This is a genomic window from Micromonospora sp. NPDC047557 (assembly GCF_043205095.1).
Taxonomy (GTDB): Bacteria; Actinomycetota; Actinomycetes; order Mycobacteriales; family Micromonosporaceae; genus Micromonospora.
Map to the genome: position 1 here is coordinate 55,636 of NZ_JBIDDK010000009.1, position 115,343 is coordinate 170,978.

Genomic DNA, 115,343 nt, shown 5'->3' on the forward strand with positions numbered 1-115,343 from the left:
GTCGTCACGCACGACGGTCGAGGAGTCTTCGACGGCGCGCCCGCCCCGCTCACCGTGACCCGCTACCACTCGCTCATCGTCGCGGACCCGGCGCCGCTGGCCCTGCACGTCACCGCGCGGTCGTCCGACGACGGCTACGTGATGGGGGTACGACACCGGGCCCTGGCGGTCGAGGGGGTGCAGTTCCACCCGGAGAGCGTGCTCACCGAGGACGGGCTGCGCCTGTTCGACAACTTCCTGCGCAGCGCGTCGGCGACGCTGACGGCGGGTTCGTCATGACCGACCGGTCGGCACCCCTCGCCGTGGTCACCGGCGCGGCGGGCGGCATCGGTCGGGCCGTGACGGTGGCCCTGACCGAGTCCGGGCACCGCGTGCTCGGCGTGGACGTCAACCCGGGCGGCGACCCGGCGGCGTACGCCTCGCTGGTCGCCGACGTGGCCGTGCCGGAGCAGGTCGAGCAGCTCTTCGCGGGAATCCGCGAGCGGTACGGCCTGCCGGAGGTGCTGGTGAACAACGCCGGGGTCTACCACGCCCGAGCCTTCCTCGACTACGACCCGAAGACGTACGCGCAGGTGTTCGACGTCAACGTGGGCGCCGCGTTCTTCTGCACGCAGGCGTTCGCCCGCGCCCTGATCAGCGCCGACCGGCCGGGCACGGTGGTCAACGTCGCCTCGATCAGCGGGCAGTCCGGCAGCCCGGACGCGGCGTACGGGGCGTCGAAGGGTGCGTGCATCGCGCTCACCCACAGCCTCGGCCGGTCGCTCGCCGAGCACCGCATCCGGGTCAACGCGGTCGCTCCCGGGCTGGTCGAGACCCCGATGGCCGCCCGGATTCCAGCGCAGCGTCGAGACGACTACCGGGCCCGGATCCCCGTCGGCCGGTTCGGCACACCGGCCGAGATCGCCGCAGCCGTCGCCTGGCTCGCCGACCCGGCGAGCAGCTACGTCACCGCCACGGTGGTGAACGTCAACGGCGGCCTGCACTGAGTCGCGTCACCGCCCGATCGCCGATCGCACCGCAGCCGGCGCACCCCTGGAGAGGATCCCGACCATGTGGCTTCCGACCACTGGACCGGCGGCCGACTTCGCCGTCGACTACCTGGCCCTGCACAAGGCCTTCTACGACCGCACCCTCGATCCCGCCGACCTGAACGCGTGGCGGGAACGCCAACTGCGCACGGTGCTCGACCAGGTGACGACCGGGTCGCCGTTCTACGCCCGGCACCTGGCCGACGTCGACCTCGCCACGATCACCCCGGCGACCCTCGACCGGCTGCCCTTCACGACGAAGACGCACCTGCGCGAGGAGATGCTCGACGTGCTCAGCCGGCCGCTGGCCGACGGGGTCTTCTTCTACGAGACGACCGGCACGACGGGCCGGGCGACCCCGTGCCCCCGCGACGGTCGGGAGGTGGTGGCCAGCAACGCCCACGTCACCGAGTCCTGGGCGTCGATCTTCCGCCACCACTTCGGCGACCACCCGCCGCGGATCGGGCTGATGGGCCCGACCGAGGTGCACTCCTTCGGCGACACCCTCGGTGACATCGCCCGCAACGTCGGCTCGCTGAACGCGAAGATCTGGCCGTACTCGCCGGTGATCGGGTTCGCCAAGGCGTTGCAACTCATGAAGGACCTGGAGCTGGAGGTCGTCTGCTGCACGCCGGGTGTGGCGATGATGCTCGCCAAGGCGGCCGAGCACTACGGCTACCGGCTGCGCGAGGACTTCGCCGTGAAGCTGCTGTTCGTCACCGGCGAGATGTGCACCCCGGCACTGGCGGGCAACCTGGAATCCGTCTGGGGCGCGGACGTCTACAACATCCTGTACGGCTCGCAGGAGGCGTTCGTCATCGCCACCGCCTGCCGCAACAAGCGGATGCACCTCTCCCAGACCAACTACCTGATCGAGGTGGTGGACCCGGAGACGGGCGCGTCACACGGCCCGCGTGGCAGCGGGGAACTCACCGTCACCATGCTGATCGACGGGGTGAAGCCGCTGGTCCGCTACCGCACCGGCGACGCGGTGATCGTCGAAGGGTCCGACTGTGACTGCGAGATGGCCGGCGACCTCGTGCAGATCGTCGGCCGGACCCTGGACCGCATCGAGCTGGGCGGTCGACGCTTCACCGCCGGGCAGATCGAGACGGCCGTGTTGACCGGGGTCACCGGCTCCGGCGGCTACCAGGTGGTGATCGACCACGACCCGGCCGCCGGCGGCGACCGGCTGACCGTCCGCCTGGAACTGCTCAAGGACCTCGTCGACGACCCCGCCGGGGTGGCCGACGGCGTCCGGGAGCGGGCCGCGGCCGCGCTCGGCGTACCCGTCGAGGTGGAGCTGACCGACGGGCTCGACCCGATCGTCAGCACCGGCGCCTTCGTGAGCTGGAAGGCCGCCCGGATCGTCGACCGGCGGGTCGAGGCCGACCACGAGACACAGGTGGCGCAGCGGATGGCGGGCAACCGTGGCTACACCACCTGAGACCGTCGCCGACGAGCCGGTGCCGGCGCTGCCCGGGCCGCTCGCCGAGGCGTACGGGCGGCGCTGGCGCAGCGTGGTGGACGGCTGGGCGAGCCGGCCCGGCACCACCCTGGCCACCCTCGGCCCGCCCGGGACGTCCAGCCACCTGACCGCGGTGTTCCTCGCCGAGCGGCACGGGCTGCGCGTCGAGCTGTCCGACACCTTCGACGCGGTGCTCGCGGCGCTTGTGGACCGGCGGGTCGACCAGGCCCTCGTGCCGAGCGCCTATCAGGGGCTCACCCGCTTCCACTGGCACCGCGACCTGCGGCTGGAGGCCTACTTCGCCCAGGCCACCCCGGAGTACGGCATCGCAGCCCATCCGGACCGCGAGCCGGACGCCTCCGGTGGTCAGCTCGCCGTGGCCGCCCTCTGGGAGGTCCGGCGGATCTTCACCGACCTCGCGCCGCCGGCCCTGCGGGACCTGTCGGTGCGGTGGGTCGACGCCGACTCCACCCAGCACGCCGCCGAGATCCTCGCCGCCGGCGGCGCCGACGTCGCCGTGACCAACGCGCCCGGGGTCGACGGCCACGGCCTGCGGTGGGTGGCCCGCCGTCCGGGGGCCGAGATCGTGTGGACCCTGTTCGGCCGCCGCTGAGACCCGACACCGAGAGAACCGGAGAGACGCCTCGTGTCCCGACGAATGCTGCTGCACCGCGCCACCGTCCAGGAAGGACTGGGGGTGCCCTCCCGGCCGCGCCACAGCGTGCTGCTCGACGACGAGCGCATCGTGGCCGTGCTACCCGAGGCGCAGGCGCCCCTGCACGACCCGGGCGTCGACGTCCTGGACCTCGACGGCCGGACGGTCATGCCGGGCATGACGCTCGGCCACACCCACATCGCGTACCTGAACGTGCTCGACGGCCGGGAGATGCTGTTCAAGCACACGATCCCGGAGGTCACCCTCGGCGCCGCCGCCAACGCGGCGGCGATGCTGCGGCTGGGCTACACCGCCTTCGTCGGCGCCGGCTCGGTGGCCGGCATCGACATGGCGCTGCGCCGGGCGATCGACGCCGGGCAGCTGCCCGGCCCGCGCATCACCCCGTGCAGCCGGGACCTGATGGTGTCCGGTCCGCCGGAGCGCCGCAACCCGGCGGTCAAGCAACGCATCCCGAGCGACCTCATGCGGCTGGCCGACACCCCGGAAGAGCTGATCGAGTACGTCGACACCGAGGTCAAGCAGGGCGCGGAGATCATCAAGGTCTTCTCCACAGGTGACGACACCTTCCCCAACGGCCGCTCCCACGAGCTGCTGTTCACCGCCGAGGAGCTGGTGATCGCGTCGCGGGCGGCACACGAGCGGGGGGTCCGCATCCGGGCGCACTCGCGCGGGCTGGGCGGTATCCGCAACGCCATCGCCGCCGGGGTCGACGTGATCGACCACGCCACGTACGCCGACGACGCGGCCCTGGAGGCGATCGCCGAGCGGGGCATCTTCGTGGTGCCGAGCCTGCACCAGCCGTACCGGCTGCTCACCACCGGCACCCAACACGGCAAGACCCCGGAGTACCTGGAGACGCTCGAGTTCCAGGCCGAGGTGGAGAACACCCTGCGGATCCTGCCGCTGATGGTGCAGATGGGCATCCCGATCGTGGCCGGTGACGACTTCGGGTTCGCCTGGACCCCGCACGGCCGCTACGCCGAGGAGCTGGAGACGTACGTGAGCATGGCCGGTATTCCCGCGCCGGTGGTGCTGACCTGGGCCACGGCCAACGGCGCGCGGCTGGCCGGGCGCGGCGACGACGCGGGCACGGTGCAGCCGGGCCGGCTGGCCGACCTGGTGGTCACCGACGGCGACCCGGCCAAGGACATCACGGTGCTGGGCCGGCCGGAGGCGATCGAGCTGGTGCTGCTGGGCGGCCGGGTGGTCGCCGGGGACGCCGCCCGCTACCGCGCCGGGCAGCCGGCGGGAGTGGCGTGATGCGGCGGTCCGTGCCGGTCGTCCCGCTGCTCGCCGTCGGGGCGTTCGCCATCGGCACCGACACCTTCGTCGTCGCGGGGGTGCTCCCCGAGGTGGCCCGCACGCTGCGGGTGAGCGTCGCGTCGGCCGGGTGGGTGAGCACCGTCTTCGCCCTCGCGTACGCCGTCGCCGCCCCGGTGCTCGGCGCGCTGGCCGGCCGGCTGGAGCGGCGTACCGTGCTGGTGATCTCGCTGGCCGGGTTCACCCTGGGCAACGTCGCCTCGGCGCTCGCCCCTGACCTGCCGCTGCTGTTGCTGGCCCGCGTCCTGACGGCGGTCAGCGCCGCGCTCTACGTCCCCGCCGCCACCGCGTCGGCGGCCGCGCTGGCCCCGCCCGAGCGGCGTGGCCGGGCCATGGCCGTGGTGCTCGGCGGCCTCTCCGCGGCCACCGTGGCCGGGGTGCCGTTCGGCACCTGGCTCGCCGCCGACCTGCAGTGGCGGGCCACCTTCTGGCTGCTCGCCGCCCTCGGCGCCGCCTGCGCGGTGGCGGTGCTGGTCGGCCTGCCCAGGCTGGCGCTGCCGCCCGGCCCATCGCTGGCAGCCCGGCTCGCCCCGGTGCGCGAGAGCCGCGTCGGGTTGGCGGTGCTCACCACCGCGCTCTTCATGACCGGCGGCTACCTCGCGCTGACGTACGTCGGGGCGCTGCTCGCGCCGGCCACCGACGGCGACGGGACAGTGCTCGCGGTGCTGCTGCTGATCTTCGGTGTGCCGGCGGTCGCCGGGACGGTGCTCGGCGGGCGGGCCACCGACCGCTTCGGTGGCCTGCCGGTGCTTGTGGTCTCGATCACCGGGCTCGCCCTGGTGCTGGTCACGTTACCGCTGACCCGGCAGGCGCTGCTTCCGGCCGCGCTGGCCATGGCGGCCTGGGGCGTCACCGCGATGGCCACGCAGCCGGCCCAGCAGCACCGACTCTTCACGATCGCGCCGACCTCCGGGCCGCTGCTGCTGTCCCTCAACTCCTCGGCCACGTTCGTGGGCATCGCCCTCGGCGGCTTCCTCGGCAACCGGCTGTTGCGCCACGGCGGCGCGGACGCCCTCGACCTGCTCGGGCCGGTCGGCGCCGCACTCTGCGTCCTGGCGGTGGGCACCACGCTGCTCGGCGCGCGGGCTCGTGCCGGCCGTCGCGACGACCCGCCACCGACCGCAGGATTGGCCACACCGGATCATCCCGGATTGGCCACACCCGGTGGTCGTCCCGCTGCGTACGGTCGGACCGACAATCGGACCCGAACCCCACGAGGATCACGATGACCCAGCTCAGCGACGGTGCGGACACCCTCACCGTCCGCATCGACGACCGGGTGCTGACGGCAGTGCCGGACTACGTCCTCGGCGTGCTCGCCGTGTCGGCGGTCGAGGTCGCCCCGGCGCCTCCCCGCGTGTCGGCGCTGCTGACCGCCGCCGAGGACGCGCTGCACGCGGCCGACCTGGACAAGGCGGGGGTGGCCGAGTTGCCCGGCATCGCCGCGTGGCGGGAGGCGTACCGGACGGTGGGGGTGAACCCGAACCGGTTCCCCTGCGCCGCCGAGTCGATCGCCCGACGGGTCGCCAAGGGCGACCGACTGCCCCGGATCAACGCCCTGGTCGACCTCTGCAACGCCGTCTCGCTCGGCGCGGCGCTGCCGGTGGCCTCGTGCGCGGTCGACGGCATCACCGACCTCGTCGTCCGACCGGCCGACGGCACCGAGACGTTCCTGCCCCTCGGCGTGCCCGACGCGCCGGAGCGACCCGAACCGGGCGAGGTCGTCTACGCCGACTCCGACGGGCGGGCCCACTCCCGGCGCTGGAACTGGCGGCAGGGACACCTCGTCCGCACCGACCTGGGCCGGCACCGGCTGCTGCTCACCGTCGAGTCGGCCCACCCCGGCGGCCGGGCGGAGGTGGTGGACGCGCTGGCCCGGCTGGCCGCAGCCCTCGACGACCTGTCCGATGCTCCGCGGCAGGAGGCGGTGCTCGACGCAGGGACGACAAGCGCCGTCCTGCGTACCGCAGGCCCGCTCAGCCCCGCCGGCAACCACCAGGGGAGCCGTCCGTGAACCCCGCGATCCTGGTGATCTACCGACCGGCGGCCGGCCGGTACGCGGCCCAGTTCCGCAGCGTGGTCGCCGCCGCCGCCGAGCTGGGCGTGATGACCGTGGCGCTGCTGCCGACCGGGCAGCCGGCCGCCGAAGCCGCCGGCCTGCCCTGCTACCACGCCGACCTCGACGACACCGATGCCGTCCGCTCGGTCGTCGCGACGATCCTCGCCACGCACCCGGTGCGGCGCATCTTCCCGCTCTTCGAGGGTGACGTGCTCACCGCCGCGTACTGCCGGCGCGACCACGGCATCGACGGGCTCGACCCGGAGGAGGCCCTGACCTTCCGGGACAAGAACGTGATGCACCGCCGGGCCACCGAGCTGGGCGTGCCGGTGGCCCGCTCGTGCCGCCCCGAGACGGTGGGGGCGGTCGCCGAGTTCGCCGCCGAGGTGGGCTGGCCGGTGGTGATCAAGCCGTACGCCGGCTGGGCCTGCGGCGACACCCACCGGGTGGACTCCACCGAGGACCTGGCCCGGGTGTGGCCGCTGATCGCCGACGACCGGCACGACTATCGGGTGGAGGAGTACGTCCGGGGCGCCGAGTACCACGTCGACTCGCTGCTGCGCGACGGCGAGGTGGTCTTCGAGCAGCTGTCCCGCTACACGTACTCGGTCCTGGAGTTCCGCGACGAGCCCGGCGGCACGGTCTCCCGCAAGCACGATCTGACCCCGGCGGAGCGGCGCATCCTGGCCGCCAGCGCCACCGTGCTGCGCGGCTTCGGGATGCGTACCGGCGTGGCGCACGTGGAGTTCTTCCTCCGCGACGACGGCGAGGTCGTCTTCGGCGAGGCGGCCGCACGGGCCGGCGGCGGCTCGATCGTCCCCGCCATCCAGGCCGGCCGGGGGATCAACCTGGCGGGGGAGTGGTGCCGCCTGGAACTGGACCCGGAGCACGTGCCGGCGGCCACCCTCGGCCCGGAGATCGGCACCGAATACCTCTGCTCCGACCGGTACGGGCGGATCACCGCGATCACCACGGCCAACGAGCTGCGGGCGCTGGACGCGGTGCGCGACGCGGACGTGTGGAAGGCCGTCGGGGACGTGCTCGCCGTGCCGACCGCCTCCAACGACGTGCTCGGCTGGTACGTCTGTGAGGGCCGGGACTTCGACGACGTCCGCGCCCGGTTCAAGGTCATCCGGGACTCCTTCGAGGTGCGCACCGAGCCGGTGGGGGAGCCGTCATGTGGCTGACCCGGTTCCGAGCCCTGCCGCGCCCGCTGCGGATGTTGGTCTACGCGTCCTTCATCAACCGGGCCGGCATGTTCGTCTTCCCGCTGCTCGCGGTCTACCTCGTGCAGAGCCGGCACCTCAGCACCGGCGAGGCGGGCGTGCTGATCTCCGTCGGCAGCACCGGCCTGCTCGCCGGCAGCCTGCTCAGCGGCCCGGTCTGCGCCCGGGCCGGCCGACGCGCCGCGCTGGTGTCGAGCCTGCTGCTCAACGCGTCCGGTTACCTGGGCCTCGCCCTGGTCGACGGTCCCACCTGGACGTACGCGGTGCTGCTCTTCGTCGCGCTGGTCGGGATGGGCATGTTCGCGCCGGCGGCGAACACGCTGATCGCCGACCTGACCGAGCCCGGTGAGCGGCCCTTCGCGTACACGGTCAGCTACCTCGCCAACAACCTCGGCATGGGGGTCGGCCCGCTGCTCGGCGGGTTCGCGGCGGCCTTCTCCTACCAGCTGATGTTCGCCGGGAACATCCTGCTCGGCCTGCTCGCGGCGACCACCATCTGGCTCTTCGTGCCGGCGGACACCCGGCGTGCCCCGACGGCGTCGTCGACCGGGAACACCGGACGGGCCGGGCTGCTGCGCGACATCGACGTGGCGGTGCTGGTGCTCGTCTCGTTCTGCTACGTCGCGCCGCTGATCGGCCTGGAATACACGCTGCCCCTCGCGGTCACCACAGTGCTGCACTCGTCGGTGGCGCTGGTCGGGGCGGTCTACACCATCAACAGCGTCGTCGTGGTCAGCGCCAGCCTGCTGATCGAGAAGCGGATCAAGGCGTACTCGACCCGGGTCCTGCTGATCGTGGCGGGCCTGCTCTGGTCGACCGGGATGGCCGTCCTGGTGTTCGCATTCTCGCTGCCCGCCGTGCTGCTCTCCACGGTGGTCTGGACCCTCGGCGAGATCATCGCGTCGGTGGTGGTGCCCACCTACATCGCCGACCACGTGGCGGAGCACCGGGTCAGCGGCTTCATGGCCCTGAACGCCTTCGTGCTCAGCTCCGCCCGGCTGGTCGTGCCGATGGGTCTCGGCTTCGTCTGGCAGACCCAGGGACACCGTCCCGTTCTCCTGCTGCTCCTGCTGACCCCGGTGGTCGGCATGGTCGCGTTCGCAGCGCTGCGGATCCGACCGGCCGTCCGGCCCGTGCCGGCACTCGCCGAACCGGCCACCGCCAGTCCCTGACACCCCACCCCGCATCGGAAGAGGCCATGACCGCGACGAAGTTCGTGCTGCCCGAGAGTGACATCCCGACGACCTGGTACAACGTGGTTCCCGACCTGCCCAAGGGACTGCCCCCGATGCTGCACCCCGGCACCCGGGAGCCCATCACCGCGGCGGATCTCGAACCGCTCTTCGCCACCGGCATGATCGAGCAGGAGTTCACCACCGAGCGGGACGTGGACATCCCCGGGCCGGTGCTCGACATCTACCGGCAGTGGCGGCCCAGCCCGCTCGTGCGCGCCCGTCGCCTGGAGCAGGCCCTCGACACGCCGGCCCGGATCTACTTCAAGTACGAGGGGGTCAGCCCGGCCGGCAGCCACAAGCCGAACACCGCCGTGCCGCAGGCGTACTACAGCAAGCTCGACGGCGTGCAGCGGCTGACCACCGAGACCGGCGCCGGCCAGTGGGGCAGCTCGCTCTCGATGGCCTGCGCGTACTTCGGCCTCGACTGTGAGGTCTTCATGGTGCGGATCAGCTACGACCAGAAGCCGTACCGGCGGGGGTTGATGGAGACGTTCGGCGCGTCGGTCACCGCGAGCCCGAGCGACCGTACCGAGGCGGGCCGGGCGGCCCTCGCCGCCGACCCGGACTCCACCGGCAGCCTCGGCCTGGCCATCTCCGAGGCGGTGGAGGCGGCGATGTCCAGCGGCGGCGCCGCCAAGTACGCCCTCGGCTCGGTGCTCAACCTGGTGCTGATGCACCAGACGATCATCGGGCAGGAGGCGCTGCTCCAGCTCGCGATGGCCGACGACTACCCGGACATCGTGGTCGGCGCGGCCGGCGGCGGCTCCAACTTCGCCGGGCTGGCCCTGCCGTTCCTGCGCCGCCAGCTGGGCGGCGGCCCGACCGTGCGGTTCGTCGCGGCCGAGCCGGCCTCCTGCCCGTCGCTGACCCAGGGCAGCTACGACTACGACTTCGGCGACACCGCCGGGCTCACCCCGCTGGCCAAGATGCACACCCTGGGCCACGACTTCCACCCGCCGGCGATCCACGCCGGTGGGCTGCGCTACCACGGCATGGCGCCGATCGTCAGCGCGCTGCGGGACATCGACCTGGTCGAGGCGCGGGCGGTGCCGCAGACCGCCTGCTTCGAGGCGGGCGTGCTGTTCGCCCGCAGCGAGGGGATCGTGCCGGCGCCGGAGTCCACCCACGCGGTCCGGGTGGCGGTGGACGAGGCGCTGCGCTGCCGGGAGACGGGCGAGTCGAAGGCCATCGTCTTCTCCCTCTCCGGGCACGGCCACTTCGACATGCAGGCCTACATCGACTACTTCGCCGGAAAACTGACGGACTGACCTCGCAAGAGGGTGGGCGCCGCTGCGGCGTCCACCCTCCGCGACGAGCACCGGGGGTGCCATTGCACAGCGAAGCAGCGACCATCCTCGCCATCAACGGATCGGAACGGCCCGGTGGCAACACCGACCACGCCATCGCGTACGCGGGCAAGCTGATCGCCGAGCGGGGCGCGATCCTGCGCACCATCGCGCTCCGCGAGCACCGCATCTCGCCGTGCAGCCCGTGCGGCGACTGCAACAGCCGTACCCTGCCCTGCCAGGTGGACGACGACGTCCCCGCCCTGGTGGAGCAGATGGCCAGCGCCGACGGGCTGATCTACGCGGCCCCGGTGCACGGCTTCGGCCTCGCCCACCTCATGCAGGTCTTCATCGAGCGGGCGGGCGTCGGCTACCTGCGTTTCACCCGGCCGCTGGCCGACAAGGTCGGCGGCATCATCGTCACCGGGCGCCGGTACAGCGACTCCTCGGTGCACAACCAGATCGTCAACAACCTGCTGCTCAACCGGATGATTCTGGTGGGCAGCGGCTTCCCCGTCCTGCTGCGCAACACCACCGGCGCTCCCGGCCTGACCGACGTCGAGGGCGTCGATGCGCTGGAGCGGATGGTGCACCGGATGCTCGACATGGTGCAGCTGCTCAAGCGGCACCAGCGGGTCGACGGCGGTCCGGTCCTCCCGCGCCGTGACCGCAACGAGCGTGTTCCGCGGCCCCGCCGCACCGAAACCGCCCCAACCAGAGGAGATATCGAGAATGTCCACTGAGCAGGTCACCGCGCCGGTCGGCATCGACTTCCCGGCCACCGAGTGGGAGAGGTGGGACAAGCCGGGAGCCGAGGGGCGCGTCAAGATCTCGTACGTCGGGGGTCAGCGTCTGCGCCTGCTGGAGCTGCCGCCGGGCTTCGACGAGCACCACTGGTGCCTGCGCGGGCACACCGGCTACGTCCTGCAGGGCGAGTTCACCATCCACTTCCGGGACCGGTCGGTGCCGTGCCGCCCCGGCATGGGCTTCGTCATCCCCGACGACGAGGAGCACCGGTCCCAGGGCAGCGACGCCGAGCCCACCGTCGTCTTCGTGATCGATCAGGTCCCGCAGCCGTGAGCGATCAGCACCGGATCGCGCCGCCGGCCGGCTCCCCGCCGGTCGGCGGCGCCGACGGCCCGGCCCGGATCGCCGAGCTGCGGGTCGCCATCGACGCGCTCGACCAGCGGATCATCGCCCTGCTGGCCGAGCGCACCCGGGTGGTGCAGGAGCTGACTGCGCACAAGACGGACGAGGCGACCGTCCGATCACCCGACCGGGTACGCCAGGTGCTCGGCCGGGTGCACGACCTGGCCGCGCAGCACGGCATGCCGCCCGAGGTCGCGGTCGGCACCTACCGTGCGCTCATCGACGAGCTGACCCGGATGCAGCTCGACATGCTGGCAGCCCGCCGTGCCACCGCGTCACTGGCGGAGGAGTGATGAGCCACCGCCCGCCCGTCGACCTGCGGCACGCCCTGGCCAGCCTCGACCCGCTCCCGGGCGAGCTGGTCCGCGTCGCCACGGAGCTGCCCGCCCGCTACGGCGTCTCCGCCCACTACGCCCGCTGGGCGGGTGCGCCCGCCGCCCCGCCCACCGGCGCCGGCCCGGCGGTGCTCTTCGACCGGGTACGCCCCGACCACGGCCCGACCCGGGCGGTGCTGATGGGCCTCTACGGCACCCGCCGGCGTGCCTCCGGTCTGCTCGGCTGCACGCCGGCCGAGCTGCCGCACCGGCTGCTCGCCGCGGTGGCCGCCCCCCGTCCACCGGTGCCCGCCCCCGACGAGTCCCGCTGGCCGCGCGAGACGCTGCCGTTGGATCTGACCGCGCTGCCGGTGCCGGTCCTCACCGACGAGGACGCCGGGCCCTACCTGACCCTCGGCGCGGTGCTCGCCACCGACCCGGACACCGGGGTCCGCAACCTGTCCGTGCACCGGATGTGCGTGCAGGGGCCCGACACGCTGACCATCTGGATGGTCCCCGGACGGGACCTGGAGCTCGCGCACCAGGCCGCCCTGCGCCGGGGGCGTCCGTTGCCGATCGCGATCCACCTCGGCCTGAGCCCGGCGGTGCTGCTGTCCTCCTGCTGCCCGACCTCGCTGGTCCCGCCGGATCTCGACGAGCTGGCGGTGGCCGGCGCGCTCGCCGGTCAGCCGGTGGAACTGCTGCCCTGCGCCACGGTGGACGCCGAGTTCATCGCGCACGCCGAGTACGTCATCGAGGGCGAGTTGCTGGCCGACCGGGTGCCGGAGAGCGCGCACGGCACGGTGGCCACGCCGGAGTTCCTCGGCTACCAGGGTCGGGCGCACCCCTCGTTGCCGCTGATCCGCATCACCGCGATCACCGCCCGGGAGAGCCCGATCCTGCAGGCGGTCTCCGGGCCCGGGCACGAGCAGTCGGTGCTGCTCGGCTTCGGGATGGAGGCCGCCGTGCTGGACCTGCTGCGCCGCCGGGGGACGCCGGCCCTGGCGGCGCACTGTCACACCGCGGGTGGCGGCCAGCTCATGGTGGTGCTCCAGTGGCCGGCCAAGCGCGGCCCGTCCGACGACGTGGCGGTACGCGCCGCCGCCGAGGCGGTGCTGGAGCAGTTCCGGATGGCCAAGCTGGTGCTGTGCGTGGGCGAGGACGTCGACATCGAGTCCGATCAGGACCTGTGGTGGGCGATGGTCACCCGCTTCCAGGCCGACCAGGACCTGCTCGTGCTACCGGACCGGGAGGGTTTTCCGCTCGACCCGAGCCAGCACACTGGCTACTCCCCGTCGCTGTCGGCCGACGGGCGCACGGCGAAGGCGGTCTTCGACTGCACCGTCCCGTACGCCCAGAGCGCGCGCTTTTCCCGGCCCCGCTTCACCGAGCCGTCACGTCCCGCACCGCGTCGGCCAGCAGCGCCACTCCCTCGGTGATCCTTGCGGCCGGCAGCGCCGCGTACCCGATCAGGAAGGTCGGCTCGGTCGGCGGGCGGGTGACGAAGTATCCCGAGGCCGGGTAGACCCGTACGCCTCGCGCGGCGGCGGCGCGCACGATCTCGGCCTCGCCGACGTCGGGCGCGCCGCCCAGGGTCACCAGCACGTGCAGCCCGGCCGCCGTGCCGGAGATCCGCACCCCCGCGCCGAAGTGTTCGTACAGCGACTCCAGCAGCCGGGCGCGCCGCTGCCGGTAGAGGCGGTCCATCCGGCCGATGTGCCGGGCGTACGCGCCGGAGGAGATGAACTCGGCCAGCGCCTCCTGGGTGAGCGTGGGGGTGAGCCGGTCGGTGATCCACTTGATGCCCAGGAACGACCGGACGAGATGTGGCGGCAACACCGCGTACCCGATGCGCAGCGAGGGGAAGAGGGTCTTGCTGAAGCTGCCGACGTAGACCACGTCGGCGTCCTGCGGGTCGGCGGCCAGCGACGGCAACCGCTCCTCGGCGAAGGTGAACTCGTTGTGGTAGTCGTCCTCCAGCACCGTGGCCCCGTGTTCGCGGGCCCAGCGCAGCAGCGCTCGTCGCCGCCGCTCGGACATGATGAACCCGGTGGGGAACTGGTGCGACGGGGTGACGTAGACCAGGCGTACCCGGGCCGGGTCGAGGCCGTGCGCGCGGACCTGGCACTCGATCTCGTCGACCCGCAGGCCCTCCTCGTCGACACCGACCGGCACCACCGCGGCCCGCGAGTAGCCGAAGATCTGCCGCAGCACGGTGTGGCTCGGGTCCTCGATGATCACCACGTCGTCGGGGCCGACGAGAAGCCGGACCAGGATGTCCATGGCCTGGGTGGCGCCGCTGGTCACCACCGTGTTCTCGCGGGTGGCGTCCAGCGCGCGACTGCGCCGCAGCAGGGCGGTGATCTGGGCACGCAACGACAGCGCGCCCTCGGCCGGGCCGTAACCCAGGGCCACTGCGTCGGCCCGGCTCACCGCGTCGGCGAGGGACTGCCGCCACCGGGTCACCGGGAAGCTGGCCAGCGCCGGGGTGCCGTGCCGGAAGTCGTACGTCCCGTCCGGCCGGTGCATCGGCGCCGGTTCCCACGGCTTCCACAGCGCACTGCCGGCGTCGGTGGGGAGTGGGGGTTCGGGCCGCAGGTGCGCGCGGGCGGCGCGGGTGGCGGGTGGCGGCGTGTCGGTCAGGGCGGCGCTGACCCGCGTGCCGGAACCCCGCCGTGAGGTGAGCACCCCGTTGGCACGCAGCAGCTCGTACGCCCGGGTCACCACCGTCCGGGAGACCCCGAGCTGGTGCGCCAGCTCGCGGCTGGGCGGCACCGTGTCGCCCGGGCGCAGCCGGCCGGCCCGCACGGACCCGCTGATCTGATCGCAGAGCTGCTGCTGCAACGGCACCGAACTGTCGCGGTCCAGCGTGACGAGGAGCTGGTCCGAACTCACCTGGACATGCTCCCCCGCTCGACGCCGCCTGCGAGTCTAGTCGCGCCGGCGTGCCAAGCGGTCTCGTCCACGACGGACCGCCGTCCGTCGCCGGCGGGTCTGCGCGGAGGTGGTCAGGCTGCCCGGGAGGACCGTCTGCGGGCGCGCCGTTCGGTCTGCACGAAGGTCGACAGCCGGCCGTCCACCAGTCGACCGAGCACGTCCAGGAAGATTGCGCGCTCGCGCGCCGGGACCGTGGCGAGGATGTCACTCTGCAGCCGCGCGACGATCTGCCGCGCCTCGGCGACCAGGCGCTCGCCGTCGGGCGTGACGGTGACGATGCGGGCGCGGCGGTCGGTCGTCGAGGTGCGGCGTTCGACCAGGCCGGCACGTTCCAGCTCGTCGAGGGTGACGACCATCGTCGTCTTGTCGATGCCGCACATCTCGCCGAGCTGACTCTGGGTGTACTCGCCGGTGCGGCCGCGATCGAGCACGCAGTAGGCACGCGTCGAGATGCCCAGGCCGGAGAGCGCGGCGGCGTGCTCCTGCGCCAGCGCGTGGGTGGCCCAGGACATCAGAAACATCAGGTCGGGGGTTGCGGCATCGGGCCCCGAGGTTCCGGTGGTCATGGCGGCAGCCTAGCAACTAGTTCGTGATTCGAACTATCTCGTAGCGGAGCATCGTCGCGCCACATCGGACAAGTTGAGAACGAGATAGTTAAGAACGAAACCTTCTGGTACGGTTCGATCTCGACACCGTATCCCTCTACTAAGGAGTCACCCCTGATGTCTGCGGAAGCCTCTGCTCCCCGGGCCGTCGACGGCGCTTCGCGCGTGCGGAACCGGTCCATCGCCCTCGTGGTCGCCGTGCTCGCCGCCGTTGCCGTGTGGTCGATCGCCACCCTCGCCGGCGCGCAGCTCACCGTCGACCAGGGCTCCGGTCCGCAGGACGTCACGGTGCTCGCCGTGCTCGTGACGTCCGCGCTCGCGGCCCTGCTCGGCTGGGGCCTCCTGGCGGCGCTCGAGCGCCTCTCGGCTCGCGCCACGACGATCTGGACGGGGATCGCGGTGGCCGTCCTCGTGCTGTCTCTCGTGCCCGCATCCCTGGTCGACGCCTCGGCCGGCACCAGGTTCGCCCTTGTCCTGATGCATCTGGTGGTGGGCGCGGTCGTGATCCTGGGCTTCCGCAGAGGGGCGCGGCCCGCCTGACGAGTGGCCGCCACGTCGATGACGTCCTCCCTCCTGCTCCACGCGATGCAGGAGACAGTGGGCTCGGGGCGGCTCCCGCCGGCGCGCGTCATCCGGGGGGGGTGACGCCGCGCCGGACGGGAGGTCAGGAACGGGTGCGGCGCAGCGCCAACCCACCGAGACCGAGGGCGGCCACCCCCAGCACCAGTGCCACGTACGCTCCGGCGCGCCCGTTGCCCGTGCCGATGCCGCCGTCGGAGGTCGCGACCACCAGCGCGCCGAGGGCGACGCCGATCAGTCCGGCCGTCAGGGCCACGGTGGCCCCGAGCAGCCCGTTGCCGGTGCCGACTCGGCTGGCGGGCCGGGCCAGGGCCACCGCGCCGACGATCACCCCCGTCAGGGCCAGCAGACCACCCACAATCGCCCCGAGCCGCCCGGCGCTCATGGTGGTGACGCTGGCCGCAAGCGGCGCGGACGAGGTGTACGCGGCGGCCGGCGCGGCCAGCCCGAATCCGCCGGCCACGGCAGACGCGGCTGCGGTGAACACCAGTCGGGCTCGCTTCGGGTTTCCTGAGGGGACCATTGTGCCTCTCCTTCGTCGTACGTCTCGTTTGTTGTCGTTCGATCCTGTCGCCGGTTCGACCGCCGGTCGTCCGGCGGCCGGATGCATTCCGCGCTGCCGCCACCGGCGCAGGCGGCTGCCGCGCACGGCGCAGCTGCCGCCCGACTACCGCGGGCGCGGTAGGTGCCGGTCGTTCGCGCGCAGGAGTCGCCCGGGGCGTACCTCGGGCTAGGGTGCGCCCATGAGCACAGGGCGTGCCGGTGTCCGGGACTGGGCCATCGCCGTCGGCGTGGCGGCGGTGCTGCTGATCGCCGGGCTGTCCGCGGACCACTCCACCCTCGACAGCGACCTGCTGGGTTATCCGCTGCTGGCGGCCAGCGGTCTGGCGCTGGCGGCGCGTCGTCGGTGGCCCGTCGCCGTCCTCGCCGTCACCGGGCTGTGCGCCGTGGGGTACCAGGCGGTCGGTTTCGACGTGCCGGCCGTCGCCTTCCTGTTCGCGGTCTACACCGGCGTGCGGGCGGGACACCGTCTCGTCACGATCGCCGCCGCCGTGCTGATGCTTGTCTCTCTGCCCCTCACGGCTCTCGCCCCGCCGCAGGACCTGCCGCTGGGCGAGGCGCTCGCCCGGGCCCGGGGCGCGCTCGAGGTGGCGTGGCTGATCGCCGCCGGCGCCGCCGGTGAGGCGTTGCGGCAGGCCGAGCGGCGGGCCGACGAGGCCGAGCGCACCCGGGAGGAGACCGCGCGCCGCCGCGCCGACGAGGAGCGGCTGCACATCGCGCGGGAGCTGCACGATTCCCTCACCCACCAGATCTCGATCATCAAGGTGCAGGCCGAGGTGGCCGTCCACCTGGCCCGCCGACGCGGCGAGGCGGTGCCGGAGGCGCTGCTGGCGATCCGGGAGGCCGGCCGTGAGGCGAGCCGGGAGTTGCGCGCGACCTTGGAGGCCCTGCGGGACGACGGCAGGAACCCGCCGCGCGGCCTCGAACACCTGCCGGAGTTGGTGCAGCGGGCCCGGATGGCCGGGCTGGACGCGACGTTGACGGTCGAGGGCGAACGACAGGCCGTGCCGGCGGCGGTGGACCGGACGGCCTACCGGATCGTGCAGGAGTCCCTCACCAACGTCGCCCGCCACGCCGCCGCGGCCACGGCGTCGGTCCGCGTCGACTACCGTCCGGACGCCCTGGCGATCCGCGTCGACGACGACGGCACGGCCACGCTGGCCACCGTGCCAAAGCCCGGAGTCGGGCTGCTCGGGATGCACGAACGGGTCACCGCCCTGGGCGGTCGCCTCCACGCGGCGCCGCGGGACGAGGGTGGCTTCACCGTCCACGCGGAACTTCCCGTCGGTCCGCCCGGATGATCCGCGTCCTGCTGGTCGACGACCAGGCGCTGCTGCGCAGCGGCTTCCGCGCGCTCCTCGACATCGAGGACGACATCGAGGTGGTGGCCGAGGCCGCCGACGGCCGGGAGGGGGTCGCCCTCGCCCGGCGGCACCTGCCCGACATCGCGCTCATCGACATCCAGATGCCGGTGCTGGACGGCATCGAGGCGACCCGGCTCATCGCCGCGGACCCGGCCCTGGCCGGGGTGCACGTCGTGATCCTGACCAACTACGGCCTCGACGAACACGTCTTCCACGCGCTGCGCGCCGGTGCCGCCGGCTTCCTCGTCAAGGACATCGAGCCGGAGGACTTCCTGCATGCCGTACGCGTCGCCGCGCGGGGTGACGCGCTGCTCGCGCCGTCGATCACCCGCCGGCTCATCGACCGGTACGTCGCCGAGCCGCGCCACCTGCGGGCCCCGACCGGCCTGCGGGAGTTGACCATGCGGGAACGCGAAGCCGTCATCCTGGTCGCCCAGGGCCTGTCGAACGACGAGATCGCCACCCGCATGGTGATCAGCCCACTCACCGCCAAGACCCACATCAACCGGGCCATGGCCAAGCTGCACGCCCGCGACCGCGCCCAACTCGTGGTCGTCGCGTACGAGTCCGGTCTGGTGGCCCCGCGCCAGGACTGACCCTCGGCGGCTCGCCGCGGACCAGGGGCTGCGGGCAGGCTTGCCGCGCGGGGTCCGGTCCGGGGCGTGCCATGATTGCGCCCATGGGCAAGCAGCAGCACGTCGGCGGGGCCGACCGGGACAGCGGGTCGGGCACCACGGCCGACCGTCCGACCGGTGGTGGGGCGGACGCGCGGCTCGCCGTCGCACACGACCCCACAACGCCACAGATGACCCTCATCGACCTGGCGTCCGATGCGTCGGTCGCGGTCCGCAAGGCGGTCGCGGCCCGGCCGGACGCGCCCGCGCAGGCCCTGCGGTCGTTGACCCGCGACCATGATCGTCACGTCCGGGAGGCCGTGGCGCGCAATCCCGCGACGTCGGTCGGCAATCTCCTGCGTCTGGTCAAGGACGCGGACCGGTGGGTCCGCTGGGCCGTCGCCAGCAACCCGGCCTGCGACGAGTCGGTCCGCCGGGTGATGGCAGCCGCACCCGACAAGGAGCTTCGGGGTCTGCTCGCCGAGACCCGCGAGTTGGAGCCCGAGCTGGCCGCCCGGCTGGTCGACGACGTCTCACCCGAGGTGCGGGAACGGCTCGCCACGCACACCCACGATCCGGACGTCATCGTCGCCCTGCTGGCCGACCGCACCGTCCGCGTCCGTAAGGGGCTCGCCCGCAACCCGCGGACCACCGCCGCGCAGCGCAGCGCCCTGGCCAGGGACCCGGCGGTCGACGTACGAGCCGCGCTGGTCCGCGCGCTGGAGCTGGACGAGGAGGATCTGGCCGCCCTGGTCGACGACCGTTCGGTGCAGGTCCGGCTGGCGATGGCCACGTCAGAGATCATCCCGGCGCACGTCCGGCGGACGCTCGAAGGCGATCCCGACGACATGGTGGCCGCCGCGGCGCGGGACTTCCGCCCCGGAGCCGGCAGCTCCCCGGTGGTGCGGGCTCCCCGCATCGGTTCCCGGCGCTCCGGCACCGGCCCGGGCCGCCCCGGCCGCGCCGCGCGCTGAGGCCGGGCCGTGCTGAGGCCGCGCCGCGCGCTGAGGCCGGCCGCGTCAGGCGGCGCTGAGGTCGGCTGCGCCGCGCGCTGAGGCCAGCCGGCCCTGCGGGGTCCGTCCGATCGGGCTACCGGCGCGTCGCACCTGCCTGTGACGGGGAGGGCGGGGTGGCGCCGGAGCCGGTCGTGGACGGCGCCGCTCCCTCGACCGGGAGGTCGCGGCCGGCGAGGCGGCGCAGAAGCTCCCGGATCTGGCGCTTGTCCGCGGCGGAGACCGTGTCGTCGAGCAACCGCCGGCGGATGGTGCCCATGTCCGCCTCGACCTCCGCCAGCACCCGGGGCGTCACGGCGGCGTTCGGCATCGCGAGCGGCCGGATCGCGGCGGCGATGGAGAGGTCGAGGGTGGCGCAGAGGCTGCGGACCTTCGCCAGCTCGGGGTAGCGCTGCCAGTCACCGGCCAGCCAGCGGAACAGCGTCGAGCGGCTGACGCCGGTGTGCTGCGCGATGTCGCCGACGGTCCAACCGTGCTCCTCGCGGGCGTCGTCGACGGCCTGGCGGACGAACTGCGCGAAGGCCATCTGAGGGGTCGTGGGGTAGGTGTCCATCTCAGCCGTGCCCTCCCACCCGGAATCGCCTCGGTGTACCCGGCTCGATGATCAGTTCTGATCACCCATTCCAGTGCCGGCGGTACCACTGATCGTCCACCAGCTTCTGTGGTGGCGCAGCGGTGGCCAGCACGGCGGCCTACTCGTTCGAGGTGGGGCGGATACTCAACTGCCGTTCGTCGCGGCGGAGCGGCGGAGCGGCCCGCGCCGCGGGTCACTCGGACGACGGCGGACGGACCGGTCCGCTGCGGCCCGTCGTCCCGTTCGTGACCGCCTGTCCCGTTCACGGGGTGTGATGGACGCCGCAGCACGACGGCCACGCCCCGTGATCTGGGTACCGTTCGTCGAATCAGGTACCGTCCCCTGTCACACCGTCTTCGCACCAACCTGGCTTCCTGTCACAGGGGAGCCGAACCGGAGGGACACTCGTGAGAGTCCGTAGCGCAGTCCGTCAGGCCGGCCTCGTCGCGGCGGTCGCCGCCCTGGCGTTGAGCGCGGGATGCGCCAAGAAGGATGACAGCGAGGTCCAGGCCAGCGGGGTCAAGCTGGTCGAGGCCGGCAAGCTGACCGTCTGCACCCACCTGCCGTACCCGCCGTTCCAGTCGAAGGACGCCAGCGGCAAGGTCACTGGGTTCGACGTCGACGTGATGGACCTCGTGGCCAAGGAGTTGGGCGTCGAGCAGACGATCATCGACACGCCGTTCGAGGGGATCAAGTCCGGTCAGGACCTGAACACCGGCAAGTGCGACGCGGCCGCCGCCGGCATGACCATCACCGCCGAACGGCAGAAGGTGATGAACTTCTCCGACCCGTACTTCGACGCGACGCAGGCGTTGCTGGTCAAGACCGGGAAGCCGTACAAGTCGCTCGACGACCTGCGGGGCAAGAAGCTCGGCGTCCAGGCGGCTACCACCGGTCGTGACTACGCCAGGAAGTTCGAGAAGGAGAAGGGCCTGCAGCTGGTCGAGTTCGAGGATCTCGCCGCCCTGCAGCAGGCCGTCGCCAACGGCCAGGTCGAGGCCGCCGTCAACGACCTGCCGGTGTGGTCCGAGTACCTCCGCAAGAACCCGGGTGGGTTCGAGGTGACCGCCGAGTTCGACACCGGCGAGCAGTACGGGTTCTCGGTGAAGAAGGACGGCAACCCGGAACTGCTCAAGAAGATCAACGAGACGCTGGCCAAGGCCAAGCAGGACGGCTCGTACGACTCGATCTACGAAAAGTGGATCGGCAAGCGGCCCAGCGCCTGATCGAAGCTCAGTGGGGAAGGGCGCGCGTCTCGCGCGCCCTTCCCGTCGACACACTCCGGGAAGGCAACGAGCCAACGTGAAGCTGCGACGCCGCCAGCGGGAACGACTGTCCCTCGGCATCCAGTACCTGGTCTTCGTCGCGATCATCGCCGCGGTGCTGTTCGCCGCGGACTGGGGCAGGCTCAAGGACGCGTTCTTCCGCGTCGACATCATCGAGTCGATGTTCCCGACGATCATCACCGTGGCGCTGCGCAACACGATCCTCTACACGTTGGGCGCCTTCGCCTTCGGCCTCGTGTTCGGCACCGTCCTCGCGCTGATGCGGCTGTCCCGGGTGGCGCCGTACCGCTGGCTGGCGACCGCGTACATCGAGCTGTTCCGGGGTCTGCCGGCGCTGCTGGTCCTCTTCCTCGTCGGGTACGGCATCCCCATCGCCTTCCCGGAGCGGGAGATTCCCGGCGGCGTGTTCGGCTCGATCGCGATCGGTCTCGGCCTGACCGCCGCCGCGTACATGGCCGAGACCATCCGGGCCGGCATCCAGGCCGTGCCGAAGGGGCAGATGGAGGCGGCCCGCACCCTCGGCATGTCGCACTTCACCGCCATGCGCACCATCGTCATCCCGCAGGCGTTCCGGATCGTCATCCCGCCGCTGACCAATGAGCTCATTCTGCTCACCAAGGACTCGTCGCTGGCCTACGTGCTGGGCGTGACGGCGCAGACCATCGAGGTCACCAAGTTCGGCCGGGACATGCTCAACGACCGGGTGAACGCCACGCCGCTGCTGGTGGCCGGCCTCGCCTACCTGGTCATCACCCTGCCCCTGTCCCAGGTGGTGCGCCGCCTCGAACTCCGCTACGCCAAGGCCCGGTGACCCGCATGACGACCACCCCGTCCCGTCCCGCCGTCGAGATCCGCGACCTGCACAAGTCCTTCGGGCCGCTCGAGGTGCTCAAGGGCATCGACTTCGAGGTCGGCCAGGGCGAGGTCGTCTGCGTCATCGGGCCGTCCGGCTCGGGCAAGTCGACGCTGCTGCGCTGCGTCGACCTGCTGGAGGAGCCGACCGCCGGCACGATCTGGGTGAACGGCGTCGAGATGACCGACCCGGACGTCGAGATCGACGCGGTACGCCGGGGCATCGGCATGGTGTTCCAGTCGTTCAACCTCTTTCCGCACCTGACCGTGCTGAACAACCTCACCATCGCCCAGCGGCGGGTGCTGCGGCGTCCTCGCGCCGAGGCCGAGCGGATCGCGCGGGCCAACCTGGAGCGTGTGGGCCTGAGCGACAAGGCGGACGCGTTCCCGGCGCAGCTCTCCGGCGGGCAGCAGCAGCGGGCCGCGATCGCCCGGTCGCTGTCGATGGAGCCGAAGCTCATGCTCTTCGACGAGCCGACCTCGGCGCTCGACCCGGAGCTGGTCGGCGACGTGCTCACCGTCATGCGAGGGCTCGCCGAGGACGGCATGACTATGATGGTGGTCACCCACGAGATGGCGTTCGCCCGGGACGTGGCGGACCGGGTCGTGTTCATGGACGGTGGTGTCGTGGTCGAGCAGGGGCCGCCGCAGGAGGTGCTGGGCGCGCCGAAGCACGAGCGGACCCGCGCGTTCCTCGCCCGGGTCCTCGACCCGACCCGGGTGGAGCGGCTCGGCCAGCCCGACCAGTCGCCCGAGCCGCCGGAGGCCCCCGGCCTGCCGACGGACGGCCGGCACATCGTCTGAGCACTCCACATCGCCTGGTCAATCGACGTATGGCGTGATCTCGCGGTAATCTTCCTGCAATCAGACCTGTACTTTCGTCGATGGATTACATAAGTTGGGTTCATCCATCGAAAGTTCTGAGTCTTCCGAGCGAAGTCCGCGACGATCCTCACCTCAGTCGTGCTGCCGCCTTGTGCTCGGCGGTCGATGCACCCTGCCCTCGTCGCGTCTTCGCCCGGTCGGGAACGGAGACCCATGGACGATCACGCCGTTGGCTCCCATCGCCACCTGTCCCGCCGATCACTGATCGCCACCGGGGCGCTCGCCGCCGGAGCGCTGGGCGCGTCCGCCCCCACACTCGGCGGCGCGTTCGGAGGTAGCCCCGCCCAGGCCGCCGCCGGAGTGACCAAGAAGGTCACCATCTACGCCGAGCGGTTGCCCAACGGGCTGTTCGGGTACGGCCTCGCGCCCGGCCAGGCCACCGTGCCGGGGCCGGTGCTGGAGATCTACGAGGGGGACACCCTGGAGATCACGTTGGTCAACACCACCGACCAGCGGCTGTCCATCCATCCGCACGGGGTGGACTACAGCACCGACTCGGACGGCAGCCCGTTCAACGACTCGTTCAACAACCCCGGCGAAACCCGGACGTACGTCTGGCGCTCCCACGAGATGGTGGCCGCGTCGGGTCGCCGGTACATGCCGGGCAGCGCCGGCTACTGGCACTACCACGATCACGCCATGGGCACCGACCACGGCACCGCCGGAGTCGCGAAGGGCCTGTACGGGGCGCTGATCGTCCGCCGTCGCGGCGACATCCTGCCGGAGAAGCAGTTCACTGTCGTGTTCCACGACATGACGATCAACAACCGGATGGCCCCGGACACGCCGATGTTCGAGGCGAACCTGGGCCAGCGGGTGGAGTGGCTCGCCATCGGGCACGGCAACCTGTTCCACACCTTCCACCTGCACGCGCACCGCTGGGCGGACAACCGCACCGGAATGCTGGAGGGACCGGCCGACCCGAGCCTGGTCATCGACAACAAGGACCTCAACCCGGGCAGCTCGTTCGGGTTCCAGGTGCTGGCCGGGGAGGGCGTCGGACCCGGCGCGTGGATGTACCACTGCCACGTGCAGAACCACTCCGACGGCGGCATGGCCGGGATCTTCCTGGTGCGCAACGCCGACGGCAGCATGCCCCCCGGCGCCGAGGAGGCGATCCACCGGTTCCAGGGCCACACCCACACGCACGGAAGCTGACCGAAAGTGGGGACGGGGATGACCAGAGACGTACGACGAGCCCTCGCCGCGGTAGCGGCCTTCGCCACACTGATTCCGGCCACGGCCATGGCCACGGCGGCGACCGCCGCGCCGCGACCCGGGGCCGCCGCCCAGGCGGCACAGCCGCCCAGAACAGCCGTGCTCGTGTTCCACGGGCCGGTGGCCGAGCAACAGGACCCGGTGTCGCGCGCCGTGGACACCATCCGACAGCTTGCGGCCAGTCATGACATCGATGTCACGGCCACCACGGACCCGGCGGTTTTCACCACGGCCGGGCTGTCGGCGTACCGCAGCGTGGTCTTTCTCTCCGCGACGGGCGCCGCGCTCAACCGCGACCAGGAATCGGCGCTGCAGGGCTACATGAAGGCCGGCGGGGGTTTCGTCGGCATCGCCGACGCCGCCCGCGCGCAGGTCGACTCCACCTGGTTCACCGGCCTGATCGGCACCCGTCCGGCGGGCGCCATCCCGGTCGCCGAGCCGGTGGCCGCGGTGACCGCCAGCGGCGAGAACCCGCCGAGCGAGACCAAGGAGAAGCTGACCGACGGCGACGCCAACACCAAGTGGCTGGTCCGCACCCCGACCGCGTGGGTGGCGTACCAGCTGGCCGCACCCAAGCGGATCACCGGGTACGCGCTGACGTCGGCCAACGACTTCGTCGGGCGGGACCCGAAGGACTGGACCCTGCAGGGCTCCAATGACGGGCAGAACTGGTCCGATCTGGACCGACGCACCAACCAGAGCTTCGCGGAGCGGTTCCAGACCCGCCGGTTCGACATCGCCGCGCCGCAGGAGTTCACCCGCTACCGGCTGAACATCACCGCCAACAGCGGTGAGCCGTTGATCCAGCTCGCCGACCTGCGCCTGTTCACCGGCGCGGCCACCGCGCCGCCGCCGACCCCCGTGAACCGGGCCGTCGTCGACATCCTGGACCGCAAACACCCGGCCACCGCGTCGCTGCCGCTGACCCTCACCCGGTCGGACCGCTGGGACAACTGGGATCCGAACCCGATCGGCACCGTGCACACCCTCGCCCAGGTCGAGGAACGGCACTACGACCCGGGTCCGGGCGCCAACGGCCCGTTCCACCCGGTGTCCTGGTGCCGGGACTACGACGGCGGCCGGTCGTTCTACACCGGCATGGGCCACACCGAGGGCAGCTACGCCGAGGAGGCGTTCCGCGCGCACCTGACCGGGGCGCTGAACTGGACCACCGGCCGCGTACGCGGCGACTGCCAGGCGACGATTGCCGCGAACTACAAGGTGGAGCGGCTCACCGCTGCCAACCAGACCGGGCAGCTGGACCAGATCGGCGAGCCGCACGGGCTCACCATCGCGCCGGACGGCACGGTCTTCTACGTCGGCAAGGCGGCCTGCCCCAGCGGCCCGATCGCGGACTGGAACGACCCGAACGTCGGCCTGGGCTGCGGCACCATCCACTCCTGGGACCCGCGGACCAAGCAGGTGAAGCTGCTCACCACCCTGCGGGTGATGGGCAACCGGGGCAGCGGCTCGGAGTTGGTGAAGAACGAGGAGGGCCTGCTCGGCATCGTGCCCGACCCGAAGTTCGCCGACAACGGCTGGCTCTACGTCTACTGGATGCCGCACGAGTCGATCGACCGCGTGCAGCGGGTCGGGCAGCGCACCGTCTCGCGGTTCACCTACGACCGCGCGACCCAGACCATCGACCAGGCCACCCGTAAGGACCTGCTGAAGTTCCCGGTGCAGATCCACAGCTGCTGCCACGCCGGCGGCGGCATGGCGTTCGACGCGAAGGGCAACCTCTACGTCGGCTCCGGCGACAACAACTCCTCCGAGGGGTCGCAGGGCTACTCCGGCAACAACTGGACCCAGGAGTACCAGGGCATCTCGTTCCAGGACGCCCGTCGCACGGCGGGTAACACCAACGACCTCGCCGGCAAGATCATCCGGATCCACCCGGAGCCGGACGGCACGTACACCATCCCGGAGGGCAACCTCTTCCCGCCCGGCACCGAGAAGACCCGCCCGGAGATCTACGTGATGGGCGTGCGCAACATCGCCCGCCTCCAGATCGACCCGGAGCACCAGTGGCTGACCGCCGGCTGGGTCGGCCCGGACGCCTCGTCGCCCAGCCCCACGCTGGGCCCCGCCAAGTACGAGACCGCCACCATCATCACCTCGGCCGGCAACCAGGGCTGGCCGTACTGCATGGGCAACCGGCAGCCGTACCGGGACCGCAGCAGCACCGACGCGACAGTGCTGACCGGCTGGTACGACTGCGGCAACCTGAAGAATGAGTCACCGCGCAACACCGGGCTGGTGGACATCCCGGCGGCCCGGGACAACATGATCTGGTATTCGCCGGATGGCGGCGGCCCGGTCTTCCCGAAGCGCACCGACGGCAGCGGCCTCCCGACGTACGTCGCGGCCGACGCCACCTACACGCAGCCGTACCTGCGCGGCGGCGGGCAGGCCATCATGTCCGGTCCCACCTACCACCGCGACCGGGTCGATCCGAACAGCACTGTGGCGTGGCCGGCGTACTGGGACGAGAAGTGGTTCATCGGCGACGAGTCGAACGCCGCCAACCGGGTCGCGGTCACCGTCGACCCCGCCGGCGTGCCGACGGCCACCCCGCCGGTGTACGCCGAGTCGCTGCGGGCCATCATCCCCAGCGGCAACGGCGACACCCGGCTGCAGAGCTGGATGGACGCCAAGTTCGGCCCGGACGGCGCGCTCTACCTGCTCGACTACGGAGGCGGGTTCTTCAGCCTGCACCCCAACCAGAAGCTCATCCGGATCACCTACACCGGCGGCGCGCCCACCCCGGCACCGGCGGCGAACTTTGTCGCCGTGCAGAACAAGCCGTTGACGATCGCCTTCACCGGCTCCCGGTCCGGCGGCGTGAGCCACCGGTGGGAGTTCGGCGACGGTGCCACGTCGACCGAGGCGGACCCCCGGCACACGTACGCCAAGGTCGGCACCTACACCGCGAAGCTCACCGTCACGTACGCCGACGGCGAGACGGCGACGGTGCAGACCACCGTCACGGTCGGCTGCGCGGTGCCGGACTCCCGGGCCACGGTGTGGCTCGGCGACACGGACACCGGAGTGCCCAGCCGTACGGTCGGGCAGGGGTGCACGATCAACGACCTGATCGACGACGAGAGCACCTGGCCCGACCACAACGCCTTCGTCCGGCACGTCAGCGCGGTGACCCGCGCGTTGCAGGACGACGGCCTGCTCAACGCCCGCGAATCGGGCACGCTCACCCGCCTGGCCGCCGCGTCCGACATCGGCCGGGACGGGCGCACCGGATACGAGCCGCTCTACGACGGCACCGCCGAGTCGCTGCGCGGTTGGCAGCAGGCGCCGACGGGATCGTTCAGCATCCAGCCGGACGGGGCACTGCGTTCCAGCGGCGGCCTCGGCATGCTCTGGCACACCAAGGAGTTGGCGGACTTCTCGCTCAAGGTGCAGTTCCGCGACATCGCACCGGGCACCAACCGGGCCAACACAGGTGTCTTCATCCGCTTCCCGGACCTGCGGGTCCCGCTGGAGCAGCGGCCACCGGGCAGTTGCGGCACGATCGGGTCGGCCCGGACCTCGCCGGCCTGGATGGCGATCTACTGCGGCCACGAGATCCAGATCTACGACGGGGAGACCGGCGAGCCGCAGAAGACCGGTTCGGTCTACAACTTCGACCCGGTGCCGTTCGCCCAGGCCGGTGTCACGCCGAAGAACGTGTGGAACGACTACGAGATCCGGGCGGTCGGGCAGCACTACACGATGATCCGCAACGGCGTGGTGATCAACGAGTTCGACAACACGCCGGGCAAGCAGTCCTCCCGTGCCGGCGACCCGCCGACCGACCTGCGGCAGTTCCTGTCCGGCTTCATCGGCCTGCAGAACCACGGTGACAACGACCTGACCGAGTTCCGCAACATCCGCGTGCGGGAACTCTAGGAGAGACGATGATCCGACGACTCACGGCCGCGCTGGCGGCGCTCCTGCTCACGGTCACGCCGTTGGCCGCGCCACCCGCCTCCGCCGCCCCGCGCGCCGCCGCGGACCAGGTGCTGACCTGGACCGCCGACGACAACACCACCCGCTACAAGTCCGTGCCCACCCAGGCGGTGGCCGGCGCGGCGACGATCATCTGGGAGAACAGCGCGGCCACCGGCAACACGACCGGAATGCCGCACACCCTGACCTTCGACACCAGCACCGAGGGTTACAACCACGACGTCACAGTCAACATCCTGGCCAGCCCGTTCGACGCCAACGACGGCCGCCACCAGGCGACAGTCACGCTGACCCCGGGCCGGTACCGCTACTTCTGCTCGATCCCCGGCCACAGCCAGATGGTCGGCGAACTGGTCGTCACCGACGGCGGGGGAGGCGACGACACCACGCCGCCGACCGTCACCGCCGCCGTGTCGGGCGACCGCGACCAGGATGGCAACTACGTCGGTACCGCGACGGTGACCGTCACGGCCAGCGACGCCGGCTCGGGTGTGGAGACCGTCGAATACCAGGTCGACGACACCAGCTTCGCGCCGTACACCCAGCCGGTGCGCATCAGCGCGGTCGGCGACCACTCGGTGCAGTTCCGGGCCACCGACGAGGCCGGCAACACCAGCACGGTCGGCTCGGTGTCGTTCCGGATCGTCGAGCCGACCGAGGAGGACACCACCGCGCCGGTGGTCACGGCCGCGCTGGCCGGCGACCGCGACGGCGACGGCAACTACGTCGGTACGGCCACCGCCACGCTGACCGCCACCGACGCCGAATCGGGGGTCGCCACCATCGAGTACGCCCTCGACGGCGCGGCCTTCACCGCGTACACGAACCCGATCGTGGTGACCGCGGCCGGGATGCACATGCTGCACTTCCGGGCGACCGACGTCGCCGGCAACACCTCGGCGGAGCAGATGGCCCACTTCACCGTCGTCGCCCCGCCGGAGGAGGACGACACCCCGCCCACGGTGGCCGCCACGGTCACCGGTGAGCGGGACGCCGGCGGCGCCTACGTCGGCGCGGCGACCGTCACCGTCACCGCGACCGACGCCGGATCGGGCGTGGCGTCGGTCGAGTACGCGCTGGACACCGGCGGCTGGACCGCGTACGCCGGCCCGGTCAGCGTCCGGACCGTCGGCGCGCACACCCTGCGGTACCGGGCGACCGACACCGCGGGGAACGCCGCCACCGAGCAGTCCACCACGTTCACTGTGGTGGCCGACGGCACCGACGCCTGCCCCGCGTCCGACACCCGGGCCACGGTGATCATCGACGGTGATGACACCGGCGTGGCCAACGCCGACACCGGCGACGGCTGCACCATCAACGATCTGATCGACGAACACGCCGACTACCCCGGCCACGCCGACTTCGTCCGGCACGTCGAGGCGGTCACCACCGCTCTCGTGACCGCCGGAACGCTGACCAAGCGGCAGCAGGGCGCCATCGTCCGGGCCGCGGCCCGATCGGACGTCGGCGCATGAGCACCCGAATCTCATCGACAGGGAGTACCACGATGCCCGGACGTACCGTCGCCAAGCTGGCCACCGTGACCGCCGTCATCGCCGCCTCGGTGCTGGCCGTGGCGCCCACCGCCCACGCCGACCTGGTCACCCACTGCATCGGCACCGGCGGTGCGGTGACCGTGCCCAACGACCTGCTCGTTCCGGCCGGTGAGTCCTGCGCGCTGACCGGCACCACGATCACCGGCAACGTCACCGTCGCCGCCGGCGCCAACCTGGTGGTCACCGGTGGTCGGGTCAGCGGTGAGGTACGCGTCGCCGCCGACGGCTACCTGGACGCCACCGAGACCAGCGTCGACGGCCAGGTGGTGCTGGCCGCCGGCGGGTACGGCGTGTTCCTCAAGGACGCCCAGACCGGTGCGGTGACCGTCCGCCCGAAGGGCTCGGCCACCATCGACAGTTTCCTGTTCGCCGAGGCGGCGACGATCGCCGGAAACGTCACCGTCGGCGCCGGTGAGGTCCGGCTCGACGGGGGCACCCAGGTGACGCGCAACGTCAGCAGCACCGGCACCTACTACACCGACGTGCACGACTCGTTCGTCGACGGCACCCTGTCGGTGCTCAACAGCGCCACCGGCAGTGTCGTGTGTGGCAGCGCGGTCCGGGGTCGGGCCACGTTCGCCGGCAACCTCGGCGGCGTCCAGCTCGGCCCGAACGGCGCCCTGGACAGCTGCGCCTCCGGCGGTTACTGGGGCGCGGACGTCAGCGTCACCAGCACCACCGGCGGCGTCACGGTCGACGACAACATCATCAACGGCCAGTTGACGGTGACGGGCAACAACCCGGCCGCGCAGGTGGCCGCGAACAACCGCATCCGCGGCGGCGTGACGGGCGACCAAGCCGCGCCGAGCACCAACCGGGCGGCCCGGATGGCCGCCGCCGACCGGGACGATGCCGGTGACCAGCGGGCCGAGGTCCGCCGTACCTCGGCGGTGCAGGAGGCCACCGCGGCCGGCGACGCCCGGCTCTAGGGGATCGACGCCCGCGCGCCCTACCCCGCCCGCTGCGCCCCGATCGCCGTCGGGAGCCCGCTGCGGCCGCGGACGCCGAGCTTGACGTACGCCCGCTGAAGGTGGTTCTCCACCGTCCGCACCGACAACACCAATTTGGCCGCGATCGCGGCATTGTCGTGCCCGGCCGAGGCCAGTTCGCAGATCTGTCGCTCCCGGGGAGTGAGCCCGTCCCGGTCGGCGGGCCGAGGGCTCAACGGGGGCCAGTATCCGCCGCACCGTTCCCGCAGCAGGTCCGCGCGCCGGGCCAGCAGGTTGGCGCGGCGCTGGTCGCCTCGACGGTGGCACGCCCGCTCGGCGGCGACCACGGCCTCCAGCCCGAGCGTCAGGTAGCCGCTGGCCTCCAGGGCGCTGCCGACGCGTTCCAGCGCGGCCGGATCGTCGGCGGCGAGCGCGTGGGCGTAGTCGGACCACAGCGCGAACAGCGGACTGTCACAGTCGGCGGTGACCGTGCACAGCCGCTCGGCGGTCGCGGTGCCGGGCTCCAGGCGAGACAGCAGGTGCAGGCACTCGACCGTGACCGTCGTCGCCTGCCCGGCACGCCCCTGCAACTCCCGCAGCGTCGCGACGGCCGTCGCCGGGTGGCCCTGCGCGGCGGTCAGCCAAGCCTCGGTCAGCTCGGCGTCGATGGCCACCAGCCCGCCGCCGTGCGGGCCGTCGCTGTCGGTGCGATCGTCGAAGAGTTGCCGCAGCAACCTCCCGCTCTCCGCCAGCTCACCCAACTGCGCCGCCACGTACGCGTTCGCCGACAGCACGTAGTCGCGGATCGGGAACAGCGTACGGTCGGCGGTGAGGGTCCGCGCCTCGTGCAGCCACCGCATCGACCGCCGCATCTGCCCGGCGTGGTAGGCGCACTTGCCCAGTGAGAAGGCGAGCAGCCCGACCGCGTCCGCCGCGCCCCGCGTGACAGCGTCCCGGTAGTAGCGTTGGGCCAGCCGCTCGGCGTCGTGCAGGCGCCCGGACAGCAGCAGGGCCTGCACGTGGCAGGCCTGCGTCGCGGCGCGCATCGTCGGCCAGGTCTCCGGAATGTCGACCTCTCCGGTGTCGAACATCCGCACCGCCTGCCCCGGCTGCCCGTCGAACAGCAGCAGGTACGGCAGCAACGCCGCGACGGCCGTCGCCAGCAGCGGGTCCCGGGGCCGGTCGGCGGCCAGGCGTGCCATCAGGGCACGCGCGCCCCCCGCGTCGCCGCCGAACGCAGCGATCCCCACCTCCGCCGCGAGCAGCCCGGCGAGCGCGTCGGCGGGCAGGTCGTGACGGCCCGCGTCGATCACCTCGCGGGCGCGGTCGGGCCGTCGGTCACCCCAGTACATGTTCAGCGCCCGCAGCGCCGTCGCCTCGGCGCGGTCACGCGCGTCGTCGAGGTCGGCCGCGGCGCGGGCCAGGTGCCGGTCGGCCTCGTCGCCGCGCCCCTGGGCCACCAACGCCCGGCCCACCTGCCAGTCGCCCCGCGCCGAGTCGACCCGGCGGCCCAGCCGCTCGGCCAGCGCCGGGTCGTGGCGGCGCAGCGCGTACTCCGACGCTGCCAGCAGGTCGTCCGGATCGACCGGCAGATCGGCCTCGCAGCGCCAGGCCGCGATCCGTGCCCGGTCCTCGGTGCCGCCACCGTCGACGCCCGCCAGCGCCTCGGCCAGGGTCCGGCGCAGCCGGCGGGCCCGCAGCTCCCCGGTGCGGTTGCGGACCACTTCGGCGTACAGCGGATGGCCGGTCTGCACCAGCACGCCCGTGTCATGCCGGACCAGGCGGATCAGGCCGCGCTCCTCGAGCCGTTCCGCGACGGGCGGGTCGACGGTCCGCTCGATCAGCGCCAGCGGAGCCGGCTCGGCGTGCGCGACGTACCGCAACGCCTCGGCCTCCTCCGGAGTGAGCGTGCCGAGGGTCTGCTCGATGAGGTCGGACAGGTGCGTGGAGCACAGCGACTCGGCGGGCCACGTCCACATCCCGTCGCGCTGGACGAGGCCGCCGTCGCGCAATCCGCACCGGAGCGCCTCCCGCAAAAAGAGCGGGTTGCCCTGACTGATCCGCCACAGCGCGCCGATCGTCAGACCGTCGACCGGGCCGCCGAGCCCCTCACGGACCAGCACTGCGGTCTCGTCCGGGTCCAGGGGCGGCACGTGGACCCGGTCGACCGCGCGGAAGCGGTGCAGCGCCGCGACCGGCGCCGCGTGCAGGGCGTCACCCCGGACGCTCGCGACCACCCGCACGGTGCCGCCCGCGACGAGGCGTTCGAGGAGCGCCCCGGATGCGTCGTCCAGCCAGTTGAGGTCGTCCACCCCGACCACCACGCCCCGGCCCGCCGCGACCTCGCGCAGCCGGCGCTCGACGTCGCGAAAGACGTCGGCGACGCTCGCGTCCGACGGCTGGGGCAGCCGGCTGGCGAGCACGCCGAACGGCACGCCGCGCCAGCCCGGAGTGGCGGTGACCCGCAGCACGACATGCTGGCGCCGCAGCGCCTCAGCCAGCACCTCCTCCAGCAGCCGGCTCTTGCCCACCCCCGGATCGCCGGTGAGCAGGACCCCCCAACCCGCCGACGCGGTGAGCGCTTCGACCGCCCGGTCGCGCTCGCGCGCCCGGCCGACGAACGGCCATCCGGCGTCCCTGTCGACGAAACCCCCTGATGCAGCCACGGAACCCCTTCAAACCGGCCGGGTGCCCGCCCCGGGCCCGGTCGCCATCTCCGTCCTCGATCCGCTCGCTCTGCCGGACCGTGTGTGCGCGGCGGTCTGGGTGGCGCGGGCCCCACCCTCACACACCCCGCCCGGTGGCGCCGTCAGCTTCCAGACATGCCTGCACACCTGACGCCCCGACCCCGCGGTTCGGTTGTCGTCCGCGTGACACCACCGGCCCGGGATGAGGTAGCGGCTACTCATGTGCCGGTACCCCCGTGGCCCGCACGCTGGTTTCTGCCAGCGACCGCCGGACAGGCCGACGGTCGTCGCGAAAGGAGCCACGAATGTCCATCACCGACATCGTCAGCAGCTGGAAGGACGAGTACCGCCGCGCCGCCTCGCCCGAGGCCGTCGAGACCCACCCGGCCGGTCTGGTCGAGCTGGACCGCGACCAGTTGGAGACCGTGGCCGGCGGCGCCGCCGCGACCACCGGCCACACCACGGCCTGCTGCCACTGCGTCTGCTGATTTTCCGAACCCTCGGGTCCGCACGGGGTCCGGGCCTGGCCCGGACCCCGTCGTTCCGCCCACCCCACCGCCACGGGAGCCCCGCATGTCCGAACACCCGCACCGCGCCGCCGACGACCCGAGGGTCCGCGTCGAGCAGCGCCTCCTGGCCGCGCTGAGCATCGCCGAACGGCTGGCCGCGCCCGTGCCGACGGCCCCGCTGCCCGGCGAGCGGTCGCGGTGGCGGCTGTCGCGGTGGCGCACCGCCGGCGCGTTCACCGACGACGAGGACTGGCGCAGCCGGCTGGCGGCCGAGGGCATCGACGAGCAGGTGCTTCTCGCTCTGCTCGACGAGACGCCCGAGCTGCTCGCCGCACGTCTTGACGGGACGCCAGCATGGATCGACGAACTGCTGGCCTGCTATGCGCGAGCGGCGGACGGGGAGATCGACCCCGAACTGCTGCCCGGCCGCCCGCTCGACGCCTGCCTCGTCCTGGTGGCGCCCCTGGTCGCACAGGCCCGCGCCCGGGTGGCACGTCAGGCTCGTCACCTCGCCGACGGCGCGGTGCCGCTGCCTGCCGACGCGGACCGGCTGGGACTGACCGGCCTGCTCGACGAACTGGTCGTACTCCTCAGCCGGGCCGTCGTCCTGGAACTCAACATCGACCGGCTGCGCGGCACGTCGTCCGGGGCGACGCCGCAGGAGCGCTTCGTGGCGTTCTTCGGCCGGTACCGCGCCCCCGAGGCGGCCCTGGACCTGCTGGCCGACTACCCGGTCCTGGCCCGGCAGGCGTACGAGCTGACCCGCGCCTGGGCCGAGCGCACCGTCGAGTTCCTGCACCGGCTCCGCGCCGACGCGCCGAGTCTCGCGGCGACCTTCCACTCCGGGGCTCCGCTCGGTCGCCTGGTCGAGGTCCAGGAGACCGGCGACCCCCACCGCGACGGCCGCCGGGTGCTGGTGGCGACGTTCGACAGTGGGCTGCGGCTGGTCTACAAGCCCCGCCCGGTTGCCGTCGAGGCCCGGTTCCAGCACCTGCTGGCCTGGCTCAACGACCGCGGCGCCGACCTGCACACCTTCACCGTGTTGCCGCGCGGCGCGTACGGCTGGGCCTCGTACGTCGACACGCGCGGGCCTGCCACGATGGCCGGACAGCGCCGCTACGCCCACCGGTTCGGCGCCCTGCTGGCCCTGTTGCAGGCCATCGGCGCCACCGACTGCCACCAGGAGAACGTGGTCGCCCACGGTGAGCATCCGGTCCTGATCGACCTGGAGACCGTGTTCACCCCGGCGGTCCTCCGGTCCACGAGCGCCCGGGGCGGGGACGCGATCGCCGACTCGGTGCTCGCGGTCGGCCTGCTGCCTCGCGCCGACGAGGCCGCCGGACCGGTCGGCGACGGCTGCAACTGCTCGGCGTGGCAGGACGAGGGGACCGACGAGATGCGGCTGTGCGCTCCCGGTCACCACCACGACGAGCAGGACCGGCAGGACCCCGCCACCGCCGGCGCGGCGACCGACGTCGCCGCGCACCTGCCGCGGGTGGTGCAGGGGTTCGAGTCGATGACGCACCTCCTCGCCGCCGTCCGAGACGACCTGCTGGCCCCGCACGGGCCGCTCACCGCGTTCGCCGCCGACGAGATCCGCGTCGTGCTCCGCCCCACCCGCACGTACCTGCGGCTGCGCGATGCGGCGCTGCACACCGACGCGCTGCAGGACGGCCTCGACACCGAGCGGCTGTACGACTGGCTCTGGTCGGGGGTGGCGGACCTGCCGCTGCTGGCGTCCACCGTCGCGTCAGAGCGCGCCGACCTGGCACGCCGCGACGTGCCGATGTTCACCACCCGGGTGGACTCGCGTGACCTCTGGAGCAGCCGGGGCCAACGACTGCCGGGCCTGCTGGCCCGGTCCGGACTCGACGAGGCGCGTCGCCGGCTGGCCCGGCTCGGGCCGGCCGACCTGGCCCGGCAGCGCTGGCTGATCGAGGCCGCCTTCGCCGCCCGCGTGGACGGCACCGACGCGCCCCACGCGCGGGTGCGCTGGCGGCTGGCGGATCTGCCACCGGCGTCGACGCCCGCTCCGGCGGCGTACCTGGCCGCCGCGGCCGAGGTGGCGGACGTGGTGGCCGGTCTCGCCTGCCCCGGTGCCGAGCCGACCTGGTTCGGCCTCACGCCCTCGGCCGCCGACCCGGGCCGGTGGGCGCCGACGCCGCTCGGCCCGCACCTCTACGACGGCATCGCGGGCGTGGCGCTCTTTCTGGCCCACGCCGGCCGACTCACCGGTGAACGGCGATTCACCGACCTCGCCGGCCGGGCGGCTGCCGGGCTGGCGGCCCGCGTCCTCGACCGGCGGATTCCCGGCGACCGGATCGGCGCGTTCACCGGCTGGTCGGGCCTGCTCTACACCTTCGGGCACCTCGGGGCGCTGTGGCGGACCGACAGGTTCGCGCCGGTGGTCGACGTGGCGTTGGCGCGGATCGTCGGGCTGGCCGCCGGCGAGCAGGCCCTCGACCTGGTCGACGGGTACGCCGGCGCCGTCCTCGCCGTCTCCGGCGCCGGTCTGGACCCCGAGCGGGTCGAGCCCGCCCTGCGCGCGGCCGCCGGACGACTTCACGCCGCCGCCGAGCGCTACCCGCACCCGGCCCGCGGGGCCGCCGGCGACCTCCTCGGCGGGCTGTCGCACGGCTCCGCCGGAATCGCCGCCGCGCTGGCCCGCGCCGGGCAGGTGACCGGCGACCCCGCCTACACCGACGCGTCGGCCCGCGTGCTGGCGTACGACCGCGGCCTGTTTCGCCCCGAGCTGGCGAACTGGGCTGACCTGCGCCGGCCGGGGCAGAGCACGGTGACCTGGTGCCACGGCGCCCCCGGGGTGGGGCTGTCGCGGCTGCTGCTGCGCGACGCCCTCGGCCCGGACGAGGCGCTGGACGCGGAGATCGGCACTGCCGTGCGGACGACGCTCGCCACCGGCTTCGGTCGTAACCACTCGCTGTGCCACGGCGACCTCGGCAACCTGGACCTGCTGCTGACGGCCGCGCCCCAGCAGGCGGCGGCGCCCGCGGCGGCGGTGCTGCGCGACGGCCTCAGCGGTGGCTGGCGCTGCGCCAACCCGACAGCGCTCGCCACGCCGGAGCTGATGACCGGCCTGTCGGGGATCGGGCTCGCCCTGCTGCGGCTCGCCGCACCCGAACGGGTGCCGTCGGTCCTCCTGCTGGCGCCACCGGCGGACGCGCGCACCGGCGCGCTCGGCGTTCGGAGGCGACAGTGGGCCGCCTGACCAGCATCCCGGCGTGGCGGCGCCGGCAGCGGGTGCCGCTGGTGATGCAGATGACCGACACCGACTGCGGCGCCGCGTGTCTGGCCATGGTCGCCCGCCGGCACGGCGTACGCGCCTCGCTGGCGCGGGTGCGCGACGGGCTCGACGTCGGCCGCGACGGCGTCACCGCGCGGGCGCTGCTGACCGCGTCCTCCCGGTTCGGGTTGCGGGGCCGCGCGTTCCGCGCCGACGCCGCCCAGGTCGGGGAGCTGCCCCTGCCGGCCGTCGCCCACTGGGAGGACGCCCACTTCGTCGTGGTGGAACACGTCGGCGTGCGGGGCGTCCGGCTCGTCGACCCGGCGCTCGGGCGTCGGCTGCTCAGCGCCGCCGAGTTCGCCGCCGGCTTCAGCGGCACGGTGCTGACCTTCACCCCCGACCCGGCGGCCGTGCCCGAGCCAGCGGTCTCCCGGCCCGGTCCGGTGGCCCGCTGGCGGCGCGCGCACCCGCTGCTGCGGCCCTTCCTGCCACGCCTGGGCGCGGCGTTCGGCGTCTCCCTGGTGCTCCAGACCCTGGGACTGGCCCTGCCCCTGGCCACCACTGTCGCCTTCGACCAGATCATGCCGGCCCGGGAGACCAGCCTCATGCCGTACCTGGCGTTGGGCATCGCGGCGCTGGTGCTCACCCAGTTCGGCGTGGCCTACCTGCGCTCCCGGCTCCTGGTCACGCTCCAGGCCAGGGTGGACGCCGCGCTGATGACCCGGCTGTTCGGGCACCTGCTGCGGCTGCCGTACGCGTTCTTCCAGCAGCGGGCCAGCGGTGACTTGATGCAGCGGCTGTCCAGCAGCATCCTGCTGCGCGAACTGGTCACCACCCAGGTCCTGACGGCGGTCATCGACGGTGTCCTGGTGATCGCGTACTTCGGGGTGCTGGTGGCCAGGGACCTCACCTTCGCCGGGCTCGCCGCCGCGATCGGTGTCGTCCAGGTGGCGGCCGTCGCGCTGGTCAACGGTCGACTGCTGCGGCTGAGCCAGCGGCACCTCACCGTGCAGGCCGACGCGGAGAGCGCGTTGATGGAGGCGCTGTCGGGCATCGCGACGGTCAAGTCGATGGGCGCCGAGCGGCAGGTGTACGACGGTTGGCTGCGCCGCTACACCACCGCGCTGGACGCCGACATCGCCCAGAACCGGCTCTCGGCCACGGTCGCCAACATCACCGCGAGCGTCCAACTCGCCGGGCCGCTGGCGCTGCTGTGGCTCGGCACCGGTCGGCTCTTCGAGGGCGCCGGCCTCGGTGCGACCCTGGGCCTGCAGGCGTTGGCGCTGTCCGCGCTCACCCCGTTGGCCTCGCTGGTGAGCAGCGCGCAGGTGCTCCAGTCGGTGGTGTCGCACCTGCAACGCCTGCGGGACGTCTTCGCCGCCCAGCCGGAGCCCGCCGGGGACCCCGACCTGCCCGCGCCCCGCCTCACCGGCCGGATCAGCGTCCGCGACCTGAGCTTCCGCTACGACGGTGGCGCGGCGCCGGTGCTGCGGGAGATCTCCTTCGACGTCGCACCGGGGGAGAAGGTCGCCGTGGTGGGGCCGTCGGGCAGCGGCAAGAGCACCCTGGCCATGCTGCTGACCGGCCTCTACCGGCCCACCGGCGGGGAGATCCTGTTCGACGGGGTGCCCCTGTCGCGCATCGACCCGACCGCGCTGCGCCGCCAGTTCGGGGTGGTGTTGCAGGAGAGCTACCTGTTCCGCGACTCCATCCGGCGCAACATCAGCCTGGTGCATCCGGGTGTCGGCATGCCGGCGATCCGGGCGGCCGCCGAGGCCGCCGCGATCGACGAGGACATCGCGGCGATGCCGATGGGCTACGACACGCAGGTCGCCGAGCGGGGCCAGGCGCTCTCCGGTGGGCAGCGGCAGCGGCTGTCCATCGCGCGGGCCCTGGCGGGGCAGCCTGCCGTGCTCCTGCTCGACGAGGCGACCAGCCACCTCGACGTGGCCACCGAGCGGCGCGTCGACGAGGCGATCTCGGCGATGCGCTGCACCCGGATCGTGGTGGCCCACCGGCTGAGCACCGTCCGTAACGCCGACCAGATTCTCGTCGTCGCCGGTGGCCGGCTCGTGGAGCGCGGCCGGCACGACGAGCTGCTGCGTGCCGGGGGCGTGTACGCCGACCTGGTCCGCTGCCAGTTGACCGACGACGAACCCGCCCACGCAGGAGGCGACGCATGGATACCCGTACCGTGACCGAGGCGCCGCAGCGCCCGGTCGTCTCCACCGACGACCCGGGGCCGTTCCCGGCGCGACGGATCCTCGTCGCCGCCTGCGGATCCGCGGACGTGCTGACGCTGCCTCAGTCGATCATGGTGATGCGCCACGCGTTGGGACTCGACGTGCGGGTCGTGCTCACTCCCGCCGCCGCCCGCTTCGTCCCGGCCGCCTCGTTCGCCCTCCTGACCGGACGCCCGGCGCTGACCGACGAGGAGGCGACGACCGACGTCGCGCACCTGACCCTGACCGCGTGGGCCGATCTGGTGCTCGTCATGCCCGCCACCGCCAACACCCTGGCCAAGGCGGCCCTGGGAATCGCCGACACCCTGGTCGCCACCTGCGTGCTGGCCGCCGCCGCTCCCGTCGTGCTGGTGCCGTCGATGAACGCCGCGATGTGGCAGCGCCCCGCCGTGCAGCGCAATGTGGCGCGGTTGCGCGCCGACGGGTACGGCGTGGTGCCGCCCGTTCCCGTGCTCGCGCTGAGCACCGGCACCCTCGCCGGCCGGGGGATGCCACCGGTGGAGGCGGTGCTGGAGTGGACCGCCGCCCACCTGCGGACGCAGGGAGCGGGCCGTGGTTGAGGCACGCTCCGGGTACGGGCCGAGAATCGCCGCGGCGGCCACCGCGCTCGGCGCCGTCCTGCTCGTGGTGGCGGCCACCCCGTTCCTGCGCGCGTACGCCGACCCGGCCACCCACCGACCGGCCTCCGCGATCGGGGTCGACGCCGACCGGGCCGGCTGCGATCCGGAGCTGACCGACCGGATCAGTGGCGCCGGCCTCCACGTCGGCCCGGGAACCGCCGAGCCGTACGTTACCCGCGTCCGGTACGACCTGGTCCCACCGTCGTCCGGGCCGCACTTCGTGGTGCCCGCCCCGACCGTGCGCCGGTTCTATGTCACCCGTGACCGCCCGCCGATCGAGACGCTGGTCCACAACCTGGAACACGGCTACACCGTGCTGTGGTACGTCGAACCGCTCGCCCCCGACCAGATCGAGGCACTGCGGGCGTTGGCCCGGACGTTCGGCGACGACCGCTACGGCGGCAGGTTCGTGGTCGCGCCGTGGGACCTCGACTACGGGGCGTTCCCGGCCGGCCGGCCGCTGGCCCTGTCGCACTGGGGAGCGCAGGCCGGGTACCGGCAGTTCTGTGCCACGGTCAGCGGCGCGGCCGTGCAGCGGTTCGTCCTGGCGCACCCGCCGAGCGACGCTCCCGAGCCGACCGGCATGTGACGCCGCCGACCGCCCACCTGCCCTAGACGAGTATTCCTAACCCTGGCTGGGGCGGTGGGCGCAGCCAGCGGCCGACGGTGACCGTGGGTCACTTCCGTGGGGGCGGATGCGGTCGTAAGCGGTATACCTCAGAGTCATATTCATACCTCTGCGGTATACCGCTCAACAGCACATCGACACGGCGGGCAGCCAAAGCGGATGGCCAGCGTGCAGGAGGCCACCGCGGCGGGCGACGCCCGGCTCCGACCGCTTCGCGCGACGGCGGCCGGTCACCTCGCCGGTGGCCGGCCGCCGCCGTCGTGGCGCGTCAGCCGGCTGCGGCCGCGCCGTAGAACGCGCTCGGATCGCCGGCGAGGGAGGCCTTGACGTGGGCGCTCCACTCGTCGGCGAGGACCTCGATCCGGCCGGCCTCGATGCCGTCGAGGGCGGCGCGGACGACGTCGGCGGGGTCCATCTTGTCGCCGTCGTAGTCGGCCATCATGTCGGTGTCGGCGGCGCCCAGGTGCAAGCCGGTCACCAGCGTGCCCTGCGCGGCCAGTTCGAGCCGGACGCCGTTGGTCAGGCTCCACTCGGCCGCCTTGGCGGCGCCGTAGGCGTTCGCCCCGTCGTAGGAGAACCACGACAGCGCCGACAGGACGTTGAGGATGGCGCCCCCACCGTTGGCGCCCAGGATCGGGGCGAACGCGCGCACCATGTCGAGGGTGCCGTAGAAGTGCGTGTCCATCTCGGATCGGATCGTGCTCAGGTCGCCGGTGACGAGGTTGGTCCCGGTGGTGATCCCGGCGTTGTTGACGAGCAGGGTCACGTCGGAGGCGACCGCTGCGGCGTCCCGCACCGCCTGCGGGTCGGTGATGTCCAGTCGGAGCCTCTCGACGCCGGGGATGTCGATCCGTTCGGGGTCGCGGGCCGTGGCGTACACCTTCGCCGCGCCGCGTTCGAGGAGTTGTCGGGTGAAGTGCCGGCCGATGCCACGGTTGGCGCCGGTGACCAGCGCAATCGAGCCTGAGATCCGCATGATGCCCTCCGCTGGGGTTGGACGGGGATTCGTACGCGACCTACGCTAAAACCTGACGTGGACGTGAGGGACAAGGTTGTGTGGCGGCTGTCACCGCCGTGGGGGAGGGGTCGTGCGGATCGGAGAATTGGCCGCCAGCACGGGTGTGTCGGTGCGCGCTCTGCGCTACTACGAGGAGCAGTCGCTGCTGATCCCCGAACGCAGCGGTGGCGGTCAGCGCCACTACGACGAGAAGGCGCTCGACCGGGTCCAGCTCATCCAGACGCTGTACGCCGCGGGTCTGTCCAGCAGGACGATCCTGGATCTGCTGCCCTGCGTCGACGCGAAGGTCAACACCCCGCAGTCCCGTGCCCTGCTGAACGGCGAACGCGACCGCCTCACCCGACAGATCGACCAACTCGTCCAGGTCAGGGACCGACTCGACGCGGTGATCAGCTCCAGCGAGAGCCCGGCCAGCGGCTGCGCCTACGCGGACGCCGCCCCGCGGTGATCGCCCCCGTGCTCCCCTGGGGGCCGCTCAGCGCGCCCCGACGACGGACTGTCGCACGATCGTGGGCGGGGCGCCGGGAGCGAGGTCGGGGATGCCGTAGCGCTGATCGAGCACCTGCATCGCGGCGCCGGCGGCGATGACGTCCGCGCCCAGACCGGACAGGGTCACCGTCGGCGTCAGCCAGTCCGCGCGCGGCACGTCCGTGCGGACGGCCCGCTCGACCGCGGCGCGGTAGACCTGGGCGTGGCGCAGCAGATCCGCGCCGGCCAGCACCACGTGGGCGAGGTCCAGGGTCTGCAGCAGGTTGACGACGCCGACGGCGAGGACGCGGGCCGCGCGGGGGACGTCTCCCGCCTCGACGGCGCGCAGGTGCACGACCTCCAGGCAGCCGTGGCGTCCGCAGACGCAGCGGGGCCCGTCCAGGTCGACCACGGTGTGCCCGAACTCCCCGGCGTTGGTGTGCGCGCCCCGGTGGGCGGCGCCGCCCAGCCAGAAGCCACCGCCGATACCGGACTCGACCATGATGAGCGCCGCGTCGCCGAACGTGGCGCCGTGCCGCCAGGCCTCGGCGGTGATCCCGGCGGTCACGTCCTTGTCGAGGTGCACCGGCAGGCCCAGGTGCGCCTCGGCCAGCTCACGCAGCGGTACGTCGTGCCAGTGCCGCAGGCCGTGCGCGTCGCGGACCAGCCCGTGCGCGTGGTCGAGCGGGCCGATCATGCCGAGGCCCACGCCGGTCAGTCGGCTCCGCAGCGCGGTGCCGGCGGTGATCGCGTCGATGCCGACCCGTAGGGCGTCGAGGAGCTGCTCGGGGGTGAAGTCGCCGGGCAGAGGGCTGACCGTCGAGTGGCGCACGGTGCCGGCCAGGTCGACCAGGACCAGTCGCAGTGTGCGGCGGGCGACGTGCGCGCCGATCGCGTACCGGCTGTCGGGGACCAGCTCGTAGACGACCGCCGGCTTGCCGATGCCCAGGCGGCGGACGCCTGCGGAACGGATCAGCCCGTCGGCGGTCAGACGGGCGATGACCTTGGAAACCGCCTGCGGCGTCAGGCCGGTGGCGTCGACGACCGTCGACCGCTCGAACGTCCGCACCGTACGCGCCACGGCCAGGACGAGCGCCTGGTTGTATCCGCGCAGGAACGTCACGTCGGCTGTGGTGCGCGTCATCTCGCCAGCCTATTACGCAACGCTGTTGCTAAATTCGCTCGGTGAACGGACTGAGCAGAGGTCAGCGCCTGGCGGCGTTGGCGGCCCTGGCCCTGGGCGGCGTCGCGGTCGGCCTGACGGAGTTCGTGGCGATGGGTCTGCTGCCCGAGATGGCACGCGGCCTGCTCCCGCAGGAGTACGCCCGATCGTCGTCGAACGCGGTCGCCCAGGCCGGTTGGATGATCACCGCGTACGCGCTGGGCGTGGTCGTGGGCGCTCCGCTGATCGCCGCCCTCAGCGCGCGCCTGCCGCGCCGCAAGCTCGTCCTGGGGCTGCTCGTCCTGTTCGCCGTCGGCACGATCGCGTCCGCCACGGCCCCGACGTTCGAGCTGGTGCTGGTGGCGCGGTTCGTCGCCGCGCTGCCGCACGGCGCGTACTTCGGCGCGGCCGGCCTGCTCGCGGCGACCCTGATGGGCCCCGGCAACGAGGCCCGGGGCTTCGCCACCGTGCTCGGTGGGCTGACCGTCAGCAACGTGGTGGGCGTACCGCTGATCACCCGGCTCGGGCAGGCGGTCGGCTGGCGTGCGGCGTACCTGGTGATCGCCGGGGTCTTCCTGCTCACGCTGCTGGCGGTGCTGGCGGTCGTCCCGGAGGTCGCCGCGGCGGCGGACGGCTCGCCGGCCGCCGAACTGCGCTCCCTGCGGACCCCGCAGGTCTGGCTGGTCGCGGCCACCGGGGCGATCGGCTTCGCCGGCTTCTTCGCTGTCGACTCCTACATCGCGCCGGTCACCACCGACGTCGCCGGCCTCTCCGCCGCGACCGTGCCGTGGGCGCTGGTCGCGGTGGGTCTCGGCATGACCGTCGGCAACGCCCTGGGCGGCTGGCTCGCCGACCGGGACCTCCGCCGCAGCATGATGATCGGCTTCGTCGCCATGATCGTCAGCATCGGTGTGTTCAGCCTCGTCGCGTCGAACCGCGTGGGCCTGTTCGTGGGCGCGTTCCTGGTCGGCGCGACGAGCCTCTACCTCGGTCCGGTACTGCAGGCACGCCTGATCACTGTCGCCCCCGGCGCCCAACTGATGGGCGCGGCGCTCAACCAGTCGGCCATGAACATCGCCAACAGCCTGGGCGCGGCCCTGGGCAGCGTCGCCATCGCCGCCGGGCTCGGCTACCTCGCGCCGGCCCGGGTGGGCCTGGTCCTGGCCGTCGTCGGGCTGGGCCTGGGAATCGTCAGCTTCACCGCCGGGCGTCGCCGCGACCGGCAACCGGCCGCCCTCGCGGGCTGACGGCCCGCTCGGCGGCTCAGGTGACCGCTGCGGCGAGGAGGTCGCCGACAGCGGCGCGGACAGGATCGGGATTCGCCCAGGACCAGTTGGGGTGCGCCCGGTTGGTGAGCAGGGCGAGCACGAGCCTGCGGTCCGGGTCGACCAGGAACGAGGGGCCGGCGAAGCCGGTGTGGCCGAAGGTGCGCGCGGACGCGAGCCGGCCCATGAACCAGGGCTGGTTGAGCACCACGCCGAGACCGTGGGCGGCCGTGCGGTGGGGGCGTTCGGGGTCGACGGCCGGCTTGCCCGCGTTGTGGTTGCTGAGCATCGTGCGCACGGTGTCGGCGGCGAGGACCCGTCTGCCCTGGTAGGTGCCGCCATTGAGGAGCAGTTGGCCGATGGCGGCGAGGTCGGCGGCGCTGGCGAAGACCCCCGCGTGGCCGGCGACGCCGCCGAGGTGGTTGGCGACGTCGTCGTGCACGGTGCCGCGCAGCAGACCGCGGGACGAGCGGGCGTCGGTCGCCACCATCCGGGTTGCCCGCGCGGTGCCGGACAGCCAGGTGGTCGGGTTGAAGCCGGTGTCGCGCAGGCCGAGCGGACCGGTGAGGTTGGCCTTGAGCGCCTTGTCGAGTCGGCTTCCGGTGACCTTCTCGACGACCTTGCCGGCGACCATGAGCCCTACGCTGGAATAGCGGAACGTCTTCCCGGGCACCGCCGACGACACCAGCGGGGTGGCGAGCACGGCGTTCCAGCGTGCGGTGTTGTCGGGCAGTCCGGTGACCGTGGCGCCCACCGGGAGACCGCTGGTGTGGGTGAGCAGCATCTCGACGGTGACAGCGTCCTTGCCGGCGCCGGTGAAGCCGGGCAGGTAGTCGCGGACCGGCGCGCCCAGGTCGACGCGACCCTTCTCGACCTGCTGCAGCAGCAGGATCGCGGTGTAGACCTTGGTGACCGAGGCGAGGTCGAAGACGGAGTCGGGGCGCATCGCGACGCGTTGGCTCGCCGCGAGGAGTTTCGGGCCGGCCGCGTAGCGCAGCGCCTCCCCGACGGCGGTGTGCACAGTTGTCCGTCCGTCGACCAGCACGACGGCGACCGCACCGGGAAAGCCGTGATGCCGGACGGTCTGCGGCGAGGCGGGGAGGTGACGCCGCAGCAGGGCCGTCAGCTGCGGGGCGTACCGGGCCTGATTGGCCGCCGTGGCCCCGCCGCCGGGCGACGGGGAGGCGCTCGGCGTACCCGTCGGGGTGTTCCCGGCCGCGCCGAAGCCCACCCTGTTTCCCGCGGCGTCGGTGGCGGTCACCGCGTCGGCCGGCCCGGTGCCGTCGCTGTCACCGCAGCCGGTGAGGGCGCCGGTCGCGGCCGCCAGGCCAGCTCCGAGCAGGGTACGACGTGCGACAGGCATGCCGGTGATGGTGACAGTACGGACGCGCGGCGCGCCAGCCTCGCTCAGACGAACGCCGACCCCGTCCAGCGACATGGTTGGTATCCGACACCCGGGCGGACGTGTCGGGGCGACGGTCGACGGTCGACGCTGTGCAACGATCGGGGCCACACCTCGTACCCCTTGGAGAGCACGATGTCCCTCTCCCCGGTTCGGGTCTTCGCCGCGTTGAACGCCGTGCGACCCCCCGACCAACCAACCCCGCGCCTGGGTAAGGCGGTGGTGGTCGGCGGCAGTGTCGCCGGGCTCCTGGCCGCCCGGGTCCTGTCCGACCACGCGGAGAGCGTGGTCCTCCTCGACCGGGACGACCCGCAGGTGAGCGGCGCCCGGCCCGGCGTGCCACAGGGGACGCAACTGCACGCACTGCTGCCCGGCGGCCTGCTCCAGCTCGAGCAGCTGTTCCCCGGGTTCCGGCAGCAGGCGCTGGCCCACGGGGCGGTCGAGGCGCCGCCCGCCGCCCGACGCAGCTACCTCGACGGCCGACGGAAGGTGGTCGTACCCGACGACGACGACAGCCTGGCCGGTAGCCGGCCCCTCCTGGAAGGGCTGATCCGTCAGCAGGTGCTCCGACTGCCCAACGTCAAGACGGTCACCGCCCGTGCCACGGGTCTCGTGTTCGACGACGACGCGGTCACCGGCGTCCGGTACGAGGTCGATCAGGTGCCTGGCGTCGAGGACGCCGACCTGGTGGTGGACGCCATGGGGCGGTCCAGCCGGCTCTCGGACTGGCTGGTGCAGGCCGGCTGGGAGCGGCCCACCACCCGTCGGATGGCCGTGCACCTCAACTACGCGACAGCCCTGTTCCGCCGCCCCGAGCAGTCTCCGGAGGCGACAGTCGTCCTGGCCCTGCACACTCCGCGGACCATGACGGACATCGCCGGCGCCGCCTTCTTCGCCATCGAGGACGGCCGGTGGATGGCCATGATGGCCGGCTACGGGAAGGACCGGCCGGGCCGCACCGCCGAGGACTTCGTCCGACGGCTGCGGGAGCAGTTCCCGCCGGAGTTCGGCGAGGTCGCCGAGCAGGAGATGCTCGGCGACGTCCAGACCTACCACCACGCCGACAGCCGCCGGCGGGACTTCCACACGCTGCGGCGGTTCCCGGCGCGACTCGTCAGCGTCGGTGACGCCGTCGCGTCGTTCAACCCGGTGTACGGGCAGGGGATGACGGCGGCGGCCCTGCACGCGGCCTGCCTGTCGGCGTACCTGCAATCCGAGGAGGACCTGAGCGAGCCCGCCCGCCACTTCCTCGCCCTGCAGAAGGTCGTGGTCGACGCCGCCTGGTCGACCTCGACCTCCGCGGACCTGGCGCTGCCGCACGTCGACGGGCCCTACCCGCGCGGCTATCGGGTCTCCAGCTGGGTCAGCCGGCAGATCCTCACGGCGACCGTCACGGACGTGGCGATCGCCCGCCGGTTCAACGAGGTCGTGTCCCTGCGGGAGCACCCGCTGTCGCTGGCCACACCCGGCGTGATCCTGGGCGCCCTCCGCGCGAACCGCCGCGCGGGCTGACGGCCGTGCGGACGCGCCGAGCGCCCGCCGACGCCGCCCGCCGACGCCGATGTGCGGCGGGCGGGCGGCGCCCGGCGGTTGCGGGAGGGCTAGCGCGCGTTGCCGCGCAGGATGTCGACGACGAAGCGGTGGTCGTCCAGCTGCGGAAGGCCGGAGACGCCCATCCAGCCCACGACGCCGGTGCCACGAACTCGCAGAGGCACGGCGCCTCCGGCCGCGGCGTAGCGTGCGGCCGGTAGGCCGAACTTCTCGGTGAGCGTCGTCTGCTTGTCCTGGCAGAGCCGGGCCATGTAGAGCGACGAGTGCTCGAACCGCATCACCACGCGCCCCTTGCGGCGCAGCCACCCGTCGTTGTCCGCCGTCGAACCGGGCAGGCCACAGTGGAACAACTGCCGTCCGGTCCGCCACACGCCCACGGAGATCGGGAGCCCCCGCTGGGCGGCGGCGGTGACGGCCCGCACGCCCAGCTCGTACGCGTCGGTCTCGGTCAGCCCCGCGAGCTCCAGCTCGTTCTCCTCGCGCTGGAGTTCGTCCAGCGTCGGCCACTGGTCAGATGACATGTGTTTCTCCTCGTCGAGCGTCGTTCACCAGGCGCAGGGCGCGTAGTCCTTCAGAAAGCAGCCGTACAGGTCCTCGCCCTGCTCGCCGCGGACGATCGGGTCGTACACCCGGGCCGCGCCGTCGACGAGGTCCAGCGGGGCGTGGAACCCCTCGTCGGCCAGCCGCATCTTGGTCGGATGCGGCCGCTCGTCCGTGATCCAACCCGTGTCGACGCTGGTCATCAGGATGCCGTCGGTCAGCATCTCCTGGGCGCTGGTGCGGGTCAGCATGTTCAACGCGGCCTTGGCCATGTTGGTGTGCGGGTGCCCCGGGCCCTTGTAGCCGCGACCGAACTGACCCTCCATCGCCGAGACGTTCACCACGTACTTGCGGCGGGCCGGCGCGGCGGCCATCGCCGGACGTAGCCGGCTGACCAGCACGAACGGCGCGGTGACGTTACACAACTGCACTTCCAGCAGCTCGACCGGGTCGACCTCCTGGACCCGCTGGACCCAGCTGTTCACCGAGTCGAGATCCGGCACCAGGCCGCCGGCGTCGATGGCGGTGGACGCCGCGATCCGCTCGGGCGACGCGGAGCCGCTCGTCAACGCCAACGCGGTGAGCGCGTGCGGGGTGAGCGCGGTCGACTCCGGCCCGGCCGTGAGACCGCCGGCCGGGCCGCCCGGCTTGGCGAACGTGATCAGCTCCGGCAGGGGGCCGTCCGGCAGGGCCGCGGCCTCCGCTGCGACGAGCTGGGCGTACGCCCCGGGCGAGCGGCGGACGGTCTGCGCCGCGTTGTTGATCAGGATGTCGAGGGGGCCCTGGCTGCTGACCGAGTCGGCGAGGGCGATCACCTGTGCGGGGTCGCGCAGGTCGATCCCGACGATCCGCAGGCGGTGCAGCCAGTCCCCGCTGTCGGGCATCGCGGCGAAGCGGCGGACCGCGTCGTGCGGGAACCGCGTGGTCACCGTCGTGTGCGCGCCGTCGCGCAGCAGCCGCAGCGCGATGTACATGCCGATCTTGGCCCGGCCGCCGGTGAGCAGCGCGCGCCGGCCGGTCAGGTCGGTACGGGCGTCCCGGCGCTCCCGGTTCAGGGCCGCGCAGGACGGGCAGAGCTGGTGGTAGAAGGCGTCCACCTCGCGGTAGCGCTGCTTGCAGATGTAGCAGCCGCGCGGGTTGTGCAGGAATCCCGCAGTCGTGCCGGTGGTGGGGGAGGCGAGGGGGATGCCCTGGGTCTCGTCGTCGATCCGGCCGGGGGCGCCGGTGGCCGTGGCCTCCGTCACCGCCCGGTCGGCCGCGAGGATGGCGTCGCGCCGCTCCTCGCGTCGCCGCTGCTTGATCACCTTGTAGAGCTTCGCGGTGGCCCGCTGCACCCGCACCACGTCCGGGTGGTCGGACGGAAGGGCCTCCAACGCCTCGAAGACGCTGAGACAGGTCTCCAGCCGGTCCCGGTCAATGCCGTCCTGACCGTTTTGGGCAATCTTGTCCACTGTCATGCGTCGCTGTCTCGTCCCGTTTCCTGTGCCGGATTCGCCGGTCCACCCCAAGTCCGACCCGAAACTGTACGCACCACGCCGTCCTGGACGCATCCCGCGCCGCGCTGCACACCCGGGAAGACCTTCGCGCCGTCCGGCACCCTGCTCGGTGCGGTGGTTGGCGTGGGGGATGCTGGTTCCGTGCAGATCACGATCCTCGGCCCCCTCGCCGTCGACGGCCGGCCGGTCCGGGGCGAGCGGTTGGCGGCGGTGCTCCGCGCACTCGTCGACGCGCGTGGCCGGGCGGTCTCCACCAGTCTGCTCGTGGACGCGGTGTGGGACGGGGCGCCGCCCGACGACGCGACCGGCGCGGTGCAGGCGCTCGTGTCCCGCGTACGCCGTCTCGGGCTGCCCGTGGTGGCGGTGCCGGGCGGATACCGCCTGCCCGCCGACGAGGTCACCGTCGATGCGGTCGAGGCGCGGGCGCTCCTCGAGCACGGGCGTGCCGCCCTGCGGGCCGGCGACGCGCGGGCGGCCCGCGACTCGGCCGACCGGGCCCGTGCCCTGTTCCCCGAGGTGCCGGAGATCGTCACCACCGAGGACACCCGCCTGTTCGCCGACGTCGCCGCGCTGCGCGCCGAGGCGGCGCTCGCCGGTGCGGGGCCGTACGACGAGGCGGACCTGCGCCGGCTCGCTGCCCGGACGCCCCCGGATGAGCCGTCCGCCGCCCTGCTCGTGCGGGTGCTCGCCGCGCAGGGGCGGGAGGCGGAGGCGTTGGAGGTGGTCGAGCGCCTCCGTGACGACCTGGCCGAGCGCTACGGCACCGACCCGTCGCCCGTGATCACCCAGGTCCATCTGGCGCTGCTGCGCGGCGAGCTCACCGCGCCGGCCGTCGTCGCGCCGCCCCGCCCGCCGGCGCGGATCGCCCTGCCCGCCGCGTGGCGCCGGCCGATGACCGCCCTCGTCGGCCGCGAGCGCGACGTCGAGGCCCTGGACGCGGCGCTGGACGAGTCGGCCCTCGTGACGATCGTGGCGGCCGGCGGCGCCGGCAAGACCCGCCTCGCGGCCGAGGTCACGCGGCGCACGGCGGCGGCCGGGCAGGCGGTACGCGTGGTCGAGCTGGCCGGGCTGCGCTCGCCCGACGAGGTGCTGCCCACGGTGCTCGCGGCGCTCGGTGGCGCGGACACCTCGACGACCGGCGGCAACCTGGGCCTCGAACGGCGGGTGCTCAGCCCCGAGGAGCGGTTGCGGGCGCTGGCGCCGGACCTCGACGGGCTGGTCGTCCTGGACAACTGCGAGCATGTCCTCGACGCGGTGGCGGGCGTCGTCGCCGACCTGCTCGCGGTGACCTCCCCGGAGGTCGCCGTGCTCGCGACCAGTCGTGCGCCGCTGGGCCTGGCCGGCGAGTGGGTGCACCGACTGACCGCCCTGCCGGACTCCGACGCGCTCGGGCTGATCGAGTCCCGGGCGCGGGCCGGCGGCGCGGTGCCGACCTGGGACACCGCGCGGGCTCTCGCGCTGTGCAACCGGCTCGACAACCTGCCGCTGGCCCTCGAACTGGCCGCCGCGCGACTGCGGCACATGCCGATCGACGACGTGCTCGCCGGACTGACCGACCGGTTCGCGCTGCTCGACGACGCGCTGCGGGGCCTGCCGGAACGGCACGCGAGCCTGTGGGCGATGGTCGACTGGAGCCGGGAACTGCTCGCCCCCGACGACCGTGCGCTGCTGGAGCGGATCGCGGTCATCCCCGCGCCGTTCACCGCGGACCTCGCCGCCGCGGTCGCGCAGTCCCCGGACGTGCGGCGGGGTCTGGCGAGGCTTGTCGAACAGTCCCTGCTGACCCTGGTCGAGGGGGACGGACCACCCCGCTACCGGATGCTGGAAACCGTCCGCGAGTACGGCGAGGCCCGCCTGGACGCCGTCGGTGACCGGGGCGTGGCGATGGCCGGTCTGGTCGGCTGGGCCAGGGACGAGGCCGTCGGGCTCGCCGGTCGCCTCGTGGGCCCCGGCCAGGTCGAGGCGCTCGACCGTTGCGCCGCCGAGCAGGACAACCTGGTCGCGGGCCTGCGGTGGGCGCTGGAGCAGGACGACGAGCCCGCCGTCGTCGATGTCGCCACCGCGCTGCTGCATCTCTGGACCGTGCGCGGCCTGCACCTGGAGGTCCTCGCCTGGGGGCGCGGGCTGCTCAACGTCGACGAGCCGCAGCGGCGTCGACGCTCGGCGATCCTGCGGGGCCGGGCCAGCGGCCGGCCCCTGCCGCACGGAGACCGACTCGCCTGGACATGCGTGTTGATCAGCGTGAACAGCGGCATCAGCGCCGACCTGCGGCCCGCCGTGCTCGCTCGGCGCGCGCTGCGGACGCTGCTCGCGGAACGACCCGCCGAGGTGTCGTCGCGGCTGAGGGCATTCGCGGTGGCGTTGCCCGGCTTCGACGAGTCCGACCTGGAGCGGAGCCTGAAGAGCGCCAACGAGATGATCGCGCACCCGGACCCGTACGTGCAGGCGCTCGGCCTGATCGCGCGCGCGGCGGTACGGGAGAACAGCGGTCTGCCGGAGGCGTCGATCGACGACGCCGAGCAGGCGTACCACCGCTTCGAGGTCGCGGGCGACCACTGGGGCATGGCGATGGCCGCGGGTGCCGTCGGGCAGTTCCTGCTCCCCGGGAGCGAGGGGCGGTCGGCCGAGTGGCTGGCGCGCAGCGTCCGGCACATGGAGATGATCGGCGCCCAGCAGGACGCACGGTCGATCCGGGTGCGGCTGGACGTGCAGCTCGCCCTGACCGGCGACGCGGACGCGGAGCGGCGACTCGGTGAGACGGCGACGCCGGGCCAGGCCGAGCAGATGGACGTCGCGCAGGCGCTTCTCGGCCTGGCGCACCTCGCCTGGCAGCGCGAGCGCTACGACGAGGCGCTCGCCCACGCCGACGCGGTGAACCGTACTCTCGCCGGCTGGACCGGACCGCCACCGCAGCCGCGCGTGATGGTGCGGGCCTCGGTGGCGGTCCTGTACCTGCGGGTGGCCGACGCGCGGGGGGCGTCGGGCACCGCCGCCGCCCAGGCGGCCACGTTGCTGGCGCTCGCCCGCGACGACGCGCTGAATTCGAAGGACCTCCCGGTGATCGGGGCGTGGGCGTCGGGCGGCGCGGAACTCGCCGCGTACCGGGACGACATCGCCACCACCCGCGAACTGTCCGCGCTCGCGAAGCGGCTCGGGACGCACATGGAGCTGTTCTTCCCGAGCGGGCGCAGCGAACGACTCGACGCCGCCCTCGGTGACGAGGAGCAGCGTGAGTCGTTGGTGTCCGCCTGGCGCGCCCGGCCGGTGGCCGCGGCCGTCACCCGGATCCGTGAGCTGATGGAGGACCTGCTCGTCTAGCCCGGGCTCAGACCTTCTTGCGGTACGCGCGCAGCGCCAGCGGCATGAACACCGCCACGAAGCCGGCGCACCAGGCGAGCGTCCACCACACGTGCGCGTCGAGCGGAGTGCCGAGGAACAGCCCGCGTACCGAGGCCACCAGGTGGGTCATCGGGTTGACGTTCACGAAGGCCTGCATCCAGCCGGGCAGGGTGTCGGTGCCGACGAACACGTTCGACCCGAAGCTCAGCGGCATGATCAGCGCGAACATCAGGCCCTGCACGGCTCCGGGAGTGCGCACCTTCATCGACACGTAGACCGGCAGCCAGCTCAGGCAGAGCGCGAACAGCACCGCGAGCAGGCACCCGGCGATCGCCCGGAACGGGTCGGTGTCGATCCGGAAACCCATCAGGTAACCGATCGCGAGGGTCGAGACCGTGACGATCACATACCGGACGACGTCGCCCAGGACCGCGCCGACCAGCGGAGCGGAGCGAGGGATCGGCAGCGACCGGAACCGGTCGAAGATGCCCTTGGCGATGTCGGTGTTGAGGTTGACGCCGATCGCGATGGACCCGGTGGCGATCGTCTGCGCCAGGATTCCGGGCAGCAGGAACTGCAGGTAGTCGTGGGTGGATCCGGCGACCGCGCCACCGAAGATGTAGACGAAGATGATGAGGAACAGCACCGGTTGCAGGGTGACGTCGATCAGTGCCTCGGGCGTCCGCCAGGTCTTGATGAGACTGCGTTTGGCGAGGGCCAACGAGTGCCGCACGAGCCGGAACGGTCGCGGGTTCACCGCGGCCGTCGACAGCGCGGGGCTCGCGGTGGGTGGTGCGCCGACCAGGGTGCTCATGCCGCTACCTCCGTACGGGAAGTGGTGTCGTCCTCGGATGTCGTACGCCCGGTGAGGGTGAAGAACACCTCGTCGAGACTCGGCAGGTGCAGGGAGAGTTCGGTGACGGCGATGCCGGCGGCGGCGAAGCGCGCCACGCTCTCGGTCAGGGCGGTGTCGTCGGTGACCGGCACCGCGAGCACGCCCTTGCGGATCTCGTCGGCCTGCCCGCCCGAGCCGACCTCGGTCAGGATCGCCGCGGTCCGGGGAAGCTGCGCCGGGTCCGCGGGCCGGACTTCGAGGGTCTGTCCGCCGACGACCCGCTTGAGCCCCTCGGGCGTGTCGTGCGCGATGACCCGGCCGTGGTCGATCACCGTGATCGCGTCGGCCAGCGCGTCGGCCTCCTCCAGGTACTGGGTGGTGAGCAGCACCGTCGAGCCGTTGGCCACCAGCGAACGGACCACGTCCCACATGTCCTCGCGCTTGGCCGGGTCCAGCCCGGTCGTCGGCTCGTCCAGGAAGATCACGTCCGGCGAGCCGACGAGGCTGGCGGCCAGGTCCAGCCGCCGCCGCATGCCTCCGGAGTAGGTCTTGGCCGGTCGGCCGGCGGCGTCGGTCAGGTCGAACCAGTCGAGCAGTTCCGCGGCCCGTCGCCGAGCGCCGCCGCGACCCAACTCCAGCAGCGTCCCGAACAGCTCCAGGTTCTGCCGCCCGGTCAGGTCCTCGTCGACCGAGGCGTACTGGCCGGTGAGGCCGATGCTCTGCCGGACCCGCTCGGCGTCGCGGACGACGTCGAAGCCGCCGATCCGGGCGCTGCCGGCGTCCGGGGTGAGCAGCGTGGAGAGGATGCGCACGGCGGTGGTCTTGCCAGCGCCGTTGGGGCCGAGCACGCCGAGCACGGTCCCCCGGGGTACGGCGAGGTCCACGCCCTGTAGCGCCCTCGTCTTCCCGAATGTCTTGACGAGGCCCTCGGCCTCGATCACCAGGTCGGTTGTCATGTCCCAGAGCGTGCGCCGGTCGCCTGACACCGCGCCGACACCGCACCGACACCCCCGCCGACACCCGCCGACACCGGGGGCCGGGGCTGTGGAGGGCGACCGACGGCCCCGGGTCGCGATATGCTCGCGACGGCAGAGCGCCTGCCCGCGCCCGATGTGGTGGCCCACGCCCGACCACATGCTCGGGGCCAAGAGTCGCCGACTCCGCGCGGTCGTGTCGATTCTCGGCGTGCCGGTCACGCCGCCCGCTCCGTGGAGCGCGTGGGGCTGCACCGGAGGCGTCATGTCTGATCTCCCGTCCCGCCGTACCCCGGTTCCGGGCCGTGCCCGCAGGCGCGCCATCCGGGAGCAGGCGGCCCGCAGCGGCGTCGCCTATTCGGTGGCTGCCCGGCAGCTCGAATCGGTCGGTCTGGCACCCGGCGAGACCCTCGCCACGTACGGCCGGACGATCTATCCGATCGGCGTCGACCCGTACCGTCAACTCCTCGTCGACCGCCGCGAACGGCGCTCGTTCGACGAGCGGCGGGCGGACACGCGCCGGGCGGCTGCCCTGCCGGAGGGCCGCGCCGCGCACCTCGTCGACCGTTTCCCGCCCAGCCGGGGCCCGGCCGGCACGGGGGTCGGCGGGCTCTACCACGGCGAGGGTCGGCAGGAGTTGCTCGCCATGCTGTACCTCGTGGTCGCGGCCGAGTCGCCGGGGCTGCTGCCCGAGGTGGGGGACGTCGCCTGGATCGCGGAGCTGGGCGAGGACACGGCGGTCGACACGGCCTGCGCCGACGCCGACCGCGAGGCCCGTCGGCTGCTCGATCGGGAGCCGGCGCGGCTGTGGTCGGCGATCGAGGAGGCGCTCGTCGCCGCCGAGGCCGGCGTCGACTGGCAGCTCCGCCAGGGCGCGATCCGCCAGGGCGCGCTGCTGCGCACGATGATGACACCGCGGCTGGGGTACGCGGGCGAGCCGTACGTGCCGGGACTGCCGATCACCGGCGTACGGCAGATCCTCGACGCGCTGCTGATCGTGGCCGACGACGGGCACGCTCCGGGCACCCGGGTGCGCCGTGTCGCGGGGGCGGACGACGCTCAGCTGGCCACGATAGTCGGTGCGCGGTGGGGTTCGGCCGGGCCGCCGGTGGGCTACCTCGTCTGGCCTGACCGCGCGACGACGCCCGTGTCCGTCCCGGCCGAGGGCCTGGTCGTGCTGGCCGGTCAGGAGTCCGTCGGGCGGTGAGCCGGCCAGCGTCGGGTCCACGGTCCGGAATCCGGGGTTGGTCGCCTCGCCGGCCGCTGCCATACTGACGGTGGCGCCCGTCGATGTTGGTTGGGCCCGGGGGAAGCCCTCCGCAGAGCGCGGACGGTGGGGGTCGAAACCCGGAGGCCGCGATGGACCTTGTCCCCGACGCTGACGCCCTCTCCAGCCTGGTCGACCTGCTCGGCGCCGTGCTGCAACTGACCGCCGCGGTGGTCAGTCTCGCGGCGGTCGTCACCGCTCGCGGGCGTCGCCGCCGGCGGGGCGGGATCCATAACCCTGGGGTACGACCCAGAGAGGATGACCCGCAACATCCATGCTAATCAATACGATGACCGCTATCTCGATCAGGTGCGCTCACAAGGCGTGCCGTTCCGAAGCGGAGGATTGCATGGTTCGCTGGCGTACCCTCACTGGCCTGGTGGCCGCCGCGCTGGCTGCGGCCAGCCTCACCCTCGCGGCGCCCGCTGCCGCGGCCGACAGCCCCGTCACGCCCAACGTCGTCGGCGGCACTCGCGCCGCGCAGGGTGAGTTTCCGTTCATGGTGCGGCTCTCGATGGGGTGCGGCGGGGCCCTCTACAGCTCCCGGCTGGTGCTCACCGCGGCGCACTGCGTGGGCTCGACCGGCACCAACACCAGCATCACCGCGACGCTCGGGACGGTCGACCTCCAGTCGTCCAGCCGGATCACCGTCCGGTCCAACTACGTCTACCGCGCTCCCGGCTACAACGGCGCGGGGAAGGACTGGGCGCTGATCCGCCTGGCCACCCCCGTGACCGGGCTGGACACGTTGAAGATCGCCACCAGCACCGCGTACGACAGCGGCACCTTCACCATCGCCGGCTGGGGCGCCGCGCGCGAGGGTGGCAGCCAGCAGCGGTACCTGCTCAAGGCCACCGTGCCGTTCGTCAGTGACTCCACCTGCAACTCCAACTACGGCGGCGACCTCATCCCCGCCGAGGAGATCTGCGCCGGCTACGCCAGCGGCGGTACGGACACCTGCCAGGGTGACTCGGGTGGCCCGATGTTCCGCCGCGACGCCACCAACGCGTGGATCCAGGTCGGCATCGTCAGCTGGGGCAACGGTTGTGCCCGACCCAACTACCCGGGCGTCTACACCCAGGTGAGCTACTTCGCCTCGTCGATCGCCTCGGCCGCGGCGAGCCTCGGCGGCTGACGACCCGCTGACGGACGACCTCGGGCGGCTCGGACGACCACGGTCCGGGCCGCCCGACGGTGTGCCGGCGCAGGCTCGCGGGTCGGCGCCGACGCGGTCTGTCCGGTGCGTGCCGGGTGGCGGAGTGGGCCAGCCGACAGATTCGGCGGGCCGCGCGCTGCGCGTCGTCGGAGGCGGCCATGATGGGTCGGTGCAGATCCTGTCCATCCAGTCGTCGGTCGCCTACGGCCACGTCGGCAACTCGGCCGCCGTCTTTCCCCTCCAGCGACTCGGGCACGAGGTCTGGCCCGTCCTGACGGTCCACTTCTCCAACCACACCGGGTACGGCGCGTGGCGCGGGCCGCTGCTGGCGGCCGCCGACGTGGCCGAGGTGATCGCGGGCATCGCCGACCGGGGGGTTCTCGGTGGCGCCGACGCGGTGCTGTCGGGCTACCAGGGCGATCCGGCGATGGGCGCCGTGATCCTGGACGCGGTGGCCCAGGTCAAGGCCGCCAACCCGGCCGCGGTGTACTGCTGCGACCCGGTGATGGGCGACCTCGGTCGGGGCATGTTCGTCCGGCCCGGCATTCCGGAGTACCTGCGCGACACCGTGGTGCCGCGCGCCGACATCATCACGCCGAACCACTTCGAGTTGGACTTCCTGGCCGGGCGCACGACGTCCTCGCTGGCGGAGGTGCTGGAGGCCGTCGACGTCGTCCGTGCCACCGGGCCGCGGCACGTCCTGGTCACCAGCGTGCTGCACGGCGACCTCCCGGCGGGCGCGCTGGAGGTGGTGGCGGTCTCCGACGAGGGCGCCTGGGCGGTGACCACGCCGCTGCTGCCGATCAATCCGAACGGCGGCGGTGACGTCACCGCGGCGCTGTACCTGGCGCACCTGTTGACGTCCGGCTCACCCGCGATGGCGTTGGAGCGCACCATCAGCTCCGTCTTCGCCGTCCTGGAGGCGACCCTCGCGGCAGGCACCCGGGAGATCCAGCTGATCGCGGCACAGGACGCGATCGCCGAGCCGCCGGTGAGGTTCACCGCCCGCCGGCTGCGCTGACAGCCGTCCGCCGCTGCGAGCCGGCGCGGGCGGTTCGCCACGTCGTCGCCGCGCGGGTGGTCCCGCCGTGGGCTCAGCGCAGCGCGTCGTCGCGCAGCACCGCGTGCGCGCCGACGGTCTGGTTGACGATCTGGGTCACCCGCACGTCGACGACGACGCTGGCCAGCGCCACCGCGTCCGGTCGGCTGAGGCCGTGCAGCCGTTGCAGCAGGGTCAGCATCCCATCGAGGGCCATGAACGTCGCGTCGTCGAGGGACGCTCCCACACCCAGCGTCAGCCAGGCGTCGGCGGTGCGGGCCACCGGGCCGGTGACCGGGAAGTCGTCCCGGACGTCGAAGGTCAGTGTCACCTCGTCCATCGGGCACTCGATCGCCGTACCGCCGACCTCACCGTCGCCCTGCGCCGCGTGCCCGTCCCCCACCGAGAACAGCGCCCCGTCGACCGGGATCGGCAGCAGCAGGGTGCTGCCGGCGGTCAGGTCCTTGCAGTCCAGGTTGCCGCCCCAGGGTCGAGGCGGAATGGTGGAGTGCTTTCCCGGCTCGGCGGGCGGCATGCCGAGCACTCCCATGAACGGGCGCAGCGCCACCGTGTGGCCGTGCTGGTTGCGGCCGGTCAACTCGACCGGATCCAGCTCCCAGGCATGCACCACGCCGTCGGCCGCGACGCCGTAGCGCTTGTTGAACCCGCTCGCCCACCCGCCGGCCACCGTCGTTCCCCAGGTGGCTGGGACGATCGCGTCGATGCGTACCGCGAGGGTCTGGCCGGCCCGCGCACCGCGGACCGCGACCGGCCCGGTCAGCGCATGCCCGTGATCGGGCCGGTGCTGCGGGGCCCGGGGCCGGTCCCGGTTCGCCCCGCCGGGGTACGGGCCGGCCGACCACCAGCAGTCCAGGGTGCGGTAGGTGACGGTGTCGCCGGGGTCGATGGTGAGGGCCGGCGCAAGGTCGGGGGAGAAGTGACCGTGCAGGGTCTCGTCGCCGGGTGCGAGGGTGTGTCGCATCTGCGCAGGCTACGTGCCGACGCCGCGCGGCGCGACCGCCGCGGGCGGCCGAACGCGCCCGGCGGCGGCTCGTGAACCGGTGCGCGGCCGGCCCGACCGGGGCCGGCCGCGCACCTGGGCCGTCGGTCAGTCGACGGTCGGCGCTGCCGTCCTGGCCGCCTCGGCCAGCGCCGCGGCGGCACCGGCGTACGGGTTGTAGCTGTAGCTGCGCGCCAGCCCGGCCGGGACCGTGAAGTACTCGGCGGACAGCTTCGCCGGGTCGCTGGCCAGCTCGCCGCGAGCGGGTACGTCGTTGCCGTCGTCCCAGCCCCAGGGGGCGTTCGCGGAGTTCGCCGAGCAGCTCCAGGTGCCGGCGCCGCAGTCGCCGGAGGTGTCGCCGGCGAACGTGCCCAGGCTGGCGAACAGGTTCGCGTTGGCCCGCTGCGCCCACAGCCCTCCGGCGGCGAAGATGTCGACGAGCTGGTACCGCACGTCGCGGTCGTTGCCGCTCTCCGGCGTCTCGGCGACCGTGGACGGGTAGTAGACCAGGCCGTCGCCGTTGATGGCGTACTGCGGATATGCCTTCAGGCCGTGCCCCTGCGCCTCCTGCGCGGTCACCGGGTGCGTGAAGGAGTCGTGCGGTGAGGTCTGGAACTGCAGGGTGCCGTCGACGCTCTCGCGGCCGCTGGTCCAGGTGCTGCCGGCGGGCGTGTACGAGTAGAAGTCGCTGTGCGCGACCGTGACCGCGCCGCGCAGGACGCCGTACGGGGAGCCGTCGCGCTCGACCGCGAAGAGAACCCCCTCGCCGTCGTTCTCGTGTTCGGTCTCGAAGAACGGGTGATCGGTCCAGTCCCGAGGGTGGAAGAACAGGTACGTGATGTACCAGTGCGTGCTCGTCTCCACGACCGAGTAGTACGCATGCGCCGCGAGCGAGGTGCCCGACTGGCCGGCGCGGTCCCAGTTGTTGCGCCCATTGAGATCGCCGTCGAAGTCCACAGCGGTGAGATAGTCGGACTGGCCGCCCAGGGCGTGGGCCCCGGTGGCGTCGACGTCCTGGTAGTGCACGGGCGCCCAGCGCAGGGCCAACTCGGCCCGGCTGACGGCGGCGGTGGCGGGTGCCGGCGCCACGAGCGGGGCGACGGTCAGCGCCGCCGCGGCGGCCGTCGCGGTCAGTGCCCTCGCCACCCGGGTTCGCCGGTTCGTGCTGCTTCTGTCGCGCATGGTGTGCTCCCGCGTCGAATTGACAGGCCACGATGGATGATCGTCGGCTCAGGGGTCCGGCACGTGTCCCTGCGGCGAGGAGCAGGCAGCCGCTTCTCGACGGGCTCGCGTCCGACGACCCGGTGCCGACGCCGCTCACCGGTTGGGCAGATTGTATTGATGTCCGTCGAATGCGATGCTGTGGGTCGGTCGCGCTCGGGAGCCAGCGCGCCCGTTCTTCTTTCGGATGCGGGGACGCGCGAGGTGACCACACCACCCGCGCCGGGCAGTCCTCGTCAGCGGCCGCATGCCGATCGCCGTCGGGCGGCCGCCGCACGTCCGGCCCCTACGGTCGGTCGCCCATCCGCGACCGCGACGGCGACGGTCTCCCGGAGGTACCGATGCTCCGCATCGTCCTGGCAGTCACGACCATGGCGCTGGCCGGCTGGGCCGGCACGACCGGCTCCGCCGAGACGGCGCCAGCGCCGGCGGTCACGCCCACACCCACCCTGTCGCCGTCACCGACCCCGACCTGCCCGCCGGCCCTACCGATCAGCGCCTCGGTGGCCGCGGTGACCACCACGAGCGTGACGTTGTCGTACTCGATCCTGTTCCGCCCGCCCTGCGGTTACGACCCGCCGATGACGGTCAGCCTCTTCGCCAGCCGGGAGGACGCCCAGCAGTGGCGGGCTCCGGTGGCCCAGGCCGTCAGCGGACCCGAGCGCAACGGGACCGTCACCATCGGCCAGCTGACACCCGACACCGAGTACTGGTACCGGTTCACCGACGCCGAGGGCCGGCGGGACCCGTACCTTATCGGCCCGGCCCGGACCGCCCCGCTGGCGGCGTGCCGGGCGACGGCCACCATCGACTCCCGCTGGGGCACCGGCTTCGTCGCCACCGTGACGGTGCGCAGCACCGGGACGCAGGCGCTGGACCGGTGGAGCGTCTCCTGGCGGTGGGCCGGCGACGAGCGCATCCAGACGGTCTGGGGCGGGGTCGTCGAGACGATCGGCGCCGACGTCACGGTCCGCAACGCCTCCTACAACGGGACCCTCCCGCCGGGCGGCACGACGACCTTCGGCCTGCTCGTGACCACCAGCGCGGTCCCCGACGGGTTGACGCTGGCCTGCAGCCGCTGACCGGTGACCCGGCCGTGGCCCGCGCCCGTCAGGGTTTGCGGGCCACGGCGCCGTAGGCGTCGATCCCCTCGGCGTCGGCGTCGTCCGGGCGCCACAGCGGAATCGGCACGAGGCCGGGCTCCACCATCGTCAGCCCGGAGAAGCAACTGGCGAGATCCGCCGGGCTGCGCAGGATGTACGGCACACCACCGTTCTCGGCCAACCGCTGCGCGCCGGAGACCACCGCAGGGCTGGTGTTGGTGCCGTCCCAGAGCACCAGGTGGCTGCCGGACGCGGTCGCGGCCATCGTCCGCGCGACGATCGAGCGCACCACGTCCAGGTCCGGCTCGTATCCCAGCACACCCATGAACATGACCGCGATCGGCTGGTCGAAGTCCAGCGTCCGCGCCGCCTCGGCGACGATCCTCTCCGGGTCGTGGTAGTCGGCCGGGACGTACGTGGTGACGCCCTGCGCGGTGGTGCTGGCCAGCAACGCGCGGGCGTGCACGAGGACCATCGGGTCGTTGTCGACGTAGACGATCCGCGCGTCGGGCGCGACGCCCTGGGCGACCGCGTGGGTGTTCTGCATGGTGGGCAGGCCCGTGCCGATGTCCAGGAACTGCCGGATGCCCGCCTCGGCGGCCAGATGCCGAACGGCCCGCACCAGGAACCCGCGGGACTGCTGCGCCATCACGACGATCTCCGGGTAGACCTCGGCGACCGCGTCACCGGCCGCCCGATCGGACTGGAAGTTGTCCTTGCCGCCCATCCAGTAGTTCCAGATCCGCGCCGCGTGCGGCACGTCGGGCTGAAGCGTCGCGGTGAGTTCGGCGTCCGGGCCGGCCATGCCAGGCTCCAATCGGGGGGTTCGACGGCGGAGGTAGCACCCCGGATTGTCCACGATCGACGGTGCCGGCCCGGACCGGGTCGCCCGCGGCGGCGCGGGCGACCCGGTGACGGGTCACGGCGCGTCCACGACCTCCCGGCCCAGCGGCCAGAACGCGGCCGGGACGAGCTTGAAGTTGGCGATCCCGAACGGGATTCCGATGATCGTGACGCAGAGCGCGATGCCCGCGAGGATGTGGGACAGGGCGAGCCACCAGCCCGCCAGCACCACCCACAGCACGTTCGCCAGCCCGGAGCCGACGCCCGCGCCCGGCTTGGGCACCAGAGTGCGACCGAAGGGCCACAACGAATAGACAGCGAGGCGCAACGAGGCGACGCCGAACGGGATGGTGACGACCAGGACGAAACAGACCAGCGCGGCGAAGCCGTAGCCGATCGCCAGCACGAGGCCACCACCGAAGACGAGCCACAGGACGTTCAGGACGAAGCGAATCACCCCTTCAGCATGAGCGACGCGCGCCACCGGAGGGCCGGCCGCCGTCAGTCCGGTAGCCCGCCGCAGGCGACCCCGTCGATCGTGCACGCCGTGGGCGTCGCGCCGACCGCCGCGCCGTTGACCCGGAACGTCACACGGACCGAGGCGCTGCCCGGCACCTGCCCGACGCTCCCGTCCGGCACGAACGTCCACACCGCGCCGTCCTGCGTGGCCCGCGCGCCCTGGACCGCGCTGACGCGCAGCGACTCCCGGGGCAGCGTGATGGCCAGCGTCCACTGCGTCACCGGAGCCGGCCCCGGATTGCTGATGGTCACGGCGGCGCCGTAGCTGAGCAGGGCCTGGTCCTCGATGGCGAAGTCGGCGCCGAGAGCGGCCGGGGTCGGCGACGCCGACGAGGGGGTCACGGCCGGCGCGCTGGTCGGCGGCTCGATGGGCGGCGGGGCCGCGTTGACCGACGGCGGCGCGGACGTGGGCGGGCTGCTGGCTGCCGGCTTCGCCTGCCCCCGGGGTGTACCGGCACCGGGGGTGCCCAACTGGTCCACCGACGGGGGCGGATCGAGGGTCACCGGCGCCAACTGCTCCGGTGTGCGCACCACACCGATGATGGAGATCACCGTCGCCACCACCACACCGAGCGCCGCGAGCACGGCGATCCAGGTGGCCCGTGACACATCGCCCCGGCCGGTGACCACCCGCCGTACGGCTGCGGCGGCGGCCACGATCCGGTCCAGCAGAATGATCGCCACAGTACGCCGTGGCTGCGGCGGTGTTGCCGGCACTGCCTCTCCCCTTCACTTCATCCCCGGACGCCAACCCGCGACCGGTGGGTCGCGGTGGCACCCGGCCCGTCACAGGGCGCGCAACCCGACAAGTATCGACTCGAGCAGCTCCTGCGACGGCAGCTCCGACAGCGTCGGTGGTTCGTGCGTCTCGATCAGACCCGCCCCGAGCAGGTCACCGAGGAGAACCCGGACGGTGCCCAGGGGCAGATCCAGCTCGGCGCTGACCTCGGCCACCGACACTGGATGGTGACACAGCTCGACGATCCGCGCCTGTTCGGGGAAGAGTGCCGTGGGCGGTGTGGCCGGCCGCCGCGCGACGACCAGCGAGATGAGGTCGAAGCGGCCCCGCTCGGGTGCGGTGCGCCCACCGGTCATCGTGTACGGACGGGCCACCGGGCCGGCGTCGTCGTCGTACCACGCCTCGTCAGTGGAGCCGGCGCTGTGCACCAGAGTCCCCGCTTCTCGCCGCGGAGGCGGGGCCGAGGGTGATCGGCAGGTGCCGTTCGGCCTGCCCCACGAAGAGCGCGACCTCGTACGCCATGTCACCCACCTCGGTCTCGTCGCCGGCGATCCGGACGGTGAGGATCGTCCCGTTCGGAATGGTGGCGACGAACAGGAACGCCCGCGACATCTGCACGACGATCTGGCGCAGCCCGCCCGCGTCGCAGGTCCGGGTGGCGGCCAGCCCCAACGCCAGCAGACCGGCGACCACGCCGGAGATCTGTTCGGCCAGCTTGGGCTCCACCCGTCGGGAACCGCCGAGCGGGAGCCCGTCCGGCGAGAGCACGACGGCGAACTCCGCCCCGCGTACCCGGTCGACCAGACGGTCCAGCGCGCCGGTCAGGCTGTCCGCGGTGACCACTGCATGCGTCATCGATGTCTCCTCGTTGCTCTCGTGACCGGCAGCTCGACGGTGTCGGGGCCGGTGCTGCCGGGTTCGGGCCCGATCGGCCCGGATTCGGGCCCGGCGGCCCGGGACTGGCGGACCCGCATCGGCAGCTCACCGGCGCCGCCGGCACCGCCGGCACCGCCCGCCCGGCCCGCGTCGGGCGCGTCGGGCCCGCCGTGACCCGGCCGGCGCCCGGGCCCGGGGACCGCCACGGCAGGTGCGCCGGTCACCGTGACCAGTTCCGCCGGCAGGTGCACGATCGCGGCCGTCCCGCCGCGCCGACTGGGCCGCAACGTGACCCGGGCACCGCAGCGGGCGGCCAGCAGGGCGACGGTGTGCAACCCCGTGGCGTCGGCGGGCGGGTGGGTCGGCGGGTTCGTGAGCAGGTGGTTGACCTCGCTCAGCGCGGTCGCGTCGAGGCCGGGACCGTCGTCGACCACCACGACCGCGCAGCCGTGCGGCCGGTGCTCACCAGCGACCCGGACGGTGGTGTCCGGGGCCGAGTAGGCCAGGGCGTTCTCGATCAGCTCGGCCAGCAGGTGTACGACGTCCGTGACGGCCGGCCCGGCGAGCGACCACGGCCAGTGCGGCGCGACCAGGACGCGGTGGTATTCCGGCACCTCGGCGACCGCGCCGCGCGTGACGTCGAGCAGGGGGACCGGGCGCCGCCAGCGGCGGGCCGGGGTCGCGCCGGCGAGGGTGATCACCTTCTCCACGTTGCGGCGGATCCGGGTGGTGAGGTGGTCGAGCTGGAACAGCTCGTCGGCCTCCTCGGCGCTGTGCTCCCGCCGCTGCATCGCGTCCAGCAGGTCGAGCTGATCGCGGAGCAGGGCCTGGTTGCGACGGGTGACCCGCAGGAACAGCTCCCCGGCGTGACGGTCCTCGGCCGGCCGGCTGCCGGCCTGACCGCTGCCGGTCTGACCGGCGGGCGGCTGGTCGTCGGCGGGTGGCTGGTCGTCGGCGGGTGGGGCCGGGACCAGCTCGGGCCGGCTCGGGCCGGTGCTCGAGGGGGACCGCTCGTCGGTCAGGCGGCGCACGGCGGCGGCCCAGCCGAGCAGCACCGCCAGCACGGCGATCAGCCCGAGCCCCACCACCGCGCCGGTCCGCCCGACGATCACCGCGGCGCCCGGCGTGGCCCGTTCGACGCTCCCGCGGGCGGTGGTCGTCACCAGCTCGTGCAGAGCGCCGAGCGCGGCGTCCGCCGCCGCCCGCCAGTCCGCCGCGCTGATCCCGCGCAGCGCGTCGACCCGGTCCGTCCGCAGCAGCGCGTCCTCCACGACGAGCAGGCCCGCGAACTCCGGGCCCGCCGCGAGACGCTGGTGTGCGCCCCGGTCGCCGGCCGGCCGGCCGGCCGCCGCCTCGGCGCGGGCGTACCGCTGGGTGGTCACCAGCTCGACCAGCCGGCGCCGCTCCTCGGCGCTGATTTGACCGGTCAGGACGGCGGCGCTGACCAGGGTGTCTTCCCGGGCGAGCAGCTCGCGGGCGCGGGCCAGCGCGATCACCGCGCGGGTCTCGACCGCCAACCTGCTCTCGTACGCGCCCCACTCCGGTCCGTACACGTCGAAGGCGGCGTCGACGAGCTGGTCGTACCCGACGATCGCCCCGGTGCGGTCGAGGTACCCGGCGTCTACCTGGGACCGGACGGCGCCCAGCCCGTTCAACCGCCGCACGAGCGCCTCGGCCCGGTCGCGTACCGCCCCGGCGCTGAGCAGGCGCAGATCGCGGCCGGTCGGAAACGCCCGGACGTCAGCGGCTGCCCGGTCGGTCACCTGCCGGGCGCCGGCCAGCGCGGTCCGCGCCGGCGCCGACCCCTCCAGCGACTCGGCAGTCACCCGGCGCTCGGTCTGCAGGCCGAGGATCAGCCGGTCGATGGGCTGGCCCAGGGTGTCGGCCAGGGTCCGCACCCGCAGCAGGTCGACCGCGTCCTGACCGGTCAGGTAGGCCGCGTACGACCAGAGCGTGAGCAGCACCGCCGCCGCGGCGACGAGCCGGATCCGCAGTCGCCGTTCGGGGGTGCGCGTCACGTCGCGCTCCGCCCGGTCCGCGGTGACCCGTGGCGCGTCCGGCTCATCGCGCCGACCGCTGCGGCCAGGGCTGCCCGGCGGCGTCGCTGGCCCGGTCGGCGACGACGGTCCGCAGCAGCGCCAGCAGCTCCGCACGGTTGGCACAGTTCAGCCGGTTGCGCATGCGGGCCACGTGGTGCTCCACGGTCTTCGCCGAGATGAACAGCCGATCACCGATCTCCCGGTAGGTCAGTCCGGCCAGCACCAACTCGGCCACCTCGTACTCCCGGTCGCTGAGCCCTTGCTGGGTGGGGGCGGCGATGGCGCCCGCCGCCGGGGTGGCGCTCTCGCCGGCGGCCGGTCGCGGCCCACCGGTGGCGGCGGCCGGCCGGCCCTGCAGCACCCGGGCGCACTCCAGCAGGGTGGTCATCGCCCGCCGGTCGGAGGTGCGGATCGCGGCCTGCCCGGCGAGGCGCGCGCCGTCCCAGCACAGTCCGGTGTCGTGCAGGCCACGGGCGGCGGCCTCCACCCGCACCGGGTCGACCACGCCCCGCAGCACCTCGACCCAGCTCTCGGCGGCCGCGGCGACCACTGCGGCGTAGCGGCTGTGGTCCGCGGCGGCCAGCAGGGCGGTGACGTGGTCGTCGGCGGCCGCCGGCTCGCCGCTCAGGATGGCCGCGTGCAACCCGCTCCAGTGCAGCGGGACGCTCCACAGTGTCGGGGCGCCGAGCCGGTCGAGCAGCGCCCGGCCCTCCCGTAGGTACGGCGCCAACCGGGCCGCGTCGCCCAGCCGTGCGCCCGCGATGGCCAGTTCGCCCAGCGGCAGCAGCGTGAACAGGTCGACGGGATGGCGAACCACCGCCTCCAGGGCCTGGCCCCACCCCCGCTTGAGCGCACCGAGGTCGCTGGTGCGCCGGCCGATGCCCATCTGCAGCGCGGCGGCGAAGAGCAGGTCCCGGGACTCCAACGGCCGCTCGTCGGCGGTCACCGTGGCGAGGCGTTCGGCCGCCGCGAGCGTCTGGCCCCGGACCATCAGGATCCAGGCCTGCAAAAGCCGGTGCCGGCGGGCCATCAGCGGACCGCCGACTCCGGCCGCCTGCGCCCGGTGCAGCACCTGCTCGGCGATGTCCAGCTCGCCGGAGTGCACGGCGGTCAGGGCGGCCAACGCGGCGGGACTGTCCGGCAGGAGCGCCGCCCGGCCGTCCGGCTCCAGCAGCGCGGCGGCCTGGACGAGGGCGGAGAGCGCCGCGCTCGGCGTGCCGGTGACGCTCTCGCGGACGCCCTGGGCCATCAGCCGGGCGGCGCTGGCGTGCAGTGTGGGCGGCTCGCCGGCCGACCCGTCCACCGGCGGCCCGGCGGCGCTCAGATCGCCGGTGGCGAGCCCGCCGACGGTGGCGTACGCCAGCGACGAGGCGCTGCCCGACCACCGGTACAGCTCGACGCTGCGGCCGGTGTGGCCGCGGTGCGCCAGAGCGGTCGCGGCCACCACGGCCGCCTCGGCGCGGTCCGTCGGATCGGTCGCGGCCAGCAGCCGGTCCGCCAGGCGCAGCGCGTCGTCGAGGTTGCCGGCGAGCGCGGCGGCGAGAGCCTGCCGGGCGCTCGTCGGGTGCCCGGCCGCGGTGGCGGCGGCGAACAGGTCGGCGGCGAAGGCCGGCTCGTCGGCCAGCGCCTCCTGCGCCGCCGCGGCCAGCGTCGGGGCCGGGCAGTCGCCGAGCACGCCCACCGCGAGCAGCGAGCGCACCAGCGGCAGCACCGGGCCGCCCCGGGCGAGCTGCAACTCGGTGAGGCGACGCCAGACCGCGCTGCGCTCGGTGGCCGGGCTGAGCGTGGTGACGGCCCGCCGGACGATCGGCGTGAGCCGGCCGTCGGCGCCGATCAGCCCGGCCGCCCGGGTCGTGGCGATCAGCTCGTCGACCGCCTCCGGCTCCTGGTCGAGCAGCGGGCCGAGCATGGTCACCGGCAGCGGTACGCCGGCCGCGACCGCGAGCAGCAGCCGTCGTACGGCGGTGGGCTGGATCTCCAGCTCCGGCGCGAATTCGAGGATGACGGACCGGGGTGGTTCGGCCGGGGCGCCGGTCAGGCCCGGGACTGCGCGCAGGCCACGGGTCAGCCGCTCGACGTCGCGGGGGACGCCACCGGTCTGCGTGTGCACGAAGTCGACCAGATCGCCACGGTGGGCCAGCTCGGGCGCGGCGGCGGCGAGGTGGGCCGCGGTCTGCTCCCGAGCGTACGGGCCGAGCAGCACGGCTTGCCCTTCGCGGCGCAGCGCGTCGGTCAGCTCGGAGAGAGCCGCCGACCGGGGCCAGGGCCGGTGGGCGACGACCAGTCGGTGCCGCCGGGTGGCGACCAGGCCCAGCAGCACGCTGATCCGCTCGTCGTCGAGCAGGTGCGCGTCGTCGACCAGCAGCAGCTCGGCCGGGTCGACGGGGTCGCCCGGCGCCGGGACGCCCGTCCGCACGGTGACCCCGGCCCGTTGCTGGCTGCGCGTCAGCTCGGCGAGCAGCGCGGTCTTGCCGTGACCGGCGGGGCCGGCAAGCCCGACCAGGAGCGGGCCGGTCGGATCGTCGGCGACCCGGTCCAACAGGGCCCGGGGTGCTCTGCCGAGCACCAGTCGGGACTCGACGACGTCATTCATGATCATTGTGGTCATCCTTCGCGTCCCCGGCTGAGCGTCAGTGCCAGGCGGGACGCCTTCGGCAGGTCGAGGGGGAGGATCCGGACCGGAGGGCGGGGTGGCGGCTCGCCCGGATCGGTGGCGTGGTCCCGGGGTCGTCGCAGGGCCGGGATGGTGGCCCGGCCGGGGCTGGCGACCGGCGCCGGATCGCGGACCGCAGGGGGGTGCCGGGGGCGGGGTGACACCACCTGGCAGGCGGCGCTCGCCGCCCCGGTGGCGGCGGTCAGCTGCGCGTCCGGCTCCACCTCGACCGGGACCGGAAGCGCCGCGGTGATCAGCTCGGTGACCAGCGGGATGCGGGCCGAGCCGCCGGCCAGCAGGACGCCGTCGAGCTGCGTCGGCGTCAGGCCGGCGCCGTGCACGGTGCGTAGCAGGAGGTCCACTGTGGCCTGCACGGTCGGGCGGATCATGGCCTCGAACTGCGCGCGGGTCACCGGTATCCGCGCCGGGCCGGTCGGCAGGCTCAGCACCACGTCGGCGGCCAGCTCGACGGTCAGCGCCCGCTTGACCCGGTCGCACTCGGCCGGCAGCCCGCGCAGGGCGGCGTGGTGCTCCCGACGGCCGATGGCGGCCAGCTCCCGGGACAGCACGGTACGTACGTGGCTGGCCAGCAGTTCGTCGAAGTCGGCGCCGCCGATCGGGTCGAGACCCTGCGGGGTGCCGAAGCTCTCGTAGGTGCCACGCGGGGTGCGCCGCACCAGGGCCGCCTCGAAACTGGCGCCGCCCAACGCGTAGACGGCGGCCGTGGTGCCCGCGAACCCGCGGGCCGCGTGGCTCTCGGCGACCGTGACCGTGCGGGGCAGCAGCGTGACGGTGCGCAGCCCGAGGTCGACGAGCGCCCGGTGCAGCAGTTCCCGCCGGTACGGCCGCCAGCCCGCCGGGTGGCTGAGCACGACCGCCTCGGCCGGGCCGCCTTCGGCGGCGTGCACCTGCTCCACCACCCAGGCGGCCAGTTCCGCGGTGAGCGTCTGCGGCGCGCACGGCTCGCCGCCCAGCAGCAGGGGCACGTCGTCGCCGATGCGGCGGACGAAGTCCCTGGTGGTGCGGCTGCCGTCGTCGGTGACGGGCCCGCCGATGTGCAGGGCGCCGTCCTCGGCCAGGTGCAGCACCGACGGTACGAGGGGCGAGCCGGCGTTGAGCGGAACAGCCTCCGGGCGCGTCCAGGTCCGTCCGTCGCGTCGCGCGACGGCGGCGGCGGTGTTGGTGCTTCCGATGTCGATCCCCAGGACGTACGGCATCCGTCTCTTCTCTTTCCGCGAGTTGGCCGGCTGGTGGCGATGGCGTCGGGCGCTGCCCGGCGACCCACCCCCGGCGAAACCCGCGGGCTCCTACGTTCGTACCAGAGATCGCTCCCTGGTCGGGACCCTAATCTGCCCGGGACGGTTTCCCCCAGTCCCCCTAACGGTCGAGCCGATCAAGGCCCTAACGCGGCCGGATCGGATGCGGGCCGAGCCCCGATGTCCGGGGTCGGCCCCCGCAATAACGTCTCTCTCGACGAACGACGGTCGCCGACGCCAATCCGAGGAGAACCGGCACATGGACTCGCAACAGACCCTCCACGACTTCGTGCTCGACCTGCTGACCAACCCCGACGCGCGGTCGGCCTTCGACCTCGACCCGGAGGGCGCGCTGCACTCCGCGGGGCTCAGTGACATCACCGCCGCCGACGTGCAGGACGTGGTGCCGCTCGTGGTCGACTACGCGCCGGGACAGGGCCTCGCGCCGATGGTTCCGGCCGTCGGGCAGCTCGGGTTCGACCCGCTGGTGACCGACGCCACCGACGTGGTCGGCCAGCTGCAGAGCGTGGCGCAGCAGATCAGCATCACCAGCTCGCCCGCCGGGGTGGACGTCAAGGCCGGTGTGCTCGGCGCCATCGCCGTGGACCCGACGACCGTCGCCGCCGGGGTGACCGTGCTTCCGGGTGTCGGCCTGGGCGTCGGCCCGAGCGGCCTCGACACCGACCTGACCGGCGTGGCCGACGTGGCGCACACCCTCGACGCGGACGTGGTGCAGCCGGTCGACGGCATCGCCGACCCGGTGCTGGGCGGCGTGACCGGCACCGTCGGGGACCCGACCGGTGTACTCGGCGTCACCGACCCGGTGCTCGGCGGCGACGTGACCGGCGGTGTCCTCTCCGGCGTGCACGGTCAGGTCGACGGCATCGTCGGCTCCCTCGGTGTCGACGACACCCTGGGTGGCCTGGGCCTCGGGCACGGCGCCGTCGGCGGTGTGGTGCCGCCGGTCGACGTCCCGTCCGTGGTGGGCGGCGTCACGCACCACGTGGACAGTCTCCTCCCCGGTGTCACCGGCACGGTCGGTGACGTGACCGGAGGGGTCACCGACGGTGTGACCGGCGACCTGCACGACGGGGGGCCCGCCTCGTCGGACCACGGGCTGCTGGGCATCACCGGCGGTCTGCTCTGACGGGTATTCCCGTCGGAAGCGGGAGGCCGGGTCGCCTCGGGCGGCCCGGCTCTCTCCGGTTTCCTTTCCGGTCCCTCTTGCTAATTGAGCCGAAATCCGCACACTTGGTGCGGTGATGGCGGGGATCTGGTTGGACGTGCTGGACGAGATCGCCCGGACGTGCAACACACACGGTCGCGGCGACCTACTCCAGACGGTCCGACAGAAGCGGGCCCAACTGCTGGACCCGAAGCTGCGCGTCCTGGTCGTCGGCGAGCCGAACCAGGGCAAGAGTCAGCTCATCAACGCGATCATCAACGCGCCGGCCTGCCCGGTCGGTGACGGTCGTACCACAGTCCTGCCGACCGTGGTGCAGCACGCCGAGGCCGCCTCCGCGGCCGTGGTCCAGGCGCCGCCGGTGTCGGGACGGCCCGCCGGCGCCGCGGGCGCCCCGGCCGCGACGCTCGTCGAGCGGACCCCCTTGGCGCTCGACCAGATCGCGGCCGGGGTGTCCGGCACGCTCGGGCGGCGCCCGGGCGGCGGTCCGGCGTACGTCGAGATCGGGTTGCCCCGCGCGTTGCTCGCCGCCGGACTGGTGCTGGTGGACACTCCCGGCACCGACCAGGTCGCGGCGCTCGGTGGGGCCGCGGAGGTCGCCGCCTCCACCCGCGCCGACGCCGTGCTGCTGGTCTCGGACTCGACCCGGGAACTCTCGGTCGCCGAGCTGGACATGCTGCTGCACGTCACGCGCTCGCAGCCGAACGTGGTGGTGGTGCAGAGCAAGACCGATCTCGTGGCGGACTGGCGTGCGGTGGCCGAGCGCAACCGGCAGCACCTCGCCGACGCCGGTGTCGCGGCGCCGCTGATTCCGGTGTCGGCGACCCTGCGGCTGCGCGCGGCGACGACCGACGATCGCGGTCTCAACGCCGAGTCCGGCTTTCCGGCGCTGATCGCCCGCCTGCAGCGGGACCTGACCGGCAAGGCCGATCACCTGGCGCGGGCGTCGGTGCAGGCGGTGGCCCGTACGGTGGTGGAGCAACTGGCCGCGCCGCTGCGCGCCGAGCTGGCGACGCAGGAGGCCGAGGAGCAGTCCGGGCCGATCTCCCGCTTGCACGCCGCCCAGCGGGAGGTCGACGAGCTGCGCCGCTGCTCCACCCGGTGGCAGAACACGCTCGCCGACGAGATGGCCGACCTGCTCTCCGACATCGAGTACGACCTGCGCGACCGCACCCGCCAGATCCTGCGGGCCGTGGACGAGGCGTTCGACGCGGCGGACCCCCTCGTCGCCTGGGACACCTTCGCCGAGTGGCTGGAGCGCAGTCTCGTCGAGGCCGCGGAAGCCAACCACGAGTGGCTGATCCAGCGCTGCGACTGGATCGCGCGTCGGGTGGCCGCCAACTTCAACCGGTACGGCTACGACGTGCTGCCGCCCTGGTCGATGACGATGCCGGCGGATCTCGGCGACCGGCTGCCGGATCTGGAGCGACCGAGGATCGACAAGTTCACCACCGGCCAGAAGTTGTTCACCGGCATGAAGGGCTCGTACGGCGGCATGCTGATGTTCGGCCTCGCGACGACCCTGGCCGGAATGCCGATGATCAACCCGGTCTCGGTCGGCATCGGCGCGCTCTTCGGCGGCAAGAGCATCCGTGACGAGGGCAAGCAGTTGCTGCGTCGCCGCCAGGCGACCGTCAAGACGGCCATTCAGCGGCATGTCGACGAGTTCTTCGTCCGGATGGTCCGGGACTGCCGGGACGCCACCCGCCAGGTGCAGCGGATGCTGCGCGATCACTTCACGGGGCTGACCGAGGAGTTGCAGGAGGCCATCGTGCAGTCGTTCCGCAGCGCGAAGCAGGAGGCCGACACCGATGTCGCCCTGCGCGAGCAGCGGCAGCGGGAGATCCGGCTGAAGATGACCCGCCTGGCCGCGCTCTACGAGCAGTCCCAGCAGTTGACCGGCGCCCGGTCCACCCCGGTGCTGCTGGAGCCCCGGGCATGACCGTCGGGGTGCGGTTGGACGAGGCGGCGTGGGGGCTGCTGCACCAGGCCATGGACGTCTACCAGCACGACGCGCGGGCCGTCGGGCGGTTGCGGCACCAGGTGGCGCGGTTGGAGCAGCCGCTGCGGATCGCGGTGGCCGGCCCCTGGCGTGCCGGCAAGTCGACGGTGCTGAACGCGTTGATGGGGGAGGAGGTCGCGCCGGTCGAGGGCGCGGACGGCGTCTTCACCTGGTACGAGGACGGCGCTTCGCCGCGCGCCACCGCCTACCCGGTGGGCCAGCCTCCCCAGGAGCTGACGGTGGTCAAGTCGGCGACCGGGATGCGGGTGGATCTCGGCTGGCGGGTCGGGGAGGTGCGCGACATCGTGGTGCGGTGGCCGACGCGGGCGTTGCGGCAGGTGACGCTTATCGACACCCCGGCGCTCGCGGCGGTCGACGAGCAGGGCCACGCGCCGGTGCTGGATCGCGTCCTGCGGGACTCGGACGCGGTGCTGTTCCTGACCCGCGACGGCCGCGACAGTGACCTGCGGGTGTTGGAGTCCGCTCGGGACAGTGTCGTCGGGCAGGCCGCCCCGGTGAACGTGATCATGGTGTTGTCCCGGGCGGACGAGGTGGGCGGCGGCCGGATCGACGGGCTGCTCACCGCCCGTCAGCTGGCCCGACGGCACCACCGGGATCCCCGGGTGGGCGCGCTGGCCGTGAACGTGGTGGCGTGCAGCGGGGCGATCGGCCTCGCGGGCCGGATGCTGAGCGAGTCCGACTTCGCCGCGCTCGCGGCGCTGGCCGGGGCGTCCCGCGCCGAGCTGGAGGCCCACCTGCTCTCCGCCGACCGCTTCGTCCGGGGCGAACTTCCGGTGCACCTGGCCTCCGAGGTGCGCGGCGGTCTGCTGGATCGGTTCGGGCTCTTCGGGATCCGGCTCGCGACGACCCTGGTGCGCGGCGGATTCGACACCCGGGTGGCGTTGTCGGCCGAGCTGATCCGGCGCAGTGGGCTCACCGAGCTGCGGGAGTCGATGACCCGCTGTTTCGTGGATCGTCGCGACACGCTCAAGGCGCGCTCGGCACTGGCCGCGGTGGAGGCCCTGGTCCGGGCCGAGCCGGTGCGCGGGGCCGACGAGTTGGTCGGCGCCATCGAGCAGATCCTGGCGGGTGCGCACGAGTTCCGGGAGCTGCGCCTGCTGGTGGCGCTGCGCAACGCCCGTCTCGGTTTCGACGCCGAGCTGGCGGCCGAGGCGCAGCGGCTGGTGGGCGGCGAGGGGGTTGGTCTGGCCGCGCGGCTCGGTGTGGAGCACGAGGCGACAGTGCAGCGGCTCTGGGAGGTCGCCGCCGATGCCCAGTGGCGGTGGCGCGACCGGGCCGAGGATCCTCTGCTCCCGCTGGCCCAGCGCCGGGGCGCGGAGGTCGTCGTCCGCAGTTGCGAGGGGATGCTGGCCGAGCTGGCCGCGGGCGGTCGCTGAGCGCCGCAGGCCCGGGGCGTCCACCCGGGACGCACCGGTCCGGCGTGTTTCCTTCCGGTCAACCCATTGACAGGGCCGTGGTCGCCCGGAAACATCTGCCCAACATCCACCGGTTCTGCCCTCGCTTGTCACGCACGTCCGATGACAACGATGTCAGGGCCGACCCGTCCCTCCACGATCGACCGCAGCAGCCACCGTCCCTCCCGCTCAGACGTACGACGTACTCGACCGGATCGAGTCGAAAGGCCCCGCCCCCATGCCGTATCTCCCCCGTGCGCGCACCGTGTCCCTCCGGATGGCCGCCGCGACCACCGCCGCCCTGCTGCCGCTGGGGCTGGTCGTCGCCGCGCCCCTGGCCAACGCCGCGCCCAATGTCGCCCCACCGGGCTCCTTCAGCTCCTCGTTCGAGTCGGCCGACCCGCAACCCGCCACCAGCACCGTCGAGGTCGACAGGTCGGGCCGGCCCGTGCAGGGCAACCTGAGCGGATCGAGCAGCGCGAACCTGCCCGGCAGCCTGCTCGGCCAGGTCGATGCCGTGACCGCGAGCGCCCAGAACCCCCCGAACGAGATCGCGGCGAACCTCGCCGACGGCAACCCGTCGACCAAGTGGCTGGCGTTCGAACCGACCGGCTGGGTGACGTACCGGCTGGCGAAGCCGGCGGCCGTGGCGCGGTACGCGCTGACCTCGGCGGACGACGAACCGACCCGCGACCCCCGCGACTTCACCCTCCAGGGGTCCACCGACGGCAACACCTGGACGGACCTGGACCGGCAGACGCAGCAGCGCTTCGCCAAGCGGTTCGCCACCAACACGTACCGCGTCTCCAACACGACCGCGTACGGCTGGTACCGGCTGTCCATCTCCGCGAACTCCGGTAACTCCCTGACCCAGCTCGCCGGCTGGGACATCAGCGACGGCTCGGACGTCCGCCCGCCCGCCACGCCCATGGTCACCGGCGTCGGCCCCGGGCCGGTCGGCGGCTACACGACGAAGCCGAGCGCCGGCTTCACCGGGCTGGCCGCGCTGCGCTACTCCGGCGGCGCGGAGGCCGACGGCCGCTCGTACGCGACGAACCGGCTCTTCGACGTCGACATCCCGGTCGGGCCGAACACCCGCCTGTCCTACCGGATCTTCCCCGAGTTCACCGGCCAGGACGCCCGGTACCCGTCCACCTACGCGGCCGTCGACCTGCACTTCACCGACGGCAGCTACCTCAGCGGACGGTCGGCGGTGGACCAGCACGGCTACGCGCTGACGCCGGCCGGCCAGGGCGCGTCGAAGGTGCTCTACGCCGACCAGTGGAACGCGGTGCGCGCCGACATCGGCGCCGTCGCCCGGGGCAAGACGATCGACCGCATCCTGCTCGCCTACGACAACCCGCAGGCCACCTGGGAGACCCGGTTCCAGGGCTGGCTCGACGACGTCGAGGTGACCGGTTCGCCGGCGGCGATCGACGGCTCCCGGCTGACCAACTACGTCGACACCCGGCGCGGGACCAACTCGACGGGCGGGTTCTCGCGCGGCAACAACCTGCCGATCACCGCGGTGCCGAACGGCTTCAACTTCTTCACCCCGGTGACCGACGCGACCTCCGACTCCTGGGAGTACGAGTACCACCGCGCCAACAACGCGGCGAACCTGCCCACGTTGCAGGGCCTCGCGATCTCCCACGAGCCCAGCCCGTGGATGGGTGACCGCAATCAGATGTCGGTGATGCCGGTCGCCGGCGACGGCCCCCTCACCGGGTCACCCGCCAGCCGGGCGCTCGCCTTCCGGCACGACGACGAGACGGCGCAGCCGGACCTCTACCGGGTCACGACGCAGAGTGGTCTGGTGGCGGAGATGTCGCCCACCGACCACGCCGGGATCATGCGGTTCACCTTCGGCCCCGGCCCGGCGACCGGAAGTCTCGTCTTCGCCAAGGGCACGTTCACCATCGGCGCCGACGGCACCTTCACCGGCTGGGTCGACAACGGAAGCGGCCTGTCCGCCGGGCGCAGCCGCATGTTCGTCTCCGGCACCTTCGACCGGGCGCCGACGGCGTCCACCACGACGTCCGCCACCTTCGACGTCTCCGCCGAGCGGCAGGTGACGATGCGGATCGCCACCTCGTTCCTCTCCGTCGACCAGGCCCGCCGCAACCTCGACCTGGAGGTGACCGGCCGGAGCTTCGATGCGATCCGCGACGCCGCCACCGCCGCGTGGAAGGACCGCCTCGGCCGGGTCGAGCTGCAGGGCGCGACCGAGACGCAGCTGGTCACCATGTACTCGAACCTGTACCGGCTCAACCTGTACCCGAACTCCCAGTCGGAGAACACCGGCACCGCTACCGCACCCCACTGGCAGTACGCCAGCCCGGTGTCCGCGCCGACCGGCACGTCGACCGCCACCCGGACCGGCGCGAAGATCGTCGACGGCCAGATCTACGTCAACAACGGCTTCTGGGACACCTACCGCACGGTGTGGCCCGCCTATGCGCTCCTCTACCCGGACGTCGCCGCCAGGATCTCCGACGGTTTCGTCCAGCACTACCGTGACGGCGGCTGGATCGCCCGCTGGTCGTCGCCCGGCTACGCCGACCTGATGACCGGCACCAGCGCGAACGTGGCTCTCGCTCAGGCGTACCTCACCGGGGTCAAGCTGCCCGACCCGCTCGCGGCGTACGACGCGGCCGTCAAGGACGCGACAGTCGCGTCCGGGCGCGGCGCGGTCGGCCGCAAGGGCATCGAGACCTCGCTCTTCCTCGGCTACACGCCGACCTCCACGGGGGAGTCGGTGTCGTGGGCGCTGGAGGGCTACATCAACGACTACGGCATCGGCAACATGGCCGCCGCCCTGGCCAAGGACCCGGCCACGCCGAAGTCGCGGCGGGACCAGCTCAAGGAGGAGTCCCGGTACTTCCTGGAGCGTGCCCGCAACTACGTCCACCTCTTCGATGACAAGACGAAGCTCTTCCAGGGCCGCGACGCCTCCGGCACGTTCCTCGCCGGTGACCCGCTGGACTGGGGTGGCGTCTACACCGAGACCAACGGGTGGAACTTCGCGTTCACCGCGCAGCAGGACCCGCAGGGCCTGATCAACCTGTACGGCGGGCAGAAGGCCCTGCGCGACAAGCTCGACACCTTTTTCGCCACCGGAGAGAACGCCGACCGCCCTGGCGGCTACGGCGGCATCATCCACGAGATGCTCGAGGCCCGCGCGGTGCGCCTGGGTCAGCTCGGCATGAGCAACCAGCCGTCGCACCACATTCCGTACCTGTACGACATCGCCGGCGCGCCGGCGAAGACGCAGGCCATCGTGCGCGAGATCATGCAGCGCCTCTACGTCGGCAGCGAGATCGGCCAGGGCTATCTGGGCGACGAGGACAACGGGGAGATGTCGGCCTGGTACGTCCTCAGTTCGCTGGGCATCTACCCGTTGCAGGCGGGCTCGACGAACTGGGCCATCGGCTCGCCGCAGTTCACCAGGATGACCGTCCACCGCCCGACCGGCGACATCGTGGTCAACGCCGCGAACAACAGCAGCCGCAACGTGTACGTGCAGAGCGTCAAGGTCAATGGCAAGAAGCAGCGCGAGGTGTCCATCGACGTGTCCGCGCTCGCCCGGGGCGCAACGATCGACTTCCAGATGGGACCGAACCCGTCGTCCTGGGGCACCGGCCGCAACGACGGGCCGCCGTCGCTGACCAAGGGTGATGAGGCGCCGCAGCCGTTGCAGGACGTCACCGGGCCGGGCCTCGGCACCGCCACCTCCAGTGGCGGTCAGGACGCGGCGAAGCTGTTCGACGACTCGTCGACCACGCAGCTGACCGCGTCGTCGGGCACGCCGCAGATCAGCTGGGCCTCCCGTGGCGGCCGCCAGAAGCCGACGTACTACACGCTCACCTCCGGCGCGGGCGCCGGCGACGCGGCGGACTGGCGGCTGCAGGGCTCCACCGACGGCCTCACCTGGAGCACCCTGGACTCCCGCGCGGGCGAGGTGTTCCGCTGGCGCAACCAGACCCGGCCGTTCCGGATCGACAAGCCGGGGCGGTACTCCCAGTTCCGCCTCGTCGTGACGAAGACCGTCGGTGCCGCGCAGCCGACCCTCGCCGAGATCGAGCTGCTCGCCGGCGGCGACCTCGACCTGGGCGGCGGCGACATCACGGTGACCGCCACCGACGGCGCGCACGCGCTCTCCGGCGCACCCGCGACGGTGGCGCTGGCCACGGTCACCGGCGGCGCCGCCGACGACTACCGGGCGACGATCGACTGGGGCGACGGCTCACCGGCCACCGAGGGCACCCTGACGCTGAGTTCGCGGGCCGTGTACCGCGTCAGCGGCGAACACACCTACGCCACGCCCGGCTACCACCAGGCGAACGTCACCGTCACCGACGGCACCAGCCAGGGCTCGGTGACGGTCGGCGTCGACGTCGCGTACGCGCCGAAGAACGGTCTCACCGCGGCGTTCGACACCGTGTGCGTCGGCGACGAGGGCATCCTCGCGGCGGACTGCGACGCGAAGTCGTGGGCGTACTCGCGGGCCGCCCTGGCCGCGGCCGGCGTGACCCAGGGTCAGCGGCAGCAGGTGCCGGGCACGGCGCTGGGCTTCACCCTGCCGCAGATCCCGGCCGGGCAGCCGGACAACGCCACCGGCAACGGCGCGACGATCGCTCTGCACCTGCCGTCCGACGCTCGGAACATCTCGTTCATCGGCGCCGGCACGCAGGGCAACCAGAGCACCGCCGGCACGGTGACGTTCAGCGACGGCAGCACCGCCAGCATCCCGATCCAGTTCAGTGACTGGACGCTGGGCGGCAACGCCAACGGCACCCCGTCGTACGGCAACATCGTGGTCGCGAAATCCGCGTACCGGCTCAGTGGCACGAGCCGCGACGGCGCGCAGCCGTTCCTGTTCGCCACCACGCCGTACCAGATCCCGGCGGGTAAGACGCTGGTCTCGGTGACCCTGCCGACGCAGACCGGCGATCCCCGCTCGGCGGGCCGGATCCACGTGTTCGCCGTCGCCGACGACGGCACGCCGGCCGCCGCGCTGGCGACCACCGCCCCCACCGACCAGAGCGTCGACGCCGGGCAGGTCCTCGCGGCGAACCTCGGGTCCGTGACCGGCGGCGTCCCCGGCGAGACCGGCTACCGCGCCCGCGTCCAGTGGGGCGACGGCACGGTTCCGGACGACGTCACGATCGGCGAGGCCGGCGCGCTGAGCGGCCAGCACACCTACGCGCGGGAGGGCACCTACACGGTGCACGTCACGGCGTGGGACACGCTGTCGAGCAGCACCGCCACCTTCACCGTCACCGTCCGGCGTGCCGGGCCGCAGCAGACGCTCGCGGTGTCCGGGCCTCAGCCGGTCGTCGCCGGTGACGCGGTCACGGTCGACGGCAGCGGCTTCGCCGCCGGCGAGCGGGTGACGGTGGTTCTGGCCGCCGGCACGACGCGGAGCGTGACGGTCTCGGCGTCCGCGACGGGCACGGTCCGCGCCTCCGTCGCGACGTCGGGGGACACGGCACCGGGCCGGTACGCCGTCAGCGCCACCGGCGCGTCCTCGGGTACGCCGGCGACGGCCACCGTCCAGGTGACCGCGCGCCCGGCGGGCCCGGCGTACCAGCCGCGCGTGTCGCTGCCCACGACGTCCGGACCGCGCGGCGCGTCGATCACGGTCGACGGCTCCGGGTTCGCGCCGAACGAGGCGATCACGGTCAGCGTCGGCGACGGTCGTGCGGTCGGCACGGTGCGCGCGAACGGCGACGGCGTGGTCTCCGGCGCGACCGTCAACGTTCCGGATTCGGCGCAGCCGGGCGTGACCAGTGTGATGCTGTCCGGCGCCACGTCGGCGACGGCCGTGTCCCGACCGTTCACGGTCACCGGCGCGAAGTAGGCCGGGAACAACACAGTCGGGCGGGCCGTGCTTCACGGCCCGCCCGACACCCGTTCTGGGCCCGCCCGATCTCGACCCCGAGACCCGCGCGCGTCACGCGTCGTGGTCGTGGATCGTGGGTCGCGCGTGGTGGCCGCGCGTCGTGCGTCGTCCCTCGCGCGTCGTGGTCGTACTCGTGCGTCGTGGTCGTGGTCGTGGGTCGCGCGTGGGTCGTGGGTCGTCGCGGTCGGGCGTCCTGGTCGCGCTTCGCGCTTCGCGCTTCGCGCGTTGAGGGGCGCGGGGCGCGGGTCGTGCGGCCGCCGGCCTTGCGTGGCCTTGTCGCTCCGCAGGACCGGAGAGGCCGTGTCGCCCGTGAGGCACATACCTCAGAGTCATATTTATACCTCTGAGGTATGTCGCTCACCGGTCCATACGCCTGCCGGCCGCCCCGACCCCGCCGCCGCCCGCTTCCCCGCCGCCGTCGGCTGGCGCCCGCGCGCCACCGACGTCCGCGATCCACCCGCCGGGGCCGGTACTGACGGTCAATGCCAGTGCCGGGCAGAGACCACCGATCCGATTCCGCCGGGCACGGGTCCGTCCATGCCGCCCCAAATCTGGGGCAGCTCTACAGGGTCCGTGGTCGACCCTCGTCACCCGCTCGCGGGTGCCGGGGGCGCGCTCAGGCGGAGCCGCCACCGTGGGCCCTGGCCGGTGAGCCGGACGATCGCCAACGGCTCGACGTCCAGTTGCCGGTACGTCGCCAGCGGCAGTCCCAGGGCGTGCACGACCGCGACCCGGATCACGAGCGGGTGGGTGACGGCCGTGACCCGCCGGCCGAGGCCGCGCTGTTCGTCCAGCCACCTGCCGACGCGCTCGCGCAGGGCGGCGACGGATTCGCCCCCGTGCGGCGCGGCGTCCGGGGTGGACAGCCACTCGCGCAGCGCGTCGGGCTGCCCGGCGCCGATCTCCTCCAGCGACCGGCCGGTCCAGTCGCCGTAGTCGCAGTCGGCCAGCGCCGGCTCCACGGCGGGCGCGAGGCCGAGGGCGTACGCGGTCTGGACGGCCGCCGCCGCGGGGCTGGACAGGCAGGCGTCGGCCTCGCCCGATGCTGCCCGCCGGCCCAGCACGGTGGGGGACAGGGCGAGGGCGGCGCCGCGGCCACCCTCGTCCAGTGCGTCGTTCCCGCCGAACCGGGCCCGCCGCAGGGCGTCGGTGTGACCGTGGGCGACCAGCCGCAGGCTGGTGGCGTTCACCCGGCCGGTCGTGCGTCGGTGACCGCGCGCTGCCGGTGCATCAGGGCGGCGAAGAGCAGGCCGATCCCGGTCCACAGCACCACCTGGGTGCCGAGGGAGGCGAGCCGGAAGCTCCACAGCAGCGTGGCGGGGAAGTCGCCCGGGACCTCCTGGAACGACGGCAGCACCACGTAGGCCACGCCGGTGACCAGCAGGAAACCGCCGACCGCCGCGGCGGCGCGCAGCCACACCGGCGCCTGCTCGCCGACCGACCGGTAGCCCAGCGAACCGGACCAGACCGCCACCAGGCCGAGGACCACCAGCAGCAGGTAGGTGACCGTGCGCTGGTTGATGGTGGCCGGGTCGCCGACGGCCGGAGGGTTCGGCGGGTACTTGAGGAACGGCACGATCACCGCGCCGAGCAGCGCGCCGCCGGCCAGCAGCAGGCCGGACCACCCGTCGTCAACCGTGCGCCGCCGCCGGTTCAGCAGGACGTACGCGGTGGCCAGCAGGCCACCCATCGCGGCGCCGAACAGGGCGGTGGCCAGGAACAGCCCGCCGCGCTGGCCGTTCCTGCTGACCAGAGCGTCCTCGTCGTGCTGGTGCCCCCCGGTGGCGGGTTCGGCGTGTGCCGCCTCCTCGAGGGCGATGGCCGCCTCGACGTGGGGTTCGCCGACGACGTAGGCGAACGTTCCGGCGAGCAGGCCGGCCACCAGGCCAGCGAGCAGCCCGCGCAGGAGAACCGTGACGAACGTGGGTGCGCTGCCGGTGCCGCTCAGTGGCACGGGACACCGAGCAGGTGCCGGCCGTCGTGCATCAGTTCGTGCAGGTACATCCCGCTGCGCGAGACCGCGCCCTGGTCGAAGGCGACGAGATAGGCCAGCAGGGTGAGTACGGCGACGGTGGCCAGGACCGTCCACAGGAGACGGGTCGGGGCAGCGGGGTGCACCAGCGGCTGGCTGGACGTGGAACTGGACATGCGCGCACGAACCTCCTCGGGGATGACGCGTCCCCATCGCAAGGCTGCGGACGACCGAGCGTCCTGGCTCGCGGGCCCCAAGGTCGGGGACCGCTCACAGTGGCGCGACCGCGCCGGATTCTCACCGGCTTCCCTCGCGTCGCCGCAGATAGTGGGTCGACCGTAGCGGTGCCGGTTCTCCTCGGTCAAGCCGACGGCGATGTCCGAACGCGACGCCGCCCGATGCTCGCGCGTCCGCCGTCGCCGACGGATCGACGACGGCCGTCAGCGACGACCGCGACACGCCCGAACCCGACATGTGGGGTGTGACAAAGCCGGCCGCCCCTATATATGGTGTCGACCGCAGCTGGTTCGGCCACTCATCCCAGGGTGGCCGAGGCAAGAGGGAACCCGGTGGAATTCCGGGACTGCCCCGCAGCGGTGAGTGGGAACGACCGCCGTCATCAGCACTGGGCCGCCACCTGGCCTGGGAAGCGACGGCCAGTAGGGGACCGGGTTAACCCCGGTCGTGCCCGCGAGTCCGAAGACCTGCCAGCGCGCCGCGTACCCGCATCCGGGTGGGCGGTGGTCCGAGGCCGCGTGGGACGGCCGACGCCTTTCGGATCCGCGCCCCCGGCGTGGCGTCCGTCGGTGTCGGTCTCCTCGTGCCGAAGGCCATCAGGTCCTCAAGCTCGCGAGGAGTGAGTGGTGACAGTTACCGAGGTAGCCGCGGCCGGCGGCGAGACGGCCCTCCGGGGTACGCCGACGCAGGTCCGCGAACGCGACGGCGCCAGCGAGCCGGTGGACGTGCGCAGGCTCGTCGCCGAGGTCGAGCGCTGGGCCGACGACCTGCCCGACGTCGATCCGCTGCGGGTGGCGACCCGCACGATCAGCGGCCTGTACGACGGCGCGACGACAGCCGAGCTGGACCGGCTGACCATCCAGACCGCAGCCGAGATGATCGGTACGGAGCCGCAGTACTCGCGCCTCGCCGCCCGGCTGCTGGCCAGCCACATCGACCGGGAGGTACGTCGACAGGGCGTCACCTCGTTCAGCGCGGCGATCCGGACCGGCCACGCGCAGGGGCTGATCGGAGACGAGACCGCCGCGTTCGTCGCCGCGCACGGCCGCACACTCGACGACGCCGTCGACGCCGACGGCGACCGCCGCTTCGAGTACTTCGGGCTGCGTACGGTCTACGACCGGTACCTGCTGCGCCACCCCACCACCCGGCTGGTGCTGGAGACCCCGCAGTACTGGCTGCTGCGGGTGGCCTGCGGCCTGTCCCGTACGCCGGACGAGGCGGTGGGCTTCTACCGGCTGATGTCCAGCCTGGCCTACCTGCCCAGCTCCCCGACGCTGTTCAACTCCGGCACCCGGCACACGCAGATGTCCTCGTGCTACCTCGTCGACTCGCCGCGCGACGAGTTGGACTCGATCTACCAGCGCTACGCCCAGGTCGCGAGCCTGTCCAAGTTCGCCGGTGGCATCGGCATCGCGTACTCCCGCGTCCGGTCCCGGGGCGCGCTGATCCGCGGCACAAACGGGCAGTCCAACGGGATCGTGCCGTGGCTGCGCACGTTGGACGCGAGCGTCGCCGCAGTCAACCAGGGTGGCCGGCGCAAGGGCGCGGCCTGCGTCTACCTGGAGCCGTGGCATCCGGACATCGAGGAGTTCCTGCAACTGCGGGACAACACCGGCGAGGACGCCCGGCGTACCCACAACCTGAACCTCGCCAACTGGATCCCGGACGAGTTCATGCGCCGGGTCGAGGCCGACGAGGTGTGGTCGCTGTTCGACCCGGACGAGGTTCCCGAGCTGCCCGACCTGTGGGGGGAGCGGTTCGACGCCGCGTACCGGGCGGCCGAGGCGCAGGGCCGCTACGTGCGGCAGGTGCCGGCGCGGGAGCTGTACGGGAAGATGATGCGCACCCTGGCCCAGACCGGCAACGGCTGGATGACCTTCAAGGACGCGGCCAACCGGCTGTGCAACCAGACGGCCGAGCCGGGCAACGTGGTGCACCTGTCCAACCTCTGCACCGAGATCATCGAGGTGTCCAGCGACGCCGAGACCGCGGTGTGCAACCTCGGCTCGGTGAACGTCGCCGCCCATCTGACCGGGAGCGGCATCGACTGGCCGCGACTGCGCGCCACGGTCCGGACGGCGGTGACGTTCCTCGACCGGGTCATCGACATCAACTACTACCCGACCTCGCAGGCGGCGGCGAGCAACCCCCGTTGGCGGCCGGTCGGGCTCGGACTGATGGGCCTGCAGGACGTGTTCTTCGCACTGCGGCTGCCGTTCGACTCGCCGGCCGCGCGGGAGTTGTCCACCCGGATCAGCGAGGAGCTGTACCTGACGGCGCTGGAGACCTCCGCCGACCTGGCGCGCCAGTTCGGCGCCCATCCGGCGTACGCCCAGACCCGGGCCGCGCGGGGCCAGCTCCAGCCCGACCTGTGGGGTGTCGAGGGTACGCAGACCGCGCGCTGGGCCGCGCTGCGCCAGCGGGTCGGGGAGTACGGGCTGCGCAACTCGCTGCTGGTGGCGGTCGCGCCGACCGCGACCATCGCCTCGATCGCCGGTTGTTACGAGTGCGTCGAGCCGCAGGTCTCCAACCTGTTCAAGCGCGAGACCCTGTCCGGGGAGTTCCTCCAGATCAACACGGCCCTGGTTCGCGAGCTGAAGGCGCGTGGCCTGTGGACCGAGCAGATCCGGTCGGCGATCCGGCGCGCGGAGGGGTCGGTGCAGGACGTCGCGGAACTCCCGGCCGACGTGCGGGAGCTGTTCCGCACCGCGTGGGAGCTGCCGCAGCGGGCGCTGATCGACCTGGCCGCCGCCCGCGCCCCGTTCATCGACCAGTCCCAGTCGCTGAACCTGTTCCTGGCCTCGCCTACCATCGGCAAGCTCTCCTCGATGTACCTGTACGCCTGGAAGACCGGGCTGAAGACCACCTACTACCTGCGCTCCCGTCCCGCCACGCGCATCCAGCAGGCCACCGTCACGCCCGCCGCCGTCGCCCTCGTCACGCCGTCGGCGAGCGACGCCGAGGCGCTGGCCTGCTCGCTGGAGAACCCCGAGTCGTGCGAGGCGTGCCAGTGACCGCTTCCGACACCACCGCCGACACCACCGCCGACACGAGGACCACGCACATGCTGCTCGACCCCGGGATGGATCTCACTCTCCGCCCGATGCGCTACCCGCACTTCTTCGACCGGTTCCGCGCCGCCATCCGCAACACCTGGACGGTCGAGGAGGTCGACCTGCACGCCGACCTCGCCGATCTGGACAGGTTGTCGCCGGCTGAGCGGCACCTGGTCAGCCGCCTCGTCGCGTTCTTCGCCACCGGCGACACGATCGTCGCCAACAACCTCGTGCTCAACCTGTACCAGCACGTCAACAGCCCGGAGGGCCGCCTCTACCTGTCGCGGCAGCTGTTCGAGGAGGCCGTGCACGTCCAGTTCTACCTCAACCTGCTCGACACGTACGTGCCCGACGAGACCGAGCGGTTCGCCGCCTTCGCCGCCATCGAAAACATCCCCTCGATCCGCCGCAAGGCCGAGTTCTGCTTCCGCTGGATCGACTCACTGGGGGAGTTGCGCGAGCTGCGGACCCGGGACGACCGGCGCGCGTTCCTGCTCAACCTGATCTGCTTCGCCGCCTGCATCGAGGGATTGTTCTTCTACGGCGCGTTCGCGTACGTCTACTTCCTGCGCTCCCGCGGCCTGCTGCACGGCCTGGCCTCCGGCACCAACTGGGTCTTCCGCGACGAGTCGATGCACATGGCGTTCGCGTTCGACGTGGTGGACACCGTACGTGCCGAGGAGCCCGACCTGTTCGACGACGATCTCGCCGACCAGGTTCGCCAGATGCTCACCGAGGCCGTCGAGTGCGAGGTCCAGTTCGCCGAGGACCTGGTGGGTCAGGGCGTGCCCGGCCTGACCCTGGCGGACATGCGGGAGTATCTCCAGCACGTCGCCGACCGCCGTCTCGTCCAGCTCGGGATCGCCCCGCACTACGGGTCCGCCAACCCGTTCGCCTTCATGGAGTTGCAGGACGTCCAGGAGCTGTCCAACTTCTTCGAGCGGCGGGTGTCGGCGTACCAGGTGGGGGTGACCGGGACGGTGGCCTTCGACGACGACTTCTAGGACCCCCACCCCACCCCCTCCCCACCCCGTCGACCAGGAATCTGCTGCTCCCCTATCGGCTTGTCAGGGGCAGCACATTCATGATCAACGTCGGCGGTGGGCGAGGTGGGGACGGGGTGGGGGTGTTCTTGGGGGTGGGGTGACCCTCAGGCGGGGGAGCAGGTCGGGGTGATGGTCGGCGGACTGCTGGTGGCGCTCGTGCTGAGGTAGCCCGCGGTGGTGGACGTTCCCGGCGCGAGCTGCCCGTTGTAGGCGGCGTTCGCGACGGTCACCTGGTTGCCTGTCTGGGTGAGGGTGCCGTTCCAGACCTGTGACACCGTCTGCCCACTGGGGAGGGTGAAGGTGACCCGCCACCCGTCGAGTGACGCGGCCCCGGAGTTGGTGACCGTCAGCCGTCCTTCGAATCCGCCCTGCCACGTGTTGACCACCGTGTTGGTCACCGCGCAGGACTGGCCACCCGGAACCGTCGGCGTCGGCGTCGGCGTGGGCGTCGGGGTCGGCGTCGCGGTGGGGGTCGGCGTCGGGGTGGGCGTCGGCGTCGCGGTGGGGGTCGGGGTGGGCGTCGTGGTGCCGCCGGCCTGGAACTGCCACCAGTTGAGGTTGAACAGGTTGCCGCTGCCGCCGGTGAAGCGCAGGTACAGGTCCTGGGTCCCGGTGGCGCCGCTGACCGGGCAGGAGACGGTCTGCCAGGTCTGCCACCCACCGGTGCCCGGCACCGCGCAGCTGCCCACCCGGGTGCCGGTGGGGCTACCGAGGCGCAGTTCGATCGTGCCACCGGACGTGGCCGAGGCGACCCGGGCGGAGAAGGACGTCGCGCCCGTACCGAAGCCCACGCCCTTGACCTTGATGTAGTCCCCGTTCTCGATGAACCCGACGTTCATCCCGCCCTCGCTGGCCGGCTCGGTCTCGATGCCGGAGCCCCACGCGATGGTCTCGGCCTCCTGCCGCACGTACGGGTTCAGGGTGCCGATCTGGGGGGCGCCCGTCGTGGTCATGTTGATCGTCGGGATGGTGCCGTTGGTGTTGTAGGTGAACTTCTCCACGGCCACCGAGCGGGTGTAGCCGCCGCCGCCGGGCAACGCTCCGTTGTGGTAGAAGAAGTACGAGCCGCCGTTGAAGTCGATGACTCCGGGGTGGTTGGTGAAGCTTGCGCCCTGGCGGGGCATGACCGTCCCGCGGTAGGTCCAGGGGCCGGTCGGGCCGGTCGCGGTCGAGTAACCGATGAACTCGGAGCAGCACTCCGCAGCGAACACGTTGTAGTAGATCCCGTTGCGCTTGTAGACCCACGGGCCCTCTTCGTAGAGGGTCGGCCGGCTCGCGTTCCCCGTCCGGGTGCCGAACCCGGCGGTGGTGAGCGGGATCTTGGTGGCGCTGCCGCTGTAGGAGATCATGTCCGCATTCAGCCGGACGTACCACAGGTTCGGGTTGCCCCAGTACAGGTACGCCTGGCCGTCGTCGTCGATGAAGACGGTGGGGTCGATCTCGCCGTTGCCCACCAGCGGACGGCCGATGGCGTCCCGGAACGGCCCGGTGGGGCTGTCGGACACCGCGACGCCGATGGCCATCGAGTTGGTCGACCGGGCGGTCACCGGCACGTACCAGTAGAACTTGCCGTTACGGGCGACGACCTGGCCGGCCCACGCGTTGGCGCTCGCCCAGCTGAAGGTGGCGAGGCTCAGGGGCGAGCCGTGGTCGGTCCAGTTGACCATGTCGGCCGACGACCACACCCGCCAGTCCTTCATGGTGAAGTACGTGGAGCCGTCCTCGTCGTGGCCGGTGTAGAGGTAGACCCGTCCGTTGTGCACCAGGGGAGCCGGGTCGGCGGTGTAGATGTGCTGGACGATGGGGTTGTCCGCGTGGGCGGCCGTGGCCGGCGTCAGCGTCGAGATGAGCAGCAGGCTCACGAGCCAGGCGATGCCGCGCCGGAGCCGGTTCTTCGTCCGTGGTGGCGGTGTGGGGTGCATCGGTACCTCCAGGGTGGGTCACGACGGGCGGGGCACGGTCGCCGCTCTCGCTGGCGGGTGCCGCGTGTCGTCGCGGGTCGCTTCGGGACCTCGGTGGTGGCCGTGCCGCGAGAGCGGCAGGAGGGATCGGGGGTCCACCATGGCTCCCGCGCGCGGCGGCCCGCCGTTGTCAACGGCGGTGGTCAACGTCCCTGAGGGAGGCCCGGACACCCAGCAGCGGGCGTTGGTCATGCGCGACTCCATCGACCTCGGCGGATCGAGTGGAGCGGTGAAGCGTGCCCTTCGCCTCTGCGGCCCGAGGGTAGTCTGTTATCGCTAACATTCTCAAGCGATGGATGAATCTGGATTTCCGCGCCGCCGTCACGGGCGGGTCGGACCGGGTCGCCAACGTCCAGCGACCGGGTCGTCAGCGCTGCGGCGCCGGGTCGTCAGCGCTGCAGCCGCGTCGGGCTGCCCGGCCCGCTGCGCCGGACGAGCCACGCCTCGGTGATGTGCGTGAACATCGCCTGCGCGGCGCCGTCGGGGTCGTGGGCGGCGATGCGCTCGTAGATGCGCCGGTGCCCCTGGTTCGATGCCACGCACATGGCCCGCTCCGGCTGGCCCATGTAGCGCGCGGTGTTGACGACCTGGCTCTCCAGGGACCGGACGACGCCCCGGGCGATGCGGTTGCCCGACGCCTGCATGACCGTGTCGTGGAAGGCGCGGTCGTGCTCCTGGTAGGTGACGTGGTCGTCCACCAGCTCGTCCATCCGGTCCACCAGGGCCCGCAGCCGGTCGACGGTCTCCTCGTCGGCGAGCCGCGCGGCCACGTTGGCCATGTCGGACTCCAGCACCCGCCGGGTGACCACCAGGTCGTCGAGGATCGCCAGGGTGTCGTCCTCGGCGATGGTCGCCGCGAGGACGAGTTCGTCGAGCATGTCCCACGCCGAGGGCGGGGTGACCAGCGTTCCGCTGCCCTGACGGACCTGCACGAGCCCCTTCTCCTGCAGGATCTTCACCGCTTCCCGGATGACCGTTCGGCTCACCGAGAAGGTCTCGCAGAGCACCGGCTCGGGGGGCAGCGGTGTGCCCGAGGGGTGAACTCCCTGGACGATCCGGGTCACCAGCTCGGCGGTGATCGCCTGAGCCAGGTTGGCCGGGCGGCGGGCCCAGGTCGGTGCCGCCGCGCCATTGACGGTCGACTGGTTCGATGTCGTCACGTTCACCTCCGCGTAGCCGCGGGAGCGGGCCCACGAGTCCGCCCCCAGTGTACGGGCAACCGTTGACGTCAGACGTCATACGAGTTACGTTCTCGTCAATCTTGCATCGACGGCCGGCGCCTCGGCCACTCCCCATATGAAGGTGAGCAACGATGAAGCAACGAGCAGTGTGGTCCGCGGTCCTCGTTGCAGGGCTGGCCCTGACTGGCTGTGGAAGCGCGACAGGTTCGGGTTCATCGTCCGGAGGCTCGGACAAGAAGCTTGTCGTCTGGGACTGGAAGTCCGGCGAGGCCAGCTCCGCGCAGTACGTGGAGAAGGCCAAGGCCGACTTCGCCAAGAAGCACAAGGACGTCAAGGTCGAGTTCGTGGCCCAGCCGTTCGATCAGTACTACACGCTGCTGGGCGCGGCCATCCAGTCGGGCAAGGGGCCGGACGTCATCCTGTTCAACGGTGGCGGTCAGATCCGCGACCGGGTGGACTCGCTCCAGCCGCTCGACGAGTACGTGGGCGAGGACCGGCAGCGACTGGCCGGCTGGGAGGCGTTCGCCAAGGGCGGCAAGACCTACGCCGCTCCGGTGACGCTGCAGGGTCATCCGATCTACTACAACAAGACGCTCTACGAGAAGGCCGGCCTCGACCCGGCGAAGCCGGCCACGACGTGGCAGGAGTTCGTCGCCAACTGCGCCACCATCACCAAGGCGACAGGCGCCAAGTGCTTCGCCCAGGGCAACAAGGAGGGCATCGGCATCCAGTTCTTCCTGTCGGCCATGGCGTCGGGCGTCCTCACCCCGCAGGAGTACGACAACTGGATCGCCGGCAAGCGCGACTGGAACTCGCCGAACGTGAAGCGGATCTTCGAGCTGTGGAAGGAGACCGGCACCGCGAAGCTGAACAACGACGGGGCCAACTCCACAGCGATGTTCAACGACGCCTTCGCCGTCTTCCAGTCCGGTAAGGCCGCCCACATCATCGGTCTGATGTCGGACATCGGGCACTGGAAGGACTTCAACGAGTTCATCACGCCGGAGAAGCTGGGCGTCATGATGGCCCCGACGGTGACAAGTGGCGCCACCCCGAGCCTGCCGTACGACGGCGGTATCGGTTACGCGGTCGCCAAGTGGACCAAGGACCCGAAGGTGGCCGCCGACCTGGTGCGCTCGCTGACCTCCACCGACGCGCTGAAGGCGTTCTACGCCAACGCCGGCGCGATCACCGCCGACACGACAATCGACGTGTCGCAGTCCGGGCCGGCCGTCACCACGATCGTCGGCGCGCTCAAGACCGGCAAGCCGGCGCCGCACGTGGCGCTCTCCTCGAAGGCGCTCGACCTGATGGGCAGGCTCTCCCAGCAGCTCCTCAGCGGGTCGATAAGTGTCGACGAGGTCGTGAAGCAGATGGCCGCCGTGGACACGGCGGGCTGATCTCGTGTCGATCGGTAACTCGCTCCCGTCGGTCCGCTCGGCCTCGGCCGGGCGGGCCGGCGGGGTTCCGCCCGTACCACCGCCGTCTGGTGGTCGTGCCGTTCCCCGGCGCGCCGCCAGCGGCCGTCGCGCCGAGCTGCTCGCGCCCTTCGTGCTGGTCGCCCCGGCCGTCCTGATCCTCGTGCTGCTGCGGCTGTGGCCGCTGCTGCTCGGCGTCAACTTCTCCTTCACCGGCGACGGCGACCGCGACGGGGCGATGGTCGGCTTCGACAACTACGTCGACCTGCTCCACGATCCGCTGTTCCAGCAGGCGCTGCGCAACGTGGGGCTGCTGGTGCTGCTCCTGCCGGTGGCGGTGGCCATCCCCGGTCTGCTCGCCACCTTCATCTACCTGCGTGTCCCCGGCCACCGGTTCTACCGCAGCGTCTACTTCTTCCCGGCGGTGCTGTCCCCGGTCATCGTCGGCGCGATCTTCAACCTGCTGCTCTCGTTTGACGGTCCTGTCAACGTTGTCCTGTCCACGGTGGGCATCGGCCCGGTGGACTGGCTCGGTGATCCGGACGTCGCCATGTTCGCGGTCGTCGGCGTGCACATGTGGGCGACCTTCGGCATGGCCCTGGTCGTCTTCCTCGCGGGCTTCGCGACCCTGGACGCGGCGCTGCTGGACGCCGCGCGGGTGGACGGCGCGTCACTGGCCCAGGTGATCTGGCACGTGATCATTCCCAGCCTGTCCCGCACCATCCAGTTCGTCTTCGTGACCACGATGATCGGGATGCTGACGTCCATGTTCGGGCTGCTCTACGTCATGACCACTGGCGGTCCGGAGGGCTCGACGTACCTGCCGGAGTACTACATCTGGATCCAGCAGGGGCAGATGAACCGGCCGGCGCTCGCGTCGGCCGCGTCCACAGCCCTCTTCGTCATCATGCTCGTCGTCGGGCTGCTCCAGCTCAAGCTGCTCCGACGCGCGGGGAGGGAGGACTGATGTCCCGCGTCCGACTGGGCAGATGGTTGCTCGTGATCCCGATGGGGCTCCTCGCGGTCGCGACGATCTACCCGCTGCTGTTCACCGCGAACGTCGCCATGAAGACCCGCCGGGAGTACATTCTCGACCGGTTCTCGCTTGCGGACTCGCTGCGCTTCGAGAACATCACCACGGCGTGGACCAGCGTCGGCATGGCCCGGTACACCGCCAACTCGATCCTGGTGGTGGGCTGCGCGGTGTTCCTGCTGCTGCTGTTCGGGTCGATGGCCGGCTTCGCGCTGAGCCAACTGCGCTTCCGGGGCTCGACGGCGCTGTTCATCGGCTGCCTCGCGGCGCTCTTCATCCCCTTCCAGGTGATCATGGTGCCGCTGGCCCGGGTCATGGCGGACAGCGGCCTCGTCGACACGTACCCCGGGCTGATTCTCGCGTACGTCGCGCAGTTCCTGCCCTTCACGGTCTTTCTGATGACCAGCTACTACAAGACCATTCCGACGGAGATCGTCGACGCGGCCCGGATCGACGGCAACACCGTGTACGGCGTGTACCGGCGGATCATGCTGCCGCTCGGCGCTCCGGCGCTGCTCTCGGTCGGCATCCTCAACACGCTGTTCTGCTGGAACGACGTGCTCATCTCGCTGCTGCTGATGCCCTCGGCCGACCACCGCACCCTCATGGTCGGGGTGACCTCGCTGCGGGGGCAGTACTCCGAGGACATCCCGACGTTCGCCTCCGGGGTGCTCATCGCCGCGATCCCCGTCCTGGCGGTCTACCTGTTCCTTCAGCGCCAGATCGCCGACGGCGTCGCCGCTGGTTCCACGAAAGGCTGACATGCGCATCACCGGGTATCGAACCCTGACGACGGTCCAGGAGTGGGGCCGGCCCGTCGGCGACGCCAACGGAGTGTTCCCCGACGGCGTCACGCCGGTGCCGATCACCATCGTCGAGACCGACGCGGGGATCAGCGGCGTCGGCCTGGGTCCGCACGTGGAGATCGAGAAGATCTTCCCGGCCATCGAGGGGGAAGATCCCCGCGCGGTGACCAGCCTGTACGACCGGATGCTCCGGCACACCTTCAAGGCCGGTCACGGCGGGCTGGTGTTCGGGACGATCGGCGCACTGGACACGGCCCTGTGGGACATCAAGGCGCAGCTCGCCGGTGAGCCGCTCTGGCGGCTGCTCGGCGGGCGGGACCGACGCGTCCCGGCCTACGCGTCCGGCCTCGACATCGGTCTGACCGACGACGAGCTCGTCGCCGAGTACGAGGTCTACGCGGGGTACGGCCTGCGCGCCGCAAAGCTCAAGGGCGGCCTCGACATCGAGCGGGACCGGCACCGGCTCGCGCTGGTGCGGGAGGTGCTGACCGAGGCGGGCCACGGCCGGCGGCCCGGTCTGATGCTCGACGTCAACGAGGCGTGGTCGCGCAAGCAGGCCGTCCGGCACGTGGCCGAGCTGGAACGCACCCTCGACCTGATCTGGATCGAGGAGCCGGTCCGCCGCTGGGACGCCGAGGGTCTGGCCGCCGTCGGCCGGGGCGTCCGAGCGTCGATCGCCACCGGCGAGAACCTCACCGGGCTGGAGCAGTACCGCCCGCTGATCGGGGCGGGCGCGGTCGACATCGTCCAGATGGCCGCCGTCTGGGGTGTCACCCACTTCCTGCGGGTGGCGGCCCTGGCACATGCCCACGACCTGCCGGTCAGCCCCATCGGCAACATCCCGGTCGGGCTGCTGCACGCCGCCACCTCGGTGCCGAACCACCTGGTCAGCGAACTACAGGATCTGCGGCCGCCGGCGGGCATCGGCCTCGACCTGCACGTCGAGGACGGCGCCTTCATTCTCGGCGACACACCGGGCCTGGGCATCCGGGTCGACGAGGTGGCGATCGCAGCGGCCGGACACCGGGCCGGCGGCCCGACCGCGGGCAGCCCGAACGTCCGACCGGAGCGGGCGGGCAAACGCCTGCTGGCGGTAGCCGAGCACCTGCCCACCGCCGCACCGGAACGGGTCGAGGCCCTGCTCGCCGATGCCGTCGGGTCCCAGAACGACGTGGCGCCCCTGCGGCACTGAGCCGGCCCGCCCACAAGCGACCACTGGACCAGGATTGGTCGGATGATTACCGTGTCGATGGCGCCGACACAACGGATGCGGATCTGGCCGCCCCTGGCATACGCACCCGTACGAACCAACGACGTTGAGACGGAGCAGCAGTGAAGGCAGTTGTCTACCGGGGTGCGCGTGCTCTCGGGATCGAGGACCGTGCCCCAGAACCGCCGAGCCCCGGCCAGGTGCGGATCGCGGTGGCGTACACCGGGATCTGCGGCACGGACCTGCACATCTTCCACGGCGACATGGACGCCCGGGTGGGCGCGTCGGCAGTGCTCGGACACGAGATGTCCGGCCGCGTCGCGGCGCTGGGCGACGGCGTCACCGGGCTGACCGTCGGGCAGCCCGTCACCGTGATGCCGACCCGCGCCTGCGGGCGGTGCGCGGCGTGCCGCCGCGGCAATTCGCACATCTGCCACGCGATGGACTTCCTCGGCATCGACTCGCCCGGCGCGATGCAGTCGTCGTGGACGGTGCCGGCCGAGTTGGTGCTTCCGCTCCCCGACGATCTGCCGCTGGACCACGCGGCGCTCGTCGAGCCGGTCGCGGTGGCGGTGCACGACGTCGGACGGGCGAAGGTGACCTCCGGAGAGCACGTGGTCGTCGTCGGCGGCGGTCCGGTGGGCGTCCTCATCGCGGCCGTCGCCCGGGCGCGGGGGGCCCAGGTCCTGCTCGTCGAACCGGACGGCTTCCGACGCGGGGTCGCGTCGGGAATCGGGATCGAGGCCGTGGACCCGGGACCGACCGATGTGGTCGCGCTCGTCAACGAGCGGACCGAGGGCGCGGGCGCGGACGTCGCGTTCGAGGTGTCCGGTTCCGCCGCCGGGGTCGGCACGGCAGTGGATGTGCTGACCACCCGGGGTCGACTGGTGATGGTGGCGATCCACCCGCAGCCGCGTCCGGTGAACCTGCACCGGTTCTTCTGGCGCGAGCTGGAGCTGCTGGGCGCGCGGCTGTACCAGCGCGAGGACGTGGTGGAGGCGATCCGGCTGGTCGCGGCGGGCGTCATCCCGGCCCGGGAGTTGATCTCCCGGGTGCTGCCCGTGGCTGGTGTCACGGACGCGTTCACGGCTCTGGAGGGTGGCGGCGGCGTCATGAAGGTGCTGCTCGACTGGCGGGAGGAGGGCCGATGAGCGCCCTGTTCGACCTGACGGGACGTACCGCGTTGGTGACCGGCGCCCGGCGGGGGATCGGCCTGGCGATGGCGGAGGCCCTGGCGGTGGCCGGCGCGGACATCATCGGGGTGTCCGCGCAGTTGGAGCCCGAGGGCAGTGCGGTGCAGCAACGGGTCGAGGCGGCCGGTCGCCGGTTCACCGGCATCCGGACGGACCTGGGCGACCGGGCCGCGGTGTACCGGTTGGCCGAGGAGGCCGCGGCGGTCGCGCCGGTGGACATCCTGGTGAACAACGGCGGCACGATCGCCCGTGCGCCGGCCGCCGAGCACCCCGACGAGATGTGGGACCGGGTGTTGCAGGTGAACCTGTCCAGCCAGTTCGTGTTGAGCCGGGAGGTCGGTCGGCGGATGGTCGACCGGGGCCGCGGAAAGATCATCTTTACCGCCTCGCTGCTGAGCTTCCAGGGCGGCATCAACGTCGCGAGCTACACCGCGGCAAAGTCCGGCCTCGCCGGGCTGACCAGAGCCCTGTCCAACGAGTGGGCGGGCCGAGGGGTGAACGTCAACGCGATCGCGCCCGGGTACATCGCCACCGACAACACCCAGGCGCTCCGCGACGACCCCGCGCGCAACGACGCGATCGTGGGCCGGATCCCGGCCGGCCGGTGGGGACGCGCCGACGACCTGGCCGGCGCCACCGTGTTCCTGGCCGCCGCGGCCTCGGACTACGTGCACGGCACCGTCCTGCCCGTCGACGGCGGCTGGTTGGGCCGATGACGCCGACCTCGCCGGCCGGGCGCCCCGGCATCGTCGACGCGCACCACCACCTCTGGGTCCGTGCGCGACACCCGCAGCCCTGGATCGACCCGGACACGATGGCGGCGATCGACAACGACTTCACCCCGGCGGATCTCGCCCCGGCGGCACGCGCCGCTGGCGTCACCGAGACCGTCGTCGTGCAGTCCATCGCCTCCGTGGCGGAGACGGAGCACCTGCTGGGCATCGCCGCCGACGACCCGCTCATCAGCGGAGTCGTCGGCTGGGTCGACCTCACCGCCGACGACATCGACGAGCGCCTCGACCGGCTCCGCGCGGCACGCGGCGGGGAGCGGTTGGTCGGCATCCGGCACCTGGTCCAGTCCGAACCGGACCCGGCGTACCTCGACCGACGCGACGTCCGGCGGGGCATCGCGGCGGTCGGCGCGGCCGGTCTCGCCTACGATCTGCTGGTCCGCGACCACCAACTGCCGGCGGCCACCCGGCTCGTCCGCGACCTGCCCGAGGTGTCGTTCGTCCTGGACCACCTCGCCAAACCGGCGCTCGGCACGGGGAGCCTCGGCGACTGGCCGGCCAACCTGCGGGAGCTCGCCGCCCAGCCGAACGTCACCGCGAAGCTCTCCGGTCTGGTGACCGAGGTGGACGGATCATCCTGGACGGCCGACGACCTGCGGCCCGCCGTCGACCACGCGCTCGACGCGTTCGGACCGGACCGGCTCATGTTCGGCTCGGACTGGCCGGTGTGCCTGCTCGCCAGCTCCTACACCCGCTGGGTCGCCGTGCTCGCCGACCTGGTGGCACCACTTCGTGACGAGGAGCAGGCAGCGATCTGGCGGGAGACCGCCCACCGCGCGTACCGGCTGGAGGCGTCATGACGGACCGAGCGCTGCCCCGCCGGCCGGCGATCCGACTCACGGCGCTGGGCTTCGGCGCGGCGCAGGGCGGCAACCTGTACCGGGCGACGTCCGACGACGAGTTCGCCGCGGCCGTCGACACCGCCTGGGCCGCCGGCATCCGGTACTTCGACACCGCGCCGCACTACGGCCTCGGCCTGTCCGAACGGCGCCTCGGCGCCGCGCTGCGGTCCCGGCCGCGCGACGAGTACGTGGTCTCGACGAAGGTCGGGCGGCTGCTCGTACCCTCGCCGGAGACCGCGGGGGAGCGCGATTCGCAGGGCTTCGACGTGCCGGCCGACCTGCGGCGGGTCTGGGACTTCAGCCGCGACGGCGTACGCCGGTCGTTGGAGGCCAGCCTGGAGCGCACCGGCCTGGACCGCGTGGACGTGGTGTACCTGCACGACCCGGACGAGCACTGGGAGCAGGCGGCGACCGAGGCGGTACCCGCGCTGGTGGAGTTGCGCGATCAGGGCGTCATCGGCGCGATCGGGGCCGGCATGAACCAGTCGGCGATGCTGGCCCGGTTCGTCGAGGAGACCGACATCGACGTGGTCATGTGCGCCGGCCGGTACACCCTTCTCGAACAGGGCGCGCTCGACGACCTGCTGCCCGCCGCGCAGGCCCGTGGGGTCGGCGTGGTGATCGCCGGGGTCTACAACTCGGGGCTGCTGGCCCGCGACCAACCGCCGGCCGACGCGGTCTACAACTATCAGCAGGCGCCGCCGGAGCTGATCGAGCGGGCGCGGCGGATCGCGGCGGTCTGTCAGGCGTACGGCGTCACCCTGCCGCAGGCGGCGTTGGCGTTCGTCCGCCGGCATCCGGCCGTGGTCTCGACAGTGGTCGGCGTGCGCGACGCGGCCCAGGTGACCGAGACCCTGCGCCGGTCGGACGCGGACGTGCCGGAGCAGCTCTGGGCGGCGCTGCGCGACGCCGGGCTGCTCGGCGGGTGACGACCCACAGTTGAACGCCGTGCGCCGGCCACCCGATCCTCGGATCGGGTGGCCGGCGCCCTGTCGGAGCTACCGCCCGGTCGCTACACCGCGCTGAACCGCCACTGTTGGTTGGTGGCGCTGTGGCAGCCCCACTGCAACAGCCGGGCCCCGTCGGCAGTCGAGGCGCCGTTGACATCCAGGCAGAGCCCGCTGAGCGCGCTCTTGACCGTGTAGATCCCGGCGGTGCCGGTCGCCGTCACGGTGAACTTCTGCTGGTTGGAGTTGTTGCAGGTGGTGTGTTGCAGGAAGGCGCCCTGCGCGGTCGAGCCCCCGACGACGTCGAGGCACTTGCCGCTGTGCACCGCCTTGAGGTAGACGGCGCCGCCGCCGGCGTCCACCGCCTGCCACTTCTGGTTGTTACCGCCGGTGGCCGCCCACTGCACGACCTGGGCGCCGTCGGCGGTGGAGTTGCCGCTGACGTCCATCAGCTTGCCGCTGTGCTGCGCCGTGAGGGTCCAGGTCCGGCCGGCGATCCCTCCGCCGTCGCTGCCGGGGACCCCCACGCCGTTGCCACCGAAGGTGAACGCGTCGAGGTCGAACCAGTTGGACGAGCTGCCCTTGAACACCATGTAGAGCGTGTGCGTCCCGGACAGGGCCGCGACGCTCACCGCCGGCGTGGACTGGTAGGTGTCCCAGCCGCCGGTGCTGGGCACCGTCGTGGTGGCCAGCAGCGTGCCGGTGGGCGAGTCGGCCCGCAGCTCGATGGAACCCCCACCGCTCGGCGACGACAGGCGGTAGCTGACGGTGCTGATGCCCGACAGGCTCATCGGGTTGAACGCCACCCAGTCGTTGTTGGAGATGTCACCGACGCGCTTGCCGCTCTCCGCGGCGGCCTGGTCGACGATCCGCACGCCGGACTGGCTGCTGAAGTACTCGGCCTGCTTGTGCTTGGGTTGCAGGATCGCCGTCGCGTAGCCGGTCAGCGGCGCCGCGCCGCCCGAGCCACCGTTGTCGGTGTAGCGGGCGTTGAGCACGTAGTACAGGTTCGCGCCCTCGGGGTGCCCACCGAGCAGGTCGGTGGAGATGGTGCCCGAACAGCCCGGGTACTCGGTGGTCTCGTGGGCGTGGTCGTCGTGGCCGAGGGCCGGGTTGACGAACACCTTGGTGCAGTCGATGGCCGCGCCGCCGGGGTCGGAGACACTCACCGTGTACGAGACCTTGTCGCCGAAGTTCAGCATGCCGCCGTTGGGCGGCACGTTGATGGTGACGACCGGGGCGGTGTTGCCGACGGTGATCTGTACGTTGGCGAAGCCGGTCCTGCCGGTGTTGTCGGTGACCTTCAGCTGTGCGGTGTAGTTGCCGTTGGTCGTGTAGGTGTACGTCGGGTTGGCCGCCGTGGACGTGCCGCCGTCACCGAAGGTCCACTGGTAGCTGAGGGTGTTGCCGGCGTCCGGGTCCGTCGTGCCGGCGCTGCTGAACTGGACGGTCAGCGGGGCGCTGCCGCTGGTGGGCGTGCCGACGGCCTTCGCGATCGGTGAGCGTCCACCCTGGATGTAGTCGATGCGGTAGAGCCCGGAGTCGTTGTTGCCGCCGCCGAAGTTGGAGCCCCACTCCAGCAGGTACAGCGAGCCGTCCGGGCCGAACTCCATGTCCATCGGCTTGTTGAAGTTGCCGCCGGGCAGGAAGGGGTTGGTCCGGGTGACCGCCGTCGACGAGTCGAAGTGCGTTTCCTTGATGAAGTTGCGCGACCACTCGTAGAAGAAGTGCACGCCGTCGTAGTAGGCCGGGAACTTCGTCGCCGACGGGTTCGCCGCGTTGTAGCGGTAGACCGGCCCACCCATCGGCGCCGACCCGCCGGAGCCCAGCTCCGGGAAGGTCGTCGAGGCGGGATAGCCGTACCAGATGTTGGGCGCGACGATCGGCTTGAGGTTGACCAGGCCGGTGTTGTTGGGCGAGTTGTTGACCGGGGCGTTGCAGTTGAACTTCGCCCCGACGACGCCGGTGTCCGGGTTGAACGGCGCGTACGGCTGGTTGTTGCCGTGGCAGAACGGCCAGCCGTAGTTGCCGGCGGTCTTGATCACGTTGAGTTCGACGAGCCCCTCGGGGCCCCGGTTGGTGGTCGGCGGGTTGCGGTCGGGGCCGTAGTCCGCCAGGTAGACCCAGCCGGTCGCCGGGTCGATCGAGAAGCGGAACGGGTTGCGGAAGCCCATGGCGTAGACCTCGGGTCGGGTCTGCGCCGTGCCCTGGGGGTAGAGGTTGCCCGTCGGGATGGTGTAGCCACCGGTGGCCGAGGGCTTGATGCGCAGCAGCTTGCCCCGCAGGTCGTTGGTGTTTCCGGCGGAGCGGGCGGCGTCCAGGTACGACTTGCCGGAGCGCCAGTCGAGCGGGGCGTAGCCCTGCCAGTTGGGGTCGAGGTTGGGCGGGGTGTCGTCGCCGGTGCCGATGTAGAGGTTGCCGTCCGGCCCGAACTCGATGTAGCCGCCGGTGTGCCCGGGTTCGGCGAAGGTCCGGTCCCGGTACGCGGGAATGTCGATGATTCGGGCCTCGGTGGACAGGTTGAGCGTGTCACCGGTGAGCGTGTAGCGGGAGACCCGGTTGACGTCGGTCGTGCTGCTCGCCGGTGAGTGGTACAGGTAGACGTACCCGTTGCTGGCGAACGCCGGGTCTATCGCGACGCCGGTGAGACCGTCCTCACCGCCGGTGTAGACGCTCAGCGTGGCGGCGGTGACGGTGCTGTTCGTGCTCGGCTTGAAGATCTTGACCTGTCCGCCGCGCTGGACGTAGAGCACACGCCCGTCCGGCAGCACGGCCAGCGCCATCGGGTCGGCGGTGTTGTCGTCCAGGGTGCGCTTCTCGAAGTTGCTCCAGACGGTGCCGCCGCAGTCGCCGGGCACGTTGCCGGCGGCCCACTTGACGCCACCGAGCACGTGGTTGCGGAAGTTCGTCTCGCTGTACGACTCGATCGCGTGGCCCATCGCGGTGGCCCACACCCGTCCGCCGCCGGTGTTGCGGCACCACGAGATCGGGTGGTCCGGGCCCATCGCCCGCGCGCCCGGGTTGTACGTGCGCTCGTCGGCCGTCACCAGGACGTGCACGTTGCCGCGCGGGTTGGAGTCGAAGTTGTACCACTCCTCGCTGCGGCTCCAGCGGTCCGGCAGGCCAGCCGTCGACGGATGCTGTTTGTCGGCGACGATGGCGGTGCCGGCCAGCACTCCGGGGGAGTGCTCGGGCATGTGGGCCCCGCCGTTCATCATCTGGTCCCACCACGGGTACTCGGTCTCGATACCCATGTCGGTGGCGTTGTGCACGCCGACGATGCCCTTGCCGCTGGCGAGGTAGCCCTCGATGGCCTGGCGCTGGGAGGCGGAGGTCCAGACCATGCCGGAGGTCTGGAACATGATGACGACGTCGAAGGTGGCGAGGTTCGCGGGCGTGAAGACGCTCGCGTCCTCGGTCTGCACCAGCTCGAAGTTGTTCGCGGCGGCCTGCTGCTGGAACATCGAGATCCCGGCGGGGATCGAGTCGTGCCGGTAGCCGGCGGTCTTGGTGAACAACAGGGCGCGGAACGCCGGGGCGGCCGATGCCGGCGGGGCCAGGCCGAGGGCCACTAACAGTCCGACGATCAATCCGATGATCATTGTGGGGCGACGCATGCCGTCTCCTAGGTCTGGGCGGGCAACTGGCGATTGCGAGCACGGGCCGACAGCGCGTCAGGTCGTGCCTGGGCGCGCGTGGGCCACGGGTGTGCTGGTCGCGGTCGTCGTGCCGTCCGCCGAAACGGCAGTCAGCCCCGCTGGATGTCACACAGCGTGATGTGGGCTGTGGTCTCGTCCATGGTCTGCGAGGTCAGGATGAGTCATCTATCGATAGGTGTCAATGTAACGTCCAGCGTCGGATGTTACCCCCAAGTAGGGGTGGTCGGGCCTGACGCGCCTGAGTCAGCACTCGAGCCGATCGAGTGCCGGGCCTGGCAGTCGCCGCAGATCGAGGATTGCGGACCCGCATCCAAACATCTATCTTCATACGTGTGATGTTTCCTCGATGTCAAGGAAATGTTTGCACCATAAAAACGCAATTTCCGCTGGGGCCTGCGAAAGTCCGTCGCTCAGCGCATCCAACGGCCTACCGGCCGGTGTACGGATCTCATCGATGACTACTATCTGTAAGGGCTATCGGGATGGCAGATCCACAACCGGCGCCGCTGCTGGCCCTGCGGGGCATCGGCAAGTCCTTTCTCGGTGTGCGCGTCCTCGACGGTGTCGACCTCGATGTGGCGCCGGGTGAGGTGCACGCGGTCGTCGGTGAGAACGGCGCCGGAAAGTCGACGCTCATGAAGATCATTTCGGGTGCGTACACCCCGGACGAGGGCACCGTCGAGTTCGCTGGCCAACCGCGCGTGTTCCACGGCCCCCGCGACGCGCAGCGGGCCGGCGTCGGCATCATCCACCAGGAGTTCAACCTCCTGCCCGAGCGCACCGTCGCGGAGAACGTCTATCTGGGCCACGAGCCGGTCCGGCGCGGCCTTGTCGACCGCCGCGAGATGCTCGACCGCACCCGGCGCCTGCTCGCCTCGATCGGGGAGACCGCGCTGCCAGCCGACTCCCGGGTGGGGCGGCTCGGTGTCGCCCAGCAACAGGTCGTCGAGATCGCCAAGGCGCTCGCCCTGGACGCCCGGCTGCTCATCATGGACGAGCCGACCGCGGCGCTGGCAGACCAGGAGGTCGAGCTCCTCTACGGTCTGGTCCGCCGGCTCCAGGAACGCGGCATCGGCCTGCTCTACGTCTCGCACCGGCTCACCGAGGTCTTCGACCTGTCCAGCCGGATCACGGTCCTCAAGGACGGTCGCCGGGTGACCACTGTGGTCACTGCGCGGACCAGCACGGACGAGCTGGTGCGGCACATGGTCGGCCGCGAGCTGTCCAGCTACTACCCGCCGCGGGCCGACCCCGGCGACCGCGGACCGGTGCGACTCACCGTGCGCGGCGGGGGCAACCGGAAGCTGCGGGGGGTGGACCTCGAGTTGCGCGCCGGCGAGGTGCTCGGCGTCGGCGGCCTGCAGGGTTCCGGACGATCGGCGCTGGCCCGTGCGCTCTTCGGGGTGGCCCCGTTCACGACCGGCGACGTGAAGCTGGACGGCGAGTCGGTGCGGCTGCGCTCGCCGCGTGCCGCGATGCGGGCGGGCATCGCGTACGTCACCGAGGACCGCAAGGGTGAGGGCATCGTGGCCCGGCAGTCGGTGCTGGACAACGCGCTGCTCGCCAGCCGGGCCGTGTTCGCGGCGCGGTCCGGTCGCGCCGCCCGCACCGCACGGGTGCGTGAGCTGCTCGACGCCGTGGAGGTCCGCGCCGCCGGCGACGACCAGGAGATCCGCTTTCTCTCCGGCGGCAACCAGCAGAAGGTCGTCCTGGCCCGGTGGCTCGCGCTGACACCACGGATCCTGCTCTTCGACGAGCCGACCCGGGGCATCGACGTGGGCGCGAAGTCGGCCATCCACGATCTCGTCCGCCGCCTCGCCACCGACGGGGCGGCCGTTCTGATGATCTCGTCGGAGTTGCCGGAGCTCCTCGGCATGAGCGACCGGATCGTCGTCCTTCGGGACGGCCGGATCGCGGGCGAGCTGCCCGCCGGCGCGACCGAGGAGGACGTCGTCGCCCTCGCGGTCGGCGCCGTCCGGGAGGCCGCCGCATGAGCGCGAGGAGTGAGCCGGGTTTGCGAGCCCCGCAGTCGCGAATGGAGAAAGCCGCGTGACCGCCCTGTCGCTTCGTCCGGCTCGACGTGCCGTGCCGGGCGTGTTCGTGGCCCTGGCCCTCACTCTGGTCATCGGCGGGCTTGTCGTCATGCTCGACGGCGGCCAGCTCTTCAACCAGTCGACGACGGTGAGTCTGCTGCACGTCGCGGCCGGCCTCGGGCTCGTCGCCGTCGGGCAGACCCTGGTCATCCTCGGTGGTTCGCTCGACCTCTCGGTGGCGTTCGTGATCAGCCTCAGCACCCTCGTGGCGGCCGAGGCGATGAACGGCAGCGACGGCGCGCTGCTCCCGGCGATCGGGCTGGCGCTCGCGGTCAGCGCTGCGATCGGGCTGCTCAACGGTGTGCTCGTCACCAAGCTGCGGATCAACGCGTTCATCGCGACCCTCGGCGTCGGGTTGCTGCTCAAGGGCTATCTCGACAACGGCTATGACGGCCCGGCCGGCGAGAGCGCCCCGGCTCTCGTGCGGACTCTCGGGTACCAGCGGATCGGGCCGGTCCCGGTGTCGTTCCTGCTGCTGCTGGCCGTGACCGCGGTGGCCTGGTTCGCGCTGGCGCGTACCCGCTTCGGCCACCACCTCATCGCCGTCGGCGGCGATCCGGAGGTCGCCCGGCTCTCCGGCGTCCGCAACGACCGGGTCCTCATCACCGCCCACGTGCTGTGCTCCCTCTGCGCCGGCCTGGCCGGCGTCTACCTGGCCAGCCGACTCGGCTCCGGCGCCCCACGGGTGGGCACCGAGGGGCTGTACGACCTGGAGTCGATCGCCGCGGTGGTGCTCGGCGGCACCGCCCTCGCGGGCGGGCGCGGGGGAGTGCTCGGCACGGTCGGCGGCGTACTGCTGCTGGCCAGCATCGACGCGGTGTTCAACCAGCTCGAGGTCGACGCGTTCTTCAAGCAGGTGATCCGCGGCGTGATCATCATCGCCGCGGTCGCCGTCTATGCCCGACGGGCCATGCGAAAGGCGGGGTCCTGACCATGCGGGTCGCCGAACGTCGTCCGCTTCCACTACGGATCCGCACCGACGGGATCGCGCCGATCGTCGCGCTCCTGGCGGTTCTGCTGATCCTCGTCGCGATCGTCCAGCCCGACTTCCTCGCGCCCTCGTCGCTGATGTCGTTCCTCGGGCGCTCCGCGCCGATCATCCTGCTCGCCGCCGGTCAGTACTTCGTGATCGTCTGCGGGGAGTTCGACCTCTCCGTCGGCTCCCTGGTCACGGCGCAGGTGGTCGTCGCCGCCCGGCTCATCGACAGTGATCCGTCGCGCACGTGGCCGGTGGTCGTGCTGCTGCTCGTCGGCGGCGCGCTCGTCGGGCTGGTCAACGGTCTGGTCACGACGGTGCTGCGGGTGCCGTCCTTCATCACCACCCTCGGCATGTTCCTGATCCTGGTCGGCGCGGTGTACCTGTGGTCCGACGGTGCGCCGAAGGGTGGGCTCTCCGAGGAGTTCCGCCGCTTCGGTCGGCGAGCCATCGAGGACGTCCCGCTGCTGGGCCGGATCCCGTACGCGCTGCTCGTCCTGGTGGTCGTCGCGGCGATCGCCGTCGTGCTGACGCGCTCCGACTTCGGTCGCACGCTGGTCGCCGTCGGGGACAATCCGCGTACCGCCGAGCTGAGCGGCGTACGTGTCGCGCGCACCAAGACGATCGCGTTCATGCTCAGCGGCCTCGCGGCGGCGGTCGCGGCGATCCTGCTGGGCGGGTACAGCGGGGTGTCGTTCCAGGCCGGCGTCGGGCTGGAGTTCGGGGCGATCACCGCCGTCGTGCTCGGTGGGGTCGCCCTCGGCGGCGGCCGCGGTTCGGTCGTCGGGGCGATGCTCGGTGCCCTGACCCTCGAGACGCTCTTCGCGCTGATGAACTTCACCGGCGTCTCCGGTGCCCTCAGATCGACCGTCCAGGGCCTGATCATCCTGCTCGCCGTGGCGGTCTCGTCCCTGCGTTCCTCCTCCTCCAGATAAAGGTGATTCGATGAGACGATCCATGACCGCCCTGGCCGCGGCGAGTGTCCTGGTGCTCGCGGGATGCGCCACCGACGAGCCGACGGCGTCACCGTCGGGCACCGCCTCCGCGGCGGCCGGGTCGGGCACCGGGGAGCAGTCCAAGTTCTTCGTGCAGGCTGACTACGACAACGAGCTGGCCCTGCTCGACACCGCCCCGACGGGCCCGGCCGACAAGCCGTGGGAGCAGGTGCTCAACCCGAAGATGGTGGACACCGCGAAGTTCAAGAAGCCCGGCAAGCACAAGATCTGCTTCTCCAACGCGGCGCTGAACAACCCCTGGCGGCAGGTCGGGTTCAAGACCATGCAGGCCGAGGTCGAGGCGCAGCGGAGTCGGATCAGCGAGTTCGTGCACGTCGACGCCGAGGGCAAGGACCAGAAGCAGATCGCCGACATCAACGACCTGCTCGGCAAGAAGTGCGACGCCCTCATCGTCTCGCCGAACACCACCGCCACGCTCACCCCGGCCGTCGAGGCCGCCTGCCAGGCGGGCCTTCCGGTGGTCGTCTTCGACCGGGGGGTCAACACCACCTGCCCGGTGACGTTCATCAACCCGGTGGGCGGCTACGGCTTCGGCCACGTCGGCGCGGAGTTCGTCAGCCAGAAGATGAAGCCCGGCGGGAAGCTGCTGGCCCTGCGCATCCTGCCCGGCGTCGACGTGCTGGAGACCCGCTGGTCCGCCGCGAAGATCGCGCTGGACAAGGCGAAGGTCGACGTCGTCGGGGTCGAGTTCACCGACGGCGACCCGGCGAAGACCAAGAAGATCGTGAACGACTACATCCAGCGGTACGGCACCATCGACGGGGTCTGGATGGACGCCGGAGCGGTCGCCGTGGCGGCGGTCGAGGCGTTCCAGGACGCTGGCAAACCCGTACCGCCGATGAACGGCGAGGACCAGCTCGACTTCCTGAAGCTGTGGAAGGACAAGAAGCTCACCGCCATCGCGCCGACCTACCCGACGTACCAGTGGCGGACGCCGATCATCGCCGCGCTGAGCATTCTCGACGGCACCCAGGTCTCCAACCCGTGGAAGCTGCCGCAGCCGACGATCACCCAGGACAACCTGGACCAGTACCTCGACGCGAGCATGCCGCCGCTGCACTACGCGATGTGCGGCTGCCGCGACCTGCCCGGCTATCCGCAGCGCTGGAAGTAGGTTCGCGGTGTACGCCATCGGCGTCAATCCCTGGGTGTGGGCCTCGCCGGTCGACGACGAGGCCCTCGCCCGGCTGATCCCGCGGATCGCCTCCTTCGGGTTCGACGCGGTCGAGCTGCCGATCGAGCAGCCCGGCGACTGGGATCCGGTCCGCACGCGGGACCTGCTGGCCGCGCACGGCCTCGTCGCGGCCGGGGTCTGCGCGGTGACCCCGCCCGGGCGGGATCTGGTGGACGCGGCGCCGGCCGTCGTCGAGTCGACCGTCGGGTACCTCATGGGGTGTGTGGCGAGCGCGGCGTCGGTCGGCGCGCCCTGTGTCGGTGGCCCGGTGTACGCGGCGGTCGGTCGTACCTGGCGGATGTCGGCGGCGGCCCGGGCGGCGTGCTACGCCGACTTCCGGCGGGCTCTCGCGCCGGTCGCCGACCGGGCCGGCGAGTGCGGCGTGAGCATCGGCGTCGAGGCGCTGAACCGCTACGAGACGAGCGTGGTCAACACCGTCGAGCAGACGATCGAGCTGATCGACGGCCTGCCCCCGAGCGTCGGCATCATGATCGACACGTATCACATGAACATCGAGGAGGCCGACCCCTACGCGGCCCTCGCGCTGGCCGGTCCGCACATCAAGCACGTCCAGGTCAGCGGCACCGACCGGGGCGCGCCCGGTGCGGATCACTTCGACTGGCCCCGCTTCTTCACCGTCCTGCGGGGCACCGACTACCGCGGCGCGGTCTGCATCGAGTCGTTCACGGCAGACAACGCGACCATCGCCACCGCGGCGTCGATCTGGCGGTCCCTGGCCCCCTCACAGGACCGCCTCGCCGTTGACGGCCTGCACCACCTACGGAAGGTCGTCGCCTGACCCGGCGTCGGCACGCCCACGTTGTTAGCGCTAACCACCATCCGCCACCCTCCGAACCCGCCTCGTCGAGGCGTCCCCCACCCCCCACCAGCACAGGAGACCGTCCCGTGTCCCTCTCATCCATCTCCGTGGCGCGCAGGCTCTTCGCCGGCGCCGCCACGGCGGCACTGACCGCTCTGGTCGCCGTTACCGTCTCGGCCACACCGGCTTCCGCGGCGACCACCACCCTCTACGCGTCCCCGTCCGGCAGCGGCAGCACCTGCTCCGCCAGCCAGCCGTGCTCGCTGGCCGGCGCGCAGGCCGCGGTACGGACGCTCAACAGCTCCATGTCCGGCGACATCGTCGTGGAGCTGGCCGATGGCGTGTACCGGCTCACCTCGCCGATGCGGCTGACCGCCGCCGACTCCGGCACCAACGGCTACCAGGTGATCTGGCGGGCCGCGGCCTCGGCCCGCCCGACGATCAGCGGCGCACGCGCGGTCACCGGGTGGTCGCTCGTCGACTCCGGAAAGAACATCTGGCGGGCCAGCGTCCCGGCCGGGCTCGACAGCCGCCAGCTCTACGTCAACGGCGCCGTCGCCACCCGGGCGCGGACGGCCGTCAATCGCGCCGACTTCACCTTCACCACGAGCGGCATGCGGTTCAGCAACAGCGCGCTGAACTACCTCAACAACCTCGGCAACCAGAACCGGGTCGAGGTGGAGAGCGTCGGCTCGTTCACCGACCGGTACTCGCCGGTGCAGAGCATCAGCGGCAACTTCCTGACCATGCAGCAGCCGGCCTGGAACAACAACACGTTCGGCTTCGACACCCTGTCCCGCCCGCACCGGGCCGGCCCGTTCTACCTGGCCAACGCGTACGAGTTCCTCGACTCGCCGGGTGAGTGGTATCTCAACCCCGGCAGCGGCCAGCTCAACTACATCCCGCTGGCCGGGCAGAGCATGAGTTCCGTCAGCGTGGAGCTGCCGCAGCTGCAGTCTCTGGTCAACGTCGGCGGCACCTACGACGCGCCCGCGCACCACATCTCGTTCAGCGGGATCACCTTCACCGGCACCAGCTGGCTCGGCCCGAGCAGCAGCAACGGTTTCGCCGACCAGCAGACCGGCGCGCACATCGTCGGCACCTGGGCCCGCCCGTCCGACGCGTTGACCTCCTGCCAGGAGGGTTGCCCGCTGTTCGAGGCCACCCGCCCGAGCTGGGCCCAGATGCCGGCCGCCGTGCAGGTCTCGGCCGCCAACACCATCGCCTTCAGCGACTCCCAGTTCGTCAACCTGGGGCAGACGGCAATCGGTATCGGCAACGACGCCAACGCCAACGCCAGCGGCGTCGGCCTGGGCGCCAGCAACATCACGGTCACCCGCTCCGAGATCGCCCGCAACTCGGCCGGCGGCATCGTGGTCGGCGGCGTACGCGCCGACGCCCACCACCCCAGCGACCAGCGGATGGTCAACCGGAACATCACCATCAGCAACAGCCGAGTGCACGACCTCGGCCTGGAGTACCGCGGCGTGGTCTCGATCCTGACCACCTACGTGAACACCGCGCTCGTCTCGCACAACGAGGTCTACAACATGCCGTACACCGGCCTCTCGGTCGGGTACGGCTGGGGCGCCAACGACGCCGGCGGCAGCAACCACTACGCCAACCGGGGTCTCTACAACTACCAGCCCCGCTACTCCACGGCGACCACCGCCGCCAACAACCAGGTCATCGGCAATTACATCCACGACGTGATGCAGCAGATGACCGACGGCGGCTGCATCTACACGCTGTCGGCGAACCAGGGCGGGACCATCAACGAGAACTACTGCCTGCGGACCAACGGCTGGTTCGGGCTCTACTTCGACGAGGGCTCGCGCTACTACACCGCCCGCAACAACGTGTTCTCCTCCACCGGCACCTGGGCCACCGCCAACTACTACTACGCCGAGAACATGGGCAACTTCACGGTCACCAACAACTGGTCGACCAACGGCAGCACGAACGTGACCAACGGCGACCGCGGCAACGTCGTCAACGGCAACGTCACGGTCTCGAACGGCAGTTGGCCGTCCGGCGCGCAGACGGTGATCAACGCTGCCGGCGTGCAGAGCGGCGGCAGCACCAACCCGCAGAACGTGCAGCTCATCGGCGTCCAGTCGGGTCGCTGCGCCGAGATCGGCAACTCCAGCACCACCAACGGGACGCAGGCCCAGCTCTGGGACTGCATCAGCGGCGCCGCCAACCAGCGGTGGACCCACACCGCGAGCCGGCAGCTCATGGTGTACGGCACCAAGTGTCTGGACGCCTCGGGTCAGGGCACCACCAACGGCACCGCCGTGGTGATCTGGGACTGCAACGGCCAGGCCAATCAGCAGTGGAACGTCAACGCCAACGGCACGATCACCGGCGCGCAGTCGGGTCTCTGCCTGGACGCCAACGGCGCCGCGACGGCGAACGGCACGAAGCTCATCCTCTGGGCGTGCAACGGCGGCACCAACCAGCAGTGGCAGCTGCGGAGCTGATATTCGGTTCGCCCCGGCCGGCCGCACCCCGGCCGGGGCGCCCCGGCGGCAGGCCGCCGACAGATCGGGGCCCGTCATTGCTGCCGGTCATCGACCAGCAGAAGTGTTAACGCTAACCCGAAACAGGTCACGCCCACCCCAGGGGCGTACCCCGGCATGGGAGTGAATTCATGGAAACCAACGGTGCGCTTCATCCCGCCGCCCCACCGCAGCGCTGGCGGTCGGGGCTGGCCGCGGCGGCCGCGACCCTGCTCGCCGCCGGCACCCTCGTCGGGGTGAACGCGGCGCCCGCGGCGGCGGCGACGGTGGACACCAACGCCTGGTACGTCCTGATCAACCGCACCAGCGGCAAGGCGTTGGACGTGTACGGCCAGGCCACCAACGACGGCGCGCGGATCACCCAGTGGACGCGCAACAACGGCAGCAACCAGCAGTGGCAGTTCGTGGATTCCGGCGGCGGTTTCTACCGGTTGAAGTCGCGGCTCTCCGGCAAGGTCCTCGACGTCAGCGGCGCGTCGACCGCCGACGGGGCGGCGATCGTGCAGTGGACCGACAACAACGCGGCCAACCAACAGTTCCGGCTGGCCGACTCCGACGCCGGAAACGTCCGGCTGATCGGTCGGCAGAGCGGCAAGGCCGTGGAGGTCCAGGGCGCCTCGACCGCCGATGGCGCCAACGTCGTCCAGTACGCCGACCTCAACGGCGCCAACCAGCAGTGGCAGCTGGCCAAGGTGTCGGGTGACACCGGGACCGGTGGAGGATGCGGCAAGAGCCCCACGTTGGCCAACGGCACCCACACGATCCAGAGCAACGGCAAGAGCCGCAGCTTCATCCTGCGGCTTCCCGCCACCTACTCCAGCAGCACCCGCTATCGGTTGATCTTCGCGTTCCACTGGCGGGGCGGCACCGCGGCCGAGGTCAACTCGGGCGGCACGAGTGGGACGCCGTGGTCCTACTACGGGCAGCAGGAGCAGTCGAACAACACCGCGATCCTCGTCGCGCCGCAGGGCCTCGGCAACGGCTGGGCCAACTCCGGCGGCGAGGACATCACCTTCGTCGACGACATGATCCGGTTGATCGAGGCGGATCTCTGCGTCAATACGGCGCAGCGTTTCGCGCTCGGCTTCAGCTACGGCGGTGGCATGAGCTACGCGCTGGCGTGTGCGCGGGCGAACGTGTTCCGGGCGGTGGCGGTGTTCAGCGGCGCCCAGCTCAGCGGGTGCAGCGGCGGCACCCAGCCCATCGCGTACTTCGGTCTGCACGGCATCACCGACTCGGTGCTTTCCATCTCCTCGGGGCGGTCGTTGCGGGACACGTTCGTCCGTAACAACGGCTGCGCCGCGCAGAGCCCGCGGGAGCCGGCCGCGGGCAGCCGTACGCACATCACCACCGCCTACTCCGGGTGCCGGGCCGGATATCCGGTGCAGTGGGCGGCGTTCGACAACGGCCACATGCCGGGGCCGGTGGACGGCACGTACGCCGAGAGCGGCATCACGACCTGGACCAAGGGCGAGGTGTGGCGGTTCTTCGCGCAGTTCTAGCGATCCCGCTCGGCGACCGCCCCCTGCGATCGTACGGGGGGCGGCACGTCGAAACATGGAAGTAGTTGAATTCGACGAAACGGCTCCGTAATATGACCGGCGTCTGCTGTTAACGCTAACAGTGGGCTCGTAGACATTCATGATGCCCGCCTCATCCGGGCGGCTGTCCCTGGTGGACGGCATCACGAAAGGATGCTCCCGCATGAAGCGAATCGTCCGAGCCCGACACTGGGGGCGGGCAGCGGCGGCCGGGCTGCTCCTGGCCGCCGTCCTCGTGGGCCTGCGCGTCCCGGTGGCCCAGGCACTGGAGAACGGCGTCGCCCGGACACCTCCGATGGGGTGGAACAGCTGGAACTCGTTCGGTTGCAACATCAACGAGGGGCTGATCCGGCAGACGGCCGATGCGATGGTCAGCAACGGCATGCGCGATCTGGGCTACCAGTACGTCGTGGTCGACGACTGCTGGTTCAACCCGAACCGCGACAGCTCCGGCAATCTCCAGGGCGACCCAACCCGCTTCCCCAGCGGGATGAAGGCGCTCGGCGACTACCTGCACGCCCGAGGGCTGAAGTTCGGCCTCTACCAGGTGCCGGTCGACAAGACCTGCGCCCAGTACTTCAACAGCTACCCGGGCGCGACCGGCAGCCAGGGCCACGAGGCACAGGACGCGCGGCAGTTCGCCGCCTGGGGCGTCGACTACCTCAAGTACGACTGGTGCTCTCCGAACGGCAGCATCAACGATCAGGTCACCACCTTCGCGAAGATGCGTGACGCGCTGGCCGCGACCGGCCGGCCGATCGTCTACAGCATCAACCCCAACAGCATCCACGCCAAGACCGGTCCGCAGCGCAACTGGGGCGACGTGGCGAACATCTGGCGGACCACCGAGGACATCACCAACGCGTGGGACACCGGGCAGACCAACGGCTACCCGATGGGCATCCAGAACATCATCAACGTCAACGTTCCCCTGGCGCCCTACGCGCGACCGGGTGCGTTCACCGACCCGGACATGATGGAGGTCGGCCGGGGCGGCATGAACGACACCGAGATGCGCAGCCACTTCGCGATGTGGGCCGTCATGGCGTCGCCGCTGATCGCCGGCAATGACGTGCGCAGCATGAACTCCGCGACGCAGACCATCCTCAAGAACGGCAACCTGATCGCCATCAACCAGGACTCCCTCGGGTTGCAGGCCAGCCAGGTCTCGTTCGACGGCACCCGCCGCGTGCTCGCCAAGCGGCTGGCCAACGGTGACGTCGCCGTCGCCCTGTTCAACCAGGGCGGTTCGACCACGACGATCTCCACCACGGCCGCCGCGGTCGGCAAGTCCGGCAGCTCGTTCACCCTGGTGGAGGCCTGGAGCAACGCCACCACCACCAGCACGGGCAGCATCTCGGCCAGCGTCCCGGCGCACGGCACGGTGGTGTACCGGGTCAGCGGCGGCGGCACCAGCACCCCGCCGCCGACGACGCCCCCGCCGTCGACCACCTCCTTCGCGCTGGCCAGCGTCGCCTCGGGCCGCTGCCTGGACATCCCGCAGAGCAACACCGCCAATGGCACCCAGCCGGTGATCTGGGACTGCAACGGGGCCGCCAACCAGCGCTGGACGGCCAACGGGCAGACCCTCCAGTCGCTCGGCAAGTGCCTGGACGCGCCCACCAACGCCACGGCGGGCAGCAAGGTCCAGATCTGGGACTGCAACGGCGGGGCCAACCAGCGGTGGACCCTCAACGCGAACGGCACGATCAGCGGGGCGCAGTCCGGCCTGTGCCTCGACGTCAACAACAACGGGACCGCCAACGGCACCACGGTGCTCCTCTGGACCTGCACCGGGGCCGCCAACCAACGGTGGACCCAGCGCTGACGCAAGCACCGACAGGTCCGGGCCGGGGCGGCGTCGCCCCGGCCCGGACCTGCGTCGTCGCCGGTCGCCCGCCCGTCCGCCGCGACCGGGCCCGGGCGTGGCCGGGTGGCCCTCCGGATCAGGTCGCGGTGACCGTCCTCGTCGCCTGGATGGTCAGCCCGGTCGACGCGTCGTAGCGCACCGGAATGGGGTCGGTGAGTTCACCGACGAACGATCCGTCGACGTGGTCGAGGAAGCCGATGAGCGACCAGTCGCCGTCCGCTCCCGGGACCAGCCGGGGCGCGTACAGGTGCGGGTGGGTGACCGGCCGGGCGGCCGCGATGTCCCACGGCCCGCGGACGCTCCGCCCGGTCGCCACCCAGATCCGGTGGTCGTCGCGCCGGGCGCTGGCGGTCGCGTCGGTGGAGAACAGCAGCAGGGGCTGCCCGCCGACGACCGCGACCTGGGGCACCTCCAGGTGACCGAACCCCGCCGGCGTCGACAGCGGCGGTCGGACGGTCCAGGTGAGCAGGTCGGGGGAGGTGGCGTGGCCGACGACGCCCCGCGTGTCCGCTGTTCCCGTGTTGGCGCGTGCCGTGATGAGCATGTGCCAGCCGTCGCCGTCCGGGTCGGGAAACACCCAGGGGTCGCGCCACGCCTGCTCGTACCACAGGTCGGTGTCGAGCAGCTCGTACCACGTCGGGTCGGCCTGCACGACCGGCCCGCAACCGTGGCGATGCCAGGTGATCAGGTCGTCGGAGACGGCCAGACCGATCCGTTGGACGAGCCCGTCCTCGGCGCGGGAGACCCCGGTGTAGTAGAGGTACCACCGCCCGTCCGGCCCGCGGACCGTGCACCCGGTCCAGGTCGCGAGGTCGTCCCAGGCCGGGGCGTCGGCGGGGACCACGGCGTCGGCGACCAGACGCCACGTGTGCAGGTCCGTCGAGACGGCGTGGCCGATCGAGGCGCGGCGGTGGCGGCGGTGCGGGTCGTGCAGGGCGCGGGACGCGCGCAGGAAGAACACGTGCCAGAGGCCGTTGTCGTCCCGCGCGTACCAGCTGTCCCACACCCAGTGGTCGGCTAGACGGAGCATGGCCGAAAACGTAGCACTTAACCGGTTTAGCCGACGAGGACGTCGACCC

Annotated in this window: 87 protein-coding genes, 3 pseudogenes and 2 riboswitches (1 of these 92 running past the window's edge); of the genes and pseudogenes, 61 read left to right on the forward strand and 29 right to left on the reverse strand. The window is 72.3% G+C overall.

Translation table 11 applies throughout. From position 1 onward, the window contains the following. From ACGGAQ_RS21115 to ACGGAQ_RS21180, 14 genes are all read left to right on the forward strand, one after another. Nucleotides 1-279: the 3' portion of an aminodeoxychorismate/anthranilate synthase component II gene (locus tag ACGGAQ_RS21115; protein WP_354855627.1), read on the forward strand. It extends 315 nt beyond the left edge of the window; 279 of the gene's 594 nt are visible here — the last part of the coding sequence; the start codon falls outside the window, past its left edge; the stop codon is at nucleotides 277-279. Continuing rightward, on the forward strand, nucleotides 276-986 hold the full coding sequence (locus tag ACGGAQ_RS21120; RefSeq protein WP_393051718.1) for an SDR family NAD(P)-dependent oxidoreductase: 711 nt from the start codon (nucleotides 276-278) through the stop codon (nucleotides 984-986). Before ACGGAQ_RS21115 ends, ACGGAQ_RS21120 begins: the two co-directional genes overlap by 4 nt. A 64-nt stretch (nucleotides 987-1,050) precedes the next feature. Continuing rightward, nucleotides 1,051-2,475 (forward strand): phenylacetate--CoA ligase family protein, encoded by a 1,425-nt coding sequence (locus ACGGAQ_RS21125; RefSeq protein ID WP_393051720.1) that lies wholly within the window; start codon nucleotides 1,051-1,053, stop codon nucleotides 2,473-2,475. Next, a complete protein-coding gene (locus ACGGAQ_RS21130; RefSeq protein WP_393051722.1) occupies nucleotides 2,459-3,109 on the forward strand; it encodes a prephenate dehydratase in 651 nt (216 codons plus the stop codon). Before ACGGAQ_RS21125 ends, ACGGAQ_RS21130 begins: the two co-directional genes overlap by 17 nt. 33 nt (nucleotides 3,110-3,142) lie before the next feature. Beyond that, nucleotides 3,143-4,432, forward strand: a complete 1,290-nt coding sequence (locus tag ACGGAQ_RS21135; RefSeq protein ID WP_393051724.1) for an amidohydrolase family protein — start codon at nucleotides 3,143-3,145, stop codon at nucleotides 4,430-4,432. Then, entirely contained in the window at nucleotides 4,432-5,721 is a 1,290-nt protein-coding gene (locus tag ACGGAQ_RS21140; RefSeq protein WP_393051726.1) for an MFS transporter, read from the forward strand. The genes ACGGAQ_RS21135 and ACGGAQ_RS21140 overlap by 1 nt, the downstream gene beginning before the upstream one ends. Continuing rightward, complete coding sequence (locus ACGGAQ_RS21145; RefSeq protein WP_393051728.1) at nucleotides 5,718-6,506, forward strand: B3/4 domain-containing protein; 789 nt, start codon at nucleotides 5,718-5,720, stop codon at nucleotides 6,504-6,506. Before ACGGAQ_RS21140 ends, ACGGAQ_RS21145 begins: the two co-directional genes overlap by 4 nt. Next, nucleotides 6,503-7,738 carry an ATP-grasp domain-containing protein gene (locus tag ACGGAQ_RS21150; RefSeq protein WP_393051730.1) on the forward strand — a complete coding sequence of 412 codons (1,236 nt, stop codon included), beginning with the start codon at nucleotides 6,503-6,505 and terminating at the stop codon, nucleotides 7,736-7,738. The genes ACGGAQ_RS21145 and ACGGAQ_RS21150 overlap by 4 nt, the downstream gene beginning before the upstream one ends. Then, nucleotides 7,729-8,949, forward strand: a complete 1,221-nt coding sequence (locus ACGGAQ_RS21155; protein WP_393051731.1) for an MFS transporter — start codon at nucleotides 7,729-7,731, stop codon at nucleotides 8,947-8,949. The genes ACGGAQ_RS21150 and ACGGAQ_RS21155 overlap by 10 nt, the downstream gene beginning before the upstream one ends. A gap of 26 nt (nucleotides 8,950-8,975) precedes the next feature. After that, the gene (locus tag ACGGAQ_RS21160) at nucleotides 8,976-10,280 is read left to right on the forward strand and encodes a TrpB-like pyridoxal phosphate-dependent enzyme (protein WP_393051732.1); all 1,305 of its coding nucleotides are present in this window, start codon (nucleotides 8,976-8,978) and stop codon (nucleotides 10,278-10,280) included. A gap of 56 nt (nucleotides 10,281-10,336) precedes the next feature. Continuing rightward, nucleotides 10,337-11,041, forward strand: a complete 705-nt coding sequence (locus ACGGAQ_RS21165) for a flavodoxin family protein (protein WP_393051733.1) — start codon at nucleotides 10,337-10,339, stop codon at nucleotides 11,039-11,041. After that, on the forward strand, nucleotides 11,031-11,378 hold the full coding sequence (locus tag ACGGAQ_RS21170) for a cupin domain-containing protein (RefSeq protein WP_393051734.1): 348 nt from the start codon (nucleotides 11,031-11,033) through the stop codon (nucleotides 11,376-11,378). The genes ACGGAQ_RS21165 and ACGGAQ_RS21170 overlap by 11 nt, the downstream gene beginning before the upstream one ends. Then, complete coding sequence (locus tag ACGGAQ_RS21175) at nucleotides 11,375-11,740, forward strand: chorismate mutase (RefSeq protein WP_354855616.1); 366 nt, start codon at nucleotides 11,375-11,377, stop codon at nucleotides 11,738-11,740. Before ACGGAQ_RS21170 ends, ACGGAQ_RS21175 begins: the two co-directional genes overlap by 4 nt. Continuing rightward, the gene (locus ACGGAQ_RS21180; protein ID WP_393051735.1) at nucleotides 11,740-13,200 is read left to right on the forward strand and encodes a UbiD family decarboxylase; all 1,461 of its coding nucleotides are present in this window, start codon (nucleotides 11,740-11,742) and stop codon (nucleotides 13,198-13,200) included. Before ACGGAQ_RS21175 ends, ACGGAQ_RS21180 begins: the two co-directional genes overlap by 1 nt. On the opposite strand, the gene ACGGAQ_RS21185 is transcribed toward ACGGAQ_RS21180, so the two are convergent. Beyond that, on the reverse strand, nucleotides 13,145-14,656 hold the full coding sequence (locus ACGGAQ_RS21185; RefSeq protein ID WP_393051737.1) for a PLP-dependent aminotransferase family protein: 1,512 nt from the start codon (nucleotides 14,654-14,656) through the stop codon (nucleotides 13,145-13,147). The genes ACGGAQ_RS21180 and ACGGAQ_RS21185 overlap by 56 nt on opposite strands. 113 nt (nucleotides 14,657-14,769) lie before the next feature. Further along, nucleotides 14,770-15,264: a MarR family winged helix-turn-helix transcriptional regulator gene (locus ACGGAQ_RS21190; protein WP_393051738.1), complete on the reverse strand. Its 495-nt coding sequence runs from the start codon at nucleotides 15,262-15,264 to the stop codon at nucleotides 14,770-14,772. Between the two features lie 156 nt (nucleotides 15,265-15,420). Here ACGGAQ_RS21190 and ACGGAQ_RS21195 point away from each other — a divergent pair, with 156 nt between their 5' ends. Then, nucleotides 15,421-15,843, forward strand: a complete 423-nt coding sequence (locus tag ACGGAQ_RS21195; protein ID WP_393051740.1) for a DUF6069 family protein — start codon at nucleotides 15,421-15,423, stop codon at nucleotides 15,841-15,843. Between the two features lie 124 nt (nucleotides 15,844-15,967). Here ACGGAQ_RS21195 and ACGGAQ_RS21200 read toward each other — a convergent pair whose 3' ends face one another. Continuing rightward, nucleotides 15,968-16,405: a DUF6223 family protein gene (locus ACGGAQ_RS21200; RefSeq protein WP_393051742.1), complete on the reverse strand. Its 438-nt coding sequence runs from the start codon at nucleotides 16,403-16,405 to the stop codon at nucleotides 15,968-15,970. 220 nt (nucleotides 16,406-16,625) lie between these two features. Between ACGGAQ_RS21200 and ACGGAQ_RS21205 the strand changes: the two genes are divergently transcribed. The 3 genes from ACGGAQ_RS21205 (at nucleotide 16,626) to ACGGAQ_RS21215 (ending at nucleotide 19,395) form a co-directional block, all read left to right on the forward strand. Continuing rightward, nucleotides 16,626-17,744 (forward strand): sensor histidine kinase, encoded by a 1,119-nt coding sequence (locus ACGGAQ_RS21205; protein WP_393051744.1) that lies wholly within the window; start codon nucleotides 16,626-16,628, stop codon nucleotides 17,742-17,744. Beyond that, nucleotides 17,741-18,403 (forward strand): response regulator, encoded by a 663-nt coding sequence (locus ACGGAQ_RS21210; RefSeq protein ID WP_393051746.1) that lies wholly within the window; start codon nucleotides 17,741-17,743, stop codon nucleotides 18,401-18,403. Before ACGGAQ_RS21205 ends, ACGGAQ_RS21210 begins: the two co-directional genes overlap by 4 nt. Before the next feature lie 83 nt (nucleotides 18,404-18,486). Next, entirely contained in the window at nucleotides 18,487-19,395 is a 909-nt protein-coding gene (locus ACGGAQ_RS21215; RefSeq protein WP_393051748.1) for a hypothetical protein, read from the forward strand. A 199-nt stretch (nucleotides 19,396-19,594) separates the two neighbouring features. On the opposite strand, the pseudogene ACGGAQ_RS21220 reads toward ACGGAQ_RS21215, so the two are convergent. Beyond that, nucleotides 19,595-19,987 (reverse strand): annotated as a pseudogene (locus ACGGAQ_RS21220) (multiprotein-bridging factor 1 family protein); the annotation flags it as partial. 428 nt (nucleotides 19,988-20,415) lie between these two features. Here ACGGAQ_RS21220 and ACGGAQ_RS21225 point away from each other — a divergent pair. The 8 genes and pseudogenes from ACGGAQ_RS21225 (at nucleotide 20,416) to ACGGAQ_RS21260 (ending at nucleotide 30,703) form a co-directional block, all read left to right on the forward strand. Beyond that, nucleotides 20,416-21,234 carry a basic amino acid ABC transporter substrate-binding protein gene (locus ACGGAQ_RS21225; protein ID WP_393051750.1) on the forward strand — a complete coding sequence of 273 codons (819 nt, stop codon included), beginning with the start codon at nucleotides 20,416-20,418 and terminating at the stop codon, nucleotides 21,232-21,234. A 76-nt stretch (nucleotides 21,235-21,310) separates the two neighbouring features. After that, nucleotides 21,311-22,105 carry an amino acid ABC transporter permease gene (locus ACGGAQ_RS21230; protein ID WP_393051752.1) on the forward strand — a complete coding sequence of 265 codons (795 nt, stop codon included), beginning with the start codon at nucleotides 21,311-21,313 and terminating at the stop codon, nucleotides 22,103-22,105. Between the two features lie 5 nt (nucleotides 22,106-22,110). Continuing rightward, the gene (locus ACGGAQ_RS21235) at nucleotides 22,111-22,950 is read left to right on the forward strand and encodes an amino acid ABC transporter ATP-binding protein (protein WP_393051753.1); all 840 of its coding nucleotides are present in this window, start codon (nucleotides 22,111-22,113) and stop codon (nucleotides 22,948-22,950) included. Nucleotides 22,951-23,184: 234 nt separating this feature from the next. Then, nucleotides 23,185-24,189 (forward strand): multicopper oxidase domain-containing protein, encoded by a 1,005-nt coding sequence (locus ACGGAQ_RS21240; RefSeq protein WP_393051755.1) that lies wholly within the window; start codon nucleotides 23,185-23,187, stop codon nucleotides 24,187-24,189. 18 nt (nucleotides 24,190-24,207) lie between these two features. Beyond that, nucleotides 24,208-28,155 (forward strand): ThuA domain-containing protein, encoded by a 3,948-nt coding sequence (locus tag ACGGAQ_RS21245; RefSeq protein ID WP_393051757.1) that lies wholly within the window; start codon nucleotides 24,208-24,210, stop codon nucleotides 28,153-28,155. An 8-nt stretch (nucleotides 28,156-28,163) separates the two neighbouring features. Beyond that, nucleotides 28,164-28,847: pseudogene (locus ACGGAQ_RS21250) on the forward strand (OmpL47-type beta-barrel domain-containing protein); the annotation flags it as partial. 45 nt (nucleotides 28,848-28,892) lie between these two features. Next, nucleotides 28,893-29,693, forward strand: a complete 801-nt coding sequence (locus ACGGAQ_RS21255; RefSeq protein WP_393052048.1) for an OmpL47-type beta-barrel domain-containing protein — start codon at nucleotides 28,893-28,895, stop codon at nucleotides 29,691-29,693. Between the two features lie 32 nt (nucleotides 29,694-29,725). Beyond that, on the forward strand, nucleotides 29,726-30,703 hold the full coding sequence (locus ACGGAQ_RS21260) for a hypothetical protein (RefSeq protein ID WP_393051759.1): 978 nt from the start codon (nucleotides 29,726-29,728) through the stop codon (nucleotides 30,701-30,703). 20 nt (nucleotides 30,704-30,723) lie between these two features. Here ACGGAQ_RS21260 and ACGGAQ_RS21265 read toward each other — a convergent pair whose 3' ends face one another. Continuing rightward, nucleotides 30,724-33,369, reverse strand: coding sequence for an AAA family ATPase (locus tag ACGGAQ_RS21265; protein ID WP_393051761.1), 2,646 nt, complete (start codon nucleotides 33,367-33,369; stop codon nucleotides 30,724-30,726). A 326-nt stretch (nucleotides 33,370-33,695) separates the two neighbouring features. Between ACGGAQ_RS21265 and ACGGAQ_RS21270 the strand changes: the two genes are divergently transcribed. From ACGGAQ_RS21270 to ACGGAQ_RS21290, 5 genes are all read left to right on the forward strand, one after another. After that, nucleotides 33,696-33,878 (forward strand): mersacidin/lichenicidin family type 2 lantibiotic, encoded by a 183-nt coding sequence (locus ACGGAQ_RS21270; protein ID WP_234581741.1) that lies wholly within the window; start codon nucleotides 33,696-33,698, stop codon nucleotides 33,876-33,878. An 85-nt stretch (nucleotides 33,879-33,963) separates the two neighbouring features. Then, nucleotides 33,964-37,125, forward strand: a complete 3,162-nt coding sequence (locus tag ACGGAQ_RS21275) for a type 2 lanthipeptide synthetase LanM family protein (RefSeq protein WP_393051763.1) — start codon at nucleotides 33,964-33,966, stop codon at nucleotides 37,123-37,125. Then, entirely contained in the window at nucleotides 37,113-39,338 is a 2,226-nt protein-coding gene (locus tag ACGGAQ_RS21280) for a peptidase domain-containing ABC transporter (protein ID WP_393051765.1), read from the forward strand. The genes ACGGAQ_RS21275 and ACGGAQ_RS21280 overlap by 13 nt, the downstream gene beginning before the upstream one ends. After that, nucleotides 39,320-39,943, forward strand: coding sequence for a flavoprotein (locus ACGGAQ_RS21285; protein WP_393051767.1), 624 nt, complete (start codon nucleotides 39,320-39,322; stop codon nucleotides 39,941-39,943). The genes ACGGAQ_RS21280 and ACGGAQ_RS21285 overlap by 19 nt, the downstream gene beginning before the upstream one ends. Continuing rightward, nucleotides 39,936-40,592 (forward strand): DUF3105 domain-containing protein, encoded by a 657-nt coding sequence (locus tag ACGGAQ_RS21290; RefSeq protein ID WP_393051768.1) that lies wholly within the window; start codon nucleotides 39,936-39,938, stop codon nucleotides 40,590-40,592. The genes ACGGAQ_RS21285 and ACGGAQ_RS21290 overlap by 8 nt, the downstream gene beginning before the upstream one ends. 307 nt (nucleotides 40,593-40,899) lie before the next feature. Here the strand turns inward: ACGGAQ_RS21290 and ACGGAQ_RS21295 are convergent, their stop codons facing one another. Beyond that, nucleotides 40,900-41,607 carry an SDR family oxidoreductase gene (locus ACGGAQ_RS21295; RefSeq protein ID WP_393051769.1) on the reverse strand — a complete coding sequence of 236 codons (708 nt, stop codon included), beginning with the start codon at nucleotides 41,605-41,607 and terminating at the stop codon, nucleotides 40,900-40,902. A gap of 112 nt (nucleotides 41,608-41,719) precedes the next feature. Between ACGGAQ_RS21295 and ACGGAQ_RS21300 the strand changes: the two genes are divergently transcribed. Beyond that, entirely contained in the window at nucleotides 41,720-42,097 is a 378-nt protein-coding gene (locus tag ACGGAQ_RS21300) for a MerR family transcriptional regulator (RefSeq protein WP_393051771.1), read from the forward strand. Nucleotides 42,098-42,124: 27 nt separating this feature from the next. On the opposite strand, the gene ACGGAQ_RS21305 is transcribed toward ACGGAQ_RS21300, so the two are convergent. Further along, nucleotides 42,125-43,261 (reverse strand): ROK family protein, encoded by a 1,137-nt coding sequence (locus ACGGAQ_RS21305; protein ID WP_393051773.1) that lies wholly within the window; start codon nucleotides 43,259-43,261, stop codon nucleotides 42,125-42,127. A 41-nt stretch (nucleotides 43,262-43,302) separates the two neighbouring features. Here ACGGAQ_RS21305 and ACGGAQ_RS21310 point away from each other — a divergent pair, with 41 nt between their 5' ends. After that, the gene (locus ACGGAQ_RS21310) at nucleotides 43,303-44,526 is read left to right on the forward strand and encodes an MFS transporter (RefSeq protein WP_393051774.1); all 1,224 of its coding nucleotides are present in this window, start codon (nucleotides 43,303-43,305) and stop codon (nucleotides 44,524-44,526) included. 16 nt (nucleotides 44,527-44,542) lie between these two features. Here the strand turns inward: ACGGAQ_RS21310 and ACGGAQ_RS21315 are convergent, their stop codons facing one another. Then, entirely contained in the window at nucleotides 44,543-45,907 is a 1,365-nt protein-coding gene (locus ACGGAQ_RS21315; RefSeq protein WP_393051776.1) for a serine hydrolase domain-containing protein, read from the reverse strand. A gap of 174 nt (nucleotides 45,908-46,081) precedes the next feature. Here ACGGAQ_RS21315 and ACGGAQ_RS21320 point away from each other — a divergent pair, with 174 nt between their 5' ends. Beyond that, nucleotides 46,082-47,458, forward strand: coding sequence for an FAD-dependent oxidoreductase (locus ACGGAQ_RS21320; RefSeq protein ID WP_393051778.1), 1,377 nt, complete (start codon nucleotides 46,082-46,084; stop codon nucleotides 47,456-47,458). A gap of 89 nt (nucleotides 47,459-47,547) precedes the next feature. Here the strand turns inward: ACGGAQ_RS21320 and ACGGAQ_RS21325 are convergent, their stop codons facing one another. Together ACGGAQ_RS21325 and ACGGAQ_RS21330 are read right to left on the reverse strand one after the other, a co-directional pair. Next, nucleotides 47,548-48,018: a heme-degrading domain-containing protein gene (locus ACGGAQ_RS21325; protein ID WP_354862294.1), complete on the reverse strand. Its 471-nt coding sequence runs from the start codon at nucleotides 48,016-48,018 to the stop codon at nucleotides 47,548-47,550. Between the two features lie 24 nt (nucleotides 48,019-48,042). Next, the gene (locus ACGGAQ_RS21330; RefSeq protein WP_355136632.1) at nucleotides 48,043-49,494 is read right to left on the reverse strand and encodes an SDR family NAD(P)-dependent oxidoreductase; all 1,452 of its coding nucleotides are present in this window, start codon (nucleotides 49,492-49,494) and stop codon (nucleotides 48,043-48,045) included. Between the two features lie 180 nt (nucleotides 49,495-49,674). Here ACGGAQ_RS21330 and ACGGAQ_RS21335 point away from each other — a divergent pair, with 180 nt between their 5' ends. After that, nucleotides 49,675-52,851: a BTAD domain-containing putative transcriptional regulator gene (locus ACGGAQ_RS21335; RefSeq protein ID WP_393051780.1), complete on the forward strand. Its 3,177-nt coding sequence runs from the start codon at nucleotides 49,675-49,677 to the stop codon at nucleotides 52,849-52,851. 7 nt (nucleotides 52,852-52,858) lie between these two features. Here the strand turns inward: ACGGAQ_RS21335 and ACGGAQ_RS21340 are convergent, their stop codons facing one another. Beyond that, nucleotides 52,859-53,686, reverse strand: a complete 828-nt coding sequence (locus ACGGAQ_RS21340; protein ID WP_393051782.1) for an ABC transporter permease — start codon at nucleotides 53,684-53,686, stop codon at nucleotides 52,859-52,861. Then, complete coding sequence (locus ACGGAQ_RS21345) at nucleotides 53,683-54,663, reverse strand: ATP-binding cassette domain-containing protein (RefSeq protein ID WP_393051784.1); 981 nt, start codon at nucleotides 54,661-54,663, stop codon at nucleotides 53,683-53,685. The genes ACGGAQ_RS21340 and ACGGAQ_RS21345 overlap by 4 nt, the downstream gene beginning before the upstream one ends. 283 nt (nucleotides 54,664-54,946) lie before the next feature. On the opposite strand from ACGGAQ_RS21345, the gene ACGGAQ_RS21350 reads away from it, so the two are divergent. The 3 genes from ACGGAQ_RS21350 (at nucleotide 54,947) to pdxY (ending at nucleotide 58,125) form a co-directional block, all read left to right on the forward strand. Further along, entirely contained in the window at nucleotides 54,947-55,888 is a 942-nt protein-coding gene (locus ACGGAQ_RS21350; protein ID WP_393051786.1) for a hypothetical protein, read from the forward strand. A gap of 409 nt (nucleotides 55,889-56,297) precedes the next feature. Further along, the gene (locus tag ACGGAQ_RS21355) at nucleotides 56,298-57,083 is read left to right on the forward strand and encodes a S1 family peptidase (RefSeq protein WP_393051788.1); all 786 of its coding nucleotides are present in this window, start codon (nucleotides 56,298-56,300) and stop codon (nucleotides 57,081-57,083) included. 190 nt (nucleotides 57,084-57,273) lie between these two features. Beyond that, entirely contained in the window at nucleotides 57,274-58,125 is an 852-nt protein-coding gene (pdxY, locus tag ACGGAQ_RS21360) for a pyridoxal kinase PdxY (protein WP_393051790.1), read from the forward strand. Between the two features lie 73 nt (nucleotides 58,126-58,198). Here the strand turns inward: pdxY and ACGGAQ_RS21365 are convergent, their stop codons facing one another. After that, the gene (locus ACGGAQ_RS21365; RefSeq protein ID WP_393051792.1) at nucleotides 58,199-59,125 is read right to left on the reverse strand and encodes an acetamidase/formamidase family protein; all 927 of its coding nucleotides are present in this window, start codon (nucleotides 59,123-59,125) and stop codon (nucleotides 58,199-58,201) included. A gap of 126 nt (nucleotides 59,126-59,251) precedes the next feature. Next, on the reverse strand, nucleotides 59,252-60,325 hold the full coding sequence (locus ACGGAQ_RS21370; RefSeq protein WP_393051794.1) for a hypothetical protein: 1,074 nt from the start codon (nucleotides 60,323-60,325) through the stop codon (nucleotides 59,252-59,254). A gap of 380 nt (nucleotides 60,326-60,705) precedes the next feature. On the opposite strand from ACGGAQ_RS21370, the gene ACGGAQ_RS21375 reads away from it, so the two are divergent. Next, nucleotides 60,706-61,446: a cellulose binding domain-containing protein gene (locus ACGGAQ_RS21375; RefSeq protein ID WP_393051796.1), complete on the forward strand. Its 741-nt coding sequence runs from the start codon at nucleotides 60,706-60,708 to the stop codon at nucleotides 61,444-61,446. A 28-nt stretch (nucleotides 61,447-61,474) separates the two neighbouring features. Here ACGGAQ_RS21375 and ACGGAQ_RS21380 read toward each other — a convergent pair whose 3' ends face one another. From ACGGAQ_RS21380 to ACGGAQ_RS21415, 8 genes are all read right to left on the reverse strand, one after another. Next, nucleotides 61,475-62,272: an SAM-dependent methyltransferase gene (locus ACGGAQ_RS21380; RefSeq protein ID WP_393051798.1), complete on the reverse strand. Its 798-nt coding sequence runs from the start codon at nucleotides 62,270-62,272 to the stop codon at nucleotides 61,475-61,477. Nucleotides 62,273-62,386: 114 nt separating this feature from the next. Beyond that, the gene (locus ACGGAQ_RS21385; RefSeq protein ID WP_393051800.1) at nucleotides 62,387-62,767 is read right to left on the reverse strand and encodes a YccF domain-containing protein; all 381 of its coding nucleotides are present in this window, start codon (nucleotides 62,765-62,767) and stop codon (nucleotides 62,387-62,389) included. A gap of 44 nt (nucleotides 62,768-62,811) precedes the next feature. Further along, a complete protein-coding gene (locus ACGGAQ_RS21390; RefSeq protein WP_393051802.1) occupies nucleotides 62,812-63,513 on the reverse strand; it encodes a cellulose binding domain-containing protein in 702 nt (233 codons plus the stop codon). Between the two features lie 102 nt (nucleotides 63,514-63,615). Further along, the gene (locus ACGGAQ_RS21395) at nucleotides 63,616-63,996 is read right to left on the reverse strand and encodes a DUF742 domain-containing protein (RefSeq protein ID WP_393051804.1); all 381 of its coding nucleotides are present in this window, start codon (nucleotides 63,994-63,996) and stop codon (nucleotides 63,616-63,618) included. After that, nucleotides 63,974-64,423: a roadblock/LC7 domain-containing protein gene (locus ACGGAQ_RS21400; RefSeq protein WP_393051806.1), complete on the reverse strand. Its 450-nt coding sequence runs from the start codon at nucleotides 64,421-64,423 to the stop codon at nucleotides 63,974-63,976. Before ACGGAQ_RS21400 ends, ACGGAQ_RS21395 begins: the two co-directional genes overlap by 23 nt. Continuing rightward, nucleotides 64,420-66,462, reverse strand: a complete 2,043-nt coding sequence (locus ACGGAQ_RS21405; RefSeq protein WP_393051807.1) for a nitrate- and nitrite sensing domain-containing protein — start codon at nucleotides 66,460-66,462, stop codon at nucleotides 64,420-64,422. The genes ACGGAQ_RS21400 and ACGGAQ_RS21405 overlap by 4 nt, the downstream gene beginning before the upstream one ends. A 43-nt stretch (nucleotides 66,463-66,505) precedes the next feature. Further along, on the reverse strand, nucleotides 66,506-69,082 hold the full coding sequence (locus ACGGAQ_RS21410; RefSeq protein WP_393051809.1) for a LuxR C-terminal-related transcriptional regulator: 2,577 nt from the start codon (nucleotides 69,080-69,082) through the stop codon (nucleotides 66,506-66,508). Between the two features lie 5 nt (nucleotides 69,083-69,087). Then, nucleotides 69,088-70,353, reverse strand: a complete 1,266-nt coding sequence (locus tag ACGGAQ_RS21415; RefSeq protein WP_393051811.1) for an Hsp70 family protein — start codon at nucleotides 70,351-70,353, stop codon at nucleotides 69,088-69,090. 298 nt (nucleotides 70,354-70,651) lie between these two features. Here ACGGAQ_RS21415 and ACGGAQ_RS21420 point away from each other — a divergent pair, with 298 nt between their 5' ends. The 4 genes from ACGGAQ_RS21420 to ACGGAQ_RS21435 all read left to right on the forward strand — a co-directional run bounded on the left by ACGGAQ_RS21420 (nucleotide 70,652) and on the right by ACGGAQ_RS21435 (nucleotide 80,855). After that, the gene (locus ACGGAQ_RS21420; protein ID WP_393051813.1) at nucleotides 70,652-71,539 is read left to right on the forward strand and encodes an IniB N-terminal domain-containing protein; all 888 of its coding nucleotides are present in this window, start codon (nucleotides 70,652-70,654) and stop codon (nucleotides 71,537-71,539) included. 115 nt (nucleotides 71,540-71,654) lie between these two features. Further along, nucleotides 71,655-73,517 (forward strand): dynamin family protein, encoded by a 1,863-nt coding sequence (locus tag ACGGAQ_RS21425; protein ID WP_393051815.1) that lies wholly within the window; start codon nucleotides 71,655-71,657, stop codon nucleotides 73,515-73,517. Beyond that, nucleotides 73,514-74,974: a GTP-binding protein gene (locus tag ACGGAQ_RS21430; RefSeq protein WP_393051816.1), complete on the forward strand. Its 1,461-nt coding sequence runs from the start codon at nucleotides 73,514-73,516 to the stop codon at nucleotides 74,972-74,974. The genes ACGGAQ_RS21425 and ACGGAQ_RS21430 overlap by 4 nt, the downstream gene beginning before the upstream one ends. Nucleotides 74,975-75,269: 295 nt before the next feature. Then, the gene (locus tag ACGGAQ_RS21435; protein ID WP_393051818.1) at nucleotides 75,270-80,855 is read left to right on the forward strand and encodes a GH92 family glycosyl hydrolase; all 5,586 of its coding nucleotides are present in this window, start codon (nucleotides 75,270-75,272) and stop codon (nucleotides 80,853-80,855) included. 629 nt (nucleotides 80,856-81,484) lie between these two features. Here the strand turns inward: ACGGAQ_RS21435 and ACGGAQ_RS21440 are convergent. The 3 genes from ACGGAQ_RS21440 to ACGGAQ_RS21450 are packed head-to-tail and all read right to left on the reverse strand — an operon-like array spanning nucleotide 81,485 to nucleotide 83,045. After that, nucleotides 81,485-82,087: a histidine phosphatase family protein gene (locus ACGGAQ_RS21440; RefSeq protein WP_393051820.1), complete on the reverse strand. Its 603-nt coding sequence runs from the start codon at nucleotides 82,085-82,087 to the stop codon at nucleotides 81,485-81,487. Next, nucleotides 82,084-82,851: a CbtA family protein gene (locus ACGGAQ_RS21445; protein WP_393051822.1), complete on the reverse strand. Its 768-nt coding sequence runs from the start codon at nucleotides 82,849-82,851 to the stop codon at nucleotides 82,084-82,086. Before ACGGAQ_RS21445 ends, ACGGAQ_RS21440 begins: the two co-directional genes overlap by 4 nt. Continuing rightward, nucleotides 82,842-83,045: a CbtB domain-containing protein gene (locus ACGGAQ_RS21450; RefSeq protein WP_266241397.1), complete on the reverse strand. Its 204-nt coding sequence runs from the start codon at nucleotides 83,043-83,045 to the stop codon at nucleotides 82,842-82,844. The genes ACGGAQ_RS21445 and ACGGAQ_RS21450 overlap by 10 nt, the downstream gene beginning before the upstream one ends. A gap of 58 nt (nucleotides 83,046-83,103) precedes the next feature. After that, a riboswitch (cobalamin riboswitch) is annotated at nucleotides 83,104-83,178 on the reverse strand. Nucleotides 83,179-83,375: 197 nt separating this feature from the next. Then, nucleotides 83,376-83,596, forward strand: a riboswitch (cobalamin riboswitch). A gap of 136 nt (nucleotides 83,597-83,732) precedes the next feature. On the opposite strand from ACGGAQ_RS21450, the gene ACGGAQ_RS21455 reads away from it, so the two are divergent. Together ACGGAQ_RS21455 and ACGGAQ_RS21460 are read left to right on the forward strand one after the other, a co-directional pair. Further along, nucleotides 83,733-86,123, forward strand: coding sequence for a ribonucleoside-diphosphate reductase subunit alpha (locus ACGGAQ_RS21455; protein WP_393051824.1), 2,391 nt, complete (start codon nucleotides 83,733-83,735; stop codon nucleotides 86,121-86,123). A 50-nt stretch (nucleotides 86,124-86,173) separates the two neighbouring features. Continuing rightward, on the forward strand, nucleotides 86,174-87,169 hold the full coding sequence (locus ACGGAQ_RS21460) for a ribonucleotide-diphosphate reductase subunit beta (protein WP_357574909.1): 996 nt from the start codon (nucleotides 86,174-86,176) through the stop codon (nucleotides 87,167-87,169). A gap of 146 nt (nucleotides 87,170-87,315) precedes the next feature. Here ACGGAQ_RS21460 and ACGGAQ_RS21465 read toward each other — a convergent pair whose 3' ends face one another. After that, nucleotides 87,316-89,133 (reverse strand): family 43 glycosylhydrolase, encoded by a 1,818-nt coding sequence (locus tag ACGGAQ_RS21465; RefSeq protein WP_393051826.1) that lies wholly within the window; start codon nucleotides 89,131-89,133, stop codon nucleotides 87,316-87,318. 428 nt (nucleotides 89,134-89,561) lie between these two features. Next, nucleotides 89,562-90,332: a FadR/GntR family transcriptional regulator gene (locus tag ACGGAQ_RS21470; RefSeq protein ID WP_363939319.1), complete on the reverse strand. Its 771-nt coding sequence runs from the start codon at nucleotides 90,330-90,332 to the stop codon at nucleotides 89,562-89,564. Nucleotides 90,333-90,484: 152 nt separating this feature from the next. On the opposite strand from ACGGAQ_RS21470, the gene ACGGAQ_RS21475 reads away from it, so the two are divergent. The 8 genes from ACGGAQ_RS21475 (at nucleotide 90,485) to ACGGAQ_RS21510 (ending at nucleotide 98,575) form a co-directional block, all read left to right on the forward strand. Then, nucleotides 90,485-91,753, forward strand: coding sequence for an ABC transporter substrate-binding protein (locus tag ACGGAQ_RS21475; RefSeq protein WP_393051828.1), 1,269 nt, complete (start codon nucleotides 90,485-90,487; stop codon nucleotides 91,751-91,753). 4 nt (nucleotides 91,754-91,757) lie between these two features. Then, complete coding sequence (locus ACGGAQ_RS21480; RefSeq protein WP_393051829.1) at nucleotides 91,758-92,738, forward strand: carbohydrate ABC transporter permease; 981 nt, start codon at nucleotides 91,758-91,760, stop codon at nucleotides 92,736-92,738. Further along, entirely contained in the window at nucleotides 92,738-93,565 is an 828-nt protein-coding gene (locus ACGGAQ_RS21485; protein ID WP_393051831.1) for a carbohydrate ABC transporter permease, read from the forward strand. The genes ACGGAQ_RS21480 and ACGGAQ_RS21485 overlap by 1 nt, the downstream gene beginning before the upstream one ends. A 1-nt stretch (nucleotide 93,566) precedes the next feature. After that, on the forward strand, nucleotides 93,567-94,802 hold the full coding sequence (locus ACGGAQ_RS21490; protein ID WP_393051833.1) for a mandelate racemase/muconate lactonizing enzyme family protein: 1,236 nt from the start codon (nucleotides 93,567-93,569) through the stop codon (nucleotides 94,800-94,802). A 140-nt stretch (nucleotides 94,803-94,942) separates the two neighbouring features. After that, nucleotides 94,943-95,971: a zinc-binding dehydrogenase gene (locus ACGGAQ_RS21495; RefSeq protein WP_393051835.1), complete on the forward strand. Its 1,029-nt coding sequence runs from the start codon at nucleotides 94,943-94,945 to the stop codon at nucleotides 95,969-95,971. Then, nucleotides 95,968-96,729, forward strand: a complete 762-nt coding sequence (locus tag ACGGAQ_RS21500) for an SDR family NAD(P)-dependent oxidoreductase (protein ID WP_393051837.1) — start codon at nucleotides 95,968-95,970, stop codon at nucleotides 96,727-96,729. The genes ACGGAQ_RS21495 and ACGGAQ_RS21500 overlap by 4 nt, the downstream gene beginning before the upstream one ends. Then, on the forward strand, nucleotides 96,726-97,604 hold the full coding sequence (locus ACGGAQ_RS21505; protein ID WP_393051839.1) for an amidohydrolase family protein: 879 nt from the start codon (nucleotides 96,726-96,728) through the stop codon (nucleotides 97,602-97,604). Before ACGGAQ_RS21500 ends, ACGGAQ_RS21505 begins: the two co-directional genes overlap by 4 nt. Continuing rightward, nucleotides 97,601-98,575, forward strand: a complete 975-nt coding sequence (locus ACGGAQ_RS21510) for an aldo/keto reductase (RefSeq protein ID WP_393051840.1) — start codon at nucleotides 97,601-97,603, stop codon at nucleotides 98,573-98,575. The genes ACGGAQ_RS21505 and ACGGAQ_RS21510 overlap by 4 nt, the downstream gene beginning before the upstream one ends. A gap of 83 nt (nucleotides 98,576-98,658) precedes the next feature. On the opposite strand, the gene ACGGAQ_RS21515 is transcribed toward ACGGAQ_RS21510, so the two are convergent. After that, nucleotides 98,659-102,210, reverse strand: a complete 3,552-nt coding sequence (locus tag ACGGAQ_RS21515; protein ID WP_393051841.1) for a ThuA domain-containing protein — start codon at nucleotides 102,208-102,210, stop codon at nucleotides 98,659-98,661. Nucleotides 102,211-102,734: 524 nt separating this feature from the next. Here ACGGAQ_RS21515 and ACGGAQ_RS21520 point away from each other — a divergent pair. The 8 genes and pseudogenes from ACGGAQ_RS21520 to ACGGAQ_RS21555 all read left to right on the forward strand — a co-directional run bounded on the left by ACGGAQ_RS21520 (nucleotide 102,735) and on the right by ACGGAQ_RS21555 (nucleotide 114,222). After that, nucleotides 102,735-104,246 (forward strand): sugar ABC transporter ATP-binding protein, encoded by a 1,512-nt coding sequence (locus ACGGAQ_RS21520; RefSeq protein WP_393051843.1) that lies wholly within the window; start codon nucleotides 102,735-102,737, stop codon nucleotides 104,244-104,246. Between the two features lie 55 nt (nucleotides 104,247-104,301). Then, on the forward strand, nucleotides 104,302-105,276 hold the full coding sequence (locus ACGGAQ_RS21525; protein ID WP_393051845.1) for an ABC transporter permease: 975 nt from the start codon (nucleotides 104,302-104,304) through the stop codon (nucleotides 105,274-105,276). A 2-nt stretch (nucleotides 105,277-105,278) separates the two neighbouring features. Then, nucleotides 105,279-106,256, forward strand: coding sequence for an ABC transporter permease (locus ACGGAQ_RS21530; protein WP_393051847.1), 978 nt, complete (start codon nucleotides 105,279-105,281; stop codon nucleotides 106,254-106,256). A 10-nt stretch (nucleotides 106,257-106,266) separates the two neighbouring features. Then, nucleotides 106,267-107,451 (forward strand): substrate-binding domain-containing protein, encoded by a 1,185-nt coding sequence (locus ACGGAQ_RS21535; RefSeq protein WP_393051849.1) that lies wholly within the window; start codon nucleotides 106,267-106,269, stop codon nucleotides 107,449-107,451. A gap of 7 nt (nucleotides 107,452-107,458) precedes the next feature. Beyond that, nucleotides 107,459-108,310, forward strand: a complete 852-nt coding sequence (locus tag ACGGAQ_RS21540) for a sugar phosphate isomerase/epimerase family protein (RefSeq protein WP_393051851.1) — start codon at nucleotides 107,459-107,461, stop codon at nucleotides 108,308-108,310. Between the two features lie 107 nt (nucleotides 108,311-108,417). Continuing rightward, nucleotides 108,418-110,814 (forward strand): RICIN domain-containing protein, encoded by a 2,397-nt coding sequence (locus tag ACGGAQ_RS21545; RefSeq protein WP_393051853.1) that lies wholly within the window; start codon nucleotides 108,418-108,420, stop codon nucleotides 110,812-110,814. 170 nt (nucleotides 110,815-110,984) lie between these two features. After that, nucleotides 110,985-112,352, forward strand: a pseudogene (locus ACGGAQ_RS21550) (RICIN domain-containing protein); the annotation flags it as partial. Nucleotides 112,353-112,557: 205 nt separating this feature from the next. Continuing rightward, entirely contained in the window at nucleotides 112,558-114,222 is a 1,665-nt protein-coding gene (locus tag ACGGAQ_RS21555) for a glycoside hydrolase family 27 protein (RefSeq protein WP_393051855.1), read from the forward strand. A 118-nt stretch (nucleotides 114,223-114,340) separates the two neighbouring features. Here ACGGAQ_RS21555 and ACGGAQ_RS21560 read toward each other — a convergent pair whose 3' ends face one another. Beyond that, entirely contained in the window at nucleotides 114,341-115,294 is a 954-nt protein-coding gene (locus ACGGAQ_RS21560) for a family 43 glycosylhydrolase (protein WP_393051856.1), read from the reverse strand. Nucleotides 115,295-115,343: the final 49 nt, after the last annotated feature.

Coding starts and splice junctions, on each gene's coding strand:
- ACGGAQ_RS21205 (WP_393051744.1), top strand. CDS start 16,626: ATGAGCACAGGGCGTGCCGGTGTCCGGGACTGGGCCATCGCCGTCGGC.
- ACGGAQ_RS21140 (WP_393051726.1), top strand. CDS start 4,432: ATGCGGCGGTCCGTGCCGGTCGTCCCGCTGCTCGCCGTCGGGGCGTTC.
- ACGGAQ_RS21155 (WP_393051731.1), top strand. CDS start 7,729: ATGTGGCTGACCCGGTTCCGAGCCCTGCCGCGCCCGCTGCGGATGTTG.
- ACGGAQ_RS21530 (WP_393051847.1), top strand. CDS start 105,279: ATGCGGGTCGCCGAACGTCGTCCGCTTCCACTACGGATCCGCACCGAC.
- ACGGAQ_RS21340 (WP_393051782.1), bottom strand. CDS start 53,686: ATGAGCACCCTGGTCGGCGCACCACCCACCGCGAGCCCCGCGCTGTCG.
- ACGGAQ_RS21420 (WP_393051813.1), top strand. CDS start 70,652: ATGGACTCGCAACAGACCCTCCACGACTTCGTGCTCGACCTGCTGACC.
- ACGGAQ_RS21350 (WP_393051786.1), top strand. CDS start 54,947: ATGTCTGATCTCCCGTCCCGCCGTACCCCGGTTCCGGGCCGTGCCCGC.
- ACGGAQ_RS21465 (WP_393051826.1), bottom strand. CDS start 89,133: ATGCACCCCACACCGCCACCACGGACGAAGAACCGGCTCCGGCGCGGC.
- ACGGAQ_RS21285 (WP_393051767.1), top strand. CDS start 39,320: ATGGATACCCGTACCGTGACCGAGGCGCCGCAGCGCCCGGTCGTCTCC.
- ACGGAQ_RS21315 (WP_393051776.1), bottom strand. CDS start 45,907: ATGCCTGTCGCACGTCGTACCCTGCTCGGAGCTGGCCTGGCGGCCGCG.
- ACGGAQ_RS21330 (WP_355136632.1), bottom strand. CDS start 49,494: ATGACAGTGGACAAGATTGCCCAAAACGGTCAGGACGGCATTGACCGG.
- ACGGAQ_RS21240 (WP_393051755.1), top strand. CDS start 23,185: ATGGACGATCACGCCGTTGGCTCCCATCGCCACCTGTCCCGCCGATCA.
- ACGGAQ_RS21485 (WP_393051831.1), top strand. CDS start 92,738: ATGTCCCGCGTCCGACTGGGCAGATGGTTGCTCGTGATCCCGATGGGG.
- ACGGAQ_RS21475 (WP_393051828.1), top strand. CDS start 90,485: ATGAAGCAACGAGCAGTGTGGTCCGCGGTCCTCGTTGCAGGGCTGGCC.
- ACGGAQ_RS21425 (WP_393051815.1), top strand. CDS start 71,655: ATGGCGGGGATCTGGTTGGACGTGCTGGACGAGATCGCCCGGACGTGC.
- ACGGAQ_RS21235 (WP_393051753.1), top strand. CDS start 22,111: ATGACGACCACCCCGTCCCGTCCCGCCGTCGAGATCCGCGACCTGCAC.
- ACGGAQ_RS21200 (WP_393051742.1), bottom strand. CDS start 16,405: ATGGTCCCCTCAGGAAACCCGAAGCGAGCCCGACTGGTGTTCACCGCA.
- ACGGAQ_RS21560 (WP_393051856.1), bottom strand. CDS start 115,294: ATGCTCCGTCTAGCCGACCACTGGGTGTGGGACAGCTGGTACGCGCGG.
- ACGGAQ_RS21515 (WP_393051841.1), bottom strand. CDS start 102,210: ATGCGTCGCCCCACAATGATCATCGGATTGATCGTCGGACTGTTAGTG.
- ACGGAQ_RS21410 (WP_393051809.1), bottom strand. CDS start 69,082: ATGATCATGAATGACGTCGTCGAGTCCCGACTGGTGCTCGGCAGAGCA.
- ACGGAQ_RS21320 (WP_393051778.1), top strand. CDS start 46,082: ATGTCCCTCTCCCCGGTTCGGGTCTTCGCCGCGTTGAACGCCGTGCGA.
- ACGGAQ_RS21345 (WP_393051784.1), bottom strand. CDS start 54,663: ATGACAACCGACCTGGTGATCGAGGCCGAGGGCCTCGTCAAGACATTC.
- ACGGAQ_RS21505 (WP_393051839.1), top strand. CDS start 96,726: ATGACGCCGACCTCGCCGGCCGGGCGCCCCGGCATCGTCGACGCGCAC.
- ACGGAQ_RS21120 (WP_393051718.1), top strand. CDS start 276: ATGACCGACCGGTCGGCACCCCTCGCCGTGGTCACCGGCGCGGCGGGC.
- ACGGAQ_RS21245 (WP_393051757.1), top strand. CDS start 24,208: ATGACCAGAGACGTACGACGAGCCCTCGCCGCGGTAGCGGCCTTCGCC.
- ACGGAQ_RS21510 (WP_393051840.1), top strand. CDS start 97,601: ATGACGGACCGAGCGCTGCCCCGCCGGCCGGCGATCCGACTCACGGCG.
- ACGGAQ_RS21145 (WP_393051728.1), top strand. CDS start 5,718: ATGACCCAGCTCAGCGACGGTGCGGACACCCTCACCGTCCGCATCGAC.
- ACGGAQ_RS21555 (WP_393051855.1), top strand. CDS start 112,558: ATGAAGCGAATCGTCCGAGCCCGACACTGGGGGCGGGCAGCGGCGGCC.
- ACGGAQ_RS21210 (WP_393051746.1), top strand. CDS start 17,741: ATGATCCGCGTCCTGCTGGTCGACGACCAGGCGCTGCTGCGCAGCGGC.
- ACGGAQ_RS21190 (WP_393051738.1), bottom strand. CDS start 15,264: ATGACCACCGGAACCTCGGGGCCCGATGCCGCAACCCCCGACCTGATG.
- ACGGAQ_RS21380 (WP_393051798.1), bottom strand. CDS start 62,272: ATGGCCGGCCCGGACGCCGAACTCACCGCGACGCTTCAGCCCGACGTG.
- ACGGAQ_RS21435 (WP_393051818.1), top strand. CDS start 75,270: ATGGCCGCCGCGACCACCGCCGCCCTGCTGCCGCTGGGGCTGGTCGTC.
- ACGGAQ_RS21370 (WP_393051794.1), bottom strand. CDS start 60,325: ATGCGCGACAGAAGCAGCACGAACCGGCGAACCCGGGTGGCGAGGGCA.
- ACGGAQ_RS21355 (WP_393051788.1), top strand. CDS start 56,298: ATGGTTCGCTGGCGTACCCTCACTGGCCTGGTGGCCGCCGCGCTGGCT.
- ACGGAQ_RS21415 (WP_393051811.1), bottom strand. CDS start 70,353: ATGCCGTACGTCCTGGGGATCGACATCGGAAGCACCAACACCGCCGCC.
- ACGGAQ_RS21365 (WP_393051792.1), bottom strand. CDS start 59,125: ATGCGACACACCCTCGCACCCGGCGACGAGACCCTGCACGGTCACTTC.
- ACGGAQ_RS21260 (WP_393051759.1), top strand. CDS start 29,726: ATGCCCGGACGTACCGTCGCCAAGCTGGCCACCGTGACCGCCGTCATC.
- ACGGAQ_RS21195 (WP_393051740.1), top strand. CDS start 15,421: ATGTCTGCGGAAGCCTCTGCTCCCCGGGCCGTCGACGGCGCTTCGCGC.
- ACGGAQ_RS21275 (WP_393051763.1), top strand. CDS start 33,964: ATGTCCGAACACCCGCACCGCGCCGCCGACGACCCGAGGGTCCGCGTC.
- ACGGAQ_RS21270 (WP_234581741.1), top strand. CDS start 33,696: ATGTCCATCACCGACATCGTCAGCAGCTGGAAGGACGAGTACCGCCGC.
- ACGGAQ_RS21170 (WP_393051734.1), top strand. CDS start 11,031: ATGTCCACTGAGCAGGTCACCGCGCCGGTCGGCATCGACTTCCCGGCC.
- ACGGAQ_RS21160 (WP_393051732.1), top strand. CDS start 8,976: ATGACCGCGACGAAGTTCGTGCTGCCCGAGAGTGACATCCCGACGACC.
- ACGGAQ_RS21430 (WP_393051816.1), top strand. CDS start 73,514: ATGACCGTCGGGGTGCGGTTGGACGAGGCGGCGTGGGGGCTGCTGCAC.
- ACGGAQ_RS21325 (WP_354862294.1), bottom strand. CDS start 48,018: ATGTCATCTGACCAGTGGCCGACGCTGGACGAACTCCAGCGCGAGGAG.
- ACGGAQ_RS21305 (WP_393051773.1), bottom strand. CDS start 43,261: ATGACGCGCACCACAGCCGACGTGACGTTCCTGCGCGGATACAACCAG.
- ACGGAQ_RS21490 (WP_393051833.1), top strand. CDS start 93,567: ATGCGCATCACCGGGTATCGAACCCTGACGACGGTCCAGGAGTGGGGC.
- ACGGAQ_RS21180 (WP_393051735.1), top strand. CDS start 11,740: ATGAGCCACCGCCCGCCCGTCGACCTGCGGCACGCCCTGGCCAGCCTC.
- ACGGAQ_RS21295 (WP_393051769.1), bottom strand. CDS start 41,607: ATGCGGATCTCAGGCTCGATTGCGCTGGTCACCGGCGCCAACCGTGGC.
- ACGGAQ_RS21450 (WP_266241397.1), bottom strand. CDS start 83,045: ATGTCCAGTTCCACGTCCAGCCAGCCGCTGGTGCACCCCGCTGCCCCG.
- ACGGAQ_RS21125 (WP_393051720.1), top strand. CDS start 1,051: ATGTGGCTTCCGACCACTGGACCGGCGGCCGACTTCGCCGTCGACTAC.
- ACGGAQ_RS21400 (WP_393051806.1), bottom strand. CDS start 64,423: ATGACGCATGCAGTGGTCACCGCGGACAGCCTGACCGGCGCGCTGGAC.
- ACGGAQ_RS21500 (WP_393051837.1), top strand. CDS start 95,968: ATGAGCGCCCTGTTCGACCTGACGGGACGTACCGCGTTGGTGACCGGC.
- ACGGAQ_RS21460 (WP_357574909.1), top strand. CDS start 86,174: ATGCTGCTCGACCCCGGGATGGATCTCACTCTCCGCCCGATGCGCTAC.
- ACGGAQ_RS21535 (WP_393051849.1), top strand. CDS start 106,267: ATGAGACGATCCATGACCGCCCTGGCCGCGGCGAGTGTCCTGGTGCTC.
- ACGGAQ_RS21215 (WP_393051748.1), top strand. CDS start 18,487: ATGGGCAAGCAGCAGCACGTCGGCGGGGCCGACCGGGACAGCGGGTCG.
- ACGGAQ_RS21375 (WP_393051796.1), top strand. CDS start 60,706: ATGCTCCGCATCGTCCTGGCAGTCACGACCATGGCGCTGGCCGGCTGG.
- ACGGAQ_RS21520 (WP_393051843.1), top strand. CDS start 102,735: ATGGCAGATCCACAACCGGCGCCGCTGCTGGCCCTGCGGGGCATCGGC.